Source organism: Streptomyces sp. NPDC093109, from assembly GCF_040701725.1.
GTDB lineage: Bacteria > Actinomycetota > Actinomycetes > Streptomycetales > Streptomycetaceae > Streptomyces.
In genome coordinates this window covers 57,672-145,452 of sequence record NZ_JBFBEZ010000022.1, presented here as the reverse complement: position 1 = coordinate 145,452, position 87,781 = coordinate 57,672, and the positions used below count along the sequence as shown (strand labels likewise).

70 protein-coding genes and 2 pseudogenes (1 of these 72 running past the window's edge) are annotated in these 87,781 nt (G+C 71.9%); 28 read left to right on the top strand and 44 right to left on the bottom strand.

Features of this window, described 5'->3' with window-relative positions:
- Positions 1–326: 326 nt before the first annotated feature.
- Complete coding sequence (locus AB0389_RS22045) at positions 327–1,217, top strand: serine protease (protein ID WP_366397141.1); 891 nt, start codon at positions 327–329, stop codon at positions 1,215–1,217.
- 139 nt (positions 1,218–1,356) lie between these two features.
- On the opposite strand, the pseudogene AB0389_RS22040 reads toward AB0389_RS22045, so the two are convergent.
- Both AB0389_RS22040 and AB0389_RS22035 read right to left on the bottom strand, forming a co-directional pair.
- Positions 1,357–2,562, bottom strand: a pseudogene (locus AB0389_RS22040) (glycoside hydrolase family 43 protein); the annotation flags it as partial.
- Positions 2,563–2,901: 339 nt separating this feature from the next.
- Positions 2,902–5,118 carry a glycoside hydrolase family 36 protein gene (locus AB0389_RS22035; RefSeq protein WP_366397140.1) on the bottom strand — a complete coding sequence of 739 codons (2,217 nt, stop codon included), beginning with the start codon at positions 5,116–5,118 and terminating at the stop codon, positions 2,902–2,904.
- A 94-nt stretch (positions 5,119–5,212) separates the two neighbouring features.
- Here AB0389_RS22035 and AB0389_RS22030 point away from each other — a divergent pair, with 94 nt between their 5' ends.
- From AB0389_RS22030 to AB0389_RS22010, 5 genes are all read left to right on the top strand, one after another.
- A complete protein-coding gene (locus AB0389_RS22030; RefSeq protein WP_366397139.1) occupies positions 5,213–6,268 on the top strand; it encodes a LacI family DNA-binding transcriptional regulator in 1,056 nt (351 codons plus the stop codon).
- Positions 6,269–6,314: 46 nt separating this feature from the next.
- Positions 6,315–7,640, top strand: coding sequence for an ABC transporter substrate-binding protein (locus AB0389_RS22025; RefSeq protein WP_366397138.1), 1,326 nt, complete (start codon positions 6,315–6,317; stop codon positions 7,638–7,640).
- A 90-nt stretch (positions 7,641–7,730) separates the two neighbouring features.
- Entirely contained in the window at positions 7,731–8,654 is a 924-nt protein-coding gene (locus AB0389_RS22020; protein WP_366397137.1) for a sugar ABC transporter permease, read from the top strand.
- A 47-nt stretch (positions 8,655–8,701) separates the two neighbouring features.
- Positions 8,702–9,517 carry a carbohydrate ABC transporter permease gene (locus AB0389_RS22015; protein ID WP_366397150.1) on the top strand — a complete coding sequence of 272 codons (816 nt, stop codon included), beginning with the start codon at positions 8,702–8,704 and terminating at the stop codon, positions 9,515–9,517.
- A 158-nt stretch (positions 9,518–9,675) separates the two neighbouring features.
- On the top strand, positions 9,676–12,153 hold the full coding sequence (locus AB0389_RS22010) for a CBM35 domain-containing protein (protein WP_366397136.1): 2,478 nt from the start codon (positions 9,676–9,678) through the stop codon (positions 12,151–12,153).
- Positions 12,154–12,234: 81 nt separating this feature from the next.
- Here AB0389_RS22010 and AB0389_RS22005 read toward each other — a convergent pair whose 3' ends face one another.
- The 6 genes from AB0389_RS22005 to AB0389_RS21980 all read right to left on the bottom strand — a co-directional run bounded on the left by AB0389_RS22005 (position 12,235) and on the right by AB0389_RS21980 (position 20,420).
- Complete coding sequence (locus AB0389_RS22005) at positions 12,235–12,675, bottom strand: GNAT family N-acetyltransferase (RefSeq protein WP_366397135.1); 441 nt, start codon at positions 12,673–12,675, stop codon at positions 12,235–12,237.
- Between the two features lie 99 nt (positions 12,676–12,774).
- Entirely contained in the window at positions 12,775–14,805 is a 2,031-nt protein-coding gene (locus AB0389_RS22000; RefSeq protein ID WP_366397134.1) for a glycoside hydrolase, read from the bottom strand.
- Positions 14,806–14,910: 105 nt separating this feature from the next.
- The gene (locus AB0389_RS21995) at positions 14,911–16,986 is read right to left on the bottom strand and encodes a beta-galactosidase (RefSeq protein ID WP_366397133.1); all 2,076 of its coding nucleotides are present in this window, start codon (positions 16,984–16,986) and stop codon (positions 14,911–14,913) included.
- 126 nt (positions 16,987–17,112) lie between these two features.
- Complete coding sequence (locus AB0389_RS21990; protein WP_366397132.1) at positions 17,113–18,459, bottom strand: sugar ABC transporter substrate-binding protein; 1,347 nt, start codon at positions 18,457–18,459, stop codon at positions 17,113–17,115.
- A gap of 87 nt (positions 18,460–18,546) precedes the next feature.
- Entirely contained in the window at positions 18,547–19,494 is a 948-nt protein-coding gene (locus AB0389_RS21985) for a carbohydrate ABC transporter permease (protein WP_366397131.1), read from the bottom strand.
- A 2-nt stretch (positions 19,495–19,496) separates the two neighbouring features.
- Positions 19,497–20,420 (bottom strand): sugar ABC transporter permease, encoded by a 924-nt coding sequence (locus AB0389_RS21980; RefSeq protein ID WP_366397130.1) that lies wholly within the window; start codon positions 20,418–20,420, stop codon positions 19,497–19,499.
- Between the two features lie 366 nt (positions 20,421–20,786).
- Between AB0389_RS21980 and AB0389_RS21975 the strand changes: the two genes are divergently transcribed.
- Complete coding sequence (locus AB0389_RS21975; RefSeq protein WP_366397149.1) at positions 20,787–21,782, top strand: LacI family DNA-binding transcriptional regulator; 996 nt, start codon at positions 20,787–20,789, stop codon at positions 21,780–21,782.
- A gap of 79 nt (positions 21,783–21,861) precedes the next feature.
- Here AB0389_RS21975 and AB0389_RS21970 read toward each other — a convergent pair whose 3' ends face one another.
- From AB0389_RS21970 to AB0389_RS21960, 3 genes are read right to left on the bottom strand one after another with little or no spacing between them, the layout of a single operon-like run.
- Positions 21,862–22,362 carry a levansucrase gene (locus tag AB0389_RS21970; protein ID WP_366397129.1) on the bottom strand — a complete coding sequence of 167 codons (501 nt, stop codon included), beginning with the start codon at positions 22,360–22,362 and terminating at the stop codon, positions 21,862–21,864.
- A gap of 43 nt (positions 22,363–22,405) precedes the next feature.
- On the bottom strand, positions 22,406–22,687 hold the full coding sequence (locus AB0389_RS21965) for a helix-turn-helix transcriptional regulator (RefSeq protein WP_366397128.1): 282 nt from the start codon (positions 22,685–22,687) through the stop codon (positions 22,406–22,408).
- Positions 22,687–23,349 carry a DUF2975 domain-containing protein gene (locus AB0389_RS21960; protein ID WP_366397127.1) on the bottom strand — a complete coding sequence of 221 codons (663 nt, stop codon included), beginning with the start codon at positions 23,347–23,349 and terminating at the stop codon, positions 22,687–22,689. The genes AB0389_RS21965 and AB0389_RS21960 overlap by 1 nt, the downstream gene beginning before the upstream one ends.
- A gap of 128 nt (positions 23,350–23,477) precedes the next feature.
- On the opposite strand from AB0389_RS21960, the gene AB0389_RS21955 reads away from it, so the two are divergent.
- Positions 23,478–24,329, top strand: a complete 852-nt coding sequence (locus AB0389_RS21955) for an SMP-30/gluconolactonase/LRE family protein (RefSeq protein WP_366397126.1) — start codon at positions 23,478–23,480, stop codon at positions 24,327–24,329.
- A gap of 19 nt (positions 24,330–24,348) precedes the next feature.
- Here AB0389_RS21955 and AB0389_RS21950 read toward each other — a convergent pair whose 3' ends face one another.
- Together AB0389_RS21950 and htpX are read right to left on the bottom strand one after the other, a co-directional pair.
- The gene (locus AB0389_RS21950) at positions 24,349–24,933 is read right to left on the bottom strand and encodes a hypothetical protein (RefSeq protein WP_366397125.1); all 585 of its coding nucleotides are present in this window, start codon (positions 24,931–24,933) and stop codon (positions 24,349–24,351) included.
- A 47-nt stretch (positions 24,934–24,980) separates the two neighbouring features.
- Positions 24,981–25,889 (bottom strand): zinc metalloprotease HtpX, encoded by a 909-nt coding sequence (gene htpX / locus AB0389_RS21945; protein WP_366397124.1) that lies wholly within the window; start codon positions 25,887–25,889, stop codon positions 24,981–24,983.
- Positions 25,890–26,183: 294 nt separating this feature from the next.
- Here htpX and AB0389_RS21940 point away from each other — a divergent pair, with 294 nt between their 5' ends.
- Complete coding sequence (locus AB0389_RS21940) at positions 26,184–26,789, top strand: response regulator transcription factor (protein ID WP_366397123.1); 606 nt, start codon at positions 26,184–26,186, stop codon at positions 26,787–26,789.
- Between the two features lie 62 nt (positions 26,790–26,851).
- Here AB0389_RS21940 and AB0389_RS21935 read toward each other — a convergent pair whose 3' ends face one another.
- The 6 genes from AB0389_RS21935 to AB0389_RS21910 all read right to left on the bottom strand — a co-directional run bounded on the left by AB0389_RS21935 (position 26,852) and on the right by AB0389_RS21910 (position 36,766).
- Positions 26,852–28,648, bottom strand: coding sequence for an ABC transporter ATP-binding protein (locus tag AB0389_RS21935; protein ID WP_366397122.1), 1,797 nt, complete (start codon positions 28,646–28,648; stop codon positions 26,852–26,854).
- Entirely contained in the window at positions 28,645–30,438 is a 1,794-nt protein-coding gene (locus AB0389_RS21930) for an ABC transporter ATP-binding protein (protein WP_366397121.1), read from the bottom strand. The genes AB0389_RS21935 and AB0389_RS21930 overlap by 4 nt, the downstream gene beginning before the upstream one ends.
- A gap of 92 nt (positions 30,439–30,530) precedes the next feature.
- Positions 30,531–30,656: a SapB/AmfS family lanthipeptide gene (locus AB0389_RS21925; protein WP_366397120.1), complete on the bottom strand. Its 126-nt coding sequence runs from the start codon at positions 30,654–30,656 to the stop codon at positions 30,531–30,533.
- Positions 30,657–30,670: 14 nt separating this feature from the next.
- On the bottom strand, positions 30,671–33,313 hold the full coding sequence (lanKC, locus tag AB0389_RS21920; protein WP_366397119.1) for a class III lanthionine synthetase LanKC: 2,643 nt from the start codon (positions 33,311–33,313) through the stop codon (positions 30,671–30,673).
- 229 nt (positions 33,314–33,542) lie between these two features.
- Complete coding sequence (locus AB0389_RS21915; RefSeq protein WP_366397118.1) at positions 33,543–35,270, bottom strand: glycoside hydrolase family 6 protein; 1,728 nt, start codon at positions 35,268–35,270, stop codon at positions 33,543–33,545.
- The gene (locus AB0389_RS21910; protein ID WP_366397117.1) at positions 35,267–36,766 is read right to left on the bottom strand and encodes a cellulase family glycosylhydrolase; all 1,500 of its coding nucleotides are present in this window, start codon (positions 36,764–36,766) and stop codon (positions 35,267–35,269) included. Before AB0389_RS21910 ends, AB0389_RS21915 begins: the two co-directional genes overlap by 4 nt.
- 257 nt (positions 36,767–37,023) lie before the next feature.
- Here AB0389_RS21910 and AB0389_RS21905 point away from each other — a divergent pair, with 257 nt between their 5' ends.
- Together AB0389_RS21905 and AB0389_RS21900 are read left to right on the top strand one after the other, a co-directional pair.
- Positions 37,024–39,981: a glycoside hydrolase family 48 protein gene (locus AB0389_RS21905; RefSeq protein ID WP_366397116.1), complete on the top strand. Its 2,958-nt coding sequence runs from the start codon at positions 37,024–37,026 to the stop codon at positions 39,979–39,981.
- Between the two features lie 461 nt (positions 39,982–40,442).
- The gene (locus AB0389_RS21900) at positions 40,443–42,008 is read left to right on the top strand and encodes a M4 family metallopeptidase (RefSeq protein WP_366397148.1); all 1,566 of its coding nucleotides are present in this window, start codon (positions 40,443–40,445) and stop codon (positions 42,006–42,008) included.
- Between the two features lie 110 nt (positions 42,009–42,118).
- Here AB0389_RS21900 and AB0389_RS21895 read toward each other — a convergent pair whose 3' ends face one another.
- The 3 genes from AB0389_RS21895 to AB0389_RS21885 form a co-directional block, all read right to left on the bottom strand.
- On the bottom strand, positions 42,119–43,327 hold the full coding sequence (locus AB0389_RS21895; protein WP_366397115.1) for an MFS transporter: 1,209 nt from the start codon (positions 43,325–43,327) through the stop codon (positions 42,119–42,121).
- Between the two features lie 136 nt (positions 43,328–43,463).
- Positions 43,464–44,201, bottom strand: a complete 738-nt coding sequence (locus AB0389_RS21890) for a hypothetical protein (protein WP_366397114.1) — start codon at positions 44,199–44,201, stop codon at positions 43,464–43,466.
- Between the two features lie 4 nt (positions 44,202–44,205).
- Entirely contained in the window at positions 44,206–44,844 is a 639-nt protein-coding gene (locus AB0389_RS21885) for a sigma-70 family RNA polymerase sigma factor (RefSeq protein ID WP_366397113.1), read from the bottom strand.
- 302 nt (positions 44,845–45,146) lie between these two features.
- Between AB0389_RS21885 and AB0389_RS21880 the strand changes: the two genes are divergently transcribed.
- Positions 45,147–45,953, top strand: coding sequence for an SAM-dependent methyltransferase (locus AB0389_RS21880; protein ID WP_366397112.1), 807 nt, complete (start codon positions 45,147–45,149; stop codon positions 45,951–45,953).
- A 22-nt stretch (positions 45,954–45,975) separates the two neighbouring features.
- On the opposite strand, the gene AB0389_RS21875 is transcribed toward AB0389_RS21880, so the two are convergent.
- The 6 genes from AB0389_RS21875 to AB0389_RS21850 all read right to left on the bottom strand — a co-directional run bounded on the left by AB0389_RS21875 (position 45,976) and on the right by AB0389_RS21850 (position 52,514).
- A complete protein-coding gene (locus AB0389_RS21875; RefSeq protein WP_366397111.1) occupies positions 45,976–46,896 on the bottom strand; it encodes an ion transporter in 921 nt (306 codons plus the stop codon).
- 159 nt (positions 46,897–47,055) lie between these two features.
- A complete protein-coding gene (locus tag AB0389_RS21870; RefSeq protein ID WP_366397110.1) occupies positions 47,056–48,087 on the bottom strand; it encodes a hemolysin family protein in 1,032 nt (343 codons plus the stop codon).
- Positions 48,084–49,418: a hemolysin family protein gene (locus AB0389_RS21865; protein WP_366397109.1), complete on the bottom strand. Its 1,335-nt coding sequence runs from the start codon at positions 49,416–49,418 to the stop codon at positions 48,084–48,086. The genes AB0389_RS21870 and AB0389_RS21865 overlap by 4 nt, the downstream gene beginning before the upstream one ends.
- A gap of 236 nt (positions 49,419–49,654) precedes the next feature.
- A complete protein-coding gene (locus AB0389_RS21860; RefSeq protein WP_366397147.1) occupies positions 49,655–50,956 on the bottom strand; it encodes an LCP family protein in 1,302 nt (433 codons plus the stop codon).
- Positions 50,957–51,155: 199 nt separating this feature from the next.
- Positions 51,156–52,097 (bottom strand): M56 family metallopeptidase, encoded by a 942-nt coding sequence (locus AB0389_RS21855; protein WP_366397108.1) that lies wholly within the window; start codon positions 52,095–52,097, stop codon positions 51,156–51,158.
- A gap of 3 nt (positions 52,098–52,100) precedes the next feature.
- A complete protein-coding gene (locus AB0389_RS21850) occupies positions 52,101–52,514 on the bottom strand; it encodes a BlaI/MecI/CopY family transcriptional regulator (protein ID WP_366397107.1) in 414 nt (137 codons plus the stop codon).
- A gap of 218 nt (positions 52,515–52,732) precedes the next feature.
- Between AB0389_RS21850 and AB0389_RS21845 the strand changes: the two genes are divergently transcribed.
- The 3 genes from AB0389_RS21845 to AB0389_RS21835 are packed head-to-tail and all read left to right on the top strand — an operon-like array spanning position 52,733 to position 54,427.
- Positions 52,733–53,308: a TerD family protein gene (locus tag AB0389_RS21845; protein WP_114657724.1), complete on the top strand. Its 576-nt coding sequence runs from the start codon at positions 52,733–52,735 to the stop codon at positions 53,306–53,308.
- A gap of 28 nt (positions 53,309–53,336) precedes the next feature.
- On the top strand, positions 53,337–53,924 hold the full coding sequence (locus AB0389_RS21840; RefSeq protein WP_366397106.1) for a TerD family protein: 588 nt from the start codon (positions 53,337–53,339) through the stop codon (positions 53,922–53,924).
- 47 nt (positions 53,925–53,971) lie between these two features.
- Positions 53,972–54,427 carry a TerB family tellurite resistance protein gene (locus tag AB0389_RS21835; protein WP_366397105.1) on the top strand — a complete coding sequence of 152 codons (456 nt, stop codon included), beginning with the start codon at positions 53,972–53,974 and terminating at the stop codon, positions 54,425–54,427.
- Positions 54,428–54,533: 106 nt separating this feature from the next.
- Here the strand turns inward: AB0389_RS21835 and AB0389_RS21830 are convergent, their stop codons facing one another.
- The 3 genes from AB0389_RS21830 to AB0389_RS21820 all read right to left on the bottom strand — a co-directional run bounded on the left by AB0389_RS21830 (position 54,534) and on the right by AB0389_RS21820 (position 57,009).
- The gene (locus tag AB0389_RS21830; RefSeq protein ID WP_366397104.1) at positions 54,534–55,454 is read right to left on the bottom strand and encodes a DMT family transporter; all 921 of its coding nucleotides are present in this window, start codon (positions 55,452–55,454) and stop codon (positions 54,534–54,536) included.
- A 158-nt stretch (positions 55,455–55,612) separates the two neighbouring features.
- Positions 55,613–56,476: a YhjD/YihY/BrkB family envelope integrity protein gene (locus AB0389_RS21825; protein WP_366397103.1), complete on the bottom strand. Its 864-nt coding sequence runs from the start codon at positions 56,474–56,476 to the stop codon at positions 55,613–55,615.
- Between the two features lie 176 nt (positions 56,477–56,652).
- Positions 56,653–57,009 (bottom strand): PRC-barrel domain-containing protein, encoded by a 357-nt coding sequence (locus tag AB0389_RS21820; RefSeq protein ID WP_366397146.1) that lies wholly within the window; start codon positions 57,007–57,009, stop codon positions 56,653–56,655.
- A 136-nt stretch (positions 57,010–57,145) separates the two neighbouring features.
- On the opposite strand from AB0389_RS21820, the gene AB0389_RS21815 reads away from it, so the two are divergent.
- Positions 57,146–57,634: a GNAT family N-acetyltransferase gene (locus AB0389_RS21815; protein WP_366397102.1), complete on the top strand. Its 489-nt coding sequence runs from the start codon at positions 57,146–57,148 to the stop codon at positions 57,632–57,634.
- Here the strand turns inward: AB0389_RS21815 and AB0389_RS21810 are convergent.
- Genes AB0389_RS21810 through AB0389_RS21800 form a run of 3 tightly spaced genes read right to left on the bottom strand, consistent with a single transcriptional unit; the run spans position 57,598 to position 59,590 of the window.
- Entirely contained in the window at positions 57,598–58,314 is a 717-nt protein-coding gene (locus tag AB0389_RS21810) for a phosphatase PAP2 family protein (protein ID WP_366397101.1), read from the bottom strand. The two genes, AB0389_RS21815 and AB0389_RS21810, sit on opposite strands and share 37 nt — an antisense overlap.
- Entirely contained in the window at positions 58,311–58,931 is a 621-nt protein-coding gene (locus tag AB0389_RS21805) for a phosphatase PAP2 family protein (protein WP_366397100.1), read from the bottom strand. Before AB0389_RS21805 ends, AB0389_RS21810 begins: the two co-directional genes overlap by 4 nt.
- Positions 58,928–59,590, bottom strand: coding sequence for a DedA family protein (locus AB0389_RS21800; protein WP_366397099.1), 663 nt, complete (start codon positions 59,588–59,590; stop codon positions 58,928–58,930). The genes AB0389_RS21805 and AB0389_RS21800 overlap by 4 nt, the downstream gene beginning before the upstream one ends.
- A 114-nt stretch (positions 59,591–59,704) precedes the next feature.
- On the opposite strand from AB0389_RS21800, the gene AB0389_RS21795 reads away from it, so the two are divergent.
- Positions 59,705–60,079, top strand: coding sequence for a BlaI/MecI/CopY family transcriptional regulator (locus AB0389_RS21795; protein ID WP_366397098.1), 375 nt, complete (start codon positions 59,705–59,707; stop codon positions 60,077–60,079).
- The gene (locus AB0389_RS21790; protein WP_366397097.1) at positions 60,076–61,041 is read left to right on the top strand and encodes a M48 family metalloprotease; all 966 of its coding nucleotides are present in this window, start codon (positions 60,076–60,078) and stop codon (positions 61,039–61,041) included. Before AB0389_RS21795 ends, AB0389_RS21790 begins: the two co-directional genes overlap by 4 nt.
- Positions 61,042–61,165: 124 nt before the next feature.
- Here the strand turns inward: AB0389_RS21790 and AB0389_RS21785 are convergent.
- A pseudogene (locus tag AB0389_RS21785) lies at positions 61,166–61,570 on the bottom strand (hypothetical protein); the annotation flags it as partial.
- Positions 61,571–61,971: 401 nt separating this feature from the next.
- On the opposite strand from AB0389_RS21785, the gene AB0389_RS21780 reads away from it, so the two are divergent.
- A complete protein-coding gene (locus AB0389_RS21780; RefSeq protein WP_366397096.1) occupies positions 61,972–62,856 on the top strand; it encodes an SRPBCC family protein in 885 nt (294 codons plus the stop codon).
- A 154-nt stretch (positions 62,857–63,010) separates the two neighbouring features.
- Complete coding sequence (locus AB0389_RS21775) at positions 63,011–64,108, top strand: acyltransferase family protein (protein WP_366397095.1); 1,098 nt, start codon at positions 63,011–63,013, stop codon at positions 64,106–64,108.
- Between the two features lie 73 nt (positions 64,109–64,181).
- Here the strand turns inward: AB0389_RS21775 and AB0389_RS21770 are convergent, their stop codons facing one another.
- The gene (locus AB0389_RS21770) at positions 64,182–64,637 is read right to left on the bottom strand and encodes a tellurite resistance TerB family protein (protein WP_366397094.1); all 456 of its coding nucleotides are present in this window, start codon (positions 64,635–64,637) and stop codon (positions 64,182–64,184) included.
- A gap of 134 nt (positions 64,638–64,771) precedes the next feature.
- Complete coding sequence (locus AB0389_RS21765; RefSeq protein WP_366397145.1) at positions 64,772–65,599, bottom strand: UbiA family prenyltransferase; 828 nt, start codon at positions 65,597–65,599, stop codon at positions 64,772–64,774.
- 186 nt (positions 65,600–65,785) lie between these two features.
- On the opposite strand from AB0389_RS21765, the gene AB0389_RS21760 reads away from it, so the two are divergent.
- The 3 genes from AB0389_RS21760 to AB0389_RS21750 are packed head-to-tail and all read left to right on the top strand — an operon-like array spanning position 65,786 to position 68,475.
- Positions 65,786–66,862, top strand: a complete 1,077-nt coding sequence (locus tag AB0389_RS21760) for a 3-oxoacyl-[acyl-carrier-protein] synthase III C-terminal domain-containing protein (protein ID WP_366397093.1) — start codon at positions 65,786–65,788, stop codon at positions 66,860–66,862.
- Between the two features lie 36 nt (positions 66,863–66,898).
- Positions 66,899–67,453, top strand: a complete 555-nt coding sequence (locus AB0389_RS21755) for an isoprenylcysteine carboxyl methyltransferase family protein (RefSeq protein WP_366397092.1) — start codon at positions 66,899–66,901, stop codon at positions 67,451–67,453.
- Positions 67,450–68,475, top strand: a complete 1,026-nt coding sequence (locus AB0389_RS21750; protein ID WP_366397091.1) for an NAD(P)/FAD-dependent oxidoreductase — start codon at positions 67,450–67,452, stop codon at positions 68,473–68,475. Before AB0389_RS21755 ends, AB0389_RS21750 begins: the two co-directional genes overlap by 4 nt.
- A gap of 39 nt (positions 68,476–68,514) precedes the next feature.
- Here AB0389_RS21750 and AB0389_RS21745 read toward each other — a convergent pair whose 3' ends face one another.
- Together AB0389_RS21745 and AB0389_RS21740 are read right to left on the bottom strand one after the other, a co-directional pair.
- Positions 68,515–69,780: a DUF4032 domain-containing protein gene (locus AB0389_RS21745; protein ID WP_366397090.1), complete on the bottom strand. Its 1,266-nt coding sequence runs from the start codon at positions 69,778–69,780 to the stop codon at positions 68,515–68,517.
- 143 nt (positions 69,781–69,923) lie between these two features.
- A complete protein-coding gene (locus AB0389_RS21740; RefSeq protein WP_366397089.1) occupies positions 69,924–71,669 on the bottom strand; it encodes a TIGR03767 family metallophosphoesterase in 1,746 nt (581 codons plus the stop codon).
- Positions 71,670–72,676: 1,007 nt separating this feature from the next.
- Here AB0389_RS21740 and AB0389_RS21735 point away from each other — a divergent pair.
- Positions 72,677–73,678 carry a hypothetical protein gene (locus AB0389_RS21735; RefSeq protein ID WP_366397088.1) on the top strand — a complete coding sequence of 334 codons (1,002 nt, stop codon included), beginning with the start codon at positions 72,677–72,679 and terminating at the stop codon, positions 73,676–73,678.
- Positions 73,679–73,856: 178 nt separating this feature from the next.
- The gene (locus tag AB0389_RS21730) at positions 73,857–75,386 is read left to right on the top strand and encodes an amino acid permease (RefSeq protein ID WP_366397087.1); all 1,530 of its coding nucleotides are present in this window, start codon (positions 73,857–73,859) and stop codon (positions 75,384–75,386) included.
- An 85-nt stretch (positions 75,387–75,471) separates the two neighbouring features.
- Here the strand turns inward: AB0389_RS21730 and AB0389_RS21725 are convergent, their stop codons facing one another.
- The 3 genes from AB0389_RS21725 to AB0389_RS21715 all read right to left on the bottom strand — a co-directional run bounded on the left by AB0389_RS21725 (position 75,472) and on the right by AB0389_RS21715 (position 78,884).
- Positions 75,472–76,251: a glycoside hydrolase family 75 protein gene (locus AB0389_RS21725; RefSeq protein ID WP_366397086.1), complete on the bottom strand. Its 780-nt coding sequence runs from the start codon at positions 76,249–76,251 to the stop codon at positions 75,472–75,474.
- Positions 76,252–76,422: 171 nt separating this feature from the next.
- On the bottom strand, positions 76,423–76,923 hold the full coding sequence (locus AB0389_RS21720; RefSeq protein WP_366397085.1) for an NUDIX domain-containing protein: 501 nt from the start codon (positions 76,921–76,923) through the stop codon (positions 76,423–76,425).
- A gap of 209 nt (positions 76,924–77,132) precedes the next feature.
- Positions 77,133–78,884 carry a coagulation factor 5/8 type domain-containing protein gene (locus AB0389_RS21715; protein ID WP_366397084.1) on the bottom strand — a complete coding sequence of 584 codons (1,752 nt, stop codon included), beginning with the start codon at positions 78,882–78,884 and terminating at the stop codon, positions 77,133–77,135.
- A 267-nt stretch (positions 78,885–79,151) separates the two neighbouring features.
- Here AB0389_RS21715 and AB0389_RS21710 point away from each other — a divergent pair, with 267 nt between their 5' ends.
- From AB0389_RS21710 to AB0389_RS21700, 3 genes are all read left to right on the top strand, one after another.
- Complete coding sequence (locus AB0389_RS21710) at positions 79,152–80,237, top strand: phosphotransferase (RefSeq protein ID WP_366397083.1); 1,086 nt, start codon at positions 79,152–79,154, stop codon at positions 80,235–80,237.
- A 58-nt stretch (positions 80,238–80,295) separates the two neighbouring features.
- On the top strand, positions 80,296–82,389 hold the full coding sequence (locus AB0389_RS21705; protein WP_366397082.1) for a SpoIIE family protein phosphatase: 2,094 nt from the start codon (positions 80,296–80,298) through the stop codon (positions 82,387–82,389).
- Between the two features lie 219 nt (positions 82,390–82,608).
- The gene (locus AB0389_RS21700; RefSeq protein WP_366397081.1) at positions 82,609–86,058 is read left to right on the top strand and encodes a BTAD domain-containing putative transcriptional regulator; all 3,450 of its coding nucleotides are present in this window, start codon (positions 82,609–82,611) and stop codon (positions 86,056–86,058) included.
- Positions 86,059–86,096: 38 nt separating this feature from the next.
- Here AB0389_RS21700 and AB0389_RS21695 read toward each other — a convergent pair whose 3' ends face one another.
- Positions 86,097–87,158: a siderophore-interacting protein gene (locus AB0389_RS21695; RefSeq protein ID WP_366397080.1), complete on the bottom strand. Its 1,062-nt coding sequence runs from the start codon at positions 87,156–87,158 to the stop codon at positions 86,097–86,099.
- 73 nt (positions 87,159–87,231) lie between these two features.
- Positions 87,232–87,781 carry the 3' portion of an ABC transporter substrate-binding protein gene (locus AB0389_RS21690; protein WP_366397079.1) on the bottom strand. It continues 341 nt past the right edge of the window, so only the last 550 of its 891 coding nucleotides appear in the window; the start codon falls outside the window, past its right edge; its stop codon occupies positions 87,232–87,234.

Sequence of the window (87,781 nt, the reverse complement as noted above, 5' to 3'; positions counted from 1 at the left end):
ACACAGCGTCCACACCAAGGAGCGACACCACCCATGACCACCGACCCCCTCACCGACCCGGCCCCCCCCCGCCCCGGCGGCGGCGGGGGGGGGGGGGGGTGGGTACTTCACCCCCCGCCGCCCCCACCGCCCCGCTTCTTCGCGTGCTCCCGCGCGCCCTCGTCTGTGTCCTCTCCTCTGCCCTCTCCTCTGTCCTCTTCTGTGCCCGAGCTTGCCCGAGGCGTGGTTGCCCCCCCGGCCCGCATGAGTCAACAATGCTCAATGCGCGACACGCAATGCTCATGACAAAACACCGAAAGATCTTCGGTCACAGAGGGGACCCCACTATGCGAATGCCTCTCCGCGGCGCGCTCTTCGCCGTTCTGCTCCTCGGCGCCGGCGCCGCCCCCGCGATGGCCACAAGCCAGGACACGGCCGCGCCCGCCCGGACGACCGTCCAGGACCGGACCGTCCAGGCCGCCGCCGCGGCCCAGGAGTCCATAGCGGCGGTCGACTTCGCCGGAACGGTGGCGCTCAGCAACTGTTCCGGCTCCGTCGTCCGCACCCCCGCCTCACTGCCCACCGATCCCGCCCTCGTCCTGTCCAACGGTCACTGCCTGGAGACCGGATTCCCGGCCGCGGGGCAGGTCATCGTCGACCGCGCGTCCACCCGTACCTTCACCCTGCTGAACTCGGCGGGCACCGGTGTCGCGACCCTGCGCGCATCCAAGATCGCGTACGGCACGATGACCGACACCGACATCTCGCTGTACCAACTCACCAGCACCTACGCCCAGATACAGAGCGCGTACGGGATCAGTGCCCTGGAACTGAACGCCACCCGGCCCGTCCAGGGGACCGCCATCAAGGTCGTCTCCGGCTACTGGAAGCGCATCTACAGCTGCTCGGTGGACGGGTTCGCCTATCAGCTGAAGGAGGGGACCTGGACCTGGAAGGACTCGGTCCGCTACACCTCCTCCTGCAACACGATCGGGGGCACCTCGGGCTCACCCGTGATCGACGAGGCCACCGGGAAGGTCGTCGCCGTCAACAACACCGGCAACGAGGACGGCGCGCGCTGCACCCTGAACAACCCGTGCGAGGTGGACGAGAACGGTACGGTCACGGTCCGCTACGGCATCAACTACGCCCAGCAGACGTACGGGATCGTCGCCTGCGTCGGCGCGGGCAGCCAGATCAATCTGAGCCTCGCGGGCTGCACCCTGCCCAAGCCGTAACGGCCCGCACCGCACCCCACCGCACCGCGTACGCGGGGGCGCCGCCGGACAGGACCGGCGGCGCCCTTCGTATGACGAACCGTCAGTTACGCGCGGCGTCGGCGGTCGCCGACGCCCCGGCCGCGGGCCCGTACGCGCCGAGCAGCCGCTCGTACTCCGCGGCCGTCACCGGAAGTACGGTGCCGTGCCGGGGACTTGCCGGGAGTTCGAAGTTCTCCGACAGGGTCCACTTGCCCGAGTCGAGATCGGTGGTCTCGAAGGGGATGTAGCCGCGCCCACCGAACTCGTCGATGAACAGGTACCACTTCTCCTCGGTGTTGGACTTGAAGACCGTCGGCCCCTCGCCCTGGTTGACCGTGCCCTTGCCGATGCAGTCGGCGACGAAGTCGTAGGACGTCGAGCGCAGGTCGGTGGACTTCTCCGCCGTGATGAACTTCGAGCAGGGGGTGGTGGAGGTGTTGTTCCGCTCGTCCTTGGTGAAGCGGTAGTACGTGTCACCGTGCTGGATGACGGTCGAGTCGATCACCGAGTAGCCCGGGTCGCTCCACACCTGGGGCTCGCTGAAGGTGCGGAAGTCCCGGGTCGTGGCGTACATCATCTTGTTGTAGGTGGAGCCGGTGTGCTGCGGGTCGTCGTCGGCGTAGATCTTCGACGCCCAGAAGACCACGTAGGCGTTCAGCTTGGTGTCGTAGTACGCCTCGGGGGCCCAGGTGTTGCCCGCCGTGTCGGGGGCGACCTTCACCAGGCGCTGGTCGGTCCAGTTCACCAGGTCGGTGGACTCCCACACCATGATGGACTTGCTGCCGGTGCGCTGGACCTGGTCCCAGTTGCCGTTGCCGTACATCCGCAGGTCGGTGGCGATCTGGTAGAACTTGTCGCCCTCGGGGGAGCGGATCACGAACGGGTCGCGCAGGCCCTTGTCGCCAAGATCCGAGGTGAGGACGGGCTTTCCGTCGTTCAACTCCTGCCAGTGCAGCGGGTCGTTGCCCCGGCTGAGCGCCATCCTGACCTGCTCGCCGTCCGCCGTGCCCTCGCCGGTGAAGTAGCTGAAGGCGTAGCCCGCGTAGCCCTGTTCGGCCGGCAGTTCGGTGACGATGGCGGGGAACGCCCGGGTGGTACGGGCCTTGCCCCGGGTGACCGTCGCGGTGAGCTTCACACGGGCCGGCCCGGCGCCGTGCGCGGGCCGGTGGACGAGCCCGGTCGCGCCGATCACCTTCGGCCGGTCCGACTTCCAGCTGACGGTGGTGGAGTGGGTGCCGGTGGCAGGCAGCGTCAGATGGCCGCGTACGTCGTCGAGCCCGTACAGCGTGAGGTCGCCGGCGGCGAGCACCGTCGCGGACTTGTCGGCGCTTCCGCTTCCCGCGGGCTGGGCGTGCGCCTGTGCGCCGGGGGCGGCGAGCAGGCTCAGGAAGAGCGGTATCAGGGGGATGAAGGCTCTTCGCGCGGTGCGGGGACGCATGGAGGTCCTCCCGGGAGGGATCTTGTGGGGTATTGCGCGTTCCTGTTGGAACGGCCGTCCCGAAGTGTTGTCACTTGTTCGACGCAACGTCAACAGTTCTGCACGGACCATTCGGAATTCCCCGTCTGGGCCTGCCCCGGGCGGTCTTCGCGTGGCGCCGCGCGCCGGCAGCGCACCGAGCCGGTGCGGCTCCGGCGCGCGATGCGCTGCCGTACGTTCGCGGCACTACGACACGTCGCTCCCGGAGGGCGTCGCGGTCAGCCGGATGAGCAGGCAGGCCGGAGTGTGCGACGGCAGTTCGACGGCGAGTTCCGCGCCCTTGGCCCGCCACTCCACCGTGCCCGCCGGTGCCGCCGGGTGGAGGATCTCGGCGCGTACGTCACGGCCCGCGAGATGCGGTACGGGCAGGACCCGGCCCGGGGAGCCGTCCCGGCGCCAGACGGAGAGATACGAGGTGTCGCCCGCCCGCAGGCCCAGCGCGCACCACGCGTCGCTCCACCCCGGCAGACCCAGCGGCCAGAACGGTACGGCGCCGGGGAGATCGCCCCGTACCGTCCTGTACGTCTCGATCGCCTCCCGGACCAGGGCGAGTTGGGCCGGTGACATGTGGTCCAGATGGCCGGAGAGATGGATCCGGCCGAGCAGCGCGCCGCCCAGTGTGAACGAGATCTCGTCCGGGCCGAACTCCGGCTGCGGGTAGGCCCAGACCGCGCCCTGCTCGGGCGGTACGGCCGTCGGCGCCGAGGCGGCGATCGGCGGGTAGTGGAGCGGATCCTGCTGGTCGCTGGTGGACTGGAGCTGGGCGACGGCGAGCGACGCCCCGTCCATGCGCATCCCGCCGGACGCGCAGTTCTCGACGACGAGGTCCGGGTAGCGGTCCAGCGCGGCGGACAGCCAGTCCAGATAGGCGCGGGCATGGCCGAGCAGCCCGCCGCCCGGCGAGAGGTCCCCGGGCGCCCGGGTGCCCGGCGCGACGCTGATGTTGTAGTCGAGCTTGAGATAGCCGACACCCCACTCGCCCACGATCCGCTCCAGCGTCGCGTCGAGATGCGCGCGGGCCGCCGGATGGCGCAGATCGAGCTGGTGCCTGCCCTGTTCGGTGATCCGGACACCGTCGCGCTGGAAGAACGCCCCGTCGGGCAGGGTGGCGGCGAGAGGGCTGCGCACCCCGACGACCTCGGGCTCCAGCCAGAGCCCGGGGACCATGCCGCGCGAGCGGATGTGGTCGAGGACCGCCCGGATACCGCCGCCGGGGAAGCGGCGGTCGGACGGCAGCCACTCGCCGACGCTGTCCCACCAGCCCTTGGCGTCGTCGTCGTACCAGCCGGAGTCGATACAGAAGTACTCCGCTCCGGCCTCGGCGGCGGCGTCGATCAGCGGCAGCAGCTTCTCGGTGGTGGGGTCGCCCATCAGGGTGTTCATGTAGTCGTTGAAGATCACGGGCAGCGCGGTGTGGTCGCGGTGCGGGCGGCGGATCGCCCGGCGGTACGAGGTGAGCTGGGCCAGCGCGCCCTCGAAACCGGTGCCGAGCGCGAGCGCCGCCGGGACCGTGGTGAACTCCTCACCGGGGCCCAGGCGTTCGCGCCAGTGGTGCTCGGCGTCGGTGGGGCCGTTGAGCGCGAGATACGAGGAGCCGGCGCGATCGCCGGTGTCCCAGCGCCATCCCGCGGCCGACTCGATCTGCCAGAGCAGGCCGCGTCCGCCCGCGCCCCCCTTCGGATCCGTACCGTCCTGCGTCCGTTCGGTGAGTCCGCCCATCGGGAGGTGGCCGTCGCTGGGCCAGCTGCCGCGGCCGGCGAGGGAGAGGGCCGCCCGGCTGTCGTGCTCGTGGGCCTCGTGGTTGAGCCGGGCGACGGTGTCACGCAACGGCTCCACGTACCAACGGCACTCCGCCAGCCAGTCGTTGCGCGCCCGGTGCACGTCGAGGACGTCGGGGGAGGGGAGCGTGCCGACCAGCAGACTGCTGACGGACTGTACGACCAGCGGCCGGCCGCCCTCGTTGCGCAGCAGCACCTCGCCGCGCAGCGCGGACACACCGTCGGGGGAGGAGTAACGCACCTCGGCCGTCAACCCCGTCCCCGGGTCGTGCAGTTCGACGGTCAGCCGGTGCCAGTCACCGTCCCGGACGCTGTGGTGCGCGCGGTGCCGCAGCCGGGAGCCGAGAGCGCCGTCGAGAAAGCGCTGCCCCGACCAGCCACTGCCATGGCCGAGGGCCGATATCTCCACCAGGGGAAGTGGTGCGGCGGCGTCTGCGGGCTGGATCGCCGGGTCGCCCGGACGGGCCAGCCGGACCATCCCGAGCATGCCGTCGGGGGTGGTGGCGAACTCCGTTTCGAGAGCCGAATGGCCCCAAGTAAACGTCACCTGGGTGTGGTTCGCTGCCTGTCCGGTCAACGTTCCCCTCCTGATCCCGCCGTTACCGGCGGATTGCGTCCGGCCCATGAATCCATCGTTACGGTCTCTTGACGTGGTGTGTGTGACCGGTCACAATCCTGGCATGAATGTGACCGGTCACACAAGGACGGGAGGCGGGGCCATGAAGCCGGGGACACCGGGAAAGCCGGGGAAGTCGGGACCGAGCATCAGAGACGTCGCGGCAGCGGCCGACGTGTCGTACCAGACCGTCTCCCGGGTGATCAACGGCCACCCCAGTGTGAAGAGTTCCACCCGGGAGCGGGTGCTCGCCGCCATCGACGAGCTGGGCTTCCGGCGCAGCGCCACCGCGCTCGCACTGGCCAGCGGCCGGTCCCGGTCGGTCACCGTCCTCACCGCCAACACCACGCACTACGGCTACGCGGCCATCCTCCAGGGCATCGAGGAGGAGGCCCGCCGCGCCGCCTACTCCCTGGGCATCGCGGTGCTGGAGTCGGCCGACGAGAGCGCCGCCCGGGCCGTGGTGCAGCGCGCCGCCGACACCGGCGGCGGGCTCGTGGTGATCGCCTACGACCCGGCCGGCGTCGGCGCACTGCGGGCCGTGCCCGCCGGACTGCCCGTCGTGGGGGTCGTCGAGACCCCGGCCACCCCGCCCGGCGGCGACCGCCCCTGGGTGTGGACCGACGACCGGGCGGCGGCCCACGAGGCCACCCGCCATCTGCTCGCGCTCGGCCACGAGACCGTGCACTACGTGGCCATTCCGTCCAGCACCCGCCGCACCGCCCCGCGCACCGCGGGCTGGCGCGCCGCGCTGCGCGAGGCCGGCGCGTCCGCGCCCCGGGTGATCCAGGGCGGCTGGGGCCCGGCCGGCGGGTACGCGGCGGGCCGCCGGCTGGCCGGGGACCCGGCCGTCACCGCGATCCTCTGCGGCAACGACGATCTCGCCCTCGGTGTGATCCGGGCGCTGCACGAGGCGGGCCGGGCGATCCCCGGCGAGGTGAGTGTGGCCGGCTTCGACGACGCGCCGGGCTCCGCGTACCTCACCCCGTCACTCACCTCCGTACGGCTGGACTTCGCCGGCCTGGGCCGGGCCGCCTTCGGGCTGCTCCACGACGTCGTGGAGCAGTCGGCGCGGGTGGCCCCGCACCCCGTATCCGTACCGGAACTGGTCGTCAGGGAGAGCTCAGGCCCGCCGCCGGCCCGCCGGGACGCGCGGTAGGCGCACCACTCCACACCACCCTCTACGCAGCGAGGCGGATCTCACGATGAAGAGAGTTCTACCGGCCCTGGTACTGATATGCGCCACCGCGCTGACGGCCACCGCGTGCAGCGACCCCACGGCGGCGGAGAACGGCGCCGCCGGTACCGGGTCCGCCGCGCAGGTCGACCCCACAGCCAAGCTCGACGGGGTGAAACTGACCATGTGGACCGCGCAGAACACGGTCAACGCCCCCAAACAGGTCATCGACGCCTTCGAGAAGGCCACCGGCGCCAAGGTCGACACGCAGGCCATCCCCGACCTCTACGAACAGAACGTCCCCACCAAGCTCGCCTCGGGCGACAAGCCGGACCTGATGTTCTGGCAGCCGTCCATCTCCACACTGCCGTTCATCCAGCCCGAGCGGAATCTGCTCACCCTCGACAACGAGCCCTGGGTGAGCAAGCTCGGGGACACGGAGAAGTCCCTCGGTGTGGTCGGCGGCAAGCGGTACGCGGCGATCGTCACCAGCCCCGCCATGCTCGGCGTCTACTACAACAAGGACGTCTTCCGGGAGGCGGGCATCACCGAGGCCCAATTCCCGAAGAGCTACGCCGACTTGCTGGAGCTCGGCCACAGGATCAAGGACTCGACGGACGCCGCCGCGTTCTACGAGTCGGGCGGCGACAAGTGGCCCATGCAGTGGCAGATGCAGCTCCAGCTGACGGACCTCGACCAGCAGTGGTGGGAGGGCCTCAACAAGAACGAGAAGAAGTGGACGGACCCGGTGGTGGTGAAGGCCATCACCACCTACAAGGACCAGCTCCTCGGTGCCGGGCTCGCGCAGAAGAACTACCGGACCGGCACCTTCACCGGATCGGCCGACGCGCTGTGGAAGGGCGAGGCCGGCATGGTCCTCAACGTCACCTCCTTCCAGTCCCAGTTGCAGGCCAAGTACAGCACCGAGGAGATCGACAAGAGGATCGGCTGGTTCCCCGTCTCGAACTCCGACGCCACCGGCATGTACTCGCCGGACCAGACCAACGGTGTCGTCGCCTTCCGCACCGGTGACACCCAACGGCAGGACGCGGCGCGGCAGTTCCTCGCCTTCTGGCTCGACACCGACTACGCGGACTACATCGAGGCGATGAAGATCCCGTCCGTCCAGCCCGCCGTGCCCAGCCCCGACGGGCTCCCGGAGACATCCCTCGACCAGCTGAAGGCGCTGCCCACCGCGAACGGTGTCTTCCAGGCCAAGGCCATCGTCGCTCCCGACACCCACCTCTATCTCGCCGACATGATCTACGGCAAGAAGAACCCCGGGCAGGTGGCGCAGGCGATCCAGGACCAGTTCGCCCAGGTGGCCAAGGCCCAGGGCGCCCCGGGGTTCTGACGTACCGTCACATTCTCTCCTCCTCCCAGCCCCAGCCCCAGCCCCACCCCAGACTCAGCCCCCAACGCTTCCGTACGAGGGATGTCAGCCGTGGCGGACACAGCCATACGTACCCGCAGGGCCGCGCCGCCCGCCGGCGGGCAGAAGAGGGCCGGTCGGCTGCCGCGCGCGGCCGTCCACCATCCCTGGTGGTTCGCGCTGCCGGCGGTGGTGGTCTTCGTGGCCTTCTTCCTGGTGCCGAACCTGCTCAACTTCTACTACCCGTTCACCAATTGGTCCTCGTACCACCCGGACATCGCCTTCACCGGGCTCGACAACTTCCGGACGATCGCGGACGACGGCTCACTGCTGCGCTCGATCAGGACCACACTCCTGTACGCCGCGCTCGCCGCCCTCTTCCAGAACGGCTTCGGGCTGGGGCTCGCGCTCCTCCTGGAGGAGGACTCCCGCTTCAACCGTTTCTTCCGCGCCGTCTTTTTCCTGCCGGTGCTCATCTCGGCGCTCGCCGTCGGCTATGTCTTCCAGGCCCTGCTGGACCAGGACGGCGCGGTCAACTCCGCGCTCGGCACGGAGATCCCCTGGCTGGGCTCCACGACCTGGACCGTGGTGGTGGTCTCCGTCATCCACGGCTGGAAGTGGATGGGGCTGGCCATGCTGATCTACCTCGCCGGGCTCAAGGGCATCCCCGGCGACATGCTGGAGGCCGCGAAGGTCGACGGCGCCGGGCCCTGGCGCACCTTCCGGTCCGTACGCTGGCCGATGCTCGCGCCCGCGCTCACCTTCAACGTGACCACCGCGCTCATCGGCTCGATGAACACCTTCGACATCGTGCAGGCCACCACCGGCGGCGGCCCGGCCGCCTCCACCGAGGTGTTCAACATCTACATGTTCCGGATCTTCGGACAGGGGCTGTACGCGCAGGCGTCCGCCATGAGCCTGGTCCTCTTCCTGATCGTCGTCGCCATCGCGATCCCGCTCGTCGTCGGGCTGCGCCGAAGGGAGCAGATGCTGTGACCAGCACACTCGGCACACTCCCCGGGCCCGCCGCGACCGGCCCACCGCTGTGGCGGTACGGCCGGCCGGCGCTCGTCCTCCTGCTGGCCGGTCTCGCCGTCGGCGTCCCGCTGTGGCTGGTGCTCGTCACTTCGGCCAAGCCGCAGGGCGAGGCGGTCCGCCCCAACCTCGATCCGCCGCACCACTGGCAGCCGGCCGACAACTACGCGGACGCCGTCAGCCAGGGCGAGATGTTCCGCGGCTTCGTCAACTCCCTGCTGGTCGTGGTGCCTTCGGTGGCGCTGGTGCTGGTCCTCGGCGCCGGCGCGGCCTGGGTGTTCGCCCGGCGCTCGTCCCGGCTGGTCTTGGCCGCGTACGCCCTCACCATCAGCGGACTGCTGCTGCCGCCCGCCGTGATCACCATCGTGATGGAGCTGCGCCAGCTCGGCCTGGCCGGCACCAGGCCCGGCATGATCGCGGTCTACACCGGGATGTACCTGTCCACGTCGGTGTTCTTCATGACGGGCTTCATCAGAGCCATCCCCACCGAACTGGAGGAGGCGGCCCGCCTCGACGGCGCGAAGCCGCTGCGGATCTTCCTCCGGATCATCCTGCCACTGCTGCGGCCGGTGATCGCCACCGCGACGATCATGGTGATGCTCTACGCCTGGAGCGACATTTTCTACGCCTTCTTCGTCCTCGGCGGCGGAGCCGGGGCGACCCTCCCGATCAACCTGTACCAGGTCGCGGGCGCCCAGCTCTATCTCAACAACTGGCATCTCATCTTCGCGTACGTGGTGGTGATGAGCCTGCCCATGGTCGCCGTGTTCCTGGTGGCCCAGCGCAAGATCGTGTCCGGAATCACCAGTGGAGCCGTGAAGTAACAACTGGAGGTCCAATGAAAACCCCCAGCAACACCCCCAGCAACACCCCCCGCACCACTCCCCGAACCACCCCCCACACCACTCCACCCGCACATGGCGCCGCAAAGCCCGGACGCCGGGCGTCGACCATCCTCGGCGCGACCCTGCTCGGAGCAGCCATGACCGCCGGATTCCTGCCCGCCGCCCAGGCCGCCCCCGCCGCTCCTGCCGCGGTCTCCGCCGCCGCCTCGCGCGTCACCGTCGACCTCGCCGCCCCCGAGGGCGCGGTCATGCGCGGTGCGAACGGCGCGCTGTACGGGCTGAGCGACGACGGAGTCCCGAGCGCCGCCGCCCTCGCCCCGCTCAAGATCACCAGCGTCTCCCAGAAGCCCGAGGGCGGCGCCCAGCACCCCAACGGCGACGCGCTCACCGTCTCGAAGTCGTTCTTCCGCAACGGCGGCGGCGATGTCCTCGTGATGATGCAGGACATCTACTCCCAGTGGCCGTACGAGGACCTCGGTATCGACGACTACCTCACCAAGGTCGACAAGATAACGCGCGATGTGGCGAACGCGCCCAACAGCGAGCGCTTCGTCTACGTCCCCTTCAACGAGCCCGACCAGATCTGGTACAACCTCGGCGTCTCCAACCAGGCGACGTACGAGACCAACCGGGACCGCTTCCTCAAGGACTGGAAGACCGTCTACCAGCGCATCCGCGCCGTCGACCCGGACGCCAGAATCGCCGGCCCCAACGAATCCTCCTACCACACAAGGCTGTTGACCGACTTCCTCACCTACGCGAAGAGGGAGAACGTCCTGCCGGAGGTCACCACCTGGCACGAGCTGGGCCCGACCTCGCTGCGCGACTTCCAGAGCCACTACGACACCTACCGCGCCATCGAGAAGAGCGTCGGTGTCACCCCGCGCACCATCAACATCGACGAGTACGCCAACCGCCGCGACCTCTCCGTGCCGGGCCAGCTCGTGCAGTGGGTCTCGATGTTCGAGCGCAACAAGGTGTACGCGAACCAGGCGTACTGGGACGCCGCCGGCAACCTCGACGGCAATGTCGTGCGTACCAACATCCCCAACGGCGGCTGGTGGTTCTTCCGCTGGTACGCCGGACTCACCGGCCAGACCGTGAAGGTCACCCCGCCGTCCCCGAACACCATCGACACACTCCAGGGCCTGGCCTCGCTCGACACCACCCGCAAGCAGGCCCAGGTGCTGCTCGGCGGCGCGTCCGGTGACACCGACGTCGCCGTCCAGCACATCGACCGTGCCGTCTTCGGCTCATCCGTCACCGCGACCGTCGCCGAGGCCGCGTGGTCCGGCTACGAGGGTCAGCACGCGGCGCCGCGCGTCCTGTCCCGTACGAAGCTGAGCGTCGCCGCCGACGGCTCCGTGACCGTACCCCTCACGGGCATGAAGCAGATGTCCGCCTACCGGATCGTGCTCACCCCGGCCGGCTCCGGCACCCCCACCGCCGCCACCGTCCCGTGGTCCGCCTCCTACGAGGCCGAGGACGCCCGGATCACCGGCGGCCAGGTCTACACCCAGGGCACGGTGTCCAACGCCAACGGCTACGCCACCTCCGGAACCAAGGACGTCGGCTCGCTCAACACCGCAGCCAGCAAGGTCGACTTCACCGTCACCGTGCCCGCCACGGGCAGCTACGACCTGTCGGTCCTGTACGGCAACCAGTCCGGCGCCCCGGCCACCCAGCTGCTCTCCGTGGACGGCGGCGCCACGACGAGCGTCCCCTACCCCTCCACCGAGAACTGGACCTACCGCGCCAAGGCGGACCTCACCGTCCCCCTCACCGCGGGCACCCACACCCTGACCCTGGCGAAGGGCACCGGTGAGGTCACCCTGGACCGTATCGACCTGACCGCGAGCACCACACCGGCCGCCTCCTACGAGGCCACCCTCGCCGACATCTCCGGCAGTGTGTCCTACGACTACGCCGACGCGTCCGGCACCGGCACCGGCGCTCTCGTGCTCGGCGCGGGCGCCAAGGCGGTCTACGACGTGTACGCGCCCCGCGACGGCTACTACACGGTGACCTCGCGCGGCTCCGCCGCCGTACAGCTCTCCCTGCACGACGAGACGGTGACCGCCGCCCCCGGCCAGGCGCTGCGTCTGTACCTCGTGGCCGGCAACAACCGCGTCACCGCCACCGGCCCGGCCACACTGCGCTCGCTCGACGTGACGGGCACGGGCTCCACGACCGGCACACTCACCTACGACGGCGCCCAGGCCCGGCTGGCCGGCGGCGCCCGGCTGGTGGCCAGCGCCAACGCCACCGAGGGCAGCTACATCGGCTGGCTCGGCAACAGCGCCGCCGCCACCGCCACCTTCACCGTCGACGCACCGCGCGCCGGGAAGTACGTCCTCGTCCTCACCTACGGCCAGAACGACCGCCGCGACAACGGCCACGCCTACAACACCGACATCGTCTCCCGCACGGCGGACGTCACGATCGGCACCACCACCCGGAAGGTGACCTTCAAGAACACCTGGAGCTGGGAGGACTTCTGGACCCTCGGCGTCCCGGTCACCCTCCAGCAGGGCACCAACACCCTGACCCTCTCCAACGCGTCCGCGTGGGCCCCCAACATCGACCGCGTGGAACTGTCCCCCGTACGCGGCTGACCCCACCCCGCTCCACCTCCCCGCAACACACCGAGGACCGACCCACAGCGGGCCGGTCCTCGGCGTGCTGGTGTGCGGCCTCTAGAGGATGTAGCGGCGGAAGCCCGTTGCCAGGGGCCTGAAGCCGCACGTCTCGTAGAAGGTGTGGACGTACGCGTCGTCCGCCGCCAGCAGCTGGACTTTGTAGCAGCCGGCCGACTCACCCAGGCGGACGGCAGCCTCCATCAACCGACGCCCGATGCCTCGGCGTTGGAAGGAGCCGGCCACCACGACGTTCTCCACGAACAGGATGGCCCGGCCGCCGCGAGTGAGGTTGGGCATGACGACACAGTCCGCCGTGCCGACCACGGTGCCGTCGACGTCGGCCACCAGGACGGTACGCCCCTGCTGCCTTGATACGGCCGCCCACGTGGCGGCTGCCGTTGCCGGAGGCAGCGGCGCGTCGTCCGGGTTCAACTCGGCGTAGAGGGAGAGCAGGGCCGACAGGTCCGCCTCCGTTGCCGTCCGCACAGTGATCTTCACGCGCCGATCCTAGAACGGGGCCGTCCAGGATGGATCTCTACGCAGAACTCCGCCCCACCGGATGGGATCCAGTGGGGCGGAGTCGGCCGGGCCAGGGGGTCAGCTCAGGTCCGTGACCGTCCAGCGCTGGTTCGTGCCGGAGTTGGGCTTCCAGACCGAGACGCGGGCGCCGTTGGTGGTCGACTGGCCCGCTACCTCCAGCAGTTCGCCGGTCGCGGCGCTGACGAAGGTGTAGGTGCCGTCGCCCGTGGTGGACAGGGTCCACTGGGCGGCGGTGCTCGGCTTGCCCGTGTCCTTCTCCAGGACCGCCGCGCCGTTCGCCGATGTCAGGCGGCTGCCGTCCGCCGGGTTGCGCAGGATGTAGCGCTCGCGGTTGCCGAGGCCCTTCGTCACCTTCTCGATCTGCCACCGCTGGCCGGCGTCGGCCGTGTCGGTGGTGCGGATCACGGTGCCGGTGGCGTCGTCGGAGACGCCGAGGGACTTGCCGCTGCCCACGCCGGTGAGGCCGTAGGTGTGACCCTGCTGGATCGGTGAGGCGTCCTTCGCGACGCCGGAGACGCCCGTGATCCGCAGGGTGGTCACCGAACGGGCCGGGACGGAGACGGTGGCGCGGCCGTTCTTGACGGTCACCTTGGCCTTCTTGACCAGGGCGCCCGAGGCGTCCGTGACGACCGGGGTGACCTTCGCGCCCTTGGCCACCTTGGCGAAGCCGGAGAGGTCGAGGGTGACATCGCGGACGGTGTTGGTGTCATTGACGTGGACGACGGTGGCCTCGCGCCCGGAGGCGGAGACGGCCGCCGCGCTCGCGGTGTCGTCCACCTTGACCAGCCGGTCGCCGGGACGGATGAAGTGGGTGAAGTTCCGGGCCGTGTTGAACTTGGTGTTCGTCAGGACCGGGCAGGTCTTGAGGGTGTCCTTGGCGGTGCAGCTGAACGGCACCTGGATGGAGCCCCAGTTGCCGCCCTTGGCGGACTCGCCGCCCGGCTTCATGTTGTCGTAGTCCTCCACCGGCTGCCAGAACAGCCAGGCGGTGGGCTCCAGTTCACGCAGATCGTCCACGATGTGCCTGGCGAGACCCAGCCCCGGCTTCATGCTGGTGAAGTCCTGGCCGTCGCCCCAGTCGCCGTCGACCTCGCTCATCCACAGCGGCTTGTCGGCGCCCTTGGCGATGTCGCGCGCGGTGGTCCGGCCGCCGGTGCCGTAGGTGTGGACGTTGAGCTGCGCGACCAGGTCCCGTACGTCCTGCGGGTAGGACTCCCAGTTACGGGCGAACGTCGTCGGGTTGGTCTCGTCCATCGCGGAGATCACCGCGTCGGTCTTCGCCTTGCCGAGCTTCTTCGCCAGCGCCTTGATGACCTTCTGCTGGAGCTCGGGCCCGATGTGCGCGCCCTCCTGACGGCCGCCCACCGGCTGGCCGTCGGCACCGAGTGTGGTGCCCCAGTAGTTGGTGTTGGGCTCGTTGAACGGGTCGATGGTGTCGACCTTGATCCGGCTCGACTTCTCCAGCCGTTCCACCGCACCGGTCAGATACGCGGCGAAGTCGTCCACCTTGTCGGTGCGCAACTGGTCCTGCCCGGCCTGGAAGTTGCCGGAGACATAGCCGCTCTCGGTCATGAACCAGGGCGGCGAGTTGGAGAACGCCTCCCAGTGGGTGACGTCCTTCTTGATCCGGTTCACCCACCACCGCTGGGTGGCGTCCGCGTTCGTGTTCCAGTGGGCGGGATTGTCCGCCGACCACCAGGAGGTGTCCTGGCGGGTGGTGCCCGCGGGCGCCTTCCACCAGCCCTCGACCGCGCCGCCCGCCCGCAGATAGTCCTTGACGTCGGGCGCGTTGCCGCCGCCGACGTTGTAGCGGGCGATGTTGAGGGCGAGCCCGTCGTCGCCGAAGACCAGCTTCGCCAGCTTCTCGCGTATCTCCGCCGGGTAGCCGCCGGTCGCGTTCGCGAACCACACCAGGCTGGTGCCCCAGCCCTCGAACTTCTGCCCCTGGTAGGAGGGGTCGGGCCGTACGGTGACGGCCGAGGTGTCGGCCGCCGCCGCGAGCGGCGGCCCCGCGGCCAGCACACCGCCGGCCGCGAGGACGACGGCCAGTGCCGCCGACGGATACCGGAAGGTACGTGGTCTCTTCATCGTGAGGTATTCCCTTGGTCCGTGTCGCGTCATCGGGACAGAACTGCAGACATGCCTGTGGTGGTGAGGAGCCCCCCTCCCGGTACGTTCCGCCGCGGCGCGCCGTCAGCGCCGTACGACCGCCACTCCGCGCGGGCCGAGGACGATCGGCCCGGCCGGGTCGGAGGCGTCGGCGGCGTCGGTGCCGCGGCGCGCGCTGTCGGCCGTTCCGCCGAGCAACGTGCCCGTGACACCGGCCAGTTCGACCGGCTCGTTGGTACGGTTGACGAGGAACCAGTACGTGGTGTCACCGTTGCCGCGGACCACCAGTTCCACCCGGCCGCGCGCGGCCTCGGGCAGCTCGCTCGTCACTCCCGCGCCGGCCAGCAGCCGGTCCAGGACACCGCGTATCCCCTCGGCGCCCAGCCGGGTGGAGACATACGCGGCGCTGCCGGTGCCCACCGGGCGCCGGGTGATCGCGGGCCGGCCCGACTGGTCGCCCGTACGGTACGAGGCGAGCACCTCGACGGCGTCGTCCGTCACGGTGATCCGGTCGGTCCACAGGGTGCCCGTGGAGCCGTTGTCGAGGGCGACGTCCTGGCCTTCGAGCAGCGGCCCGAACTCCTCGATGCGGATGCCGAGCAGCTCCCGCAGCGCGCCGGGGTAACCGCCCAGCCAGGCATGGTCGTTCTCGTCCACCACGCCGGAGAAGTACGTGGTGACCAGATGGCCCCCGCCCTCGACGTAGCCCGTCAGCTCCTTGGCGAGATCGCTCGGCACCACGTGCAGCACCGGCGCCACCACCAGGTCGTAGCCGTCCAGCGAGGCGCCCTTGTGGATGACATCGGCCCGTACGCCCAGGGCGAGGAAGGCCGAGTACCAGTCCAGCGCCTCCTGCCGGTAGCGCAGCAGGGAGGTCGGGTGGGAGTCCTGCTCGCTGGCCCACCACGACTCCCAGTCGAAGAGGACGGCCGCGCGCGCGGGCCGGCCTGTCGAGCCGACGACCTCCGACAGCTCGCCCAGCAGCGCGCCGAGCGCGGCCACGGAGCGGAAGACCTCGCTGTCCTCCCCGGCGTGCGGAACCATCGCCGAGTGGTACTTCTCCGCACCGGCGGCCGACTGGCGCCACTGGAAGAAGCAGACGGCGTCCGCGCCGTGGGCCACGTGCAGCAGCGAGTCGCGCGCCAGATCGTGCTCCCGCTTGGCGACGTTCACGGGCTGCCAGTTGACCGCGCTGGTGGAGTGCTCCATCAGGAACCAGGGGTGTCCGCCGGCTATCGAACCAGTGAGGTTTGCGGAGAACGACAGCTCGTCGAGGCGCTGCGGGCCCGGCAGGGTGTAGTGGTCGTTGGAGACGAAGTCCACCTCCCCGGCCCAGTCGGCGTAGTGCATCCCCTTGGTCTCGCCCATCACCATGAAGTTGGTGGTCACCGGGGTGTCGGGGGTGAGCCGGTACAGCAGGTCGCGCTCGGCGCGCAGATAGTCCTTGAGCGCGTCCGAGGAGAACCGCTTGAAGTCGAGCTGCTGGGTCGGGTTGGGGTGCGAGGCGGCGAGCCGGGGCGGCAGGATCTGGTCCCACTCGGTGTAGCGCTGGGACCAGAAGGCCGTGCCCCAGGCGTGGTTGAGGGTCTCGACCGATCCGTAGCGGTCGGTCAGCCAGGTACGGAAGGCGCGCGCCGCGTCGTCCGAGTAGTCGTAGATGTTGTGGCAGCCCAGCTCGTTGGAGATGTGCCAGGCGGTGAGCGCGGGGTGGTTCCCGTACCGCTCGGCCATCTTCTCCACGAGCCGCAGCGCGTGGGTGCGGAAGACCGGTGAGGTGGGCCGCCAGTGCTGGCGGGCGCCGGGCCACACCGTCTCGCCGGACGCGGTGACCGGCAGGATCTCCGGGTGGAGTGTGGTCAGCCACGGCGGCGGGGAGGCGGTCGCGGTGGCCAGATCCACCGCGATGCCGCCCTCGTGCAGCAGGTCCATGATCTCGTCCAGCCAGCCGAAGTCCCAGGTGTCGGGGGCGGGCTGGATCCGGGCCCAGGAGAAGATGGCGAGGGACACGATGTTCACACCGGCTTCGCGCATCAGCCGGATGTCCTCGGGCCACACCTCGCGCGGCCACTGCTCCGGGTTGTAGTCGGCGCCGTACGCGAACCGCGGCGTGGGGTCGTCGTGGGGCCGGCGCAGCCAGCGGGGCGACGGGACGCGGGTCATCTTGCTCCTCGGAAAAAAATCGAGCCGGTGGTGACGCGGCCGGGGCCTCGGCGGACCGGTCCGCGGGCACCGGGCGGTGACGGGCGGCGAAGTCGCCGCCACCCGTCACCACCCGGACGGCCGGGGTTACTTGACGGTGAAGCCCTGCTCGGTGCCGTAGGCGCGGGACTGCTTCTGCCAGGCGGCGAGACCGTCCGTCAGCGTGGTGCCCGAGACATACGCCTTGCCGACGGTGTCGTTGAAGATGGAGTTGGCGTAGACCTGGAACGGCAGGTACTGCCAGTCGGGCGCGACCTCGGAGGCCGACTGGGCGAAGACCTTGTTGATCTCCTGACCGCCGAAGTAGTCGAACTTCGTGTCCAGGAACTCCTTGGACGTCATGTCGGCGGTGGTCGCGGGGTACGCGCCGTCCTTCACCCGGGACTTGACGCCCGCGCCGGCGGCGGCGTACTCGGTGAACGCGTAGGCGAGCGCCTTGTTCTTGCCCGCGGCGGGGACGGCCAGCGAGCTGCCGCCGCTCTCCGCGCTCGACTTCTCGCCCGCCTTCCACTGCGGCAGCGGGGCCACCCGCCAGTCGCCGGCCGCGCCGGGCGCGCCCGTCTTGAGGTTGGTGGGCATCCAGGCGCCGGTGGCCAGGGTGGCGATGGTGCCGTCACCCAGTCCCTTGAACCACTCGTCGGTCCACGAGGTGACGGGGGAGAGCAGCTTGTCGTCGATCAGCTTCTGCCAGGTCTTGGCGAACGTGGTGCTGCCCGCGTCGGTGAAGTCGATGCCGACATTGGTGCCGTCCACCTTGTACGGGTGGCCGCCGGCCTGCCAGATCAGGCTGGTGGCGAAGCCCGCCTCGCCGGTGTCGGCGGTGATGTACGCCTTCGGGTCGGCCTTGTGGAGCTTCTCGGCCGCCGTCACGTACTCGTCCCAGGTGGTCGGGACCGCGATCTTGTACTTGTCGAAGACCTTCTTGTTGTAGTACAGCGCCATCGGGCCCGAGTCGACCGGCAGTGCGTAGACCGCGTCGCCGGACTTGACCGCGTTCCACGGGCCGGGCGAGTAGGAGTCCGCCAGCTTGTCCGCACCGTACGGGGAGAGGTCGGCGACGGACTTGGCGAGGGAGAACTGGCCCAGGGCGAAGTACTCGATCTGTGCGACGTCGGGGACACCCTTGCCCGCCGCGATCGCGTTCTGAAGGGCGGTGTACTCGTCCTTCGAGGTGCCCGCGTTGACGACCTTGACCTTCACCTTGGGGTGCGCGGCCTCGAAGTCCTTGGCGACCTTGGGCATGGTGGAGTCCCACGTCCAGACCGTGAGGTTGCCACCCTTTTCGAGGGCCGTCTTGACGTCGTCGGCGCTCCCCGAATCGGTGCTGCTGTTGTCGTCGGAGGAACCGCCGCAGGCCGTCAGGGTGAGGGCGAGGGCGACCACGGAGGCCAGACCCGCACCGCGCACGGTGCGCCGGCGCGCTGTGTTGTACATCAGAGTCATCTCACTTCGTTGTCAGAGAACTGCCGAACAGCTGGGAAAACGGGGATCATCACCCGGAGCGGGCGGAGGACGGGCGGCTCACTCCTTGACACTTCCGGCGGCGAGGCCGGACTGCCAGTACCGCTGGAGCAGCAGGAACGCGGCGATCAGGGGCACGATGGTGAGCAGCGAACCGGTGATCACCAGGTTGTAGATGGCTTCGCCACCGTTGGTCTGCGCCTGGGCGTTCCAGGAGTTGAGCCCCAGGGTGAGCGGATACCAGTCCGGGTCCTTCAGCATGATCAGCGGCAGGAAGTAGTTGTTCCAGGTCGCGACCATGGTGAACAGCAGCACCGTCACGATGCCGGGGGCCAGCAGCGGCAGGCTCACCGTGAAGAAGGTACGGATCTCGCTGGCGCCGTCGATCCGGGCGGCCTCCAGCAGCTCGGTGGGGATCGCCTCGGCGGCGAATACCCACATCAGATAGAGGCCGAACGGCGAGATCAGCGAGGGGATGATGACGGCCCAGGGGGTGTCGGTCAGTCCCATCTTGCTGAACATCAGGAAGGTGGGGACCGCCAGCGCCGTACCGGGGACGGCGACGGCACCGATCACCACCGCGAAGATGCCGCGCTTGCCGGGGAACTGGAACTTGGCGAGCGCGTAACCGCCGAGTACCGCCAGGAACGTCGCGCCACCGGCTCCCACCACCACGTAGAGCAGGGTGTTCAGCAGCCAGCGGACGAACACACCGTCGTTGTAGGTGAGGGTGTCCTTGATGTTGCTGAAGAACGCGAAGTCGCTGTCGAACCAGAGCCCGGAGGACGAGAGCAGGCCCGTCTGGGTCTTGGTCGAGTTGATGACGAGCCAGACCAGTGGCACCAGCGCGTAGACCAGGACCAGACCGGCCAGCACGGTGAGCAGCACACTGCGGCGCGGGCGGTTGACACTGCCGCGTCGTTTGGGGCGGGGGGTGCGCAGCCCGGTGGCGGGGCGCGGCGCGCGGTCCTCGGCCGGGGTGGCGGTGGCCGGGGCGGGGGCTCCCATCGTCACGCTTCCTTTCGCATGCCGCGGAGCTGGACGGCATAGGCGATGATCATGGTGAAGATACCCATGATGATCGCGACCGTGGCCGCGTAGTTGTGCTGCTGGCCGGAGAAGGCCAGCGAGTAGGTGTAGAAGTTCGGCGTGAAGTCCGTGGTGATCGTGTTGGGCGCCAGGTTCTTGAGGATGCTCGGCTCGTTGAAGAGCTGGAAGCTGCCGATGATCGAGAAGATCGTGGCGATGACCAGCGCGCCCCGGATCGCGGGGAGCTTGATGGCGCTGATGATGCGCCACTGCCCGGCGCCGTCGATCTCCGCCGCCTCGTAGAGCGAGTGCGGGATGACCCGCAGCGCCGCGTAGAAGATCAGCATGTTGTAGCCGACGAACTCCCAGGTCACGATGTTGCCGATGGAGGCGAGCACCAGGCCGGAGGAGAGCGGGTCGGGCAGTGTGACGCCGAAGGCGTCGTTGATGTTGCCGACCAGGCCGAAGCGGGTGCCGTACATGAAGCCCCACATCAGGGCGGCGACCACGGCGGGCACGGCGTACGGCAGGAAGATCGCGATCCGGAAGAAGTTCTTGCCGTAGAGCCGGCCGCTGTCGATGGCCAGCGCGACCAGCAGCGCGATCCCGAGCATCACCGGCACCTGCACGGCCAGGAAGAGGGTCACCCGGCCGAGCGCGGACCAGAAGTTCGGGTCCTCCAGCGCCCGCTGGTAGTTGTCGAACCCGACGAACGAGGTGCCGCCGACCAGCTGGGTCCGGAAGAGGCTCAGATAGATCGAGTAGCAGATCGGCGCCAGGAAGACCAGGGCGAAGACCGCCATGAACGGTCCGATGAAGCCCCAGCCGATCAAGGCCCGCCTGCGTCGGGGGCCCCGTGGCGGGGCGGGGTGTCCCGCCGTGGAAGGCGGTGACAATGCCGTCATGACTTTGTTCCTCGCTGGTCGTCCTCGGGCACCCGGCACCCGGCCGCCGGATGGGAAAGCGCGTAAACAGGCCACCGCCGGAGGTTACCCCGGGGCGAAATGTTTACGTAAACATCTGGTGATGGGATGCTTACATTGGCCTGGGTGGGCCGTCAAGATTCACGGTGGGGTCAGTTTTGAGCCGAAGGGCTCAGCGACGACTGGATGGTGAGAGCACGGGTGGACAGGATCGTGGAGAGCTCTGGGACGGCCGGACGGTCACGGGCGGCGGGGCAGGCCGGCGCGGCGGAGACATCGGCGCGGGCCACGGCGGAGACGGCGGCGGGGGCACCCGTGACGGCCTCGCGCCGCCGTCGCGGTGTGTCCATGGCGGATGTCGCCCGCCGGGCCGGGGTCTCCTCGCAGACCGTCTCCCGGGTCTCCAACGGTCACCCGGGAGTGGTGGAGGCGACCCGCCGGCAGGTGCTCGCCGCGATGAAGGAGCTGGACTACCGGCCCAACAGCGCGGCCCGCGCGCTGAAGCGCGGCGAGTTCCGGACCATCGGCATCATCCTGTTCACCCTCTCGACCACCGGCAACGTCCGCACACTGGAGGCCATCGCCGCCTCCGCGGCACAACAGGGATACGCCATCACACTGCTCCCGGTGGCAGTCCCGACGCAGGATCAAGTACGCGGCGCCTTCACGCGGTTGGGCGAACTGGCCGTCGACGCCATCATCGTGATCATGGAGGTCCATCTGCTGGACTCGGCCACGGTGGCACTGCCGCCGAACGTCGGTGTGGTGGTGGTCGACTCCAATGCCGGCGACCGCTACAGCGTGGTCGACACCGACCAGGCGGGCGGCGCCCGCGAGGCGGTCGGGCATCTGCTGGATCTCGGACACCGGACCGTCTGGCACCTCGCGGGCCCCGAGTCCTCGTACGCGGCACAGCACCGCGCCGACGCCTGGCGCGCCACGCTGGACGAGGCGGGACGGGAGATCCCGCCGCTGCTGCGCGGCGACTGGTCGGCCGAGTCGGGCTACCGCGCCGGGCTGCGGCTCGCCCGGGAGCCCGGCTGCACGGCGGTCTTCGCGGCCAACGACCAGATGGCGCTGGGGTTGTTGCGCGCGCTGCACGAGTCGGGCCGTGCGGTCCCGGAGCAGGTCAGTGTGGTCGGCTTCGACGACATCCCCGACGCCAACTCGTACCTGCCCCCGCTCACCACCGTCCACCAGGACTTCGCCGAGGTGGGACGGCGGTGTGTCGAGGGCGCCCTGCGTCAGATCCGGGAACACACCGAGGAGCACGGGACCACACTCGTCCCCACCCGGATGGTGGTACGGGAGAGCACGGCGCCGCCGCCGGCGCCGGCCGCGTGAGCGGGCTCGGGAGCCGTTGCCCAGCGGGAGCCGTTGCCCAGCGGGAGCCGTTGCCCAGCGGGGGCCGGACAACAGCTTCTCAGCCCTGCTGCCCCAGGTAGGCGTCGCCCTTCTTGATCAGATGGGCCGCGTACGCCCTGCCGATCAGCGGCTTGCCCCGGAAGAACCCCACCTCGCCCTTCGCGGAGTCCACCACCGCCGGCCGCGCGAAGCAGGCGAACTCGTTGCGCTGCTGCTCCCGCGCCCAGGCGAGCGCCGCCGGGTCGACCCGCTCGCTGACCAGGACCGGGAAGACCGCCACCCCGGTCTGGAGTCCGACGGGCAGACCGCCCTTGTTCGTTTTGGCGTACCGGAGTGACTGGGTGGTGAAGGTGGCGATGGTCTCCACGGTGACGTACGGGACCGCCGCCGCGATGGTGAACAGATGGAGCCGGGTGGCCATCCAGCGGAGCCGGAAGTCGGCGCGCCGCCCGACCAGCACGGGGGCGCCTCCCCAGTTGTCCTGGCGCGGAGCGCACCCGTCGGCCGCCAGCCGGCTTTCCAGCCCGGCCAGATAGGCGCTTGTCGTATCTTCGATCATGCGGGGGATTGTCCACTGATCGGACGCGCACGTAAAGATCTTGTCAGTGTGCGGACCGATCGCCCCGGCGGCCGGCCGTGCCCTGCCGCCCGCTCCGCTCTCCCGGCTGCTCATGGCTCAGCAGATCGCCCGGAGCGCACTGGAGCGCCTGGCAGATCGCGGTGAGTGTGGAGAACCGGATCGCCTTGGCGCGCCCGTTCTTGAGGATCGACAGGTTGACGACGGTGACCCCGACCCGGCCGGCCAGCTCGGTCAGTGTCATCCCGCGCTCGGCGAGCAGCCGGTCCAGATGCACCGTGATGCGGTGCTCGTCCTCCGGGGGCATCAGACGAGCCCTTCGGTGTCGGCGCGCAGCCGGGTGCCGCGCCGGAAGACCTCGGAGAGCGCCGCGATCAGCAGTCCGAGAAGAATGGGCGCCGCGCTGAACGTGCCCTCGGCGACCACCTGTTGGTCGACGCTCGTGCCCCCGGTGAGCGCTTGGGTGGTGATCAGGTCGAGCGCCGGGCCGACGACCGCCATGGCCAGCACCGCCCCCGCGATGCCCGCCATCCGCCGCGCGTTGGCCGGGACGAACGGGTCGCCGGTCCGCAGCGTACGGACCGTACGGAACAGCAGGTACGCGATGACCAGCAGCAGCGCGCCGTTGACCAGTTCGGGCAGTGCGAGCAGGGCGCGCTGGGCCGGATCCGGGTGGGCGAAGGCCAGTTCCGCCCGATGGGTGCCGGTGAGTGTCACCCCGTCGGCGCCGCCGGCGTCCGGGGCGGTCGTGGCGTACCGCAACCCCACCGTCCGGGCGGAGGCGCCGCGGCCGAGCACACCGAACACACCGAGGAGCGGGATCACCACGCTGAACACGGCCACCAGGGCCGCCCCCGCGCCGAGCAGCCACTCCAGCGCCCGGCTGTCGGTCCGGTCCCAACTCCTGTCCCGGAGAGGTGCCATCAGCCGGTTCTCGCGCGGCACCCGCATATCTGCCCCCATGGCCATGCACCGACGTATCGATGGTCGTTGTTATCGTTCATCGATAGTAACGATTATCGATGGGTTTCTGTCAAGCGGCCCGGTGTGCTTAGCATGCGGTCGATCATCACGCGGACACGGCGAGAGGGACGGGTATGCGCGCGGAGGACTGGACCGGGGTCGTCACGTACCACGGCGAGGGGCCCGGCTGGGATCCCCATATCGGCCGGCTGCGGGCCGTCGACATGCTGGCCGGGGACATCCTGACCTTCGACGGCGCCGGGGTGCCCGAACGGCTCCACCTGGGTGAGGTCGCCGCCGCCTGGCGGCCCCGCGCGTCCGGCGGGCTCGTGGCGGCCGTCGAGCGCGGTTTCGCGCTGGTCGCCCCGGACGGAGAGGTGAGCACCGGCGGCGAGCTGTGGGGCGACGCGTCGATCCGCATGAACGAGGGCGGCTGCGACCCGGCCGGAAACTTCTACTGCGGGTCGATGGCGTACGACACCCGCCCCGGCGCCGGCACCGTGTACCGGCTCACCCCCGGCGGCGACATCTCCGTCGCCCACACCGGCGTGACCATCTCCAACGGCCTCGCCTGGGCCCCGGACGGCACCTTCGCGTACTACGTCGACACCCCCACCCAGTCCATCGCGCGGGTGACCGTCGACCCGGAGACCGGCCGGTTCGCCACCCCCGAGCCCTGGGTCACCATCGATCCGGCCGACGGCGCCCCCGACGGCATCACACTCGACGCGGAGGGCGGGGTGTGGGTCGCGCTGTGGGGCGGCTCGGCGGTCCGCAGGTACGCCGCCGACGGCGCCCTGGACGAGGTCGTCGAGGTCAACGCCCGCCAGGTCAGCGCCTGTACGTTCGGTGGCGACGACTACCGGCGGCTGTTCATCACCACCTCGCGCCAGGACCTCCCCGACGGCGAGGACCCGGCGGCGGGCGCGGTCTTCACCGTGGAACCGGGGATCGGCGGCGCCGCCCCGCTGATGTACGCGGGGTAGCACGGCCGGTCCCGCCGGATCACAGCCCGGGGGCGCCCCAGACCGGGAACCAGCGCGCGAGGTCCGGCTCGATCCGCAGATCGTCCCCGAGCACGGCCCTGACCTGGAGCTCCCGCTGGCTGTCGCGCTTCTCCGTACCGTCCGTCAGCGGGGCGAACGGGTAGAAGCTGCCGCGCTTGTAGAGATAGACGAGCGCCAGCGGACGCTGCTCGGCGTCCCGGAAGCCGACCAGCGAGCAGAGGAGCTGCGGTCCGAAACCGCCGTCCTGGAGCAGGGTGTTGACCGCGTGCACATCGTTGACCAGGGCGGCCAGATCGTCCGGCGCCCGCTGGGCGAGCAGCCAGGTGTAGCCGTACGCGTCCTGGCTGAATGTCACGGGCGGCCCGGACCGTTCGGTGTCCGCGTCGAGCAGCTCCCGCACCTCCTGCCGGATCCGCGCGAACCCGCCGCCCTCGACGCCCGCGAAACAGACGGACCCCAGGCCGGTGGGGGTGTACCCGGCGCCGGCCTGGAGGGTGAGGGCCGCGGACGGCAGGGAGAAGAGCTGGTCGAGGTTGGGGCGGACGGGCTTGCTCCGGCCGAGGATGGTGTCGAGAAGGCCCACAGGGCCGGCTCCTCACGGTGAGAGGGGACAGTGCGGGTTACGGGGAGTTACGGGCGGGCCAGGTCGGCGGAGATCCTGGCGAGCTGGTCCAGCCGCTGCTCCAGCGTCGGGTGCGAGGAGAACAGCCTGCTCAGGCTCTCCTTCGAGGAGAACGCAGGGACGAAGAAGAACGCGTTGTACGGCTCCGCCTTGCGCAGATCCTCCGTCGGGATCCGGGACATCTGGCCGCTCACCTTGGTCAGGGCCGACGCGAGCGCCGAGGGGCGGCCGGTCAGCAGCGCGGCGGCACGGTCGGCGGACAGCTCGCGGTAGCGCGAGAGCAGCCGGGTCAGCAAAAAGCCGATCACATAGACAACCGAGCTGACCAGCGGGATCAGCATGATCGCGATACCCGCGGGGCCCGCGTTCCTGCTGTTGCGGGCCAGCCCGCTGTACAGCGCGACCCGGGTGATCAGACCCGCCAGCACCCCGAGGAACGAGGCGATCGTCATCACGGCGACATCGCGGTGCGCCACATGGGACATCTCGTGCGCGAGGACGCCCTCCAGCTCCTCGGGCTCCAGCCGGCGCAGCAGCCCGGTGGTGGCGCAGACGAGTGAGCTGCGCTCGCTCCGGCCGGTCGCGAACGCGTTGGGGATGTCGCTCTGCGCGATGGCCACCCGGGGCTTGGGCATGTCGGCCAGCGCACAGATCCGGTCGATGGCGCCGTGCAGCTCGGGTGCCTCCTCCGGGGTGACCTCCCGCGCGCCCATGCCGAAGGCCGCGATCTTGTCGCTGAACCAGAACTGCGCGATGAACAGACCACCCGCGAAGATCAGGATGATCGGCCAGGCGTGGTTCAGCACCGCCAGCAGTACCCCGACCAGGACCACGTAGAGCAGACCGATCAGGAACATGGTGGTGACCATGCGCGTGGTCAGGCCGCGGTCCGGGGTGTAGCGGTTCTGTGTCGTCATCTTTGGCCTCCTGTGGCTCTCGCCTCTGCTGCCATTTTCCTCTTTTTCCCGTGAAACGGCGTAAACGGAAGATATGGATCAAGACCTGAGGGCCGCAGGCCGCCCCGCCGCCAGGGGCGCACGGTGGCGCACTGCTGTACGCGGGGGCTCGCGCGGCGCCGGAAAGTGCCTCCCGTGCTGCCGGTGTCGTGTTCCTCACCGTATTTACCGGGCATTGGGAGCGGTGCGCTGTAGGTAAATGGCCACTAAGGCCTGATGGCCTGTGGGTGGATGTGGCGAAAAGGAGATACGGCCGTGATTCGCGTTCTCGTGGTGCACAAAATGGGTCTGTTCCGCTCGGCCCTCGTGGCGTTACTCCGTCCCGAGGAGACTCTCGATGTGTCGGCGGCGGCCGGGCGTACGGCATTTCGCGGGGCGTACGGCGTTCCCCCGCATGTCTATGTGGCGGACATCGACTGTATCGACTCTCCCGGGTACGCCGACGCGGCCGGACTCACCCGTGATGACCTGGGATATGAGCCGGCGTTGCTGGTCCTGGCCGGCGCCCGGAAACCCGGAGCTCTGCGGAAGGCTTTTGACGCCGGGGCGCTCGGATACGTGAGCAAGGACGGGGAGCCGGGGAGATTGGTGGAAGGCATCCACAGAGTCGCCCGAGGCGAGAGATTCGTTGATGAGGCACTGGTTTTCGATTTTCTTCAGGCCGCGGAGATGCCCCTGACACCGCGAGAACTCAGTGTTCTCGCGCTCGCGGCGGAGGGTGCCCCGATCGAGGAAATCGCACACTCGCTCCATCTTTCGAACGGCACGATACGAAACTATCTCGCCGCCGCGATACGGAAGGTCGGCGGACGCAACCGGCTGGACGCGATACGCATATCGCAGGGCGCCGGCTGGCTGTGACCGGGGTGGCCTGGGCGGTCCGGGCGGTCCGGCTACCCGGCGGCCCGAGCCGCCGGGCGCCGTCAGACGCTCTGCCAGTGCCCCACCAGATCCCGGTAGAGCGCCGACCGGCCGAGCAGTTCGTCGTGCGTCCCGTACGCGGGGCTGGTTCCGTCCAGTACGAGGACCCGGTCGGCCCGGCGCGCGGACGACAGCCGGTGCGCGACGACGATCAGGGTGCCGGGGCGCTCGGCGAGAGCCAGCTCCGCGCGCGCCTCCGCGACCGGATCCAGATGGCAGGTCGCCTCGTCCAGGATCAGCAGCGGGGCGGGGGAGACGTACGCGCGGCACAGCGCCAGCGACTGGCGCTCCCCCTGGGACAGCGTCCCGGGGCCGATCGTCGCCTCCAGCCCCCCGAGCCGGCCGATCAGGGCGTCGATGCCGAGCGCGTCGACGGCCCGGGCGAGGTCGACGGGCGCCGCGTCGGGCGCGAGGTGCAGCAGATTCTCCCGGACCGTCCCCGTGAACACGTACGCCTGCTGCGGGATCAGTACGCGCAGCGCCGCCAGGTCCCGCGCGCTCCGGCCCGCCACGGGCTCCCCGGCGAGGAGAACGGACCCCCGGTCGGGCGCGAGCAGCCCCGCGACCACGCCCGTGAGCGTCGACTTGCCGATACCGCTCGGCCCCACCACCGCCACATGCTCGCCCCGCCCGACGGCCAGGTCGAGCCGTGCCAGCACGGGTGGTGCGCCGGGGCCGTACGCCAGCGTGACGGAGCGCAGCTCCACGGCGGGATGCGCGGCGTGCGCGATGTGCGCGGCGTGCACGCCGCGGGCGGGAGGCGTGCGCGGCGTGCGCGGCTCGGGCAGTACGGTCGGCGCGGGCGGTACGGTCGGCTCCCGCGCGGCCGGTTCCTCGAACCCGAACCGCTCCAGCACCACGAGCAGCCGGGTCCCGGCCGCGCCGAGCGCGGTCATCAGCGTGTGCAGGGCGGGCAGCAGCGCCTGGACCAGATAGGCCAGCGCCCCCATCAGCGCCCCGGCCGTGACCCCCCGGCCCAGCAGCCACGGCGCGGCGGCCAGCAGCAGGAACACCGGCAGCTGACCGGCCACGCCCAGCGCCAGGGTGCGGACGGCCGCCCACCGGGCCAGTACGCGCGAGGTCCGCTCCGCCGCGTCGATCAGCTCGCGCGTACGGGCGCCGGCCTCCGCCCCCGTACCGCACGCCGCGATGTCGCGGAGCCCGGCCCCGAGCGCGGCGACCCGGTCGGTGAGGGCCTCGTCGGCGTCCAGGAACGCGCGCTGCGCGGCGGCCATCGGCGCCAGGGTCCCCAGGAACATCGCCAGCCCCAGCAGCAGCGGCGGTACGACCACGACCAGCAGCTCAGGAGCCAGCGCCAGCAGCCCGGTCAGCGCGCCCGCGGCCGTGAAGACGAAGGAGCGCGCCGTGAGCACCAGCCCGGCGAAGCTGTCCCTGACGATCTCCGTCTGGTGCGTGAGCCGCGACACCGCGCGACCGTCACCGAGGTCCCGGCCTCCGCCGTCCCGGCCCGCCAGCGCCCCGGCCATCGCCCGGTCCACCGCCCGCCGCACCAGCGCGTCCCGCAACGGCTCGACCAGCTCGGCGAGTTGGGCGAAGACCCCGCGCATCAGCGGCCCGCCGAGCAGGATCGCCCCCGCCGCCACCACCAGCCACCCAAGACCCGCCCCGGTGTCCCCGGCCAGAAACCCCCGGTCCAGCGCCCGCGCCAGGCAGTACCCGCCGAGGAACGTCTGCGCGGACTCCAGCAGCGACCAGCCACCGAGCCGGATCAGCGCCCCCCTCCGCCGCCCCAGGAATCTCCGCGCCGCCGGCCACACCCCCGGCCCCACGCCCCTCACCGCCTGTCCTCGGCGTGCTCGGCGTGCTCGGAGTGCTCCCCGGGCGGCGCGAAGACCGCGCGGTACCCGGGAATCCGCCACAGGTCCGGGTGCCGGCCGACCGCCCGGATCCGGCCGTCCTCCAGCCACACCACCAGGTCGGCGCGGACAGCCGAGGAGAGCCGGTGGGCGACGACGAGCCGGGTGCCGGGCGCGATGTCCCGCGCCAGGGCCCGTTCCACCTGGTGTTCGGTGACGGTGTCGAGGCTGGAGGTCGCGTCGTCGAGGATCAGCAGCCGGCCGGCGTGGGCGAAAGCGCGGGCGAGGCCCAGACGCTGGAGCTCGCCGCCGGAGAGCGGGGCCTCGGCCGGCGGTGTGCCGTACCCCCGGGGGAGCAGCCGGACGAACGCGTCCGCGCTCGCCGCGCGGGCCGCAGACCGTACCCGGCCCGGCGGCGCCGGCTCGGCTCCCGCCGCGAGCGCCGCGCCGATCGTGTCGCCGAACAGCACCGGCCGCTCGAACGCGTACCCGACCTCGCGGCGCAGCTCCCCGCGCGCCAGCGACGCCAGCGGTACGCCGTCCAGCAGGACGCGGCCCTCGTCCGGGTCGGCCAGCCGTCCCGCGACGGCGGCCAGCGTCGACTTCCCCGCGCCCGAACGGCCCACCACGGCGACCGAGGCACCCCCGGGCACGCTCAGGTCCACCCCGTCGAGGAGGGCCCGGCCGTCCCGTACGACCCGTACCCCCCGCAGTTCGAGGGCGCCGGACCCGCCGTCCGGCAGCCGTCCGGTGCCGTACGCCATGGGCGGCAGCGCCGCGAGCACGGCCGTCCTGCGGGCGGCGGACCGGCTCCGTACGAGCGCGCCGAGCAGCCCGGCGCCCGCGCCCACGCCCGCCGCGAGCGCCGCGTAGCGGGAGGCGGCCAGCAGGTCGCCCACGCTGATCCGGCCCGCCGCGAGCGCCACCCCGCCGACGGCGAGCACACCGGTCGTCAGCAGGGGCAGCAGCACCCCGCCCCGGGCGACGGCCCGGCCGTGCACCCGCCACATCCGCCGTCCCTGCACGGCGAGTTCGGGCAGCGGGGCGAGGATACGGTCGCGCTCGCGCTCCGCCGTACCGGCCGCCGCGACCGTACGCGCGCCGTCCAGCACCTCCACCAGCCGGGACGCGAGATCCGCCTGCACCCGCTGGTAGCGCGCCGCGCTGTCGGAGGTGTCCCGGGCGAACGCGCGCAGCACCAGCAGCAGTACCGGGATCCCGGCCAGGAACGCCACGGCCGTCCAGACGTCGATGAGGAAGAGCGCGATCACCGCGCCCACCGGTGCGAGCAGCGAGGCGGCCAGCGCCGCCGCGCTCACCGGCGCCGTACCGGCCTCCGTCGCGTTCGCGGACAGCCGGGTCGCCAGCTCGCCGGGGGAGAGCCGGGTGCCGTGCTCGGGCGCCGCGCCGAGCAGCCCGGCCAGGCCGCGCCCGCGCAGCCAGGCCGTCGATCTGGCGCTGGTCACCCCGCTCAACAGGGCCTCCAGCGCGTCGAGAAGCACCTCCGCCGTGATCAGCGCGGCGCAGACCAGCAGCCAGAAGCGGGCCGAGCCGTCGCCGTCACTGCCGCCACTGCCGCCGCCGTCGAGCAGCAGGTCGAGCGTCCGGCCGAGCACGGCGGGCAGCGCGAGGGCCGCGCCCGCCGACGCGGCCGAGCAGCCGAGGACTGCGGCGGTCAGGAGCGCGCTGTGGCGGGCGGCGCCACGCAGCAGGCCGGGACCGGTCGGGGCGGCGGCGCGTGCGTCGTGGGCTCCACGACGAGGGAACTTCATCGGGGAAGGGCCTCCTGCGGACCGGAAGAGGGAGAGACGGGGTGAGGCCCCGGGCGGCGGACCGCCCGGGGCCTCTTGTCGCCGGGGCGACGTCAGCAGGTGAGGAGGCTCAGCGCGCTGCCGAAGCAGAGCAGCAGGCTCGCGTAGCTCGCGGTGGCCGTCTCGCCGAAGGCCTCCTCCTGCGGGATCTCCATCGACTGCAGGTCGAGAAGGTTCATGGTTCTTCCTTTCCTCATGGGGACGGTGTGCTGGTTACGGCTCCTGGCTGGAGCCGGCTCTGGGGCCGCCGGAGCGGCGGAAGGAACGGCAGGTGCGCCGTCGAGTCGGGCGAGGCCGCGGCCAGTGCCAGGAGCACACCGGCGGTGCCGGTGGACAGATCCATGGACAGCCGCATCATCTGCTCGCCGGGGAAAGCCAGTTGGCCCTGGTACGTCATGGCGTGCCAGCCCAGGGTGGTGATCTGCCGCAGTACGCCCTCCGTGCCGGTGCCCGGACCCGTCGCCGTGGTGCGGCTGAGGTGGAGCACCATGCCGGCGGCGCCCCGGAAGAGCCCCGGCTGCGCGTAGAAGTGGGACTGCGCGGCCCGTACGATGCCGTCGCGCGCCCGCTCGAAACCGTCGTCGGGGCGGTGGGCGAGATAGTCGTCGAGCACCATCCCGATACCCACACTGCCCCCGCCGACGTACGGCATGGTGCGCCAGCCCTCGTCGACCTGGAGGGAGCCGCCGATGCCGGGCTTGCAGCGGGCCAGATCGCGGCGCAGGGCGTCGGCCGCGAGATCGAGCAGGGCGGCCTCCCCGGTGCGTTCGTACAGCCGGATCAGGAGCAGTGCGACGCCCGAGGCGCCGTGCAGCAGGCCCGCGCGCGGCAGCCCGCCGGCGACCGCCGTGGCGGCCAGTTCGGCGCAGCGCAGTGACGCCTCGTGCAGCGCCGGGTCGCCGGTGTCGGCCGCCAGTGCGCAGAGCGCGAGGCCGAGCCCGGCGGCCCCGCTGTGCAAGTCGGGCGGCAGCGACTGCCAGGGCTGATCCAGTATCAGATCCACTGTCTCCAGGGCGGTTTGGGTGTGTCCCAGCCGGTTCAGGGTCCAGGCGACGCCCGCCAGACCGTCGTAGAAACCCAGCGGGGTGCCGGAGGCGGGCGCCTTGACCCGCTGGAGCAGCCACTCCTCGGCCGGGACACAGTGCTCGGCGCCGCTCTCGGCCAGCGCGTACAGCACCCCGGCCGTTCCGTACCCGAAGGACATACCTCCGCCGGGTGTGGCGAACTGGGCGATGTCACCGGGGAAGAAACGATCCTCCCGGTCGGGTGAGGCGGAGGCGAGGATCGCCCGCACCATGGAGTCCCCGGCGCCCGGCCAGTCGGCAGGAGCGACCGGCAGATAGCCGCTCCCGGAGAGGGCGGTGCCCGGGGCAGTGCTGATGCCGGTGCCGGTGCCGGTGCCCGTGTCGGTGTCGCGGAGGATCTCGGCCACGGCCGCGTCCAGGAACGCGCGCTCGACCGGGAAACGCTCGGCCACCATCTCCGCCAGATGCCGGGCCTTCGCCCGGTCGACGATGAAGAGGCTGGTCAGCGGCAGGAAGAGCGCGATGCGCAGACACGCCAGGGCATAGCGGTCGACATCGAAGCCGCGCCGGTCGGCCGGGGCGACGAAGGCCGGATTTGCCACGGTCTGGCGGCTGTTGTCATCGACGTGGGCCGCCGCCTCGAAGTCGAGGAGCACCACGGACGACTCGTCCTCGGAGACCATGATGTTGAACAGATGCAGATCGTTGAAGACCACGCCCCGCGCGTGGACGGCCTCGACGGCCTCCTCCACCAGCCGGTGGATCCGCAGGGCCCACTCGGTGTACTCGGCGAGCCGCACCGGGTCCGGATCGGTGTCGATCAGCGGATGTCTGCGGGCGAAGAACGAGTTGAGGGGTCTGCCCCCGATGAACTCCAGCACCAGGAAGCGGTGGCCGCCGATGGTGAGGCTGTCCCGGACCTCCGGGGTGTACGGGAGCCCCGACAGCCTCTCCAGCGCCCGCTGTTCACGCTCCAGCCGGGTCACAGCGTCGGCCCCGTCGGCGGCCAGGCCCGCGTACGGTCTGGCCTCCTTCAGCACGACCTTCTCGCCGGTCTCCTGGTGTCTGCCGACATACACACCGCCGCCGTTGGAGAAGTGCAGCGCCCGCTCGACGGTGTACGGCAGACCGGTCACGGTCGTCGCGTCCCGGGCGTCGAGGTGCGGCCGGAGAAAGGCAGGCGGTGTGACCCACTCGGGTATCCGGAAGGCCGGGCCGCGCTGATCCGGTACGAGCCGGCCCGTGGCGTCCTCCACGGCCGGGCGCAGCCGCCCCTCGGCGTCGTAACAGCTCCGCTCGGTGAAGCCGCCGTACCGCAGATGGACCGGGCCCTCGCCCCAGCGCAGATCGCTCAGGATGTACGGTCCCGCCTCGCCGGCCAGCAGCGTGGCCAGCTCCGGGGCGATGACACCGCAGCGCTCGTCGTCGGCCGGGTAGACGGTGATGAACTTGCCGCTGGCCGCGCGGTCCGCGTACTTGGCGTTACGGGTGTGGAGCAGATACCGGCTCGGCACGAACTTGAAGGCGATGCCCCGCGGGACGCAGTAGCCCATGACCCGTTCGAGGACCGACTCGGCGTTGTCCAGACAGGCCGCGACATGGATCTTCCAGCCCTGCGCGGGGAGTTGGGCGTCGACCGGCCGCCAGGCCAGCCAGTCCCCGGCGCGGTGGCGCTGCCAGCCCTCCGGTGCCGGCCGGTGGGCGGCCTCGTACAGGGCTCCGTGTCCCGCGCCTCCGGCGGACGGCAGCCGGTGCGGCGCGTCGTAGAAGTGCCGGTCCGCGTCGCAGAATGCGGCGTATCCCTTGTTCACTCGGGCCCCCTCGGCTGTTGACAGGGCCAACCGTGTCATCCGGACGAGTGGCGGGACAGTCGCCGATGTCACCTCCCCGACGTGGACTACGCACAAGTAACCGGCGGGCCCCGGGTGGGGCCCGCCGGTCAGGCGTGGGCTGAATGTGCTGAACGTACCGCTGGAAGTGCGCTGTTACGCCGTGCGGTGGTGCGGTGTTACGGGTGTTGCGGAGCGCCGTGCTCCGGCGTCACAGCGCCGGGTAGGCGTTCGTCATCAGCTGCTGGAACTGAGCCGAGAACCAGGCACCCGAGATCGGGGCATTGCCCAGCGCCCCCGACATGTGGTTGTTGTTGCGCGGGTTGCCGGTGTAGGTCGGGTCGCACATCCGGTCGAAGCCCTTGCCCTGGTCGTTCGGGATCAGCGAGCTGGAGCCGTCGGACTCGCCCGGGGGCTTCATCCAGACGTACGCGTCGATCCCCGCCGCGGGCGCGCTCCTCGGCCGCTCACCGAGTCCGGCTCCGGACTGGTTGCACCAGTTGCCCAGGTGGATCCGGCGGTCGTAGCGTCCGCCGTCCACATAGGTGTCCACACTGGTCGTCGCGCCGGGGCCGGCGGGCCGGGCCGAACCGCCCCAGCCGTTGCGCGAGGTGTCGATCAGCATGCCGATGTCCGAGTTGAAGCCGACGCTGATCAGTTCCTGGCGGAACGCCTGGGCGAACGACTGCTCGTCGACGTACCGGTTCCAGTCCACCCACGTGGACTCACGGACCGACTTGCCGGCCACGGAGTCGTTGATGGTGAAGTTGTTCTCCTTCGTCGCACCGTAGTTGGCGGTGTTGACGATGAAGCCGGCGACGTTGTTGACGCTGCCGGAGACGGTCGCGGCCTGCTTGAAGATCTGCGCGGACGCGTTGAAGTTGTCGTCCCAGCCGATCCAGCCGTGGTGTCCCGCGTCCACGTAGTTGTAGACGTTGGGGATGGCGCCGAGCTTGTTCAGCGCGTAGCCGACGCCCGTGATGTAGTTGCCGTTCGCCTTCATCACGTCACACTGCGGGGTGGCGGTGGCCCGCGGCGAGATGTTGGTGACCAGGTTGGGCAGCGAGTCGATCTCGACGGTCGTCACGATGCGCAGGCTCGCGTACTTGGTGTCGGCGAGGATCGCGGCGATCGGGTCGATGTACTCGGTCCGGTAGCGGCCGATCTCCGTCGGGCCGAGCTCCCCGTTGGAGGCGAGCGCGGAGCAGTCGCGGCCCGGCAGGTTGTAGATCACGAGCTGGACGACCAGCGGGTTCCCCGCGGCCTGGACCAGCGCAGTGTCGAGGTGCGCGCGCAGTCCCCGGGCGCCGGTGGTGCCCGTGATGGCCGCGATCCGGTCCATCCACACGCCGGTGGGCTGGTTGGAGATCCGGCTGCCGCCCGGCTCCGCCGCCGCCTTCGCGGACCAGTCGGGGTTCACGTACACCCCGGCACCCGCGTAGGGGTTGTCGACCCTGGAGCCGGTGGGCGGGTCGGTCGGCGGAGTGGTGCCGCCCCCGCCGCCGGGCACATTGCAGGTCACCCCGTTGAGCTTGAACGTGGTGGGAATCGCGTTGGTCCCGGTGACATTGCCGTTGAAGCCGAAGTTGGCGGTACCGCCGGTGGCCAGGGAGCCGTTCCAGGCGGCATTGGTGGCGGAGACCGCCGTGCCGCTCTGGGTGATCGTGGCGCTCCAGCCCTGGGTCACCTGCTGGTTGCCGGCGAAGCTCCACTCCAGCTTCCAACTGCTGATCGCGTCACCGGTGTTGGTCACCGTTACATCGGCGCCGAAGCCGCCGGACCAGGAGCTCTGGATCTTGTAGTCGACGGTGCAGCCCGCCGCCGCGGCGCTGGCGGCCCCGCTGAGCCCGGTCGCCGTGCCGGCCGCCGCGGCGACCAGGGCGAACGCGGCCAGGGCCGCCGTTCGGGCCCGGCGCGGAGGAAAGGTGGTGCGGCTCATGAGATTCCCTTCAGATGGTCACGGAGTCCCACGCCGAAGTTGGTCGGCGTGCCGGAGTAGTCGCTGATCAGAGAGGGGCCCGAGGAACAGTCCCACGTGTTCCAGGTCCACCCGAGGTACGAGGCGCCCTTGCCGTCGAGCCAGGCCATGACGCGGTCGATATAGGAGTGCGCGCAGGTGTTCTCGCCGATCTCGCCCGCCACCAGCGGCACCTGCGCCAGAACCGGGGCGAGCTGCTCGTTCCAGCAGCTCTCGTTGGAACAGGTGTTGAAGTTGTACGTGTGCCAGGCGGCGGCCAGATTGCCCGCCGGGTCGGCCGGCCGGTACTGGAGCCACTGGCGCATGTCGTTCCCGTACGCCAGTCCCGGCACCAGGACCAGGTTCTGGGCGCCGGTCGCCCGTACCGCGTTCACCAGGGACTGCATGCCGGCCACCGGGAAGTCGATCCCGGGGCAGCTGCCGCCGTCGCGCCAGCAGGTCCACGCGGCCGTCAGATTACTGGTCGCCCGGTCCGGGAACGGCTCGTTGAACAGATCGAAGACCACCGTCGGGTCGTCCTTGAACGTGTTCGCCACCGAGCTCCAGAACGCCGGTGTGTACTGCGCGTTGGGCATCGGCTTCTGGCAGGTCGCGTACGCGGTGTCCGGGCAGTGGCTGTCGCCGCCCGTGTACTTGCCGTTGGTCCAGTGCAGTTCGACCACCGGTGTGATGCCGTGCGCCTTCAGCCTCGCCACGAAGGCCTTGACCGCGGCGATGTAATTCGCCCCGGAGTACTCCGGCTTGACGTGGGACAGTCCGAGCCAGCACTCCTCGTTGAGGGGCACCCGCACGGTGTTCACCTTCCAGTCGGCGATGGCCTTCACGGACGCGTCGTCGACGGGGCCGTCGAAGAATCCGTAACCCTGGATGCACATGAACTCGCCGCCGGAGCGGTTGACTCCGAGCATGCGGCGGGTGGCGCCGTTCTCGTCGACCAGCTTGTTGCCGGAGACACGGAGCTTCGGGGGCACGCCGGCCGGGTCGGTCGGCGGGTCCGTCGGTGGATCGGTCGGCGGGTCGGTGGGGTTACCGGGCCCGGCCGGCCCGTCACAGGTGGCGCCGTTCAGCTTGAAGACGGTCGGAGCGGGGTTGGACCCCGACCAGCTGGCGGTGAATCCGGCGCCGATCGAGCCGCCGGTGGGGATCGCGCCGTTCCACGTCTCGTTGACGACGGTCACAGTCCTGCCGGACTGTGACCACTTGCCGTTCCAGCCCTGGGTCACCTGCTGGCTTCCGGGAAAGTCGAAGGTGAGGGTCCAGCTCTGTACCGGCGCTCCGTTGTTCGTCAGCGTGACGCCGCCCTGAAAGCCGTCGTTCCACTGACTGGTGGTGCTGTACTCGACCGTGCAGGTGGCTGCCGCGGTTCCCGACGCGGCAGCCGGTGGAATCAGGGCGGTGCCCCCCACGGCCAGGGCCGTGGTGGCCAGCAGCGCGGCTAAGCGCGGTGGTGCTCGCATGGTGCGACTCCTCGGGGCCGATACACCGCCTGACGCGACGTATGACTGATGGAAGCGCTCCCACTGGTTGAGTTCGACGGTAGCGCCGAAGTGGCTTGAGTCAACAGTCCCGTTGAATACTTTTATTGCTGAACTCCGCTGGACGTGCGTCTTGTTCAAAGACTTGACAGGTGCACTGTCCCGCTCAACGCTTGGGAGCGCTCCCACTGGTTCGATCCCCACCCCCACCCGCACCGGACCGCGAGGAGGACCCCTCCATGCTCGGTTTACGAGGCTCCCCACCAGGCTCGCCCGCACCCTTCCGCACGCCCCGCCGACCTCGTGGAGCCCGACGGCTGCTCACCGCCCTGGCGGCCGTCCTGTCCCTCCCGCTCGGTCTCACCGCGGTCAACAGCACCCCCGCGCAGGCCGCCGCCGTCCAGTGCGGCGTCGACTACAAGACGAACGACTGGGGATCCGGCTTCACCGCCGACCTGACGATCACCAATCGTGGTACTGACCCCATCAACGGCTGGACACTGACCTACGCGTACGCCGGCAACCAGACCCTCACCAACGGCTGGAACGGCACCTGGACCCAGTCGGGCCGGAACGTCACCGTCAACAGCGCCTCGCACAACGGGACGATCGCCCCCGGCGCCGCCGCCACCACGGGCGCCAACTTCAACTACAGCGGCACCAACGCCGCCCCCACCGTCTTCGCCGTCAACGGTGTGACCTGCACCGGCGCGCATCAGCCGCCCATCGCCGTGCTGACCAGCCCGGCCCCCGGCGCGGTGTTCACCGCGGGCGGCACCATCCCCATGGCCGCCACGGCCGCCGCCGCCGACGGCGCGGGCATCGCCAAGGTCGAGTTCTACAGCGACACGGTGCTCCTGGGCACCGACACCACCTCGCCGTACACCTTCGACTACACGAACGTCCCCGCCGGTGACCACTCCTTGTACGCCAAGGCGTACGACGGCCAGGGCGCCTCGGCCGAGTCGACCCCGGTCGGCGTACGGGTCGTCGCGGGCCCCTCGCTGGTCGCCACTCCCACCCAACTGGGCGTGCGGCAGGGGACGACGGGCACCTTCACGGTGAAGCTCTCCACCCAGCCGACGGCCGGTGTGAATGTCACCGTCGCCCGCACAGCGGGTAACACCGGCCTCAGTGTCACCGGTGGCGCCAGTCTCACCTTCACCACCGCCAACTGGAACACCGCGCAGACGGTGACCATCACCGCCGCGGCCACCGGCACCGGCGCCGCCACCTTCACCGCGACCGCGGCCGGGCAGACGAAGGCCGATGTCACCGTCACCCAGCTGGCCGCCGCGGGCACCTACGACGCGCGGTTCCTGGAGCTGTACGGCAAGATCACCGACCCGGCCGCCGGCTACTTCTCGCCGGACGGCGTCCCGTACCACTCGGTCGAGACCCTCATCGTCGAGGCGCCCGACCACGGCCACGAGACGACCTCGGAGGCGTACAGCTATCTGATCTGGCTCCAGGCCATGTACGGCAAGGTCACCGGCGACTGGACCAAGTTCAACGGCGCCTGGGACATCATGGAGAAGTACATGATCCCCACCCACGCCGACCAGCCGACCAACAGCTTCTACAACGCGTCGAAGCCGGCCACCTACGCGCCCGAGTGGGACCAGCCCTCGCAGTACCCCTCGCAGCTCAACAGCAATGTCCCGGTCGGCAACGACCCGATCGCCGCCGAGCTGAAGAGCGCCTACGGCACCGACGACATCTACGGCATGCACTGGATCCAGGACGTCGACAACGTCTACGGCTTCGGCAACTCGCCCGGCAAGTGCGAGGCGGGCCCGGCCGACAAGGGCCCCTCGTACATCAACACCTTCCAGCGCGGACCGCAGGAGAGCGTCTGGGAGACCGTGACCCAGCCGACCTGTGACGCCTTCAAGTACGGCGGCACGAACGGCTATCTGGACCTGTTCACCGGCGACGCCTCCTACGCCAAGCAGTGGAAGTTCACCAACGCCCCCGACGCCGACGCCCGCGTGGTCCAGGCCGCCTACTGGGCCTCCGAGTGGGCCAAGGAGCAGGGCAAGGGCAGCCAGGTCGCCGCGAACGTCGCCAAGGCGGCCAAGATGGGCGACTACCTCCGCTACGCCATGTACGACAAGTACTTCAAGAAGATCGGTGACTGTGTAGGGGAGACCGCCTGCCCCGCGGGCAGCGGCAAGAACAGCTCCCACTACCTGCTGTCCTGGTACTACGCCTGGGGCGGCGCCACCGACACCTCGGCAGGCTGGGCCTGGCGCATCGGCTCCAGCCACGCCCACGGCGGCTACCAGAACCCGATGGCGGCCTGGGCGCTCAGCTCGTACGCCGACCTCAAGCCCAAGTCGGCCACCGGCCAGCAGGACTGGACCACCAGTCTCAAGCGCCAGGTGGAGTTCTACCGCTGGCTCCAGTCCTCCGAGGGCGGCATCGCCGGCGGCGCCACCAACAGCTGGCAGGGCCGTCACGCCCAGCCCCCGGCGGGCACCCCCACCTTCTACGGCATGTACTACGACGAGGCCCCCGTCTACCACGACCCGCCGTCCAACCAGTGGTTCGGCTTCCAGGCGTGGTCCATGGAGCGCGTCGCGGAGTACTACCACCAGACCGGTGACAGCGCCGCCAAGACCGTGCTGGACAAGTGGGTGAGCTGGGCCCTGTCCAAGACCACCATCAACCCGGACGGTACGTACCAGATCCCGTCGACCCTCCAGTGGACCGGCAAGCCGGACACCTGGAACGCCACGACGCCCGGCGCCAACACCGGACTGCACGTCACCGTCGCCGACTACACGAACGATGTCGGCGTGGCCGCCGCGTACGCCAAGACCCTCTCCTACTACGCGGCGAAGTCCGGCAACACCGCCGCCAGGACCACGGCCAAGGCGCTGCTCGACGGCATGTGGGACCACCACCGGGACGCCCTGGGCATCGCGGTCCCCGAGACCCGGTCCGACTACAGCCGCTTCAACGACCCGGTGTACGTGCCGAGCGGCTGGACCGGCGCCATGCCGAACGGTGACGCGATCAACTCCGCCTCCACCTTCGCGTCGATCCGCTCCTTCTACAAGAGCGACCCGGCCTGGTCCAAGGTCGAGGCGTATCTGAAGGGCGGCGCCGCGCCGACCTTCACCTACCACCGGTTCTGGGCGCAGGCGGACATCGCGCTCGCGCTCGGCTCGTACGCGGAACTCTTCGAGTAGCGCGGAGCGGAGGAACCGCGCCCCCATGACGCGGAGGGTCCCGGCTGTCGCCCGCCGGGGCCCTCCGTCTCCATGTCCGGACGTCTCCCTCCGGTCATCTCCCTCTCCGGTCATCTCAAGTGCCCCTGCTTTACGTCTGTTTGATGCGTTATCGCCACTTGATATTGACAAGACACGGTCAAATTCTCGTTTCGTATCTGTCCGAACGAGTCGATTCGATGCCACTCTCTGGACGGTTCACCGCGCGTAGACCGTGCGGTGAACTGCTCCGTGGCATCCGCACATTCACGTCCCAACGGGCGGTGGCCTCACCCCTAAGGCCATCGCTTCCCCACACAGGGCCGCCCATCGAACGGCCCGACACTCTTGGAGACTGAGTGAGACTCGTAGCTTCCACCCCCCGCAGCACCACCCGCCGCAAGACCACCCTGCGCGTCTCGGCGCTCGTCGCGTCCGCCGCCATGGTGGTCGTCGGCGTGCAGTCGGGCACCGCCACCGCCCAGCCCGACGACGCCGTGACCGCCCGCCCGCTCGGCGCCACCGCGGTGGAACTGACGCCCGGTGAGCGCGTGACGGCCATCAAGGCGGCCCAGGCGGACGCCCCCGGCCAGGCGGCGTCCCTCGGCCTCGGCGCCCAGGAGAAGCTCGTCGTCCGGGACGTCATCGAGGACGCCGACGGCACGGTCCACACCCGCTACGAGCGGACGTACGCCGGACTCCCCGTCCTCGGCGGCGACCTCGTCGTCCACGCCGCCCCCAACGGCAAGGACACCGTGACCAAGGCGGTCTCCGCCCGCATAGCCGTGCCCTCGACCACCGCCGAGGTCGCCCCGAAGGCCGCGAAGGCGACGGCGCTCAAGGCCGCCTCCGCCGAGCAGACCACCGAGGCCGCCGCCGAGGACGCCCCCCGCAAGGTGATCTGGGCGGCCGACGGCAAGCCCGTCCTCGCCTACGAGACCGTCGTCGAGGGCTTCCAGCCCGACAGCACACCGAGCGAGCTGCACGTCATCACCGACGCGGCCACCGGCAAGGAGCTGTTCCGCGACGAGGCCATCGAGACGGGCACCGGCACCGGCAAGTACAACGGCACGGTCACCATCGGCACGACCCTGAGCGGCAGCACGTACAGCCTGACCGACGGCACCCGCGGCGGGCACAAGACGTACGACCTGAACCAGGGCACCTCGGGCACCGGCACCCTCTTCACCAACTCCAGCGACGTGTGGTCGGGCGGCCGGCTGACCGCCGGTGTCGACGTCCACTACGGCGCCGGCAAGACCTGGGACTTCTACAAGAACGTCCTCGGCCGCAACGGCATCAAGAACAACGGTGTCGCGTCCTACTCCCGCGCCCACTACGGCAGCAGCTACGTCAACGCGTTCTGGAGCGACAGCTGCTTCTGCATGACGTACGGCGACGGCGCCAGCAACACGCACCCGCTGACCTCGATCGACGTGGCCGCCCACGAGATGACCCACGGCGTCACCGCCGCCACGGCCAACCTCACCTACAGCGGTGAGTCCGGCGGCCTCAACGAGGCCACCTCGGACATCCTCGCCACCGCCGTCGAGTTCTACGCCGCCAACTCCGCCGCGCCGGGCAACTACCTGATCGGCGAGCAGATCGACATCAACGGCAACGGCACGCCGCTGCGCTACCAGGACAAGCCCAGCAAGGACGGCGCGTCGCGCGACTACTGGTCGTCCACGCTCGGCAACGTGGACGTCCACTACTCGTCCGGCCCCGCCAACCACTTCTTCTACCTGCTGTCCGAGGGCAGCGGCGCGAAGACCATCAACGGCGTGAGCTACAACAGCCCGACGTACGACGGCTCCACGCTCGCCGGCATCGGCCGGGACAAGGCCGTCGCGATCTGGTACAAGGCCCTCACCACGTACATGACGTCCACCACCAAGTACGCCGGGGCGCGCACCGCGACCCTCAGCGCGGCGGGCGCCCTGTACGGCACGACCAGCACCGAGTACAAGGCGGTCGCGGCCACCTGGACCGCGATCAACGTCAGCTGACACCGGCTGCCGGCACCCGCTGCCGGCGCCACGGGGCTTGGGCCCGCGCGTCTCACCACGCGCGGGCCCTCGCGCGTACGGGGGACCGCGTACGCACCCGGCCGGCCGGGTCAGTCCTCGGCCGCCGGACGGCGCAGCAGATACAGCCCGATGGCCGCGACCAGGACGATCGCCGCGGCCGTGAAGACCAGCCCCGCCCCGCGCAGCCCCAGCCACACCGTCAGCGCGCCCACGCCGACGACCGGCACCGAGATACCCAGATACGCGATCACGAAGAACGCCGAGACGGTGCCGCCCCGGTGCCCGGGCGGCGCGGCCCCGCTGACCGCCGTCAGCCCGGCCCGGAAGGCGAGCCCCTGACCGAGACCGCCGCACAGCGCGCCCGCCACGAGCAGCGCCAGTGACTCGGCCAGCAGCGAGGCGCCCACCAGCACCAGCCCCGCCACCAGTACGAGACACCCGGCCGGCAGCCCCGCCCGTACCCCCACCCGCCCCATCAGCGCCTGCCCGGCGGTCGAGGCCAGGAAGACGGAGAACACGATCGCGCCGGAGACGGCCAGATTTCGGACCCCCAGCGTCTGCGCGACAAAGGACGGCGCCACCGCCGTGAAGAGCCCCAGCAGCGCGAACCCGCCGAACGCCGCGAGCGCCGACGGCACGAACACCCCCCGCACCTCGGGCGGCACCGTCAGCCCCGGCGCCCGCATCCGGGGCCGGCGCACCCGGTGCGCGACCGTCTCCGGCAGGGACCAGGTCAGTACGGCCGCGCCCGCCAGCAGCGCCAGATGCGCCAGGAACGGCAGCCGCAGCGGCCACGGCGCGTACTGCGCGAGCAGCCCGGCCAGCAGCGGCCCGCACCCCAGACCGCCCATGTTCGCGGCCGTCGCGGCCAGCCCGGCGCGTGCCCGCCGGCCGGGCGGGGCCAGCTCCAGTACGGTGACGGTCGCGGCGCCGCTCAGCAGACCGGCGGCGAAGCCCGAGAGCAGCCGGCCCGCGAAGAGCGCCGGCAGGCCGCCCTCGAAGAGGAAACACAGGGCGCTCGCCGCCGACAGCCCCAGCGCGCACAGCAGCACCGGCCGGCGGCCCACCTCGTCGGAGACGCTCCCGGCGAGCAGCAGGGTGGCGATCACCCCGAGGGCGTAGACGGCGAAGACCACCGTCACCATCAGCTCCGAAAAGCCGAGCCGCTCCCGGTAGAGCCCGTACAGCGGGGTCGGCAGGGTCGTCCCGGCCATGCCGACGGCGAAGACCGCGGCGGCCACCGGATATCCCGGCCGCCACCGGCCCGCGCCGCGGTCGTGCTCCGTCCGGTCTCGCATCGGGCAGCCGGCCCCCTCGGTCCTGGACGGAAGCGCTCCACCGCCCGTCGGAAGGGCGCGCGCCTGCCTCCATCAACGCGTACGCGGGGGCGCCGCACCACCCGGGACCGGCGTAAGGGGCACGGCCCGGGCCCGCTCAGCGGTCGGACAGCTCGTCCGCCAGCCCGGCGCCGGGCTGCGGAACCTCGCCGAAGTCCTCGTCGTCGCCGTCCACGCGCAGCCGGTTGATCACGGCCTCCAGCGAGGCCGGCAGACTCGGGTGCCGCCCCCGGTGGCACTGGCCGATCAGGTCGTGCCTGACGGCCTCCGGCAGCAGCGCCGAGAGCGTCGGCGCCGGTGCGGCGGGCACGGGCGGTCCCGGCGGTACGGGGCGGCCCGGCAGCCGGCGGGACTGCGCGCGCCAGTAGGCGGCGTCCTTGAACTCGGCGCTGCGGCGATGCGTGAGGAAGAGGCAGAACGCCGCCGTCCGGTTACCGCCGCCGGCGGCGAACTGCCACCAGAACCGCGCCGCCTCGTGGTGCCCGGTCAGCTGGAGCAGCGCGGCGAAGACGACGGCGCCCTCCGGGTCGATACGGTCCTGGTCGACCAGCCGGGTCAGCGCGCCGGCGGCCTCGGGCGCGTTCAGGACGAGGGCGACGGCGAGGTTCAGATCGTGGGCGGCCTGTTCGTGGGCCGAGGGGAAGCGGTGGGGGACCGCCGTACCACCCGGCGCGTCCGTACCGTCCGTACCGTCCGTACCGTCCGTAGGGGGTGCGGCCCGGCGTCGGCGGGCGGCTTCGGTGTCGCGTTCGTCGTAGGTGTCGTGCAGGACTTCCGCGTCGTCCAGCAGCAGATCGACGGTGGCACCGGGGGTGGGGTCGTCGGTGCGGCGCACAGTGTTACTCCTCCTCCGTCTCGTTCTCGGTCTCCGGTAAGTCGAGCTCCCTGGCCAGCCGCCGTCGCGCGTGCCGTACCTGGGACCGTACGGTGGCCAGCTCGACGCCCAGATACTCGGCGACGGTCTCGTCCGGGACCCGCAGGACATGGCGCAGCACGATCGCGTCGTACTGCCGCTCGGGGAGCCGGGCGATGGCCGCGTACAGCCCGATCTCGCCCTGGAGCACGGCGAACCGATCGCGTGCCCCGGGCCGCAGGAGCTTACGGATCGCGGCCCGGAAGGCGGCGGTGCCGACGAGCGCCGGTTCGCGTCCGTGCGCCTCCAGCCACTGGGCCACCTCCTCCTTGAGGACGGCCCAGGCGTACCGGGCCACCGACTCCTGCGTCAGGACATGGGGCCAGTGTTCCAGCAGCCGGGCGCAGGTGGCGTCCACCACGCGCTCCGCGGCGGCCCGGCCACCGACCTGGGTGTGCGCGTAGCGCAGCCAGAGGGTGTGGTGGTGCGCGTCGAAGGCGTCGAAGGTCAGTGCCAGCCGGCGCTCGGGGAGTTGGCCGGGAAGCGCATCGCCGGGAAGGAGCGGTCCTGGGGCCGCCGCGGGCGAGGAGCCCCGGGCCGCCGTGACATTCGGATCAACCTGCACGGAGGCCCCGTTCCCTGGGCGCCGCGCCGCTCCACGGCGGAGAGCGTCGGCGCGAGAGGTGTGTCCTCTCACCTGTCAGCCAACCCGATACGCGCCCTCGATGCTCACGGCACGCCCGGGGTACCTTGCCGATAGTGATGATACGACTACTGAGATAAGGGGGAGGTGTGTTGCTCTTTCCTCTCCCACCTCACTCCTCATGAGGCCCCTCTGTAAAGAGGATTGACACCTCGCACGGTTGTCCGGACAGCGCGCTGGGCAGTTACCCGGGTGGCGGCCGAGGGCGAGGGCGGGGGCGGACCATGGGTGACGGCGTAGTGGATCTGGAGCTGGACCGGGCGCACTCCGCGCGGATGTACGACTACTACCTGGGCGGGACGACCAACTTCCCCGCCGACCGGGAGGCCGGGGACCGTACCGTGGCCGCCTTTCCGCACGCGCCGACCGCCGCCCGGATCAACCGCCGGTTCATGCACCGGTCCGTCCGCCATCTCGCCGCGGCCGGGCTGACCCAGTTCCTCGACATCGGGACGGGCATCCCCACCTCGCCGAACCTCCACGAGATCGCCCAGCGGGAAGTGCCGCACGCCCGCGTCGTCTACACCGACAACGACCCGATCGTGCTGGCCCACGCCCGCGCGCTGCTCCACAGCAGCCCCGAGGGGCGCACCGCGTACGTGCACGGCGATGTCACCGAGCCCGAGGCCCTGCTGGCGGCCGAACAGGTCGGTGCCACACTCGACTTCACCCGCCCCATCGCCCTCAGCCTCAACGCGCTGCTGCACTTCGTACCGGACGACGGCGCCGCCCGCGACATCGTCGAACTCCTCAAGGACGCGCTGCCGTCGGGCTCCACCCTCGCGATCGCGCACGGCACACCCGAGTTCGACCCCGAGGGCATGGCGCGCGTCGTCGCCACGTACCGCGCCGCGGGGACGGTGGTACGGGTGCGCGACCGCGCGGAGATCGAACGCTTCTTCGCCGGCTGGGAGCTGCTCGAACCCGGCATCGTCTCCTCCCACCGGTGGCGCCCCGACCCGGGCGACGGCAGCGAGCACCACACCGCCGCGGAGGCGTCCAGCTACGCGGGCGTGGCCCGCAAGCCCTGACCGGCCCGCCGTCGGCCGTCACTCACCGATCGGGTACGCCGACCGCCCGCCGCTCGTCGGCCGCCCCGGCGCGCAGGTGCGGGCGCGCGGCGGCCAGTCCGGCCTCGACCTCGTCCAGCGCACGGCGGGCCGCCTCGATCCGCGCCAGCAGCAGCGCCGAGGGGTCCCCGGGGCCGATCGCGCCGGTCAGCGCGACATCCCTCGCCCGGTCGTCCTCCAGCTCACGCGCCTCCTCCAGCGAGGTGATGACCACCCCGACCAGCAGATTGACGAGCACGAACGACCCCAGCAGCACGAACGAAGCGAAGTAGACGATGCTCCAGCGGGATATCTCCAGCCCGCCGCGCACCGCGTCCCCGAGCCCGTCCAGCGTCATCAGCAGAAAGAGCGTCAGCACCGCACGCCCCAGCGAGCCGTAGTGCTCGGGGTCCTCGCGGCCGAAGAACACCCAGCCCACCATCGCGTACACGTACAGCAGCAGCGCGCCCACCAGGACGAAACTCACCGTCCCCGGCAGGCTCTTGCCGACCGCGACGATCACGATGCGCAGCTGGGGCAGGAAACGGGCCGCGCGCAGCACCCGGGCGAGCCGCAGCAGCCGCAGCATGGTGGCGTTCTCGCGCGCGAACGGCGTCAGCGCCAGCACGACGACCACGACGTCGAAGAGGTTCCACGGATCGCGGAAGAAGTCCCGGGGACGGTCCGCGCAGGCGGCGGCGCGCAGCAGGATCTCCGCGGTGAACGCGGCGAGGAACACATGCTCGGCGGCCTTCAGTTCACCCCGCCACTGGCCGACCGCACCGCTGTACGTCTCGATCCCCAGCAGCCCGGCGTTGCCGACGATCAGGCAGAACACCGCGAGGTTGAAGCCGTCGGACTCCACGACGCGCCGACTGCGCTCGGCGAGGGCCGATGAACGTAATGGACGCGTCCCGTTGGACATGAGCTGAACCTGTTTTTCTCGCGGACGTGCGTGTACACGTGAAGATTACGTGTACATCACGACCGGCAGGGGCGGAAAGAGCGGAGCGGGCGGAGCGGAAGGGGCGGCCGGCGCCCGGGGCGGGGCACCGGCCGCCGGCCGAGGGGTACTTCCGGGCGGTTATGTCCTGGCCGGTGCGCCGGCGGCGGGTCCCACCAGCTCCTCCAGGACGTCCTCCATGGTGACGAAGCCGATGACGGTCCCCCGGTCGCCCGTGACGGCGGCGAGATGCGTCCCGGCGGCGCGCATCGCCGTCATCGTGTCGTCGAGCGGGGTGTCGATCTCCACCCGGATGACCGTGTGCAGCGAGCCGCGCGGGAAGGGCCGCGTCCGGTCGGCGGCGCCGAGCGCGTCCTTGATGTGCAGATAGCCCAGGATCGTGTCGTCGGGACCGGTGACCGGCAGCCGAGAGAAACCGGACGACACGGCGGCCCGCTCCAGCTGCTCAGGAGTGGTCGTATGGCCGACGGTGACCGTCCGGCCGAGCGGCACCATCACCTCGCCCGCCGGGCGGGTGCCCAGCTCCAGGGCGTCCCGCAGCCGCTCGCCGTCCGCCGGGTCGAGCAGCCCCGCCTCGCTGGAGTCCGCGACCAGCCGGACCAGTTCGTCATCGGTGAACACCGAGGCGACCTCGTCCTTGGGCTCGACCTTCAGCAGCCGCAGGATCGCGTTGGCGAACGCGTTGATCCCGAAGATCGCCGGCCGCAGCGCCCGGGTCAGCGCGACCAGCGCGGGCGCCAGCGCCAGCGCCGTGGGGGCCGGTGCGGCGAGCGCGATGTTCTTCGGCACCATCTCGCCGATCAGCATGTGCAGATACGTCGCCAGGGTCAGCGCGATGACGAACGCGATCGGATGGATCAGCGCCTCGGGCACCCCGATCGCCTCGAAGGGCGGCTCCAGCAGATGCGCGATCGCCGGTTCGGCGACGGCGCCCAGCACCAGCGAGGAGATGGTGATACCGAGCTGGGCCGTGGCCATCGCCGCCGACAGATGGCGCAGCCCCCACAGGGTGCTCTTCGCGCGCCGGCTGCCCTTGACCGCCAGCGGCTCGATCTGGCTGCGCCGTACGGAGATCAGGGCGAACTCGGCACCGACGAAGAACGCGTTGGTGAACAGGGTGAGCGCGCCGATGGCGAGCTGAAGGCCGGTCATCGGGCGTCCTCGGAGAGCTGGGCGGCCAGGGCGGGCGCGGTGATCCCGACCCGGTCGGCCCGGTGGTGGTCGATCCGCAGGACGGCGAACCGCCAGCCCTCGATCTCCAGGGTGTCGTCCGCCACGGGCAGCCGCTCCAGCCGCGTCGCGAGCAGCCCCGCGAGCGTCTCGTACGGGCCCGCCGGCGCGTCGAAGCCGATCTCCTCCAGCTGGTCGAGCCGCAGCGAGCCGTCGGCCTCCCAGAAGAGGCGGCCGTCCGCGGCGGGCTCGCCCGGGGCGAGCCCGGGGGTCTCGTCCGGGTCGTGCTCGTCCCTGACCTCGCCGACGACCTCCTCGACGATGTCCTCCATGGTCGCGACCCCGGCCGTGCCGCCGTACTCGTCGATGACCACGGCCATCGTCCGCGCGTCCCGCAGCCGCCGCAGCAGCCGGTCCACCGGCAGCGAGTCGGGTACGAGCAGTGGGCTCGTCGTCAGCTCGGTGACGGGGGTGCGGGCACGCAGCGACTCGTCCAGGGCCAGCACGTCCCGGATATGGACGGTGCCGATGACCTCGTCCAGGCTGTCCCGGTAGACCGGGAAGCGGGACAGGCCGGTGGCCAGCGTCAGCACGGCCGCGTCGGCGGCCGTGGCGTGGGCCTCCAGGGCCTTGACGTCGACCCGCGGCGTCATCACGTTCTCCGCGGTCAGCTCGGCCAGATGCAGCGTACGGACGAACAGCTCGGCGGAGTCCGCCTCGATGGCGCCCTCCCGCGCGGAGTGCCGCGCCAGGGCGACGAGCTCCTCGGGGGTACGGGCCGACGCCAGCTCCTCGGCGGGCTCCAGCCCGAAGCGCCGGAGCAGCCGGTTCGCCGTGTTGTTCAGATGCCGGATGAGCGGGCCGAAGGCGGCCGTGAAGGCGCGCTGCGGCCCCGCCACGACCTTGGCGACGGCGAGCGGGCTGGAGATCGCCCAGTTCTTGGGGACCAGCTCACCGACCACCATCAGCACCACGGTGGAGAGCGCGACACCGAACAGGGTGGCGAGCGGGGAGACCGCGCCGTCCGGCAGCCCGGTGGCCGTCAGCGGGCCGCGCAGCAGAACGGCCAGGGACGGCTCGGCCAGCATGCCGATGACCAGCGAGGTCACCGTGATGCCGAGCTGGGCGCCGGAGAGCTGGAAGGTCAGCCGCTTGGCCGCCTCCAGCGCGCCGGCCGCGCCACGCTCACCGGCCGCCGCGGCCCGCTCCAGCGCGCCGCGCTCGACGGTGGTGAGGGAGAACTCGGCCGCGACGAACACCGCACAGGCGAGGGTGAGCGCGAGGGCGGCGAGCAGCAGGAGCACTTCGGTCACCGTGCCGCCTCCGGCCCATGGTTCGACGGGACGGGGACGGCACGGCTCGTACTGGGAGGCTCACCCATTGCGGGAGCAGCTCCTTCTTTGGATCGGGGGATTCCTGCGTCGGATGTTCAGGACGGGGCGGGCGCCCCGTCCATCAATAGTAAAGGAATCGCAAAGCAGTGCAATGGGGTGGCGAGAATCCGCCATCGCGACGCTCCCCGCGACGGCCTCGGCGGACCCCGTCGTCCTCAGCGGACCCCGTCGTAGTCCTGGCCGACGGTCAGCGTCACCACCCCCGGCGTCGCGGTCGCGTCGGCCCGCGCCGTGCTGTCCGGCACCCGGGTGGCCAGCACCTGGGCGGGCTCCTCCTGGCCCTGCGGATAGCCGACCGTGGTCCGCTGGGTGTTCTCCGGCGCGTTGCCGACCTCCGTGACGGTGAATCCGGCCGTCTTGAGCTCGTCGGCGACCTTCGCGGCCCGCCCCGAGACCCCGGTCCCGTTGAGGACGCGCACCTTCACCGTGTGGGCGTACACCGGGTTCTCGGCGTCGGCCTCCAGCTTCTCCTTGTTGATCTCCCGGTCACCGGCCAGCGCGGTGAACAGCTCGGACGCCTGCGGGTACTGCCAGACGATGTTCGCCTTGTCGGTCGGCACATCGGCCTCGCGCGGGTAGTTCGGCACGGTCAGGAACGTCAGCCGGTTGCTCGGCACGCTCTTGATCTCGTTGGCGAGCGCCGTGAGCGGCTTGATCCCGGCGATCTCGCTGTCCGTGGTCAGGGACTTGGTCGCGGAGTCCAGGAAGCCGTACAGCGCGCCCGGGCTGGTCAGCTTCTGCTGCGCCTTGGCGGCCAGCGCCTCCATGAACTCCTGCTGGCGGCCGATGCGCCCCAGGTCCGAGCCGTCGCCCAGGCTGTAGCGGGTCCGTACGTACCCGAGGGCCTTCTCGTCCTTGACCGTCTGGCAGCCGGCCTCCAGATCGAGATGGGCCTTCTTGTCGTGGATCGCCTGCTCCGGGCAGACCTCGATGCCGTCCAGTGCGTTCACCATGCCCTTGAAGCCCTGGAAGTCGACCGACATGAAGTGGTCGATCCGCAGGCCGGTGTTCTGCTCGACCGTCCGGATGGTGCAGGCGGCGGCGCCGGCGACCTCGCCGCTCGTACCGCCGATGGCGAACGCCTCGTTGATCTTGAAGTGGTGCGGGTCGGACGTGGTGCCGTTCCCCCGGTCGCAGGAGGGGATGTTCACCCACGAGTCGCGGGGGAGCGAGACGACCGTGGCCCATTTCCGGTCGGCGGCCAGATGCAGCACCATCAGCGTGTCCGACTGCATGGTCTCCAGGCCCTTGCCGTACTTGCCGTTGTCGCCGTCGCGGGAGTCGGAGCCGACGACGAGGATGTTCTTGGAGCCGGGACTCGAGTTGACCGGCCGGTTCTCGCCGATCTTCCCGTCGACGTCCGCGCCGTGGATATTGCCGTCCAGGCTCTGGTAGACCCAGGCGGCGGCCCCGGACACCCCGAGCAGCACGACGGCCAGCGCGCCGCCGGTCCAGATGGCTATTCGGCCGCGCCGGGTCAGTCTCGTCCCGCCCGCCCGGCGGTCCACGCGATGACTCGTACCGGACGCGCGGCCGCGCCGTCCCCTGGATTCCCTGCCCACGCTGTTCCTCCGTGACCTGCATCGCCGGATGCGATCCGTGCACTCTACTGCTTCTACAGGTTTGTAGAAGTCGACGCGGGACGGAGGCGGGCCGCTACAGGGGCGTCGCCGCTTCGAGGATCAGGAAGAGCGCGGCGGCGGAGTTCAGCGCGGACATGGTCGACGCGGCCGTACCGGCGGCGGCGACATAGGCGGCGATCCCCGCCCGGGTCAGCGCGGGCGGCCAGTTCCTGCGCGGCGGTACGGGACCGAGCAGCGCGGCCACCCGGCGCGGCACAGGCCCCGCCGCGGCGAAGGCGGCCATCCCCGGCGGCGGTGTCAGGGGCGGCGCCGGGCGCGCGAAGAGCGCGGCCTTGCCGACCGCGCGTGCCGTCGTCCGCCGGTCGCCGGTGGCCTGCGCCGCCGCCTCGTCGGCCCAGCGCTCGGTGGAGTAGGCGATCGCGGCCCGCAGCGGCAGCAGAAACGGATTCGCGCACCCGGCCAGCCGCGCGGCGAGCAGCAGCAGGTGGTGACGGCCGGTCAGATGGGCGCGTTCGTGGGCGAGCAGCGCCTCGCGCTCCGCTGCGTTCAGACACGACAGCATCCCCGCCGAGACCACGATCCGGCCGGGCGACCCGGGCAGCGCGTACGCGTACGGCAGCCCGTCGTCCAGCACGGCCACCTCGTCCGCCGGCAGCCCGGCCAGCGCGCGATGGGCGCGGGAGCGGAAGCGGACATGCCGCCGTACGGTGTGCGCGCACGCCACGACGACCGCGGCCAGCGCCACGATCGCGGTCTTGCCCGCTACCTCGTCGTACGGCACGGCGTCCCGCACCTCCGGGTCGGACCAGCTGTCCGGCAGCGGATTCCCGGGCAGCTGCGCGGTGCCCACCACCATCAGTAAGGCGAGACAGAACGTGCTGCACGCCGCCAGGACCGCGCTGACGAAGGTCAGCAGCAGGGCGGCGCCGCGCGGATGGAGATGCTGCTCGGCCAGCCGGGCGATCGGCAGCGCGGTCAGCGGGAGGACCAGCGGCAGGAAGACGAAGACGCCCATGGGTCAACTCTCCCCGCCGGTCACGGGACCGGCATCCCTGAGCAGCGCCCTGAGCACCTGTTCGTCGTGCGGAGACAGCGCCGACACGAAGCTGGACAGCACCGCGTCGCGGTCGTCCCGCTCGTCGAGCAGCCGGCGCATGCGCAGCGCCGTCAGGCCCGCCTCGTCCGCCACCGGGGTCCACAGGAAGGAGCGGCCCGACCGGCTGCGGGTCACGGCCTGTTTGTCGAGGAGCCGGGTGAGGATGGTGATCACCGTGGTGTACGCCAGCTTCCCGTCCAGCCGCTCCTGCACCCAGGTCGCCGCCACGGGCGCGGTCGCCGACCCCAGGATCGCCAGCACCTGGGACTCCAGCTGGCCCTGGCCGCGTCTGCGGGCAGGGGACGTCCGGTCCCGGTCTTCTCTGTTCCCGACCACGAAAGTGGCCTCCTCCCACGCTGCCGCCCCAGCCGCCCTGGCGCCGGGGCATCCTAACCAGGCGCGGCGGCGGCGCATTTCGGGCAGCGCCGTGGCGGCTTCGCACCTTCACGACAGCCAATTTCTACAGTGTTGTAGATTTGAGCCGATGTCATCAGGCATCCCGCGCACGCCGGACGTCCGGCGTGTCCGGCTCAGGACGGACGGAAGGAAGCAACATGGGTGTGAGCCTCGCCAAGGGCGGCAATGTCTCGCTGAGCAAGGAGGCGCCCGGTCTGACCGCCGTTCTGGTCGCGCTCGGCTGGGACGTCAGGACCACCACCGGGGCGGACCACGACCTGGACGCCAGCGCCCTGCTGTGCGACGGCTCGGGCAAGGTCGTCTCGGACCAGCACTTCGTCTTCTACAACAACCTCCGGAGCCCGGACGGTTCGGTGGAGCACACCGGCGACAACCTGACGGGCGAGGGCGAGGGCGACGACGAGACCGTCAAGGTCGACCTCTCCGCCGTCCCCGCGGACATCGCCAAGATCGTCTTCCCGGTGTCGATCCACGACGCCGAGTCCCGCGGCCAGAGCTTCGGCCAGGTCCGCAACGCGTACATCCGCGTCGTCAACCAGGCGGGCGGCGCCGAACTCGCGCGCTACGACCTCAGCGAGGACGCCTCGACCGAGACCGCGATGGTCTTCGGAGAGCTGTACCGCAACGGCGCGGAGTGGAAGTTCCGTGCCATCGGCCAGGGTTACGCGTCCGGACTCGCGGGGATCGCGTCCGACTACGGTGTGAACGTCTGAGACCCGTCACCACCTTCAGGAGCCAACGATGAGCGTCAATCTCGCCAAGGGCCAGCGGATCAGCCTGACCAAGACCGGCGGGGGTGAACTCACCGTCGTCCGGATGGGACTGGGCTGGAAGCAGGCCGTACGCAAGGGGTTCTTCGCCCGGCTGACCGCGCCGCCGGAGATCGACCTGGATGCCTCGGCGCTGCTCTTCGCCGGCAAGGAGGCCGTGGATGTGGTCTTCTTCCAGCATCTGACCAGCGACGACGGTTCGGTGCAGCACACCGGGGACAACCGGGTCGGCGGCGCGGGCGAGGGCGGCGACGACGAGTCGATCGTGGTGGACCTCACCCGGGTGCCCGTCCATGTCGACCAGATCGTCTTCACCGTGAACTCGTTCACCGGCCAGACCTTCGAGGACATCGAGAACGCCTTCTGCCGGCTGGTCGACGAGACCACCGGCGAGGAACTGGCCCGTCACACCCTCACCGGCGGCGGCGCGTACACCGCCCAGATCATGGCCAAGGTGTTCCGCGGCGAGGGCGGCGGCTGGCAGATGACCGCCATCGGCGTGCCCGCCGAGGGCCGTACCTTCCAGGACCTGATGCCCTCGGTGACCCCGCACCTCTGATTTTCCGGACCGATTCCGGATTCCTTACCAGATTCAGGAGACTTCACGTGGCCCTGTGGGACCGCATCAAGGATTCGGCTACGTCGATGCAGACGCAGCTCAACGCGAAGAAGAACGACCTCAAGAGCGGGGCGTTCCGGGACGCGAGCATGGCCATGTGCGCGCTCGTCGCCGCCGCCGACGGGTCCATCGACGCGTCGGAGCGGCAGCGCGTCGCCGCGCTGATCATGACCAACGACGTGCTCCAGAACTTCCCCGCGGAGGATCTGCAGACGCGGTTCAACGACTACTGCCAGAAGCTGACGGCCGACTTCGACTTTGGCAAGGTCGCCATCCTCCAGACCATCGGCAAAGTCTCCAAGAAGCCCACCGAGGCCCGCGCGGTCATCCAGATCGGCATCGTCATCGGCGGCGCCGACGGCGACTTCGACGCGAGCGAGCGCGCGGTCGTCCGCGAGGCGTGCTTCGCGGTCGGTATCGCGCCGACCGAGTTCGACCTCTGACCGGCTTCTGACCGGCTTCTGATCAACCGGGCCGGGGACGTGCCGGTGTGCGGCAGGTGTTGGCGCACGCCCGTACGGCTCCGGCCGTCTCAGTGGCCGGCGGCGTTCAGTGGCCGGCGGCCCGCCGGCCCCAGGACGTGCCCGCCAGGACGAGTACGGCGCCGAGCAGCCCGGCCATGCCGAGACGCTCGCCGCCGATCGTGATCCCGACCGCCGCCGCCCACAGCGGCTCCGTACCCAGCAGCAGGCTGACCCGGGACGGCGAGGTGCGGCGGACCGCCCACATCTGGACGGCGAACGCGGCCAGCGTGCAGAACACCGCCAGGAAGAGCAGCGCCGCCCACTCCCGGGCCCCGAACCCGGCGGCCACCGTCCACGGCGCGGGGCCGGTGCCGGGCAGCGCGGCCAGCACCGCGAACACCGCGACGGCGGAGCCGAGCTGCACGGTCGTCAGCGACAGCGAGTCCGCGCCCCGCACGGCCCGGCTCCGGGACATGAGCAGCACATGCGCGGTACGGGCCAGCGCGGCCAGCAGCATCAGCAGATCGCCCACCGAGGGCGTGGTGAATCCGCCGCTCTGGGTCAGCAGCACCACCCCCGCGACCGAAAGACCGGCCGCCGCGACGAACGACGCGGGCGGCCTGACCCGGGTGACGGCGGCCTCCGCGAGCGGAGTGAAGATCATGGTCAGACTGATGATCAGTCCGGCATTGGTCGCGGACGTGTGTACGACACCGTACGTCTCCAGCAGGAAGATCCCGCTCAGGATCAGCCCGAGTATCCCGGCGCCCCGCCACTGCGCCGTACGGAGCGACCGCAGCCCGCGCCACCCGGCGATCACCAGTACGGGCAGCACCACTCCGAAGCGCAGTACGAGCACGGCGAGCACCGTGGAGCCCGTGGTGATGCCCTTCGCGGTCAGATAGCTGGCGCCCCAGACCACCGCGACCAGCAGCACCGGCAGATCGGTCGACCAGGCCCGGCGCGGTACGGGCAGGGGTACGGAGGAGGCGGCGAGCGACGACATCGGGGACGGTCTCCAGCGGGCGCGAGGGGTAAGGGCGGCGGAGACGGCGGCGGCTCGCGCGGGGAGCGATCACCGTACCCGCGAACGCTCCGCCCGGGAAGCCGCCGGTCGCACCCGATGCCGGCGGACCGCCGCTCAGCGGCCCGCGGCACCGCCGCTCAGAGTTCCCCGGCACCGCCGTCCGGGCCGGGCCCGGCCTCCTCCGCGAGCCGGTGGCGCAGCCGCAGCCGGGTGCGGTACTCGTGGCACTGACGCCCCACCAGCGCCCCGCCGTACACCACGAACCCCACCCCGACCAGCCAGGACTGAAGGACCAGCACCGTGCCGAACGGGCCGTAGGTGACGGCGTTCGAGGCGATCAGCGGGGAGAAGACGACCCGCGAGAACACCCGCAGCCCGAGCAGCCCCAGCGCGATCGCGACCGCCCCAGGCAGCAGCGCCCCCCAGCGGACCCGGCCCCCCAGCAGCATGCGCTGGGACCACCAGAAGAAGAGGAACGTCAGGACCAGATCGCCCACCGTGCCGAGCACCAGCACGATCGTGGAGTGGGAGGTGACCGGTGTGTTCACGAAGATGACCAGAAAGGCGACGAGGACCGCCAGCCACAGCACATGCCGCCACATGGTGTGCCAGCGGGCCGTCGGCAGCTCCCACACCCGCTCGTATCCGGTCTGCACCGCGCCCCCGAAGGTCAGACCGAACGCGGCCAGCGCGGCCAGACCGAACGCCGTGGTCCGTTGCAGCGCCGTGCCCGGTCTGCCGAACAGCTGCTGGATCTCCTGCTGCGACGAGCCGGAGACGCCGAGCCCCTGTCCCAGCCAGCGGGCGAACCCCTGGCCGCTCGCCGGGTCCGCCGCGGCGACGAGGATCAGCAGCGGCACCAGGGTCAGGAAGCCGAGCGCCGCGAAGCTCATCGCCCGGTGCATCAGCTCCATCCGCCGCCCCCGGCTCCAGAGCAGGACGACGGGCGGAACCACGGCCTCGTGGATCCGGCGCCGTACACCGGAACGCGTTCGGGTCATGAGTCGTGTGTACCCCGGCGCGCGCTCCGTCCCGGGGAACCGCCCCCGGATGGCCCCGGCGCGGTCGGCGGCGGATGGACGGAATCGCGGATTGGCGGAAGACGGATTTCAGCCACGCGCCCCGCGCCCCGCGCCACGCGGCGACCGCCGCACGCCACGCCCGCCCGGCGGTCCGGTCAGCGCCGGCCCAGCCGCCGTTCGCCGTTCGCGCCGGTCGCGTAGGGCAGGCCGTAGTGCGCGAAGACCGCCGGTTCGTCTGTGGCAAGCAGCTCTCCGTCGAGAGCGATCGACGGGGCGTCCCTGGCCAGGCTCTTGTCCCAGACGACCTTCAGATAGCCGGGCCCCACGGTGGCGCCGCCCAGCGGGACGAAGATCAGCCGTCGCTGGGTGGGCAGCCCGACCGTGACCGTGGCGAACGAGGGCGAGTCCGTCGCCGTATCGACATACACGGACTCCAGCGAACCGATCTTCTTCTTCGCGGTGTCGACCACATCGTGGCCCCGCCACTCCCGGATGTCCTCGGCCTCGAACATGCGCTGTCCGCCCTCTTCATCCACTTCGCCCGGTATTTTCCCGGACAGTACCGGGCGCGCGGCGCGGGCCCGGGAAGGCGCTCCACGGACGGGAAAACCACTGGTGGTGCCGGGTCCTTACGGGCATCCTGGCCGGATGCTGATCAGAGAAGCCACCCCCGGGGACTGGCCCGCCATCTGGCCGTTCTTCCGGCAGATCGTCACTGCCGGAGAGACCTTCACCTACCCGTCCGGGCTGAGTGAGAGCGCCGCCCGGGACCTGTGGACGCAGGCCCCGCCGGACCGCACGGTCGTCGCGGTCGACGACGCCGGCACCGTGCTGGGTACGGCCAAGATGAACCGGAACCATCAGGGCAACGGCTCGCACATCGCCGGCGCCAGCTACATGGTCGACCCGGCACACTCGGGACGCGGCGTGGGCCGGGCGCTCTGCGAGTACTCCATCGACTGGGCCCGCACGGCCGGATACCGCGCGATGCAGTTCAACGCGGTCGTGGAGACCAACACGAACGCGCTGAAGCTGTACGAGGCGCTCGGTTTCGAGGTCATCGGAGTCCTCCCCGAGGGCTTCCGCCACCCCACCGAGGGCTATGTCGGCCTGTGCATCCTCCACTTGAGGCTCTGAGGTCCGATCAGCACCGCGCAGAGCCCGATCCAGGCACCGGCGAACAGCCAGCCGCCGAGGACATCCGTGGCCCAGTGCACCCCGAGATAGATCCGGGTCAGCCCCACCGCGACGGCCCAGCAGACGACGAGCGCGCACAGCGCGTACGTCAGGACCGTACGGCCCCGGCGTGCCACGCCCCAGACCAGCAGGCCCGCCATCAGCGCCGAGGTCGTGGCGTGGCCGGAGGGGAAGGAGAAGGCGGAGGCGGACGTCGCCCAGTCGGCCACCGGCGGCCGGGGCCGGGCGAGGGCGCTCATCACCCCGTACCGCAGCGCCTGTCCCGCCAGGAGGAACGCCAGCGCGCCGGCCGCGCCGCCCAGCCGCTGCCGGGCGGTGCGGCCCGCCGACAGGCCAGTCAGCACGGCGCACGCGTACGGGAAGACGCCGGTGCCCGTGTCGGTGACCGCCCGGGCCGCGCTCGCCCAGCCGCCAGGGCGGTGCCGCAACGACCAGTCGAGCGCGTCGCGGTCCAGCGGGAAGGGCGCGCCGTGCCGGCCGCTCACGAGAACGGCCAGCAGCGCGAAGGCCCCCGCGCAGAGCACGGTGACGGCGGCCGGCAGGGTCCGCCGGCCGCGCCGGGGCGTGGGCGCGGCGGATATACGGCCGGCCCCGCGCGCCGGGGGCGGAGAGCCGCTCACCGCCTGACGACCAGCGGGCGAAGCCGGGTCTCCCGCAGCCGGCCGGCGCGGGGCGCGGCCCGGCGCGCGGCGGTCATCAGGGCGCCCGCGGCGAGCGCCCCCACCACCAGGCCGAGAACCACGTCGTGCGGATAGTGCGCCCCGACCCATACCCGCGACGCCGCCATCAGCAGCGCCGCCGGTACGGCGACGGCCGCCAGCCGGCGGTCGGTGAAGAGCAGCGCGACGGCCGCGGCGGCCGCGATGACGGCGTGGTTGGAGGGCAGCGACCAGTCGCCGAGCGCCGGACACGCCTCCACCGTGACCGTGTGCAGGGTCCGGCAGGGACGCTGCTCGCGCAGCAGCGACTTGAGGCCCGTACTGACGGCGAAGGCCAGGAGCACCACCAGCGGCGCGGCCAGCGCCAGTACGGCCGGCGCCGCGCCGGACGCCTCCCGCGCGGCCGGGCCGGGGCGCCGGGCGCGCCACCACGCGGCCAGCAGCAGGGCCCCGAACAGGGCGAGCCCGTACGTCGACCAGAGGGAGACGGCCGTGTCCAGCCAGCCGGGGGAGCGGTGGGCCAGCCCGGTGACCGAGGTGTACAGGCCGTCGTCGAACCAGTGCACCGGTGTCGTCAACGGGAGCCTCCTTCGGCGGCGCGGCGCGAGCGCAGCAGCTCCAGCGCCAGGGGAATCAGCGAGACGATCACGACCAGCGCGACGATGGGCAGCAGATAACGGTCCACGTTCGGTACGGAGGAGCCCAGCGCGTACCCGGCGAGCACGAGCCCGACCGTCCAGAGCGCGCCGCCGGCGATCTGCCAGAGCGTGAAGACCCTGGCCGGCACGTTCAGCGCCCCGGCCAGCGGGTTGAGCACGGTACGCACGACGGGGACGAAGCGGGCGAGCACGATGGCCCGGCCGTGCCCGTACCGTTCGAGAAGCTCCTCCGCGCGGGCCGCGCCCTCCTTGAGCTTGCGCGAGCGCCCGCGCGCCAGCAGCGCCCGGCCGCCGCGCCGCCCGATCCAGAAACCGGTCTGCGCCCCCAGCAGGGCACCGGCCAGCGCCGCGAGCAGCACCTGCGGGAGCGAGAGGTGCACCGCGCCCCTGATGCCCGGGACGCAGAGCAGCCCGGCGGTGAAGAGCAGGGAGTCGCCGGGGAGGAAGAACCCGATCAGCAGGCCCGTCTCGGCGAAGAGGACGACGGCGATGCCCAGGGCGCCGAAGGAGGAGAGCAGTGAGCCGGCGTCGAGGGGATTCACGGCGAGCGGCAGCGCCGCGAGCGCGGATACGGCCATATGAAGGCTGCTCCCATAATGGTGGCAGGGGAAACCTGCCTGACGATCTGATTGACTACAGTTCTGTAGACGGTCTACGTCACTGTAGACGAAGGAAACGGGAGGGACGTTCCCATGAGGGACGAGAGCGCGGAGCGGCGGCCGGCGGGGGAGCTGGAAGCCGGTGTGCTGGCGGCTCTGTGGACGGCCGGCGAGCCGCTCACACCCGGCCAGGTCCAGCGCGCGCTCGGTGTGTCGCTCGCCCGCACCACGGTCACCACCATCCTGTCGCGGCTGTACGAGAAGGGCAGCGTCAGCCGCGTCAGGGCCGGCCGGGGCTACGCGTACAGCCCGACCGAGGACGCCCCCGGGCTCACCGCCCGCCGGATGCACACCGAGCTGGCGAAGGACGAGGACCGCGGCGCCGTGCTGGCCCGCTTCGTCTCCCAGCTCAACGACGAGGACGAGGCGCTGCTGCGCTCGCTGCTGGACGGCGGTGAGATCCGGTGAGCCTCCTCGTCTGGGTGCCGCTCGTCTGGGTGCCGCTCCTGACGCCGTTCCTCGCGGTGCCCGCCGCACGCCGGGTCGCCGCCGCCCTCGCGCCCCGGCACGCCGCCTGGCTGCTCGCCGCCGTCGCGCTCACGCTCGCCGCCAGCAGCTCCGCCGCGCTGGCGCTGCTCGTGGTGCCCGGCGCCTCGTACCTGCCCGCCGTCGCCGTCCTCGGCGATCTCGCCGAGCCGCTGACGGTGGGACCGCCCGCCGTCTCCGTCGCGCTCGCGCTGGCCGCCGGCGGGCTGCTGCTCTGGCGCGCGCCCCGGCTCGCCGCCACCGCACTGCGCGACCGGACCGAACTCCGCCGGGCCAGGGCCGTCACCGGAAGCACGGCGGACGAGCTGGCCGTGGTGCGCGACGACCGGCCCGACGCGTACGCGCTGCCCGGACGCCCCGGCCGGATCGTCGTCACCACCGGCATGCTGCGCGCCCTGGAACCCGCCGAGCGCGAGGCCCTCTTCGCCCACGAACGCGCGCATCTGCGCGGCCGGCACCACCTCCTGCTCGTCGCGGCCGAACTCGCCGCCCTCTGCCACCCCGCGCTGCGCGCCCTGCGCGACCCACTCGCCTACGCCCTGGAGCGCGCCGCCGACGAGGCCGCCGCCGCGGACGTCGGCGACCGGCGGCTGGCGGCCCGCGCGATCGCCCGCGCCGCGCTGGCCACGAAGGCGCCGCTGCCCAGCAGGCCGGGCACGGTCCTCGCGGCGACCGCGGGCCCCGTGCCGCGCCGCGTCGCCGCGCTGCTGGACACCGGCCAGGCCGGGCGCCCGGTCCTGCCGCGCACCGGCCGGCTCGTCGCCGGCGCGCTGCTGCTCTGCCTCACGGTCTCCGGCAGCGCGGCGGTCCAGGCCGCGAACGAACTCCACACCCACATCGAGATCGCCCAGGGGGAGACGGCGGCCGACCCGGGCCCGCGCTGAGCCGGCCACAGCGCTAACCGGCGTCACCCCACGCCGGACAGTCCCCCCACGCCGGGTACTCGTACATGGCGACCGGCGACGAGGCGGCGAGGGAGTGCTCGCGAGGCGCTGGCGGCCCGGGGAGTACGGGGGTGATCAGGACCGGCAACGCCCGGTTCATGCGCAGCGCGTCCACGGACTCCGCCAGCAGTTCGTACTCCGTGGTGTCGTCCTGGGTGGCGATCCGGACGAGCCGTCCCGCGGCCAGATGCTCCGCGATCATGTCCTGATGGGCCACGTCGTCCCGCCACGCCCGCAGCACGGCCGGTACGTCCGGTACGTTCTCCGCCACCGGGGCCAGCGCCCGGACCGGGATCCGGCTGCTCTCGGGGCTGGGATCGAGCCGTTCCGCGATCCAGGTCGCCCGGTCCCGTAACCACCACAGGGCGAGGGCGAGAGTAGGGGCGCGGTAGGTGCCCAGGGGCACGCCGATGCGCTGTCCGCCGCAGATGCCGTACGCGGTGACATGGCACAGGAATTCGTCATGCACGGCCGCTCTCCTTGCGCCGTTCTGTGGTGCCTGGTGGCCTGGGCCGCAGTGCTTTGCAGTGACGTCGCGCGGTCTCGCGGGGCGATCACGCAGATCCGGCCCGCCGTGCGGCGGGGAGCGGCCTCCGAGTGCCCGAAGTTCCAACTATGCGGGTAGTGCTGACCACCTGTCACCGGCCGGTTCCAGCCAGTCTCCGTCCCCGGCCCCCGGACCGGATGGCCGAAACACGAGAGCCGCGCGCCGCCCGGGTACGGCGGGACGCGCCGCGCCGGTGGTACGAGTGGATCCCGGGCCCCGGGCCCGGGCACACCGCCCGCCGGGCACACCATCTCCCCGAACACACCGCGCACACCATCTCCCCGAACACACCGTTCCCACGCGACGACCGAGGACGACACACCATGAACGAGACCGCCGGCCCTCCGCAGGATCCGCGTGACGCCACCCTGACCACCGCGGACGGCAGAGCCGCGCTGCGGATGGAGCGCGCGCTCGCACACCCGCCCGAGCGGGTCTGGACCGCGCTCACCGACCCCGCCGCCCTGGGGCGCTGGTTCCCGGCCGAGGTCGCACTGGACCTCGCCCCCGGCGGCCGGATCGTCTTCCGCTTCCCCGGCGCCGAGGACGGCGACCCGTCGACGAAGGGCGTGGTCACGGCGGTCGACGAGCCGCGACTGTTCGCCTTCACCTGGGGCGGCGACGAACTGCGCTGGACCGTCGCCCCCGAGGGCCGCGGCTCGCTGCTCACCCTCGTCCACACCTTCGGGGATCTCCCGGGCGCCGCCAGTTTCGCCTCGGGCTGGCACCTCTGCCTCGCCGCGCTGGCCCGGTCGCTCGACGGCGGGCCCGCCGCGGCCGGTCAGGACAGGGGCGCGCTGCACGAGGCGTATCTCCACCGGTTCGGCCTCGACCGGGGCACCGTGGAGAGCGTGGGGGAGACGGGCGCCCGGCGGGTCCGCTTCGAGCGGCAGCTCGTCCGCCCGGCCGAGGCCGTCTGGGCGGCGCTGTCCGCGGGCATCGAGCCGGTGGCCGGGCTGCCCGCCCCGGAGGGCTTCACCGCCGACGGGGTCGCGGCCGGACCGGTCAGCGAGGTACGGGCGCCGCACTCCCTCACGTACCGCGCGGAGCCGGACACCACGGTCCTCTGGGAGCTGGGCGAGGGCACCGGGCACGGCGTCCGGCTCGTCCTCACCCAGACAGGACCGGCCGGCTTCGACGCGGACGCCGCGCTGGCCGCGTGGCGCACCAGGATCGAGCGCCTCGCGGCGGAGCTGCTCCGGCTCTGACGGAGGGTGGCCGAATCGGGTGGTGGGGGGCCGCCCGGATGGCGGGGGACACCGGGCGCTTCGTTAGGGTGCGGGGAATGTGTACTGAGCGGTTTTCCCCCACGAACTTGCTAAGAGGCGCTTCCCTGTTCCCGGGTTCCCTCCGGGAGGCAATATGACGCAGATCACTGATCAACGTCCCGGCCGTATCGAGGCCGGAGACCGGAACGGAGCCGCGCCGTCGGCGCCGGAGGCGGCCGGCGGACCGGCCAAGAAGCGTGACGCGTTCTTCGACAACGCGAAGTTCCTGGCGATCGTGCTGGTCGCCGTCGGACACTCCTGGGAGCCGCTGCGGGACGACAGCCGGGCGGTCTCCGCGCTCTACATCGTCGTCTACAGCTTCCACATGCCGGCGTTCATCGTCATCTCCGGCTATTTCTCGCGGAGTTTCGACTTCCGGCCCGGCCAGGTGCGCCGGCTGATCACCGGAATCGCCGTCCCGTACGTCGTGTTCGAGATCGCCTACAGCCTCTTCCACCGGTGGGCCGACGACGATCCGGACATGGGGATCACCCTGCTGGACCCGTGGTACCTGACCTGGTTCCTGGTCGCGCTCTTCATCTGGCGGCTGACGGCCCCCATCTGGCGCCTGGTCAGGTGGCCGCTCCCGCTGGCGCTGGCGATCTCCGTGCTCGCGGTCGTGTCGCCCGACATCGGGGACGATCTCGATCTCCAGCGGGTCCTTCAGTTCCTGCCGTTCTTCGTGCTCGGACTGCTGCTGAAGCCGGAGCACTTCCGGCTCGTACGGCGCCGGGAGGTGCGGCTGGCGGCCGTTCCGGTCTTCGCCGCCGCCGTCGTGTTCGCCTACTGGGCGGTCACCCGGATGGAGATGGCGTGGTTCTTCCACCGGGACAGTGCGCAGGAGCTGGGCGCTCCGTGGTGGACCGGCGTCCTGATGTCGCTCGCCCTCTTCGGCTGCTCACTGGTCCTGACCGTGTGCTTCCTCGCCTGGGTGCCCGGCCGCCGGACGTGGTTCACGGCGCTCGGCGCGGGCACGCTCTGCGGCTATCTGCTGCACGGCTTCCTCGCGCAGAGCGCGTCCACCTGGCACTGGTACGGATCCGGCCCGGTGCACGAGCCCGTCGGCGCCGTCCTGGTGTCGGTCATCGCCGCCGCGGCCGTCACACTGCTCTGCACCCCACCGGTCCGGCGGGTCTTCCGCTTCGCCCTGGAGCCCGAGATGGCCTGGGCGTTCCGGAAGGACCGCCGCTGACCGACCGGGACGCGGGGCGGTGGCGGCGAGCCACCGCCCCGCGTGGCTCACCGCCCCGCGCGGCCCGGAAGGGTCAGAGGTCGAACTCGTGCGGCGGCAGGTCCAGCGCGTAGCACGCCTCACGGACCACGGCCTGCTCGGACTTGTCGAAGTCGCCGTCGGCGCCGCCGATGACGATGCCGATCTGGATGACCGCCCGCGCCTCCGCGGGCTTCTTCTTGGCCTTGGCGACCTCCTGGAGCAGCCCGACCTTGCCGAACGCGAAGTCGGCCGCCAGCTTGTTCAGGTAGTCGTCGAAGCGCCGCTGGAGGTCTTCGGCCGGGAAGTTCTGCAACACCTCATTGCTCGCGATCAGCGCGGCGACGCGCTGCCGCTCCGACGCGTCGACCGAGCCGTCCGCCGCGGCGACCAGGGCGCACATCGCCATGCTCGCGTCGCGGAAGGCACCGCTCTTCAGGTCGTTCTTCTTCGCCACGAGCTGCGTCTGCATCGTCGCGGCGGATTCCTTGAACCGGTCCCACAGGGCCATTCCGTCATCTCTCCTCAGGTGTCACACAGAACACCAGGCTCAACGCACCGGACCCCCGCCGCGTGCCCGTCCCGGCCGGAACGGCCGGATTCCGCCCCGGATTGAGCCCGGCGGTCCGTTCCGCGGCGCGCCGCTCAGCCGCGTACCGCCCCTTGCGCCAGCAGCAGCGCCACATCCAGGACCGCGACGACGACCGCCGCGAGGAACGCGGCCTCCGGCCGGTGACGTCCCCTCAGCGCCCCGCCGACGGCGGTCACCAGCGCCAGCGCCACGGCGGCGGCCCCGAGCGCGCCCGGCCGGCCGAGGGCGAGCAGCACCGTCGCCGCCACCAGCGGGACCGGCAGCAGCAGCCGTACGGTGCCGGGCCCCAGCCGCTGCGGCCAGCCACGCACCCCCAGGGCCAGATCCGACGCGATGTCCGGCAGCACGTTCCCCAGATGCGCGCCGACCCCCACCAGCGCCGCGGCGGCGGTCACCCACCACGGCGGCCAGGGCGCCCCCGGCAGGGCGAGCGTGACGAACGCGGGCAGCGAGGCGAACCCGACCGCGTACGGCAGCCAGGACAGGACGGTCCGCTTGAGCCGGAGGTTGTACGCCCAGGCCGCGGCCACGCCCACCAGATGCACGGCGCCCGCGAGCACCCCGCACCCGAGGGAGAGCGGGACGCAGAGCGCCAGCGCGGCCAGGGCGGCGGTCCGCACCGTCCGCGCGCCGACGGCCCCGCCCACCACGGGCTTGGCGGTCCGGCCCGCCGCGGTGTCGCGTGCCGCGTCCACGGCGTCGTTGCTCCAGCCGACGGACAGCTGCCCGGCCAGTACGGCGGCGACGGCGAGGACGCGGCCGTACCCGCCGAGCCCGGCCGCCACGGAGAGCCCGGCGACCAGCAGCGTCACCGCGGCCGTCGGCCCGGGGTGACACGCTCTCAGCAGGGCCGGGGCCCCGCGCGGCCACGGGACGGACACCGCGCGGAGGCCACGCGGTGGGCCGGCCGCGGCGCCCGGCTTCGGCTGCTCGGAGGCGTCCACGCGGCTCATCGTAGGGCGGCACCGCCGCGGGACGGGGCCGTACAGGCGACTTCGCGTGTGGCGTCGCGTCGCGTGGGCAGGGATGGCACGTCCGTCGCCACCGACCCCGACACCGGACCGCAGATGACTCGCATCGCAGCCGTCCACGGAGCCCTGGCTCCCCACCGGTACAGCCAGCACGCCATCACGGACATGGTCGCCAGGACCTGTCTGCCACCGGGCGCCGACCGCCGCGCGCTCGACCGGCTGCACCGCGGCGCGCGGGTGACCACACGGCACACGGCCCTGCCGCTGGACCGGTACGGCGGTCTGACGGACTTCGGCGAGGTCAACGACGCGTTCATCGCCACCGCCGTACCGCTGGGCGCCGAGGCCGTCGCCGGGGCGCTGGACGCGGCGGGGCTCTCCCCGCGCGACATCGACCTGCTGATGTTCACTTCGGTGACGGGCATCGCCGCGCCGTCCGTGGACGCGCGGCTCGTCGGCCGCCTCGGCCTGCGCCCCGACGTGCGCAGGGTGCCGGTCTTCGGGCTCGGCTGTGTCGCGGGAGCGGCCGGGATCGGGCGGCTCCACGACTATCTGCTGGGGCGCCCCGACGACGTGGCCGTCCTGCTCTCGGTCGAGCTGTGTTCGCTCACCTTCCAGCGCGACGACCCCTCGATGGCGAATCTCGTCGCCTCCGCGCTCTTCGGGGACGGCGCCGCCGCCGTCGTCGCGTGCGGCGCCCGGCGGCCGGCCGCCACCGGCGCGTCCGCCGCGCGTCCCGGGCCCGTCGTCGTCGACACCCGCAGCCGGCTCTACCCGGACACCGAGCGGGTGATGGGCTGGGACATCACCGGCTCCGGCTTCCGGATCGTGCTGGACGCGGGCGTCCCCGACCTCGTCCGCAAGAACCTCGGCGCGGAGGTGGACGGCTTCCTCGCCGACCACGGACTCACCCGCGCGGACATCACCGCGTGGGTCTGCCACCCCGGCGGTCCGAAGGTCCTGGAAGCCGTCGAGGAGGTCCTCGAACTGCCCGACGGAGCCCTCGACTTCACCTGGCGCTCGCTGGCGGCGGTGGGAAACCTGTCGTCGTCGTCCGTCCTGCACGTCCTGCGCGACACCCTGGCCGAACGGCCGCCGCCCGCCGGGAGCGCGGGACTGCTGCTCGCCATGGGACCGGGCTTCTGCTCGGAACTCGTCCTGCTCCGCTGGTAGCGACCCGCAGCGCCCCGTAGCGACCTCTGGAGAGCCATGATCTGGTACACCGCGCTGGTCCTGGCCGTCGGCGCCGAACGCGTCGCCGAACTGGCCGTCGCCCGGCGCACCGCCCGCTGGAGCTTTGCGCGCGGCGCCGTCGAGCACGGCCGGGGGCACTACCCCGTGATGGTGGCCCTGCACACCGCGCTGCTGCTGGGCTGCCTGGCGGAAGTGCGGCTGGCCGACCGGCCGTTCACGCCCCCGCTCGGCTGGACGATGCTCGCCGCCGTCGTCGCCGCCCAGGCGCTGCGCTGGTGGTGCATCCGTACGCTCGGCCCGCGCTGGAACACCAGGGTGCTCGTCGTACCGGGCCTGCCGCTGGTCGAGGGCGGCCCGTACCGGCTGCTGCGGCACCCCAACTACGTGGCCGTGGTGGCCGAGGGGGTGGCGCTGCCGCTGGTCCACGGCGCCTGGATCACCGCGCTGGTCTTCACCCTTCTCAACGCGGCCCTGCTGACCGTCCGCGTACGGTGCGAGAACCGCGCGCTGGGCGTGGCCGGCCCAGGCACCACGGCCGCCGGCGCCATGCCGCCGGGCCTGAACCCGTGATCGATCTGCTCGTCGTGGGCGGCGGGCCCGCCGGGCTCGCCACCGCCGTGCACGCCGCGCTGGCCGGCCTGGAGACCGTCGTGATCGAACCGCGCGCCACCCCCGTGGACAAGGCGTGCGGCGAGGGCGTGATGCCCAGCGGCGTACGGGCGCTGCGCGCGCTCGGCACCGTCCTCCCCCTCGGCCGCGAGCTGCGCGGCATCCGCTACGTACAGGGATCCCACCGCGCACAGGCGCGGTTCGACGGCGGTACGGGGCTCGGCATCCGGCGTACGGAGCTGCACGCCGCGCTGGCGCTGCGGGCCGCGGACGCCGGCGTACGGACGGTCACCGGCCGGGTCGGCGCCGTCGAGCAGGACGCCGGCTCCGTCACGGCGGCCGGGCTGCGGGCGCGCTGGCTGGTGGCGGCGGACGGGCTGCACTCACCCGTACGGCGCGGACTCGGCCTGGAGCTGCCCGACCACCGGCCACGGCGCTACGGCCAGCGGCGGCACTACCGGGTGAAGCCCTGGACGGACTACGTGGAGGTGCACTGGTCGCGGACGGGCGGGGCGGGAGAGGCGTATGTGACCCCGGTGGCCGACGATCTGGTCGGCGTCGCCGTGCTGAGCACCGTACGGCGCGGCTACGACGAGCATCTCGCCGGCTTCCCGGAGCTGCGCGCCCGGCTCGCCGGGGAGCCCGCCACCGCCGTACGCGGCGCCGGACCGCTGCGCCGGCGGGTGCGCCGCAGGACAGCGGGGCGGGTGCTGCTCGTGGGCGACGCGGCGGGTTATGTCGACGCGCTCACCGGCGAGGGCGTCGCGCTCGCGCTGGCGTCGGCGGAGGCGGCCGTACGGTGTCTGCGCGCGGGCCGGCCGCAGGAGTACGAACGCGCCTGGCGCGCGCTGTCCCGGCGCCACCGGCTGCTGACCGAGGCGCTGGTCAGGGTCGGCGGACACCGGACGGGCGCCCGGCTGATCGTCCCGGCGGCGGCCCGGATGCCGGCGCTCTTCACGGCGGCCGTACGCGCCCTTCAGTGACGCGCCCTTCAGTGACGCGCCGTCCCGTGACACGCCCGCTCAGGGCGACAGATCGGTCGCCGCGTCCGCCGAGCCCGCCGCCCTCGGCTCCATCGCCGCCACCGTACGCGGCAGCACGTTCACGACGTAGTCCCCGACCGTCGCCTCCAGCCCCACGTCGTACCCCATCGCCTCCGACAGGTACCAGCGGTGCTCCAGCACCTCGTGGTAGATCTGCGCCGTGTCCATGTCCCCACGCAGCTCCAGCGGTACGGCCCGTACCGTCGGCCGGAACACATCGCGGACCCAGCGGTGCGCCAGCACCTCGGGCCTGGCCCCCAGCGGATCGCCCGGCGCGTAGTCGTCCTCGCCGGCCATCCAGCTCTCCAGGTCGTTCAGCAGCCGCCGCGCCTGGTTCTCCTCGGCGTCCAGCCCCGTCAGCCGCAGCAGCTGGCGCTGGTGGTGGCCCGCGTCCACGACCTTCGGCAGGAAGGTCACCGTGTCCCCCTGCGGCGAGCGCTTGATCTGCATCTCCGCCACATCGAAACCCAGATCGTTCAGCCGCCGGATCCGCCGGTCGATGTAGTGCCGCTTGCCCACCGGGTACACCGACTCGCGCGTCACCTCGTGCCAGAGGTCCTCGTACCGCCTGACGATCGCCGCGCCGAACGGCACCGGGTCGACCGACGGGTGCAGCGCGCCCGAGGCCTCCAGGTCCATCAGCTCACCGGCGATGTTCACCCGGGCCAGCTCGATGTCGTAGTCACGCTGGCCCCGGCTCAGATTCTGCTGGAGCTGACCCGTCTCGGCGTCCACCAGATAGGCGGCGTACGCCCCCGCGTCCCGCCGGAACAGAACGTTGGACAGCGAGCAGTCGCCCCAGGCGAACCCGGCCAGATGCAGCCGTACCAGCAGCACGGCCAGGGCGTCCATCAGCCGCTTGACCGTGGTCGGACGCATCGTCGACTCGAACATCGCGCGGTACGGCAGCGACCCCTTCAGATGCCGGGTGATCAGCGCCGGCTCCAGCGGCTCGCCGTCCGGTCCCTGCCGTCCGGTCACGACGGCCACCGGGTCGACGGCGGGGATGCCGAGACGGTGCAGATCCCGCAGCAGGCCGAACTCCCGGACGGCGCCGCGCTCCGAGATCTCCTTGACCGCCACCACCTCGGGCCCGGCGGACGCGAAGCGCACCACATGGCGGGAGATACCGCGCGGAAGCGCGACGAGACACTCCTCCGGCCACTCGTCGAGCGGCGTGTGCCACGGCAGGTCGAGCAGCACAGCGGGCTGCTCGGGGTTGGTCGCGCTGATCTGAAGCGCCATCGTGCCTCCCACGGCGGTGTCGTCGGGCGGGGCCGGACGTGGTACCGCCAGGGACAGTGTGCCGGGTCGCACGGAGTGCCCCGACGGCAGGACCGGTGTGAACAGTCGCCCCACCCGCCGGGGACGCTCGCGCGTCCGCCGGCTCACCGGCTGACCAGCAGCTCGGTATTGCGGTCCACCGGCTTGCCCGCCGGGGCGGTGGTGGAGCCCGGCGCGTTGTGCGACAGCTCGCGGTAGAGCCCGGCGAGACCGGTCTGGGAGAGATCCCGGAAGTCGGTGCGGTGCGGGGCAGCCGACTCGATCAGGGTGGTGAACAGCGACAGTGTGCCGTCCTTGTTGTCGGCGATCTCGATGACCCGGGCGAGCTGCGGGAAGTCGATGTGCGAGGCCGTCGAGATCTCCCAGAAGCCGCCGTGCGGAAGAACCGAGTTGCGGTGGCTGTGCCCGTTGACCCAGGCCAGCACCTGGGGGCTGCACTGGAGCAGATCCACGACCTCGCCGCCGTTGTGCCGCGCCTCGCCGGGGTGCGCGGGGTCGGGGTGGGTGTTCGTCATCGTCCAGCTGTTGTGGTGGCTGAAGACGACGACATACCCGTCCCGGTGCTCCTTGAGGGTCCGCTTCAGCCAGTTCAGCTGGGTGGTGCCGAGCGAACCGGTGTAGTGGCCGCCGCGGTCGGTGGTGTCGAGGCTGATGCCCGTGATGTTCTCCCCCATGGGGAACGTGTAGTACAGCGTGTCGCTGCCGAGGTGCGCCTTCGTATAACCGTGGCCCGCCGGACCCGCGCCCGTGTACGCCGGGTCGAGGTGCGCGGCCAGATAGTCGTGCGGGGTGAACGGCGCCCGGCGCGGGTCGGGGGTGATCGAGCGCATCAGCCGCTTCGAGCGCCGCAGCAGCTCGATCAGCTTGGCGCCACTGGGGTCGCCGCCCTTGGACAGGAGCTTCAGCATCTCCTTCGCGTCGGCGTCCGGGATCCCGTACAGCTTCTTCGAACCGACGGCGAAGTCAGCCAGGAAGCCGGTCCGGTCGGCCATGGCGCCACTGGCCAGACCGTCGTGGTTGCCGACGGTCGAGTACCACGGAATCCGCAGCCCGGGGCTGTCCACGGAGCGGATCGCGGCGGCGAGGAAACCGTCGATACGGGGGAAGCCGAGCCGTTTGTCGGTGTCGCGCAGCTCGTCCTCCGGGTGCCAGAACAGCCGGGTGGCCGAATTCTGCACGCCCTCGTAGCGCCGCCCGTCGCCCGTGTTGGGGGTGACCCGGCCACCGCTCATCACCGTGAGGAACCAGTCCAGCTCCGCCCGCGAGTTGTTGTCCGTGTTGTCGCCCGTCGTCACGGCGAACGACAGCGGCGTACCGGTCGCGGGCCCGTCCCGCAGCGCGTTGATCTGCTCGATCAGCGACACCGCCCCCGGCACCGTCAGCGCCTCCTGCGGACGCCACCCGGAGACCTGCTGGGAGCGCAGGTACTCGGTGCGCACCGGGTGCTGGACGTCCACCAGGTGCAGATCGGTGAGCTGGACGAAGGAGCTGAGCACCGTACGGCGTCCGGCGCGCCCGGTCCGGGGCGTGGCGAGCTGCTCCCGTACGACACGGCGCCAGCCGGGGCCGTCGTCGAGCCGCCGGAAGGCCGCCGCGGTGTCACGTGGCGCGGCGACCGATTCCAGTGTGGTCCTGGCGGGCGCGGTGCGGGTGGGCGTGGGATAGGCGACGGCGGGGGTACGGGGGGTGGGCGCGCCCGTCGTGGCGGCCTCCGGCGCGGCGGCGGCCGTACCGGAACCGCCGCCGGGGCCGAGCGCCAGCCCGATACCCGCCGAGACACCGACCACTCCGGTCGCGGCGAGGAAGGAGCGGCGGTCGACGGCGGTGACTGCGGAGCGTATACGTGACATGGTGCGGTCTCCCGGGTGCCGGCACATCGGTGAGGGCGCCGGGGGACGGTCCGCCGGCTGCACTTCGATGGTCCGGACCCGGCGTGGCCTGCGTATGAACGACGTTCCAACGGCCCAAGCCCATCACCACACAGGGATCACCGGGTTCTCGCCGGGACGGCGAACCGTCGCCGGCCCCATGGCCACCGGACGCGGTCCGGTCACTCCCCGTTCACCGCGAGGGGAAGGGCAGGGCCGGACGGAGTCGGACGTAGTGGTTCCGGAAGCTCACGGAGGCGGGGGCGCATACGTCGTGCGGGAGGGGGCACACGCCTTCTGGAGCCACGCTCGCGGCCTTCCCCCCTCCGGCCGTACGAGCCTGCCCGGCCCCATCGGCGTTCCCCCCTTCGCCGGTGGGGCCACCCCGTGCCCCTGGCACATGACCCGCCGGAACAGCGCCGTGTGCGCTGCGTATTGGACAGATACCGGTTCGGTTACGTTCTGGGCCGACGGCGAGCCCCTCTGGCCAACCCGGCACCGGACTGTTCGCTGACCGGGCGACAGAGTGGGCCGATTTGGGGCGACTTGACCATGTGCTCGGGAAATCTGCCCGTCACACACGCCGAGTGACCCGCAACCCCCCATGATCAACAGAGAGTTGCGAAAGATCAGCAACGTGTTCGAGTGGCGCTCCACGCCCCCTACACTGATCGCCGCAGCGCCAGGGTGGGCCGACCGGACCTCCCCGGTCGTGGGCATGGCAGGTCCATGTCCCTGTAGTACGCCGGACCGCTCCACCCTCCACGTCACCAGAGGACCAATGACGACGACCACTTCATCCGGGTGCCTCCTCGGCCGTGCCCGGACACGTACGGCTCGCGCGCTGTCCGGGCCCGTGGGCACACCTGTGTGGAGAGGGAACGCGGAACCGGCGGAGCCGGGAGCGGAGGACCGGTGCTAGCTTCAGCCGTTCCAGCAGCCTCAGCCGCCCGGCCGTCCTCACGCGCGCGACGAAGGGAGTGGAACTGATGGCGAACGAGAACTTCCGCCCCGTCTACCACCCGGCCGGCCACGACAACGCGTTGCGGGCCGCCGTCCAGGAACTGCGCACCGGCCGCTGGGTGTCGATGCGGGACCTGCTGGCCGGCACGGAGGGCTGGGCCCTGTGGACCCAGCGCACCCAGGTGCTGGCCGCCGTTGCCGCCGGCTCCGACACCGTGCAGGCGTGGCTGGCCGAGGAGCCCGGCAGCGCCGCGGCGACCGTGATGCACACCCGGGTCTCCGTGGAGCGCGCCATCCGCGCCCACCGGGAGGGGCATCCGCGCACCCAGGAGCTGTGGCAGCAGGCGTGGGAGGCGTGCGGCGCCGCCGCGCGCCGCTCCCCGGCCGACCCGGTGCCCTGGGTGTGCCTGCTGGCCCTGTCCCAACTGGACGGCCGGCAGCGGCTGGAGGAGCACCGGCTCGCACCGCCGGGCCCGATGCTCTTCCCCGGCCCCTGGGCCCTGCTCGCCGAGGCGGACAAGCGCGATCCGTACAACCGCGAGGCGTACCACCGCATGCTCCAGTTCGTGTACGCGCGCCGCTCCGACGGATCGCTCTCCGAGGCCGTCAACTTCGTGCAGTGGGCCGCCTCCTCGGCGCCCGAGGGCTCCCCGCTGCACGCCATGCCCCTCTTCGTCAGGGTGGAGCGCTACCGGCGCGAGAACGGCCACGAGAAGGCGCTCGACCTCCACTGGGTCACCGAGGACGCCACCCGGGACGCGCTGCGCGCACTGACCCTCTGGTTCGACCACACACCGCCGGCCGAGGCGTCCCTGCTCGACCTCAGCCATCTCGCACACGCCCTCTGGGGCGCCCTCAAGTTCGACGAGGCGGCCCGGGTGTTCGAGGCGCTGGGCCCGTACTACGTCACGCTCCCGTGGGCGTACCGTACGCGCAGCCAGAACGACGCCACCCAGGCCGAGGAGGTGTTCGTCCGCGCCCGGAGCCGCTGCCTCGGCGCGGTCCGTGACGTGCGGGGCGGCACGTGACACGTGGTGCGGCCCGCCCGGCTGAACCGCGACGGCCGCACCGTACGTATACGTCCGTGGAGTTACCGTCCCCCGTCCCCTTATGCTCTCGTCCGCCTCTCCTGTCTCACACGTCCCACCCGCCCCACCCGTCACATCCCCGTCCCCCACCTTGCTTTTCCGCACCGGAGGTATTTCCATGTCCGCGTCCCCTCCGACTTGGTCGAAGACCGAGCCGGCGCCACAGATGGACGAAGAGCAGCGGCTGCGCGAACTGGGCTATCAGCCGGTTCTCGCGCGCCGCATGGGCGGCTTCGGGAACTTCGCCATCAGCTTCTCCGTCATCTCCGTCCTCTCCGGCTGCATGACGCTGTACGGCTTCGGCATGGGCACCGGCGGCCCCGCGGTGATGCTCTGGGGCTGGGCGGGTGTCGGCCTGTTCGTGCTCTGCGTCGGTATGGCCCTGGCCGAGGTCACCAGCGCGTACCCCACCTCGGGCGCGCTCTACTACATGGCCGACCGGCTCGGCGGCCGTAAGTGGGGCTGGTACACCGGCTGGCTCAACCTGCTCGGCCTGCTGGGCGCGATAGCCGGCATCGACTACGGCGCCGCGCTCTTCACCGGGGCCTTCCTGAACCTCCAGTTCGGCTTCAGCCCGACCCCCGGCTCCACCTTCGCGATCTTCCTCTGCATCCTGCTGCTGCACGCCGTGCTGAACCTCTTCGGTGTCAAGCTCGTCAGTGTGCTCAACTCGATCAGTGTCTGGTGGCACCTGATCGGTGTGGCCATCATCGTCGGCGTCCTGGCGATCGTCCCCGACCAGCACCAGTCGGCGTCCTTCGTCTTCACCGAGTTCGTCAATGACACCGGCTGGCAGAACCCGCTCTACGTGGCCGCCATCGGCCTGCTGCTCGCGCAGTACACCTTCTGCGGGTACGACGCGTCCGCGCACCTCTCCGAGGAGACCTCGAACGCGTCCGTCACCGCCGCCCGCGGTATCGTCCGCGCCATCTGGGTCTCCTGGATAGCCGGCTTCGCCCTGCTCGCCGGCCTGACCTTCGCCATCCAGGACTACAAGGGAGCCCAGGACAGCGCCACCGGCGTGCCGCCCGCGCAGATCCTGATCGACGCGCTCGGCACGAGCGGCGCCACCGCGCTGCTGCTCCTGGTGATCGTGGCCCAGCTCTTCTGCGGCAACGCGGAGGTCGCCGCGGCCAGCCGGATGGTGTTCGCCTTCAGCCGTGACAACGCCCTGCCGGGCTCCGCCGTGTGGCGGCGTGTCAGCGGCCGTACGCAGACGCCCGTCCCCGCCGTCTGGCTCTCGGTCGCCGTCGCGGCGGTCCTGGCCGTGCCGTCGCTCTACTCGGCGACCGCGTACGGCGCGGTGACGGCGATCAACGTCATCGGCATCACCCCCGCGTACGCCATCCCGATCTTCCTGAAGCTGCGCGCCAAGGGCCGCTTCGAGCCCGGCCCCTGGAGCCTGGGACGCTGGAGCAAGCCGATCGGCTGGATCGCCGTGGTGTGGGTGGCGATGGTGACCGTGCTCTTCTGCCTGCCGCAGACGAACCCGGTGAACGTCGACTCCATGAACTACGCAGTGATCGCGCTGGCCGTCGTGCTGGTCCTGGCGACCGTCTGGTGGTACGTCGCCCGCGGCTCGTACAGCACCCCGCAGGCGTACGGGACCGCCCGCGAGCAGTCGGAGATCTCCGAGGGGATCGTCTGAGCGCCCGGGCGTGACTCCGAGCGTGAGCGGGGTGGGGGCCGGCGGTGAAGCCGGCCCCCACCCGCGTTCCCGCCCCGCCCGCCCGTCAGTTCTCCCCGACGAACCTCCTCGCCAGCCGGTCACCGATCCGCGCCGCGGCCTCGGGGTCCTCCAGGGGCGAGACCGAGGAGTCCTTGAAGACGATGTACGTCACCCCCGACGGGACACCGCCCCCGTACGGGTCGGCCTGGATCCCCAGCGCCCGGGCCGTGGCGTACGACGCCTCCCCGATGATGCCGGGCGGCCCGGTGTCCCCGACGACGGCGTACACGACCTTGTTGGCGTGGATGACGGCCGCGACGGACCCGCCCCGGATGCCCGACGCGCGGTGGTCCCAGATCTCACTGGGCATCGGCACGACGATGTACGGGAGCGACTCGGCGTTGAGCGTCCGGCCGTTGGACTCGGTGTAGGCCGTGGAGTTCTGGAAGTACGGATCGGTGTCGAGGTTGCACCGTTCGGTGATCTGGCCGTCGCAGTCGATGTCCATGTCGGCCTTGAAGAACACCGCGCCGTTGGCGTCACAGACCGGGATGTCGGCCGGAGTGTCGTCCCGGGCCCGGTAGTGGCCCTTGGAGATCTGCTCACAGCCGCCGGTCCTGGCCAGCAGGGCCGCCGCGCTGACGGTGCCCTCCCGGGTGGAACCTCCGGGGCCGACGGCTCGTTCCCCCGGTGGCGGACCCGCCGCCCCCTCCCGTCCCGAGTGCTGTCCGGGTGGCGACGCGGGGGTGGGGACGGCCAGGGCGGGCAGCACGGCGGCGGGGACGATCGCCGCGGCCAGCAGCGCCGTGCCGACGGCGACGGACACATGGGTGCGTGAATGCACGGAGAAATCCCTTTCCTGGGACGGGCGGGACAGGGAGCCCGGCACGGCGGGACGGGCCGTGCCGGGCATGGCTCGGCGGCTCCTGGCGGCCGGCCCCGGGACAGGGGCGACGGCGGTGGCGGCAGGGGCTGAGTGGGGAAGCGGGTCCGTGGACTGGACCGGTTCGGGGGGCTACTCCTCGTGACCGGTCGCGGAAGGGCGGCGGCCGGTGGCTATGAAGGTGTCCAGCCGGTCGAGGAACACCCGCTGACCCGCCACCAGCGGCTCCACCGCGTCCGCCAGCGGGAACCAGCGGACGCGGTCCAGCTCGGGGAAGTCACGGAGCACACCGGAACCCCGCGGCCACTCCATGGTGAACGTGCCGGGCACGACCCGCGCCGGATCGAGGTCGCCCTCCACGGCCCAAACGGTGACGGTCTTGCCGCCGCGCTGCCGGGACGTGCCGAGCGGCGCCCAGGGCCCCGCGGGCGGCTCCAGCCCCAGCTCCTCCCGGAACTCCCGGCGCGCGGCGGCCTCCGGCGTCTCCTCGGGCCCGTACTCGCCCTTGGGGATCGACCAGGCGGCGGCGGTCCGGCCGGACCAGAAGGGGCCGCCCATGTGTCCGAGCAGCACCTCGGTACCGGATTCGCCGACCCGGTGGACGAGGAGCCCCGCGCTTCGTTTGCCCGACATGCCGTCAGTCTGTGCACGGGCACACCCGGTCGCCATGCGAACGCGGGTGCGGAACCACGCTCCGCGCGGCCACCCGCCCGGCGTGCGGCGGGCGGGGAACGGCCGGGAGCGGGGCGGGAGGTGTCCGTCCGTCACGGCGAGATCGCCGGTCCGATCGTATGAATGGTTGCGCCGTACGGGGGTGCCGCGCGGGGGTGCCGTACGGCGTGTCAGGGGAAGGAGGTCACCGTCGACGGAATCGGCGCGGACCCGGACGTCGGCGCCCCGGTGCGGTTGATCACGTGGTCGTAGTGGCCCATGCCGCCGCCGAGGGTCACCACCAGCAGGTTGTGGAACCGCACGCCCGGCTTGACCGGCGCCCGGAAGCCGTGTCCCTGGCGGATGCCCGGATCGGAGGTGTAGTTGCAGTAGCTGCCCAGGGCCCAGGCTTCGTGATGGTCGACGGAGTCGGCGACCCGGTAGGCCGCGTACCCCCGGACGGAGCCGTTCCGGATCGCCTCCTGACTCGGCGCGTCGTACGCCTTCTCGTTCTGCAGGAAGACCGTACGGCCGTACTCGCCGTTCCACTCGACGTCGTACTTGTTGAAGTGCTCCACGAAGAGGCCGGTGGCCAGCACATGGTCGCCGTCGACCCGGAGGCCGTAGTCGGCGCGGTTTGTCTCCCAGCCGACGCCCGAGCCGTGGTCCGCCCGCCAGATCCAGCTGTGGTCGATGACGGTGCCCGAGCTGTTGATGACCATGGCGGTGGTGGTCCTGCCGGGGCCCGCGCCGCCGACCCGCACGAAGACGTCCTGGACAGTCGTGGGGTTCGCGGAGTGGTCCTTCCGCGCGCCCCGGGGGCCGACCTCCAGCAGCGTCGGGGAGTTCACGGGACCGGCGTCGATCAGGAAGCCGGCGAGCCGCACCCCGTCCACGTCCGAGGTCCTCATCGCGGTCACCCCGTTGTCCGGGACGATCGTGGCGAGGCCGAGCCCCAGGACGACGGTGTCCGCGCGGGTCACCTCGATCGGCCGGTCGACGTGGTAGATCCCCGGGGTGAGGAGCAGATGGAGCCCCCGGGCGAGCGCGGCGTTGATGGCCGCGGCGGTCGTACCCGGCCCGGCCACGTAGAACCGGTCGAGCGGCAGCGAACGGCCGCGCGGCGTCCCGCTGCCCCAGCTGGTGCCGCGCGCGTCGGTGCGCTTCGCCGGCACGAACACCTTGTAGTCGTTCCCGTCGAGATACAGGAACGGCTTCTCGCGCGAGACCGGAGTCGTTCTCAGCGTGGTGTACGGCGGATCGGGGAAGCTCTGCGCCGGGGCGCCCTCCACCCCGGAGAAGGCCATGTTCCACACGGCGTTGCTCCAGCCGCCCACCGAGCTGTCGCGCGCGTACCACTGCTGCTGCGAGCCAGGGGACACCGTGCCGTCGATCCTGCTGTCGGCGATATAGCCGCCGCTGGCCCAGCCGTTCCCGGTGGGCGCCATGGTGAGATCGCCCTTGACGTGCATACGGCGGAACGGCGCGGCCTGGGCGACCGCCCACCGGTCGGTGCCGTTGGCGGGACGGAGCGTCAGATTCTCGGCGGAGCGCCAGAAGTTCTGCGTGGCGTTGCCCTTGAACCAGCCCGCGTCGACGGTCACATCGCCGTTGATGGTGGTGTCGTCGGGCGAGAGCCCGAGGCCGGAGACGGAGGTGTAGAAGCCGAGATCGACGTTGAGGCGGTCGTACGTGCCCGGTTTGAGGAGGATCTGGTAGCGGCCCGTGCCGAACTGTGCCTTCTCCTGCCGCCGGTGGAGCCGGTCGAGCGTGTCCTGGATGCCGGGCGTCGACGGGTCGAGGACCAGCACGTTCGGCCCGAGACCGCCGCCACCCCTGGGCTCCCCGCCGGCGGCGCCGTGCGGAGCGGGGTGGGCCGAGCAGGAGACGAGGAGCAGGAGGGAGGCGATCGAGCCGATCAGCGCGGGCGGAGGAGCGTGCATGGGCAGGTCTCCGGGGTCGTCGGACGGGCGGATGCTGCGGTGACCCAAGAAAGCACGGCCGGACGGCCTCGGACGGGGTCATTCGCGCCGTGTCCCGCCGGGGAGCGACAGGCGAGTGACAGGGGGAGTGACAGGCGGGCGACAGGCGGGTGACATGGGGCGACGGCGGAGTGCGGTACGCGGCTGCCGGGGCCGGCCGGGCGCTACGCTGAGCGGTCGCCGTGGGGACAGCCGGTCCTGACGGCCCGGGTGGGGAGGCACGGACGGATGGACGGCACAGGCGTGGACGGCGTACGGAGCGGAATCACGCGGGACGCGCTGACGGCGGTCACGCGTGCCGCGTTCGGCCCGGGGCGCGTGCTCACGGGGGCGGAGCGCCTGCGCGGCGGCAGCAAGAAGGGCGTGTACCGGCTCACCTTCGACGACGCGGCCACCGCGGTCCTGTACAGCTGGGACGCGTCCGAGAACTTCTGGCCCGCCCGGCCGGCCGGCGCTTCCACGGAGGACATGGCGGCCGACCCCTTCGCGGACGCCACCGGGTTCGATCTGTTCACCACGGCCCAGCGGCGCCTGTCCGGCCTCGGCGTCCGCGCGCCCCGGGTGTTCCTCGCCGACGCGAGCCGCACGCTCCTCCCGGCCGAGGTCGCCGTGGTCGAGGATCTCCGGGGCGGCTCGCTGGAGGAGCTGCTCCGGAGCGACCGCGCCGCCGCCCGGCCCGTCATGGCCCGGCTCGCCGAGCAGCTCGCCGTGCTCCAGGCGGCGCGGGGACCGGCCTTCGGGAAGGTCGCCCACGTGGCGGCGGGCGGGGGCGCCGGGCAGGGCCGTACCTGCGAGGCGGCCGTGCTCGAACGGGCCCTGCGGGACATCGAGGAGGCCGCCGCACTCGACGGCCGGGTGGCCGCCGCCCGGGGCCCGTTGACCGAGGCCGTACGCGAACTGGCCGCAGCCGTCCAGCCCCGTACGGAGTACGGGCTCATCCATGGCGAACTGGGCCCCGACCATGTGCTCGTCGACCCGGACGGCCATCCGGTGCTCATCGACATCGAGGGGCTCATGTACTTCGACATCGAGTGGGAGCACGTCTTCCTGAGGATGCGCTTCCACGAGGACTACGCGCCCCTGAGCCGGGCCGGGCTCGACGAGGACCGGCTGCGGTTCTACCGGCTGGCCACGCATCTGTCCCTCGTCGCCGGACCGCTGCGGCTCCTGGAAGGCGACTTCCCCGACCGCGACTTCATGAAGGCCATCGTGGAAACGCATCTGGGCCACGCGCTCGACCGTCTCGCGCCCCCGATCCGCGCCCGGAAAGCCGCCGAATCCGCCCGTAATGCGATGCCTGTGCCGAAAAGTTAGGCTGCGTACAGGAGCCGGCCGTCCGACCGGGCTTCCGGCCCACCTCCGGAGCGGGCGCATGGCAGGAGTCGATCGGGACCCGGACCGGCCGGTGATCGGCGACCGGCCGGTGATCGGCGCGGACCAGAGACTCGCCCTCAACCGCATGGGCAGCTTCGACTGGGACCTGGAGAGCGGGTCCTTCGAACTGGACGACGCCGGCCTCGCCGTCTTCGACCTGCGCCCCGGCGAGTACGACGGCCGGGCCGCCTCCCTGGTCTCGCGGGTGCCGCCCGAGGAGGGGCTGTGGATCGAAGCCGTGGTGGACGCGGCCGTCCGCGGCGGCCGTACGTCGTACGGCTCGTACTTCCAGGTCACCCGGCGTACCGGCCACCGGCAGTGGACCCATACCCGCGGCCATATCCTGCGCGACGAGCACGGCCGCCCGTACCGGGTCGTCGGCATCGTCCGCAACGCGACGGCGGAGTTCACCGAATTCTCCGCCGCGGGTCCGGCGGAGACGGCCAGGCCCGGTCTGACCACCGTGGTCCAGACCACCACGGAGGCCCTGTCGTCGGCGATCACCGTCGACGACGTCGCCGCCGTACTGACGGGCGCGGGCGGACTGGAGCGCTTCGGCGCCGACGGGCTGGCGCTGGGACTGGTGGAGGGCGGCGCCCTGCGGCTGATCGCCATGGCGGGCGAGTCCATGGAGGTCCTGGACGACCTGCGGCTGCACCGGCTCGACGGCTCCCTGCCGCTGGCCGACGCGGTCCTCAGACAGCAGCCGCGCTTCGTCACCTCACTGCGCGACCTCGTCGCCGACCGCTTCCCCCGGCTCCGGCCGTACATACGCGGGCTCGGGGCCAACGCGGCGGCCTTCCTGCCGCTGGTCGCCCAGGCCCGCTGCATCGGCTGTCTGGCGCTCTTCTACCGGTCCCGCACCCACTTCCCCGCGGTGGACCGCGAGGCATTTCTGGCACTGGCCGGAATCGCCGCCCAGTCGCTCCAGCGCGCCATCCTCTTCGACCAGGAGCGCGAGTTCGCCACCGGCCTCCAGGCGGCCATGCTGCCCCGGGACCTCCCCGAGTTCCCCGGCGCGGAGATCGCGGTGCGCTACCACGCCGCGTGGAGCGGCAGGGCGGTGGGCGGCGACTGGTACGACGTCATCTCGCTGCCCCGGGGCCGCGTCGGCATCGTCGTCGGCGACGTCCAGGGACACGACACACACGCCGCCGCCGTCATGGGGCAGCTGCGGATTGCCCTGCGCGCCTTCGCCGGCGAGGGCCACACGCCCGCGACGGTCCTGGCGCGCGCCTCGCGCTTCCTCGCCGAACTCGACACGGAACGCTTCGCGACCTGCGTGTACGCCCAGCTCGACCCGGAGACCGGCGCCATCCTGGCCGTACGCGCCGGCCATCTCGGCCCGCTCCTGCGGCACACCGACGGCAGGACCGGCTGGCCCCATCTGCGCGGCGGCCTTCCGCTGGGGGCCGCCACCGCCTTCGGATTCGAGGAGTTCCCCGAGACCCGGCTCGACCTCGTCCCCGGGGAGACCCTGGTGCTCTGCACGGACGGGCTCGTAGAGGAGCCCGGCCGGGACATCGCGGAGGGCATGGCGCTGCTGGCCGAGGCCGTACGGTCCGGCCCCGGCCGGGCGGGCGCGCTCGCCGACCACCTCTCCGAGCGGCTGTGGGAGCGCTGGGGGACCGGCGACGACGTCGCGCTCCTCGTCCTGCGCCGCCGCCCCGACCCCGGCACCGGCCGGGCGCCGCGCATGCACCAGTACATCCACCAGGCCGACCCGGAGGGCCTGGTGGAGACCCGCGCCGCGCTGCGCCGGGCGCTCACCGACTGGGGCATGCCGGAGCTTGCCGACGATGTCGAACTGGTCGCCGGGGAGCTGCTGGTGAACGTACTGCTGCACACCGAGGGCGGCGCCGTCCTCACCCTTGAGGTCCTGCCGGAACCGGCGCCGCGCGTCCGACTCTGGGTCAAGGACCGCTCCAGCGCCTGGCCCCGCCGCCGTGACCCCGGCGAGTCCGCGACCTCGGGGCGCGGCCTGTTGATGGTGGAGGCGGTGGCGGCCCGCTGGGGGGTCGAGCCGCGCGGCGACGGCAAGGCGGTCTGGTGCGAATTCGAGCGAGCCCCTGAGCCGGGCCCCACGGACTGACCGCAGTTATCCACAGGCCGGCCCGGTCCGGGCCAGTGCTGTGACCGGAAAGGTTCACCGGCTCGCGACGCCCGGCACGGCACCTCGCCGCGTTGTCGGACTCGGCCGAGTACGTCCAGTACGAGGCCGATCCTCCGCCTTGCGATGCACCGCACCGGACGCCGCGAGCCCACGGCAAACCTTTCCGGCCACAGCACTGGCTACCCCGACAATGAACGGGTGAGCCACTCCTATCGCGTACTCGGCACGACCCGGGCCCTCCGTCAGGACGGCACCGAGGTGCCGCTCAGCGGCGCGCGGCTGCGGGCGCTGCTGACCGCGCTGGCCGCTTCCGGCGGCCGGGCCGTCACCACCGGACAGCTGGCGGGCCAGGTGTGGGACGGGCCCGACGACCCGCCCGCCGAGGAGACGGCGGCCCTCCAGGCGCTGGTGGGGCGGGTACGGCGGGCCCTCGGCCGGGAGGCCGTCGCCTCCGTTCCCGGGGGTTACCGGCTGACCGCCCGGCGGGACGACATCGATCTCTTCCGTTTCGAACGGCTCGCGGCCGAGGGCGCCGCCGCGCTCGCTACCGGCGAGCCCGAGCGGGCGGCCGGGATCCTGGACGAGGCGCTGGCGCTCTGGGACGGGCCCGCGCTGGCCGACCTCCCCGGCCGCGCCTCCGACTTCCGGGCGGTACGGGCCGAGCGCGCCCGCCGCGAGGCCCGGCGCGCCCGCCTCGCCGCCGAGGCCGAGCGAGGCCGACCGCAGGAGGCACTGGCCGGTCTCGCCGCGCTCGCCGCCGAACACCCGCTGGACGAGCCCCTCCAGGCCCTGCGGATCCGCACCCTGCGCGCGGCCGGCCGGCCCGCCGAGGCGCTCCAGGCGTACGACGGCGTACGGACCGGCCTCGCCGACCGCCTCGGGACCGGCCCCGGCCCCGAACTGCGCGCCCTCCACGCCGAACTGCTCGCCGACGGCGTGCCCCCGCCGCCCGCGACGGTGTCCGTACGGAACGGCACACCGAACACACGGGATACGGCGGGCGCACCGGGCACGCGCGACATGGCGGGCGCGGTGGGTGTCGCGGCTCCCAGGGCCCTCGGTAACCTCCGGGCCCCGCTCACCTCGTTCGTGGGCCGCGAAGCCGAACTGGCCGGGCTCGCCACCGCGCTCCGTACCGTACGGCTGGTCACCCTGACCGGCGCCGGGGGCGCGGGCAAGACCCGGCTGGCGCTGGAGGCAGCCCGGGCCGGGGCGGAGGCGTGGCCCGACGGGGTGTGGCTGGCCGAACTGGCGCCCGTACGGGAAGCGGCGACCGTCGCCGAGACCGTCCTCACGGCGCTCGGCGCCCGCGAGACGGTGATCCAGGGCGCGGCGGCGGCCGACGGCCCCGCGCCGACGGATTCGTTGCTGCAACTCGCCGAACACTGCGGCCGGCGGCGGGCGTTGATCCTGCTGGACAACTGCGAGCAGGTGATCGGCGCCGTCGCCGAACTGGCCGAGGCCGTGCTGACCCGCTGTCCCGGGGTGACCCTGCTGGCCACCAGCCGTGAGCCGCTCGGCGTCCCGGGGGAGACCGTACGGACCGTGGGCCCGCTGCCCAAGGACATGGCGCTGCGGCTTCTCGCGGAGCGCGGCGCCGCCGCCCGTACGGGGTTCACCCCCGACGACGACCCGCTCGCCTGCGCCGAGATCTGCCGCCGCCTCGACGGCCTGCCGCTCGCCGTCGAACTGGCCGCCGCCCGGCTGCGGGCGCTCGCCCCGCGCCAGATCGCCGACCGGCTCGACGACCGCTTCCGGCTGCTCGGCCCGGGGAGCGGCCGGCGGACCGCGCTGCCCCGCCAGCAGACCCTGCGTGCCGTCGTCGACTGGTCCTGGGAGCTCCTCACCGAAGAGGAACGGACCGTGCTGCGGCGGCTGTCGGTCTTCTCCGGCGGCTGCGGCCCCACCGAGGCCGAGGCCGTGTGCGGACAACCGGCGGGGACCGGCGACGACGGCACACTGGGGCTGCTCGCCTCCCTCGTCGACAAGTCGCTGCTCGTCGCGGAGCCCGCGTCGGCGGAGGGAGCGGAAGGCCTGCGCTACCGGCTGCTGGAGACCATCGCCGAGTACGCCGCCGAGCGGCTGGACGCGGCGGGGGAGCGCGCGGCCGTGGCCCGCCGCCACCTCGTCGTCTACCGGGAGTTCGCCCGCACCGGCGACCTGGAGCTGAGGGGCCCCGGACAGGTGGGCATGCTGGACCGCTTCGAGCGGGAGCACGACAACCTCCGCACCGCCCTGCGTACGGCCGTCGACCACGGGGAGGAGCAGGAGGCGCTCTGCCTGGCGCTGTCGATGAGCTGGTTCTGGCAGCTGCGCGGCCACCGGAGCGACGCGCACACCTGGTCGGTCGCGGCGACGGCCCTCGGCCCCGACCCCTTCCGGACGCCGGTGCGGCCCGCCGTGCCGCTCGTCGAACCGTCGACGGCGCAGCCGCCGCCCTGGGCGGCCGAGCGGCTGTGGGAGGCCAGACGAGGGGTACGGCTGCTCATCCTGTGGAGCGACGAGGCGGACCCCGGCGAGCTGGAGCTGCCCCGCGCCCGGTCCCGGCTGCGCGCGGTCATCACCGCGTACGGGTCCGGGCTGCCGCAGAACTGCCGTCAGCCGGGTTCGCTGTGGTTCTTCGCCCGGCTGCTGACGGGGGAGCTGCGGGGGATCGAGGAAGCCATGGACGCCCTGGTGTCGGCGTGCCGCGCGCAGGCGGACGCCGAGAGCCGGGGCGGTGACGGTGAAGGCGAGGGCGCGGGCGGGAGCATGGACTGGGATCTCGGCCTGGCGCTGATGCTGCGCTCCAAGCTCCACGACGACCGGCCCGACGGGCTGGACCGGTCGGCGCGCGACGCGGACGAGGCGCTGACCCTGTTCGAGCGCACGGGAGACCTCGTCGGCATCGCCGAGTCGCTCGCGGCACGCGCCGAGACATATGAGCGCCAGGGCCGGTACGACGCGGCGGCTCTCGACTTCGAGCGTGCCATGGAGAGTTGCGCGCGCGTGGGCGCACACGGGCAAGTGCCTCTCTTCAAGGCCCGGCTGGCCTCCGTACGGCTGGCGGCGGCGCCGGACCCGGCGGCGCGGGCGGCTGCCGAACAACTGCTGGTCGCGGCCGTCGAGGAGGCGGCCCGGGGCAGGTGCCAGGCCGTCGGCGTGGCGCGGCTCCTGCTGGCCAGGCATTACGCGCACACCGGCAGGCGGCAGGCCGCGCGGAGCCAACTGCGCGCGCTGGAACCGCTTGCCGCGTCCGCCGGGCAGACGCTGCTGGGCGGCGCGGTCGCGGGCACGCACGCCTGGCTCGACTGCCTGGACGGGCGGTACGAAGAGGCGCGGGCACACGCCCGCGAGGCGGTACGACGGCTGGACGGCCTGGGCCATCTGGTGGCCCCGCACCTGATGGCCCAGCAGTTCGTCTGCGCCGCCTGGGCCAAGGCACGCCTGGGGGAGGCGGCGGACGCGGCCCGGCTGCTGGGCGCGTACGCCGGCCACACCGACCGGTCCGATGGCCCGGGACTGCGGCCCTTCCCGTCCCCGGCCGACCCGGAGACCCTCGCCCGCGCCGAATCCGCGGTCCGCGCCGCACTGGACGAACGCGGGCACGCCCGCGCCCGCGCGGAGGGCGCCGCGCTCCCGGTGAGGGAGGCGGCGGCCCTGATCTGACGTCCGACACGAGCGGAGCCCCCTGCGCGCCCGCCCCCTTACGCGCCCGCCGCCCGCTCCCGGGCCTCCGCGAGGTCCGCTTCCGTCGGCGCGTCGTCCTGGGTCAGCGACCGACGCCAGTATCCGGAGAAGTGGACCGCCCGCTTGTCGATCCCGCGCTCCTCGACGAGATGGCGCCGGAGCGCCCGGACCGTACCCGCCTCGCCCGCGAGCCACGCGAGGGCCGAGCCCTCGGGGAACACCGCGGCGCGCACCGCCGCGAGCAGCGGAGCGCCGGGAGCAGCGGGAGCGCCGGGAGCGGCGGGAGCACCGACACCGCCGGCCGGAGCGGGCCCGCGGTGCAGCCAGCGCACTGTCACCTCGCCCGTCGTGACGAAGCGCTGCTCCTCCGCGGCGTCCGCCACCTCGATCCAGGCCAGCGCGCGGGCACCCTCGGGCAGCGCCTCGATCAGGGTGCCGATCGCGGGCAGGGCCGTCTCGTCGCCGGCCAGCAGCATCCAGTCGGCCGTGCCGACCGGTACGGGCGTGGCGAAGTACGCGGACGGCCCGAACATGCCCAGGACATCACCGGGCGCGGCGGTACGGGCCCAGCGGGTCGCGGGTCCCGGGGCGTCGGCCGCCCGATCCTCCTCGTCGTGCAGGACGAAGTCGATGTCGATCGTGCCGCGCGGCAGGTCGTGCGCGCGGACCGTATAACTGCGCGCCCAGGGCCGTTCCGCTTCGGGGATCGCCAGGAACGCGCCGTACCAGCGCAACACCTCCCCGGCCGGCCCCGACCCAGGCCCCGTCCCCGACCCCGACCCAGTCCCCGCCCCCGACTCCGTTTCCGCCGCCGGGAGCCGGGGAACGCACTGTCCCGGCCTCGGGAAGTACAGCTTCACCTGCTGGTCGGGCCCGGCCGCCGCGAAGTCCGTGAGGTCCGGACCGCCGAAGGTCACCCGGGTCATGCGCGGGGAGATCCGCGCGACGCCGGTCACCTCGACGGTCCGGACCGGCAGCGCTCCGGCCGGCGGGTGTCCGGCGCCGGGCACATCGGTGTGATCGCCGCTTCCGGTGTGTTCGGTGTGTGCCTTGTGTCCGGTGTGGTTCTTGTCGGTCATAAGGACCACGCTGACAGCCCGCGCCGACACGGGACCGACAGCACACCTACACGCGTCGGCTACAGGGCCTCGTCTACGCGGCGTCGTCCGCCGCGACCGCCTCCAGCGCGTCGGACACCGCGTCGAGGAAGCGGGCGTGCGCCCGGTGGCTGACCGGCGCCTCCGGATTCCACGGCACGATCCGCGCGCTCTCCTCAAGGGCCCGCCAGTCCGCGTTGGCCAGGAGTGCGTCGCGCGGCGCCGCGTTCGCCCGGACGTCCGCGAGGACGATGCCGGGGGCCAGTGCGGCGGCCTCGGACCACGGAGCCGTACGCCAGTTCGCCCCGCCGTCCTCCGCCGGCTCGATCAGGGCCACGCCCAGCTCGGTCAGGGCCCGCAGATCGGGCCAGGTCCCCGGCCGGGCCAGATACGCGGACTCCGGTCCCGCCGCCGACAGGGCCAGCACCCCGGGGCCGCCCGGCCGCGCCGCGACCACCGCGCGCAGCCGGTCCTCCGCGCGCTCCAGCTCCGCCTCGGCGGGCCGGACCGGCGTACGCAAGGAGCGGGCCAGCGCGGAGAACCGGTCCCGCACGCCGTCGAGCGAGCGGTCCTTCCCCACCTCGATGACGACCACCGGAATCCGC

Excerpts from the sequence above, each read along its gene's own strand:
- AB0389_RS21875 (WP_366397111.1), bottom strand. The coding sequence starts at position 46,896 with ATGTCCAACGGGACGCGTCCATTACGTTCATCGGCCCTCGCCGAGCGC.
- AB0389_RS21930 (WP_366397121.1), bottom strand. The coding sequence starts at position 30,438 with ATGAAGTTCCCTCGTCGTGGAGCCCACGACGCACGCGCCGCCGCCCCG.
- AB0389_RS21965 (WP_366397128.1), bottom strand. The coding sequence starts at position 22,687 with ATGCCCCCGGAGGACGAGCACCGCATCACGGTGCATCTGGACCGGCTG.
- AB0389_RS21870 (WP_366397110.1), bottom strand. The coding sequence starts at position 48,087 with ATGACCGGCCTTCAGCTCGCCATCGGCGCGCTCACCCTGTTCACCAAC.
- AB0389_RS21970 (WP_366397129.1), bottom strand. The coding sequence starts at position 22,362 with ATGATCGAAGATACGACAAGCGCCTATCTGGCCGGGCTGGAAAGCCGG.
- AB0389_RS22010 (WP_366397136.1), top strand. The coding sequence starts at position 9,676 with ATGACCGCCGGATTCCTGCCCGCCGCCCAGGCCGCCCCCGCCGCTCCT.
- AB0389_RS21830 (WP_366397104.1), bottom strand. The coding sequence starts at position 55,454 with ATGTCGTCGCTCGCCGCCTCCTCCGTACCCCTGCCCGTACCGCGCCGG.
- AB0389_RS21905 (WP_366397116.1), top strand. The coding sequence starts at position 37,024 with ATGCTCGGTTTACGAGGCTCCCCACCAGGCTCGCCCGCACCCTTCCGC.
- AB0389_RS21770 (WP_366397094.1), bottom strand. The coding sequence starts at position 64,637 with ATGGCCCTGTGGGACCGGTTCAAGGAATCCGCCGCGACGATGCAGACG.
- AB0389_RS21745 (WP_366397090.1), bottom strand. The coding sequence starts at position 69,780 with ATGGCGCTTCAGATCAGCGCGACCAACCCCGAGCAGCCCGCTGTGCTG.
- AB0389_RS21995 (WP_366397133.1), bottom strand. The coding sequence starts at position 16,986 with ATGACCCGCGTCCCGTCGCCCCGCTGGCTGCGCCGGCCCCACGACGAC.
- AB0389_RS21990 (WP_366397132.1), bottom strand. The coding sequence starts at position 18,459 with ATGTACAACACAGCGCGCCGGCGCACCGTGCGCGGTGCGGGTCTGGCC.
- AB0389_RS21975 (WP_366397149.1), top strand. The coding sequence starts at position 20,787 with ATGGCGGATGTCGCCCGCCGGGCCGGGGTCTCCTCGCAGACCGTCTCC.
- AB0389_RS21960 (WP_366397127.1), bottom strand. The coding sequence starts at position 23,349 with ATGGCCATGGGGGCAGATATGCGGGTGCCGCGCGAGAACCGGCTGATG.
- AB0389_RS21955 (WP_366397126.1), top strand. The coding sequence starts at position 23,478 with ATGCGCGCGGAGGACTGGACCGGGGTCGTCACGTACCACGGCGAGGGG.
- AB0389_RS21720 (WP_366397085.1), bottom strand. The coding sequence starts at position 76,923 with ATGTCGGGCAAACGAAGCGCGGGGCTCCTCGTCCACCGGGTCGGCGAA.
- AB0389_RS21820 (WP_366397146.1), bottom strand. The coding sequence starts at position 57,009 with ATGTTCGAGGCCGAGGACATCCGGGAGTGGCGGGGCCACGATGTGGTC.
- AB0389_RS21880 (WP_366397112.1), top strand. The coding sequence starts at position 45,147 with ATGGGTGACGGCGTAGTGGATCTGGAGCTGGACCGGGCGCACTCCGCG.
- AB0389_RS22035 (WP_366397140.1), bottom strand. The coding sequence starts at position 5,118 with ATGGGCCGGACGCAATCCGCCGGTAACGGCGGGATCAGGAGGGGAACG.
- AB0389_RS21780 (WP_366397096.1), top strand. The coding sequence starts at position 61,972 with ATGAACGAGACCGCCGGCCCTCCGCAGGATCCGCGTGACGCCACCCTG.
- AB0389_RS21760 (WP_366397093.1), top strand. The coding sequence starts at position 65,786 with ATGACTCGCATCGCAGCCGTCCACGGAGCCCTGGCTCCCCACCGGTAC.
- AB0389_RS21900 (WP_366397148.1), top strand. The coding sequence starts at position 40,443 with ATGGTGGTCGTCGGCGTGCAGTCGGGCACCGCCACCGCCCAGCCCGAC.
- AB0389_RS21855 (WP_366397108.1), bottom strand. The coding sequence starts at position 52,097 with ATGGGCGTCTTCGTCTTCCTGCCGCTGGTCCTCCCGCTGACCGCGCTG.
- htpX (WP_366397124.1), bottom strand. The coding sequence starts at position 25,889 with ATGACGACACAGAACCGCTACACCCCGGACCGCGGCCTGACCACGCGC.
- AB0389_RS22045 (WP_366397141.1), top strand. The coding sequence starts at position 327 with ATGCGAATGCCTCTCCGCGGCGCGCTCTTCGCCGTTCTGCTCCTCGGC.
- AB0389_RS21980 (WP_366397130.1), bottom strand. The coding sequence starts at position 20,420 with ATGACGGCATTGTCACCGCCTTCCACGGCGGGACACCCCGCCCCGCCA.
- AB0389_RS21895 (WP_366397115.1), bottom strand. The coding sequence starts at position 43,327 with ATGCGAGACCGGACGGAGCACGACCGCGGCGCGGGCCGGTGGCGGCCG.
- AB0389_RS21775 (WP_366397095.1), top strand. The coding sequence starts at position 63,011 with ATGACGCAGATCACTGATCAACGTCCCGGCCGTATCGAGGCCGGAGAC.
- AB0389_RS21845 (WP_114657724.1), top strand. The coding sequence starts at position 52,733 with ATGGGTGTGAGCCTCGCCAAGGGCGGCAATGTCTCGCTGAGCAAGGAG.
- AB0389_RS21985 (WP_366397131.1), bottom strand. The coding sequence starts at position 19,494 with ATGGGAGCCCCCGCCCCGGCCACCGCCACCCCGGCCGAGGACCGCGCG.
- AB0389_RS21910 (WP_366397117.1), bottom strand. The coding sequence starts at position 36,766 with ATGCGAGCACCACCGCGCTTAGCCGCGCTGCTGGCCACCACGGCCCTG.
- AB0389_RS21735 (WP_366397088.1), top strand. The coding sequence starts at position 72,677 with ATGGCGAACGAGAACTTCCGCCCCGTCTACCACCCGGCCGGCCACGAC.
- AB0389_RS22030 (WP_366397139.1), top strand. The coding sequence starts at position 5,213 with ATGAAGCCGGGGACACCGGGAAAGCCGGGGAAGTCGGGACCGAGCATC.
- AB0389_RS21800 (WP_366397099.1), bottom strand. The coding sequence starts at position 59,590 with ATGGCCGTATCCGCGCTCGCGGCGCTGCCGCTCGCCGTGAATCCCCTC.
- AB0389_RS21755 (WP_366397092.1), top strand. The coding sequence starts at position 66,899 with ATGATCTGGTACACCGCGCTGGTCCTGGCCGTCGGCGCCGAACGCGTC.
- AB0389_RS21710 (WP_366397083.1), top strand. The coding sequence starts at position 79,152 with ATGGACGGCACAGGCGTGGACGGCGTACGGAGCGGAATCACGCGGGAC.
- AB0389_RS21695 (WP_366397080.1), bottom strand. The coding sequence starts at position 87,158 with ATGACCGACAAGAACCACACCGGACACAAGGCACACACCGAACACACC.
- AB0389_RS21815 (WP_366397102.1), top strand. The coding sequence starts at position 57,146 with ATGCTGATCAGAGAAGCCACCCCCGGGGACTGGCCCGCCATCTGGCCG.
- AB0389_RS22025 (WP_366397138.1), top strand. The coding sequence starts at position 6,315 with ATGAAGAGAGTTCTACCGGCCCTGGTACTGATATGCGCCACCGCGCTG.
- AB0389_RS21730 (WP_366397087.1), top strand. The coding sequence starts at position 73,857 with ATGTCCGCGTCCCCTCCGACTTGGTCGAAGACCGAGCCGGCGCCACAG.
- AB0389_RS21705 (WP_366397082.1), top strand. The coding sequence starts at position 80,296 with ATGGCAGGAGTCGATCGGGACCCGGACCGGCCGGTGATCGGCGACCGG.
- AB0389_RS21840 (WP_366397106.1), top strand. The coding sequence starts at position 53,337 with ATGAGCGTCAATCTCGCCAAGGGCCAGCGGATCAGCCTGACCAAGACC.
- AB0389_RS21915 (WP_366397118.1), bottom strand. The coding sequence starts at position 35,270 with ATGAGCCGCACCACCTTTCCTCCGCGCCGGGCCCGAACGGCGGCCCTG.
- AB0389_RS21925 (WP_366397120.1), bottom strand. The coding sequence starts at position 30,656 with ATGAACCTTCTCGACCTGCAGTCGATGGAGATCCCGCAGGAGGAGGCC.
- AB0389_RS21795 (WP_366397098.1), top strand. The coding sequence starts at position 59,705 with ATGAGGGACGAGAGCGCGGAGCGGCGGCCGGCGGGGGAGCTGGAAGCC.
- AB0389_RS21740 (WP_366397089.1), bottom strand. The coding sequence starts at position 71,669 with ATGTCACGTATACGCTCCGCAGTCACCGCCGTCGACCGCCGCTCCTTC.
- AB0389_RS21715 (WP_366397084.1), bottom strand. The coding sequence starts at position 78,884 with ATGCACGCTCCTCCGCCCGCGCTGATCGGCTCGATCGCCTCCCTCCTG.
- AB0389_RS22000 (WP_366397134.1), bottom strand. The coding sequence starts at position 14,805 with ATGAAGAGACCACGTACCTTCCGGTATCCGTCGGCGGCACTGGCCGTC.
- AB0389_RS21825 (WP_366397103.1), bottom strand. The coding sequence starts at position 56,476 with ATGACCCGAACGCGTTCCGGTGTACGGCGCCGGATCCACGAGGCCGTG.